Raw genomic sequence first — 113,225 nt, 5'->3', positions numbered from 1 at the left:
ACTGCATGACGTACCCCTCCTCCGTCTGCAGCCCGTCCGGGACGACGAGGATCTCGCAGCCCGCCGCGCGCAGGGCGTCCGCCGTGGCGCGGTGCACGTCGAGGAGGCCGCCCGGGTGGCCGGTGGCGAGCAGGACCCGCTGCTCGCCGTCCGCCGCCTTGCGCAGCCGGGCCGCCAGCCGGTCCAGGGCGTCGACGGTCAGCTCGGGGTCGATGGTGTCCTGCCCGTACCGGTACTCCGGGTCGTCGTTGACACCCACCCGCTCCGCCATCACCGCGAGCACGTCCTGCTCGTCGGTCCAGCGCTGGCCGAGCTCCAGGCCGAACCAGTAGTGGCGGTCGCCGTTGGCGAGCTTGCGGTAGTGGGAGAGATTGTTCTCGCGGGGGGTGGCGACGTCTCCCGCGATGCGCGTCGAAACGAGGTGGTCGACGAGTTCGGCGCGGCTGGGGGTCCCGGGTATCGGCATGGTTCCCATTGTGCGGGAGCGGCCTGTGCCCGCGCCCGACGTCCCGAACGCTGGGACGTGGGTCACTTCACGGTTGCCGTAGCGCGAACCACAGTTCCATGCGTACGTCCGGGTCGTCGAGGTCCGTTCCGAGCAGTGCCGCGCAACGGGCGATCCGCTGCCGCACGGTGTTGCGGTGCACGGCCAGCGCGACCGCCGTACGGTCCCAACTGCCGTGCAGGGAAAGCCAGGTGCGCAGGGTCTCGGTGAGCGCCGGGTTCTCCGCGATCGGGGCGAGGAGCGTACGGGCGTGCGCCTCGGCCTCGTCGGGCGGGACGAGCTCCGCGAGGCCGGGACGGGCTCCGTGCCGGACCAGGGCGGTGCGGGTGGCCCTCGCCCGGGCCAGGGCACGGGCCGCCTGGGTGTCGGCGGCCGGCCACTCGTGCGGGGCGACGGCGGCACTCACGCCCAGGGTCCAGCCGGGCTGGGGGCCGGGTTCGCGGTCGGCGCCGACGAGGACGCGTACGACATCACGGGAGACGTCCACCAGCGCGGAACCGAGAGCGGCACCCAGCGCGGAGCCGGCCACGGCGTCCGGCGCGTGCGCGTCGGGACGGGCGTGCACGACGAGCCACCGGTCGCCGCCCAGCAGGGGTGCCACCTCCTCGGCCGGGCTGCCCAGCAGCAGCCGCACGAGAGCCGAGGACCTGGCCGCACCGGTGCCGCTTTGGTGCTCGCCGGTGAGCAGCGAGAGCAGCACGGCGGCTACGGAGGCGATGGTGTGATCCCCGGCCTCCCGCCGCTCCGCCGCGACCCCGAGCACGAAGCCGTGCCCGGCGGCCAGGGCGTAGGCGGTGAGGTGGGTGCCGGCGACGGTGTCGGTGGCGGAGGTGGCTCGGCGTTTCCGGATGTCTTTCGCCCCCGCCGCCCCTTCCCGTCCCGTCCCTGGGGGCTGCGCCCCCAGACCCCCGCTTTCGGCCCGAAGGGCCTCGTCCTCAAACTCCCCCAGAGGGGGGACCCCCAGACGGGCTGAATTCAGCGGCCGCACCACCTCTGCCAGCTCGCGCAGTGCTTCCCGCACCGGAGTCCCCGTCGCCCGCCCGGCCTCCGCGATCTCCATCCCCTCCGGCCCGTACAGCACCGCGAGGCCCCCCACGCGCTGGGCGAGCTGCCGTAGCACCGAAGGGACCGGATTCGGGCGGGAGGCGGCGGCCGCGAGGCTCTGCTGGGCCTCCGTGACGCGGCGGAGTTCGGTGTGGCGGGCCTGAGCCATCAGTTGCCAGACCGCGCGGGCCACACCCGAGAAGGTGGTCTGCGGCGGGACCTCGATCAGCGGCAGCCCGTACGTGTCGCAGGCCGCGACCAGCGCCCTCGGCACCCTGTCGTGCACCGGCGCCACACCGAAGCCGAGGGCCGCGCCGCCCGCCGCCACGATCCGGGAGACGTAGTCGTCGAAGTAGGTGCCCGAGCCCGCCGCCTCCGGGATGTGCACCCCCGCCGTCAGCAGCAGCTCGCCGCCCAGCAGATACGGGTACGGGTCGGCCATCTCCGAGGTGTGCGCCCAGTGGATCGCGGTGTCGGGGGCGGCGGGGCCCGCGATCTGGCGCAGGGCCAGGTCCTCGCGGGCCAGGAGTGCGGACAGGAACACCGGTGGGGTGGGGGGTACGGCTGGTGCGGGGGCGTCCGGCATGGTGGACGTTTCCTCTATCCGGTATGGCGTCAGTGGATGAAACGTACACTTCCTGGCTGCTCTGCTGCCACCTAGGGTCGACCCTCGAACCGGCGGTGAGACCGGGAAGGACGGGCGGCCTGGCGCGATCGCCCCGCCGGGCACACCATCGAACCCGTGACCGAAGCGGTCCCGGCTCATCAGTAGCTCATCAGCAGGAAGAAGGCAGATTCCATGAGCGGCAACGAGACGCCCCGCGGCCCCGTCGACTCCTCCCGCATCCCGCGGTACGCCGGTCCGGCCACCTTCGCCCGGCTGCCACGCCTCGACGAGGTCGGCCGGGCCGATGTCGCCGTGGTCGGGGTGCCGTTCGACTCGGGCGTCTCGTACCGGCCGGGCGCCCGCTTCGGCGGCAACGCGATCCGCGAGGCGTCCAGGCTGCTGCGGCCGTACAACCCGGCGCAGGACGCGTCCCCCTTCGCGCTGGCGCAGGTGGCGGACGGCGGCGATATAGCCGTCAACCCGTTCAACATCAACGAGGCCGTGGAGACGGTCGAGGCGGCGGCGGACGAGCTGCTGGGCACGGGGGCCCGCCTGATGACCCTCGGCGGCGACCACACCATCGCGCTGCCCCTCCTGAGGTCCGTCGCCAAGAAGCACGGCCCGGTCACCCTGCTCCACTTCGACGCGCACCTCGACACCTGGGACACGTACTTCGGGGCGGAGTACACGCACGGCACGCCGTTCCGGCGGGCGGTGGAGGAGGGGATCCTCGACACCTCCGCGCTGTCCCACGTCGGTACGCGCGGCCCGCTGTACGGCAAGCAGGACCTGGACGACGACGCCAAGATGGGCTTCGGCATCGTGACCTCGGCGGACGTGATGCGGCGCGGTGTGGACGAGGTCGCGGACCAGTTGCGCCAGCGCATCGGCGACCGCCCGCTGTACATCTCCATCGACATCGACTGCCTCGACCCGGCTCACGCGCCCGGCACGGGGACGCCGGAGGCGGGTGGCATGACGTCGCGGGAGCTGCTGGAGATCCTGCGCGGCCTGGCCTCCTGCAAGCTGGTCTCGGCGGACGTCGTCGAGGTGGCGCCCGCGTACGATCACGCCGAGATGACGTCGGTGGCCGCGTCCCACACGGCGTACGAACTCACGACCATCATGTCCCGCCAGATTGCAGAGGCACGCGCGAAGTGACCCACGACCACGACCTGGAACTCCGTCCGACGGAGGCGCAGATCTCCGCTGCTCTGAACCCTCCCGCCGGCCGCAACGGCGGAGACCTGGTAGTGGAGACCCTGGCCGGGCTCGGCGCGACGACGGTGTTCGGGTTGCCCGGCCAGCACGCCCTGGGCATGTTCGACGCCCTGCGCCGCTCGGACCTGCGGTACATCGGCCTGCGGGTGGAGAACAACGCGGGGTTCGCGGCGGACGCGTACGGCCGGATCACGGGTGAGGCGGCGCCGCTGATGCTGTCGACGGGCCCGGGCGCGCTGACGTCACTGGCGGCGCTCCAGGAGGCGGCGTCTGCCTCAGCTCCGGTCCTGGCGATCAGCAGCCAGATCCCGACGGCCGGCCTGGGCGGCGGCCGCCACGGCTATCTGCACGAACTCCCGGACCAGTCGGCCTCGTTCAGGGGCGTGGTCAAGTCGGTCCACACGGTCCGTACGCAGTCCCAGATCCCGTCCGCGATCGCGGAGGCGTGGAAGTCGGCACTGACGGTTCCACACGGCCCGGTGTGGGTGGAGATCCCGCAGGACGTGCTGCTGGCGGAGACCCGGATCCCGGTGGTGACGGGCGGCGACGCCTTCCCGGACGACCTGCCTCCGCGCCCCGAACTGACGGCGGTGGCAGCCGACTTGCTGTCCCGCGCCGCGCGCCCGGTGATCATCGCGGGTGGGGGAGTCGTACGGGCGGACGCCTCGGGCAAGCTGAAGCAGCTGGCGGAGGTGTTGAAGGCCCCGGTGGTCACGACCCCCGGCGGCAAGGGCGCCTTCCCCTGGACGCACCCCCTCTCGCTCCAGTCCTGGATCGAGGACCGCCACACGACGGACTTCCTGGAGGACGCGGACGTACTGCTGGTGGTCGGCTCGGGATTGGGCGAACTGTCGTCCAACTACCACACGTTCAAGCCGCGAGGCCGGGTCATCCAGATCGAGGCGGACCTGGGCAAGCTGGAGTCCAACCACCCGGCGCTGGGCATCCACGCGGACGCGCGACTGGCGTTGCAGGCGCTGCTGGAGACGGTGGAGGAGCGGGAGGACGGGTCGGCGCCGGAGCGCGTACGGGCGGTGCTGGACCGGGTCCGTGAGCGGATCGCGGGCCAGGAACTCACCCTGGAGGAAGGCCTGTTGGCGGCCATCCGCAAGGCCCTCCCGCCCAGGTCCCCGTCCTTCTGGGATATGACGATCCTCTCCTACTGGGCATGGTCGGCCTTCGACCCCCGCCACCCGAACACCATGCACTCGGCCCAGGGCTCGGGCGGCCTCGGCTACGGCTTCCCGGCGGCCCTGGGCGCGGCCGTGGCCGACCCGACCCAACCGGTGCTCGCCGTCTCCGGCGACGGAGGGGCCCTGTACTCCATCGCCGAACTGGCGACGGCCAAGCAGTACGGCCTGAACGTCACCTGGCTCATCGTCGACGACGGGGGCTACGGCATCCTGCGCGAGTACATGACGGACGCGTTCGGCGAGGCTACGGGGACGGAGTTGGCGCGGCCGGACTATGTGGCGCTGGCGGAGTCGTTCGGGGTGCCGGGGGTGCGGACCAGCCCGGAGACGCTGGAGGAGGACCTGGCGAAGGCGTTGGCGACTCCGGGCCCGTCGGTGGTCGTACTCCCGGCTGTGCTGCGGATGTTCGCGCCGACGCATCTCGTCTGAGTCGTCGTAGGGCAGGACGCTCCCTACGCGGGCGCGGCCGTACCGTCGAGGCGTTGCCGCTGGGAGTCGGTGAGTCGGAGGTTCGCCGCGGCGAGGTTTTCCTCCAGGTGGGCGAGCGAGGCGGTTCCGGGGATCGGTAGGACGACCGGGGAACGGGCGAGCAGCCAGGCGAGCAGGACCTGGGGGGCGGTGGCGCCGAGTTCGGTGGCGACTGTGGGGAGTGCGGAGGTCTGGTCGGAGTCGGCTGCCGCGGCTACGGGGCGCCAGGGGAGAAAGGCGATGTCGTTGGCCTCGCATGCCTCCACAACCGGCTCGTAGTCTCGGTCGAAGAGGTTGTAGCGGTTTTGTACGCTCGCGATCTCGGCGGTCTGCCGGGCCTCGGCGAGCTGCGTGGTGGTGACCTCGGACAGCCCGATGTGCCCGATCTTTCCTTCCAGTTGGAGTTCGTGGAGCGCGCCGACCTGTTCGGCGACCGGGACCTTCGGGTCGATGCGGTGCAGCTGCAGGAGGCCGACGCGCTCCGTCCGGAGTCGGCGCAGGCCCTGTTCGACCTGCTCGCGCAGGCTTTCCGGCCGTGCGTCGTACGCCCATCCCTCCGGCCCGGACCGGGTGACCCCGACCTTCGTGGTGATCAGCAGGTCGTCCGGGTATGGATGCAGGGCCTCGGCCAGGAGTTCCTCGTTGGCGCCCCATCCGTACAGGTGGGCGGTGTCGATCAGGGTGATGCCCAGTTCGACGGCGCGCCGGGCCACCGCGATGGCGGTTTCCCGCTCGGGGCCGGGCTCGGTCGGCAGGCGCATGGCACCGAACCCGAGCCGAGTCACCCGGTATTCGCCTCCGATGGAGAACGTGCTCGCCGGGCCCGGAGTGTTCGCTGTGCCTGAAGTCATCGGCTTCCCCCTCGCCGGCCCGACGATACCTGGAATCCTTGGTCCAGCCACGCAGTGACGGGCCGTCAACGCCGTAGTCAGAGAGGCACCGACATGCAGAGCGCAGCCGACTTCATCGCGGACAACTACGCGCTCGGCACCGGGCCTTGGACCATGACGCCGGTCACGCGTGGGGCGATGGGGCAGATCTGGAAGCTGTCCGGGAACGGCTCCTCATGGGCGGTGAAGGAGTTGCTCTTCGGCTGTGATGAACGGCAGGTCCAGCGGGAAGCGGAACTGCGGAACGCAGCGGAGGAGTTGGGGATCTCCTCGCCGCGGCTCATGCCCGATCGCGGCGGGGCCCATGTTTCGCGGCTCCCGTCCTCGCTGGGCGAGTCCTACGTGAAGCTGTACGACTGGGTCGACGGAACCGACGTGGATGCCACCGATCCGGAGATCCTGAGTTGGTGCGGCCGGACCCTGGCCTTGCTCCACAGGGCCGGCGAGGGCGGTGGCGACCAGACGCTGGATGCCTGGTACGAGGAGTGTCCCCAGGCCGCCGACTGGGAGAAGTTGCGCGAGGAGACCCGACGGGTCGGTCAGCCTTGGTCGGACACGCTCGCCCGGTTCATCGCCACCTCGGCAGCCCAACTGGCCCGGTACGTCACCCCATCCACGCCCGGTGATCTCGTGACGTCGCATCTCGACGTGCTGCCGCAGAACGTGCTGGTCGGTCCCGCCGGGCCGGTTCTTCTCGACTGGGACAACGCCGGAGCCATCTCGGCGGAACGCGAACTCGCGCGTGCCGTCTACGTATGGGCGGGCGGGAACGACTTCCACGCCGATTCCGCGCGGCGGTTGGTGCGGGCGTATCGGGATGCCGGTGGCCCCGGAGTCCTCAAGGGCATGGACTCGTTCTCGATGCTTTTCGCGACGGAGTTGAACTTCGTGTACGTACAGGCCAAGTGCGCGGTCGATCAGACAGTGACCGCCGCGCAGCGCGAGTTCGCGAGCAACGAGGTTGTCGTTTCTCTGCGGGACCTGCCGGATCCGACCGACGTCTCCCGACTGGCGGAAGCACTTGACGCCCTCGCGTGATGGGCCCGGCCGGATCCCGCCGACCGGACCCCTTCTGCCCTGCTGCTACCTGCCCTGCGCTACCAGATCGCCTCGACCCACTCCGGGTGGTCGATGAACGGGTTTCGGTTGTGCTGGTAGTTGTCGTAGATGAGCTGGTTGCGGCGTTCCTCGAAGGCGTTCGGGGGGTCCTGTTCGTTCCACTGCTTCAGGACCGAGAGGCGGCCGTGGTACGGGACGCTGCCGTTGGTGGTCGAGTCGTTGGGCTCCAGGTTCGGCCAGCCGTCGTCGCCCTCGTAGCGGACGGCCATGTAGAGGATCATGCGGGCCACGTCGCCCTTGACGGCGTTGCGGGGCTCGAAGGAGTTCGAGTCGGTGTAGCTGCCGGGGGCGCCGCTGACCGCGCTGCCGCCGTTGTCGAAGTCCTTGTTGCCGCGCGTGCTGTTGACCTGGACGTCCTCGGGGCGGAGGTGGTGGATGTCCGTGCCGGGACCGGCCGAGGTGCCGAAGCCGCCGTGGGACTGGGCCCACACGTGCTCGCGGTTCCAGTTGCCGACGGCGCCGCCGTTGAGGGACTTGCTGCGCGAGATGCCGCCGTAGAGCAGGATCACGTTGCTGCTGTTGTTCGGGTCCTGGTCGGTGACCTTCAGGGCGTCCCAGACCGCGGCGTACGAGAGCTTGGTCTGGGGGCTGATGATCGTGTGCAGCGAGGCCTTGAGGCTCGTGCCGGTCTTGCCGATCGCGTTCTTGTAGTACGTCGCGTCGTACGCGGTCGTCGTCGCGCCGGCCGGGGTCGCCGTCAGCGTCGGCAGAGTGAGGCCGACCAGGATGGTCGAGGTCGTGAGTGCCAGCGTCTTCCATCTGCGTATGTGCGTGGCGGGCATGTGGGGGCCGTCCGTTCTACGCGGGTTGAATGCTCGGACAAGCCTGAGTTTGACATGCACATGGAATTCACAGGATTAACGGAACGTGTCTATTGTGTGTTGGAAGCCGACGGGGTGAACTCCCTCCTACCCGTAGGGAGTTCACCCCTGATGGTGCCGACCTGTCGGCGCTCTACCAGATCGCCTCGACCCACTCCGGGTGGTCGATGAACGGGTTGCGGTTGCCCTGGTAGTTGGCGTAGATGAGCTGGTTGCGGTTCTCCTCGAACGCGCTCGGCGGGTCCTCGTCGTTCCACGCCTTCAGGACGGCGAGCTTGCCCATGTAGGGGTTGCTGCCGTTGCCGACCTTCTCGTTGGGCTCCAGGTCGGGCCAGCTGTCGTCGCCCTCGTAGCGGACCGTCATGTAGAGGATCATGCGGGCCACGTCGCCCTTGTCCGCGTCGCGCGGCTCGAAGGAGTCGGAGTCGACGAGGCTGCCGCCGCCGCTGGTGACCGTGGAGCCGCCGTTGTCGAAGTCCAGGTTGCCCCGGGTGCTGTTGATCGTCACGTCGCAGGCGCGCAGGTGGTGCAGGTCGGTGCCGGGGCCGATCGCCTCGCCGAAGTCGCCGTGGGACTTGGCCCACGTGTGCTCGCGGTTCCAGTCGCCCACGTCACCGCCGTTGAGGGACTTGCTGCGCGAGGCACCGCTGTAGAGCAGGAGGACGTTGCTGCTGTTGTTCGGGTCCTGGTCGGTGACCTTGAGCGCGTTCCACACCGCCGAGTACGAGATCTTCGTCTGGCTGCTGATGATGGTGTGCAGCGAGGACTTGAGCGTCGTACCCGTCTTGCCGATCGCGTTCTTGTAGTACGTCGCGTCGTACGCGGTCGTCGTGGCCGCGGCCGGGGTCGCGGTCAGGGCCGGCATGGTGAGGCCGACCAGGATGGCCGACGTGGCGAGCGCCAGGGGCTTCCAGCGTCGGCGTATCTGCGTCGCGGGCATCGGGGGTGTCCGTTCTACGCGGGTTGAATGATCGGGGCAATCGGGAGCGTGACATGGACATGCGTTTCCAGCAATGACCGTGAGGTTTCCGTTGGGTGAAGGGGACCGGCAAGTCCCTTGATTTCGGCCCGATTTGACGCGCGTAGATGAGTGGAAGGTAAGAGTTTAAAACGGGGCGGCCCCCGACTGATGGACAGTCAGGGGCCGCTTGGTCGGGGATGGTCGGGTCAGCTCACGTCCGACGCGTCCAGACGGTAGACCGTCGACGTGTTCGACGACTGGCTGCTGCTCTGCGAGTCATCCGAACTGGAGCTGGAGCTGGAGCTGTAGTCGCTCTCCTTCACCGCCGTGCCGTTCTTCTGCACCCAGTTGGTGATCTCGGTGTTGAGGCTGCTGTTGCCGCCCATGCCGCCGCCACCGAGCTGGATGTAGTGCAACTCGCCCTTCTTCACCAGCTCCTTGAGCTTGGCGAGGGTCATCGCCTTGTCGGAGCCGGTGAAGCCCCACATGGAGATGACGGGCTTGTGGGTGCTGAGGATCAGCTGGCCGGCGCTCTGCGAGTTGGACACCGCGAGCAGCCACTTGGCGCCGTCCTGGTGCTTCTCCAGGTAGGACACGAGCTCGCTGTCGACGCTGCCGCCCATGCCGCCACCGCCACCGCCGCCACCGGGGCCGCCGGTCGTACCGCCGGTGCCGCCCGGAGCCGTACCGCCGCCCGGAGCCGTGCCGCTCTGGCCGCCGGGCATCTCGCCGCCGCCCTGCGGAATTTCGCCGTTGCCGCCACCAGGCTGCATCTGGCCGTTGCCGCCGCCGGGGAACTCGCCGTTCGCCTGGCCGCCCTGCTGGGTGCCGCCCGGCATCTCGCCGCCGGGATCGCCGCCGTTGCCGCCGCCGAAGCCGCCCCGGCCGCCGCCACCGCCCATGCCGCCGCCGGTCGACGGACCCGCGGTCGGGTTCGTGCCGCCCATGCCGCCGCTGGTGGAGGAGAGGGCCGGTGAGGCGGCGTAGGCCGTCGGGCCCGCGAGGGCCGCCACGATCGCCGCGGCGACGGACGCGGTGAGCAGCCGGGCCTTGGTGCCGGAGCTCGCGGAGCGGAAGACGAACAGGCCTACGATCGCGAGGACCATGAGCACGCCGATGACGGGCCACAGCCAGGTGTTCCAGCCGGTGGCCCGGCGCAGCACCACGATCGCCCAGACGCCGGTGACGGCGAGTCCGGCGGGCAGCACCCAGGACCAGCGGGCGTCACCACTGCGGAACGCGCGCCACAGCATGACGCCGCCGCCACCGCACAGGGCCGCGATGCCGGGGGCGAGCGCGGTCGTGTAGTACGGGTGCATGGTGCCCTCGGCCATGGCGAAGGTCAGGTAGTGCAGCACCAGCCAGCCGCCCCACAGGACGAGCGCGGCGCGCGTGATGTCGACGCGCGGGGCGCGCCCGCACAGCACCAGGCCGGCGACGAGCGCGATGAACGCGAAGGGGATCAGCCAGGAGATCTGGCCGCCGAGCACCTCGTTGAACATACGGCCGATGCCCGCGGTGCCGGCGAAGGTACCGCCGCCGCCACCGCCGCCTCCGCCGTTGCCCTCGCCGCCGAGGACCCGGCCCAGGCCGTTGTAACCCATGATCAGGTCCCAGGCGGAGCCGTCGGTCGAGCCGCCGATGTAGGGCCGGTCGTCGGCCGGTACGAGGGACACGGCGGTAGCCCACCAGAAGCTGGCGACAGCCAGCGCGACCGTGGCGAGGGCCAGGTTGACGACCTTCTTCTTCCAGCCGAGCTTCGACGCGTACACGTACACGGCGAAGACGGCCGGCAGGGCGATGTAGCCCTGCAGCATCTTCGTGTTGAAGGCGAGGCCGAAGAGAACCGCGGAGCCGATCAGCGGCAGCAGCTTGTCATTGCGGGTGGCGCGCAGCGCGAGGGCCGCGCCGCCCACCATCAGCAGGACGAGGATGGTGTCGGGGTTGTTGTCCCGGTTGATCGCCACCGTGATCGGGGTCAGCGCCAGGACGAGCGCGGCGATCGCCGCCGCCACGTGCCCGAAGACCCGCTTCACGGAGGAGTGCAGGATCCAGATCGTGCCGAGCGCGGCAGCGATCTCGGGCAACATCATCTGCCAGGTCCCGAAGCCGAAGATCCGGCACGACAGGCCCATGATCATCAGCGCGAAGGGCGGCTTGTCGACGGTGATGAAGTTGCCGGCGTCCAGCGAGCCGAAGAACCACGCCTTCCAGCTCTGCGTGCCGCTGTAGATGGCGGAACTGTAGAAGCTGTTCAGGCTGGATCCGGACAGGTTCCAGGCGTACAGAACGGCCGCCAGGACCAGGATCGCGACCAGCACGGGAAGCGACCAGCGGGGCGCCTTGTCCGGGGGCTCCGCCGCGGGCGGGGCGGCCGGCGGCGGGGAGTCGGGGGACAGGGTGGTGTGGGGGTGTGGATCGGTGGCAGATGTCACCAGTGCACCATGCACAGGACCGATGGGCGTGGACTGTGCCCTACCTGGGTGCCGGCTGTGGCTGGATGAGATACAGGTAAGAGTTCCCGAACACACATACAACTTTCGGACAATCCAGCGAGTCAACTGGTCATGACTCACCGGATATCCAGACGTGCGAGAGCGATCCTGGCGACCCTCGGTGCCGGCATCCTCATACCCGTAGTAGCCGCCGCGACCCCCGCCGCCGCTGCCATCACCCCGACCGTCAGCTGTACGTCCACGAACGCGGCCCTTGCGACGAAGCTCAAGAAGGACATCACCACGGCCCTCGCGAACCGCAGGGGAACCATCGCCGTCGGCCTCTACGACCGCAGCACGAAAACCACCTGCACCCTGCGCAACTCCACCGCCTACGACTCGGCCAGCGTCGTCAAGGTCACCGTCCTCGCCACGCTCCTGTGGGACGCGAAGAAGCACAACCGGTACCTCACCGACCGCGAGGTCTCCCTCACCAAGGCCATGATCACCAAGTCGGACAACGCCGCGACCACCACCCTGTGGCGGCAGTTGGGCCTGACGAAGATCAAGGGCTTCCTCGCCGCGGCCGGCATGACCCAGACCAAGCCCGGCACGAACGGCTACTGGGGCCTGACCCAGATCACGGTCCGCGACGAGCAGAAACTGCTCCGGCTCATCACCGCCAAGAACACGGTCCTGAGTGACAACTCCCGCGCCTACACCCTGAAGTTGATGAGCCAGGTCATCTCGTCCCAGCGCTGGGGCACCCCGTACGGCCACCCCTCCACCGTCACCGTGCACGTCAAGAACGGCTGGCTGCAACGCTCCACGCACGGCTGGCGCGTGCACAGCGTCGGCACCTTCAAGGGCGGCGGCCACGACTACATGATCACGGTGCTCACCCACGGCAACAGCACGATGAGCTACGGCATCAACACGATCCAGGGCGTCGCAAAGGTGATCCACAACGACCTCAGGGCTGCCGGCGGCTGAGCATTAACGGCGCGGCCCACCTGGCGTCATCCACCCGTCCTACGGTGACGCCCATGCGCCTGAGAAACGTACTAGCGACCGTCACCGCCGGCCTCGCGGCGGCCACCTGCCTTTCCGCCGCCGGACCCGCCGACGCGGCGCCCGACGCCACGTCCAACTCCACGGCGGACCACGCCTGCTCCCCCTCCGTCTCCATCGACCGCTTCTCCGACGCGCTCGACAAGACGACGTACGAGGGCACCTTCGTCGGCAACTTCTCCGCGCTCGCCGTGGACCTCCCCCACTCTCAACTTCGTTCGAGCGGGGGGACCCCCACCGCCTCGCTCGCCGCGCTCTCCGACCGCTCGGCGCTGTTCGACCTGGACGCGAAGACCCTCCAGCCGACCGGCGTCGTCGCCCTCGCCGACGAGAACGGCACCGCGCTCGACTCCGAGGGCCTGGTCATCGACCGGGACGGCACCCGTCTGATCAGCTCGGAGACCGAGCCGTCCATCCGCCGCTACTCCCGCGACGGCAAGATCCTCGACCGCCTCCCCGTCCCGGACTCCTTCCTGGTCACCCCGGCCGGACGCGCCACGACCAACCAGACCTTCGAGGGCCTGACCATGTTGCCGGGCGGCCACACGCTGCTCGTGTCGATGGAGTACGCGATCTCGGGCGACACGGCAGGCATCGTCCGCTGGCAGACCTGGGAGCGGAAGGGCGGCCACTTCGTCCTGGGCGCCCAGTACGCCTACCGCACCGACACCGGCCTCGGCGTCCCCGAGGTCGCGGCCACCCCGGACGGCCGCCTCCTCGTCCTGGAACGCGGCTTCACCTCCGGCGTGGGCAACACGGTCCGCCTCTACCTGGCCGACCCGAGCCACGCGACGGACACGAGCACCATCGAGAACCTGACGGGCCAGGACGATGTCCGCCTGGTCAAGAAGACCCTCCTGACCGACATCGCCGAATGCCCGACCCTGGGCGCGACAGCAAAGCAGCCCCAGCCGAACCCCCTCCTGGACAACATCGAGGGCATGGTGATCACGGGCCACACCCACGGAACCCTGCGGGTGCTCCTGGTGAGCGACGACAACCAGAACGCGGTACAGACGACGCGGTTCTATTACCTGAGGGTCCGCACAACGCCCTAAAGGGGCGCGGGGAAGTGCGCGACCAGCCACAACGCACCCGCAGCCGCCACACAACCGCTCCACCCATTTGTTGCAGCGGGATGAAATCCGCCCCCATCCGCGTTGGTGCCTTCCGGAAGATCAGGCCAAAAACCGGAGGGCACCCGCGTGAAAACGCACCAGGGATGGGCACGACGACTGGCGGGCTACGCCTGGCGGTACCCGAAGGACGTCGTCCTGGCCCTCGGCTCATCCCTGGCCGGCATGGCGGTCATGGCGGTCGTCCCCCTGTTCACCAAGGTGATCATCGACGACGTGATCGGCGACCACAGCCGAGGCATGGCCCCCTGGGCGGGCGCGCTCATAGGCGCCGCGATCATCGTCTACGCCCTCACCTACATCCGCCGCTACTACGGCGGCCGCCTCGCCCTCGACGTCCAGCACGACCTGCGGACGGAGATGTTCGGCACGATCACCCGCCTCGACGGCCGCCGTCAGGACGAGCTGTCCACGGGCCAGGTGATCGGCCGCGCCACCAGCGACCTCCAGCTGATCCAGGGCCTGCTCTTCATGCTCCCGATGACCATCGGGAACTTCATGCTCTTCCTGATCTCCCTCGTGATCATGGCGTGGCTGTCCCTCCCGCTCACCCTGGTCGCGGTGGCCGTCGCCCCCGCCATCTGGTTCATCGCCAAGCGCAGCCGCGCCAAGCTGCACCCCGCCACCTGGTATGCCCAGGCCCAGGCGGCGGCCGTAGCAGGCGTGGTCGACGGTGCCGTCAGCGGCGTACGCGTGGTGAAGGGGTTCGGACAGGAGGACCAGGAGACCGGAAAGCTGCGTGAGGTCGGGCGCAAGCTCTTCGCGGGCCGGCTGCGCACGATCCGGTTCAACGCCAAGTACACCCCGGCCCTCCAGGCCGTCCCCGCCCTCGGTCAGGTCGCCATGCTGGCGCTGGGCGGCTGGCTCGCCGTACGCGGGCACATCACGCTCGGCACGTTCGTCGCCTTCTCCACCTACCTCGCCCAGCTCGTCGGCCCGGTCCGCATGCTCGCGATGGTCCTCACGGTCGGCCAGCAGGCACGCGCGGGCACCGAACGCGTCCTGGAGCTGATCGACACCGAGCCGTCGCTGACGGACGGCACCAAGGAGCTGCCCGCCGACGCCCCGGCCACCGTCGAGTTCGACGACGTCTCCTTCGGCTACGAGGACAACCGCCCGGTCCTCCAGGGGCTGAGCTTCGAGATCCGCCCCGGCGAGACCCTCGCCGTCGTCGGCTCCTCCGGCTCCGGCAAGTCCACGGTCTCCCTCCTCCTGCCGCGCTTCTACGACGTCACCCACGGCGCCGTCCTCATCGGCGGCCACGACGTCCGCGAGCTCACCCTCGATTCACTCAGGGCCGCGATCGGCCTGGTCCCGGAGGACTCCTTCCTCTTCTCGGACACGGTCCGCAACAACATCTCCTACGGCCGTCCCGACGCGACCGAGGACGAGATCCTGACGGCCGCTCGCGCCGCCCAGGCGGACCGTTTCATCGCCGAGCTGCCCGAGGGTTACGACACCAAGGTCGGCGAGCACGGCCTCACCCTCTCCGGCGGCCAACGCCAGCGCGTCGCACTAGCCCGCGCGATCCTCACCGACCCGCGCCTCCTCGTCCTCGACGACGCCACCTCCGCCGTGGACGCCCGCGTCGAGCACGAGATCCACGAGGCCCTCAAGCAGGTCATGCAGGGCCGCACGACCCTCCTCATCGCCCACCGCCGCTCCACCCTCAACCTCGCCGACCGCATCGCCGTACTTGACGGCGGCCGCCTCGCCGACCTCGGCACCCACGAGGAGCTCCAGCAGCGGTCGGCCCTCTACCGCCGCCTGCTCACCGACCCGGACGAACTCGGCGGTGTCTCACCCGGCCACGCCCAGCCCGCGTATCCCCAGGAGGACACCTCCGTACGGGACGAGCTGGACGCCGAGTTCGACGCGGAGCGGGGTGTCACTCCGCGACTGTGGGCGGGGGAGCGCGAGCCGCGCGACACCGCCCTCGACGGCATGCCCGCGACCCCCGAACTCCTCGCCCAGGTCGAGGCGTTGCCCCCGGCGGCCGACACCCCGGCCGTAGACGAGGCACGGGCGGTCCGACCGGAGGAGTCGTACGGCCTGCGTCGCCTCCTCCGAGGTTTCGGCCTCCCTCTTCTCGTCAGCCTCGGCCTGGTCGCCGCCGACGCGGGCGTGGGGCTGCTGCTGCCCGTCCTGATCCGGCACGGCATCGACAGCGGCGTCTCGGAACTCGCCCTCGGCGCCGTCTGGGCGGCCTCGCTCCTCGGACTGCTCGCGGTCCTCGTGCAGTGGGCGGCACAGATCGGCGAGACGCGGATGACCGGCCGTACCGGCGAACGCGTCCTGTACGCACTCCGGTTGAAGATCTTCGCCCAGCTGCAACGCCTCGGACTCGACTACTACGAGCGGGAGTTGACCGGCCGGATCATGACGAGGATGACGACGGACGTCGACGCCCTCTCGACCTTCCTGCAGACCGGCCTGGTCACGGCGTTCGTCTCGGTCGTCACCTTCTTCGGCATCATGGTCGCCCTGCTGGTGATCGACGTACAGCTCGCGCTCGTGGTCTTCGCGACCCTCCCCCCGCTGATCATCGCCACGTACTTCTTCCGCAAGGCGAGCGTGAAGGCGTACGAACTGGCCCGTGAGCGCGTGTCGTTGGTCAACGCCGACCTCCAGGAGTCGGTGTCCGGGCTGCGGATCGTGCAGGCGTTCCGGCGCGAGACGGACGGCGGAAGGCGGTTCGCGGAGCGCAGTGACAGCTACCGCCAGGCCCGCATCCGGGGTCAGTGGCTGATCTCGATCTACTTCCCCTTCGTGCAGCTGCTGTCGTCGGTCGCGGCGGCAGCGGTACTGATCGCGGGCTCGGGCCGAGTGGACGCCGCGACCCTCACGACCGGTGCCCTGGTCGCCTACCTCCTCTACATCGACCTGTTCTTCGCCCCCGTCCAGCAGCTCTCCCAGGTCTTCGACGGCTACCAGCAGGCCTCGGTCTCCCTGGGCCGCATCCAGGAACTGCTCCAGGAACCGACGTCGACAAGAGCCGCAGACAAACCACTCGAAGTCCCGTCTCTCAGAGGTGAAATCGCCTTCGAGGAAGTGCACTTCGCGTACGGCGGCGAGGAAGAGGCCCTCGGCGGCGTCGAGTTGAGGATCCCCGCCGGACAGACGGTCGCGTTCGTCGGCGAGACGGGCGCCGGAAAGTCGACGCTCGTGAAACTGGTGGCCCGCTTCTACGACCCGACAGGCGGCCGGGTCACGGTCGACGGCACCGACCTCCGCGCCCTCGACATCACGGCGTACCGCCACCGCCTCGGCGTAGTCCCGCAGGAGGCCTACCTCTTCCAGGGCACCGTCCGCGACGCCATCGCCTACGGCCGCCCGAACGCCACCGACGCCGAGGTGGAGGCGGCGGCCCGCGCGGTAGGCGCCCACGACATGATCGCCACGCTCGACGCGGGCTACCTCCACGAGGTCGCAGAACGCGGCCGCAACCTCTCGGCAGGCCAACGCCAACTGATCGCCCTGGCCCGAGCCGAACTGGTCGACCCGGACATCCTCCTCCTGGACGAGGCGACAGCGGCGCTAGACCTGGCCACGGAGGCTTTGGTCAACCAGGCCACAGACCGCCTGGCAGGCCGCCGCACAACCCTCGTGGTAGCCCACCGCCTGACCACGGCGGCCCGAGCGGACCGGGTCGTGGTGATGGACCACGGCCAGGTCGTGGAGGACGGCACACACGAGGAGCTGTTGGCGGCGGGCGGCCGCTATGCGGCGCTGTGGCGAGCTTTCGTGGGCGAGCCTGTAGGCGCCTGATCTGCAGCTTGCCTAAGGGGCGCGGGGAACTGCGCGACCAGCCCCCACCGGCCCGCGCCAAACGAACTACCCATCCAGCGAAGTACCGTGCAACCTTCCGACACATGTCCTGCGTCCGTACAGCAGTACGTATGTGGCCACGGAATCGGGAGGGACGACAGTGGATAAGCGTGCCAGGGGTGCGATACGACGGCGGCTGGCGCTCGGCGCGGCCCTGCTGAGCGTGTCCGGACTGCTCGGACTCGCCGCACCCGGCAGCGCCCAAGCCGCCGCCTCGTACTGCGACGGACGCAAGGTCAGGACGCTCCCGTTCTCCACAGGCTCCGTGCACGTCTACAAGCGACACGGCCACGTCTGTGCAGTCACCCTGCCAAAGAACCCCGGCACCAAGAGGTTCATGCTGGTCAGCGTGCAGGCGCGCGGAAGCCGTGCCGAAGTCGACCAGGGGAACTACTCGCATCGCGCCGGCCCGGTGGACGTACCCGCCGGCGGCCGCTGCGTCTGGATCAAGGGCAAGGTCGGACGGGGCTCGGTCAGCTCCGGCTGGATCCTCTGCTGACGGGCCGACGACCGGGCCGAGGGTTTTCCCCTGACTCCTCCAACACCTCTGGTGTGCCCCTGAGTTACTCCGATAACTTCCGGCGCACAGCTCTTTCACAGAGGGGGAGGGTGCATGCGCAAGGCGTTCAGATGGCTGCTGGCGCTCACGGTGCTCATAGGCACACTGAGCACGGCCGGGGCGGCCACCGCCGCCGAGCCCAGGACCACCACCGAGGACATCAAGGAACAACTGCTCGCGATACCGGGCATGAGCCTGATCCAGGAGAAGCCGTACACCGGCTACCGCTTCTTCGTCCTCAACTACACCCAGCCGATCGACCACCGGCACCCGTCCCAGGGCACCTTCCAGCAGCGCATCACCGTGCTGCACAAGGACGTCTCCCGCCCGACGGTCTTCGAGACCAGCGGCTACACCGTCTCGACGAACCCCGGCCGCCGCGAGCCGACCCGGATCGTCGACGGCAACCAAGTGGCCATGGAATACCGGTACTTCACCCCGTCCCGCCCCGACCCCGCCGACTGGACCAAGCTCGACATCTGGCAGGCGGCGAGCGACCAGCACCGTATCTTCAAGGCGCTCAAGCCGATCTACGGCAACAAGTGGCTGGCGACCGGCGTCTCGAAGGGCGGCATGACCGCCACCTACTACGAGCGCTTCTACCCGCGTGACATGGACGGCGTGGTCGCCTACGTCGCCCCCAACGACGTGGTGGACAACGAGGATTCGGCGTACGACCGCTTCTTCGCCACCGTCGGCACCAAGGAGTGCCGGGACCGCCTGAACGCCGTACAGCGCGAGGCACTGGTCCGGCGGGAGCCCCTTGAGAAGAAGTACGAGGCGTACGCGGCCGACGTCGGCCTCACCTTCGACACCATCGGCAGCCTCGACAAGGCCTACGAGGCGACGGTCCTCGACTACGTCTGGGGCTTCTGGCAGTACAGCCCCGAGTCGGACTGCGAGACGATCCCGGCGGACGCGAAGAACGCGACCGACGACGACATCTTCAACTCCGTCGATGCGATCGCCGGCTTCTCCTACTACAGCGACCAGGGCCTGGAGCCGTACACCCCGTACTACTACCAGGCGGGCACCCAGCTCGGCGCCCCGACGATCCAATTCCCGTACATCGAGAAGAAGTTCATCCGCTACGGCTACCTGCCCCCGCGGAACTTCGTGCCGAGGTCGATCCCGATGCGGTTCCAGCCGGGAGTCATGCGTGACGTGGACGGCTGGATCCGCCACCACGCCAACCACATGATCTTCGTCTACGGCCAGAACGACCCCTGGGGCGCCGAACGCTTCCGCCCCGGCCGCGGTTCACACGACTCGTACGTCTTCACCGCTCCCGGCATGAACCACGGCGCGAACGTCGCGGGCCTCGTCGCGGACGACAACACCCTCGCCACGGCCCGCATCCTGGAATGGGCCGGCGTCGCCTCCGCGGCGGTTCAGGCGAACCCGTCGGTGGCGAAGCCGCTGGCGAAGTACGACGCCAAACTGGACAAGCGGGACATCGAGCGCGAGCCGACGCTGCGGCCGTAACGCGTAACGCGTAACGAGTAACGAGTCCTCCGGTTCAACGGCGGGTCGGGAGTGGTGCCCGGCCCGCCATCAGCCGGTTGACCAGGGCCAGCAGCAGGTCCCGGCTCGCCAGTCGTTGCCTCAAGTCGCCCATGAGGATGGGGACGTTCGGGTCGAGGTCGAGGGCCTCCCTGACCTCGGGCACGGTGCGGTCCTGGAGTCCGTCGAAGCAGTTGACGCCGACGACGAACGGGACGCCGCGGCTCTCGAAGAAGTCGATCGACGCGAAACTGCTCTCCAGACGGCGGGTGTCCGCGAGGACGATGGCGCCGAGGGCCCCCTGCACCAGGTCGTTCCACATGAACCAGAAACGTTCCTGCCCCGGTGTGCCGAAGAGATACAGGACGAGCTGCGAACTCACCGTGATCCGGCCGAAGTCCAGCGCCACGGTCGTGGTCGTCTTGTGCTCCACCCCGGCGAGATCGTCCACGCCGAGGCCCGCCACGGTCAGCTGCTCCTCCGTGTGCAGGGGCGGAATCTCGCTCACGGACCCGACCATGGTGGTCTTGCCCACGCCGAACCCGCCCGCGATCAGGATCTTCACGGCGGCGGGCGCCGCGATCGTGTTGCTCGCCGATCCGGGTGCCCCGGTCTGCTGTTCGTCAGAGTCTGAGTAGGGCATCCTTCACCGCCTGAAGAAGAATCATGTCGGGTTCCTGTCCCACGGTGACCGTGAGCGGTGGCCGGGCCGTCACCCTGCCCAGCACGAGCAGGTCGTCGACGAGGATCTTGGTCACCGCGACGGGCAGGTTCAGCCCGGCGGCGACCTCGGCGAGCGCCACGGGGGTGCGACACTGCCTCAGGATCAGCCGGTGCTCGGGTTGCAGACCCCGGTCGGTGTGCTGGCCGCCGGGCACGGCGACGGTGGCGATCACGGTGATGAGGGTGAGGTCGTCCCGCGCCGAGGCCGTACGCCCCTGGGTGATCGTGTACGGCCTGACGAGGCTCTCCACCGCGTCATCGGCAGCGTCGTCCTCCGCCGCGTCGGCCCAGTGGTTCACTCACGTCCACCGCCCTCCGTATGCCCCGCGACGTGCCCCACGACACGGATCTCGGTGCCCAGATGCTGCCCCACCTGCTGTACGAGGGTGTCCATCGCGACGGCCATCACCTCGGCGTCCACCTCCTGGTCCGCGACGACGGCCAGGTGGGTGCCCCGGCCCGCGTTGCTGATGAACAGCCACAGCTCGTCCAACTCGACGATGACCTGGTGGACCGCACCACCGCCGAAGACCTCGCCGACCCCGCGGGCCAGGCTCTGCTGACCGGTGGCGATGGCGGCCAGACGTTCGGCGTCGACCCGGGCGATGCTGCTGGACTGGCTCACAACCAGCCCGTCGTCGGACAGCACGACGGCGTTCCGGGTGCCCGGCACCTGGTCGACCAGACGGTCGAGCAGCCAGTCGAGGTCGGAGTTGGTGGCAGTGGTTCGCAGAGTCATCGTCCGTCTTCCTTGCGGGTCCCGTCGGGTCCCGGTGCGGGCTGGATGGGCTGGTGGTGGTTGGTCCGGGTGTCGGGGTCGGGGTAGGCGTCGGGCCTGAGCCGGGCCGTGCGGGACTGGCGCTGGAAGGCACCGACGGTGGCGCCGGAGCGGGCCCCGGTCCGCCGGGGGAGTGGCTGGACCACGCCCGGGCCGGTGCGCGGCGGCTCGGTGTACGAGGGGGGAGGCTGCCGGAGTTCGGTGGCGAGGCTGGCCTGCTTCACGCGCCGGGGCAGCGGGTTCGTGGAGGCCGGCGTGTTGGTGGCGGCCGGGGCGGTGCGGGCCGGCGGCTCGATCCAGGGGCCGATGAGCGGGCGCGTGAACGTGTCCTGGTCGCCGGGGTAGTTCCGCGCCTGGGGGCCGGGGTGATCACCCACCGAACCGGGCTGGGCCGTGCCGTGCAGGGCGAACTGGTCGGGGAAGGGAACGGAGTCCGACAGGGGCTCCTCCGGGAGCGGACCGCCGTCGGATATCAGCTCGCCCGGCACCAGGACGACCACCCGGGTGCCCCCGAAGGACGAGGGCCGCAGCTCGACCTGGAGTCCCAGGTTGGCGGAGAGCCGGGCGACGACGTACAGGCCGAGCCGGGCGTCGTCGGCGCGGGACATCACGTCCATGCGGGGCGGGTCGGCCATCAGCCGGTTGGCCTCGGCGTACTGCGCGGGCTCCATGCCCATGCCGCGGTCCTCGATCTCGATCGCGACACCGCGCCCCACCTGGGACGCGGTCACCTCGACCGGGGTCGGCGGCCGGGAGAACGACACCGCGTTCTCCATCAGCTCCGCCAGCACGTGCACCATGGGGCCGACGGCCCGCTCGGACAGCCAGGTCTCGCCGTCGGTGTCGATGCGGATGCGCCGGTAGTCCTGCACCTCGCCCTGCGCGGAGCGCATGACGTCAAGCAGCAGTACGGGCCTGCGCCAGCGGCGCTGCGGCTGCCCGTTGCCGAGGATCACCAGGTTCTCCTCGTAGCGGCGCAGCCGGGCCGCCAGGTGGTCGAGGTCGAAAAGGCCCTCAAGGACCTCGGGGTCCTCGTGCCGCCGCTGCATCTCGCCGAGACGTTTCAGCTGCATGCCGATCAGCAACTGGGTGCGCCTGGCGATGCGTTGCAGCAGCCGCTCGAAGCCGCGGTACAGCTCGACCTCGCGTACGGCGGTCTCCAGGGACGTGGCGCGGGCCTGGTTGAGGGCCTGGCCGAGCTGGCCGAGTTCGTCGTCGCCGTAGCGGATCTCGGGCAGTTCGGCGTCGGTGTCGACCTTCTCGCCCTGGCGCAGCCGCTCCACCAGTCCTGGCAGGCGGGTCTGCAGCTCCAGGGCCTCGGAGCGGAGCGCGAAGATCCGGCGGCGCAGGATGCCGGTCAGGCGCAGCGAGATCAGCAGCATCAGCAGCACGGCCGCGCCACTCACGGCGCTGTTGATCATCATGTTCGTCATCAGGCCGTCGAGTTCGTCCTCGGTGGAGGCGACGATGTCGGCGGAGTAGGCGGCGCGGGCCTGTGACAGCCCGGGGATGATCTCGCCGAGGCTCTGCTGCCACTGCCCGCCCACCGCGGCGGCCACGGCGGTGCGGCCGGAGCCGTCGACGTTCTCGGAGTTGAGGAGGTTCTGCTCGATCCTGGTCTTCTGCTTCCAGCCGGTGCCGGCCAGCACACCCTGGTACGCCTTGGCCCGCGCGGCGGTCAGCTGCGGCAGGACCTTGTCGTCGAAGATGTGGTCCTGAGCGCCGATCACGCCGGCGAGCTGGAAGCGCTGCGCGCTGGTGAGACGGCCGCTCGCCGCCCCGGCGGCGATGATCGCGTCCTCGCGCGAGATCATCTCCAGGCCCCACTGCGCGTCGAGCAACGGCCGGACGAGGATGGTCTGTTCGGCGAAACCGATGTTGCTGAAGTCCTCGAACAACCCCATGTTCGAGGCGATGATCGCGGTGTACTCGTCGTACGTCTCCTGCTGTTCCGCGGACCCCTGGTCCACGGCGCTGCGGTCGTCGGGCAGCTTCCGCAGGCCCTGGTCGAGCTTCTGGAAGGCCTCGGTGAGCGACGCCGGGACCGAGCCGGACAGGGCCTGGACGCTCTGTACGGACTTGTCGGTGAGCCGGCGCTGATTCTTCAGTTCGGACTTGTCCGCCCCGGGATCGGCGAGCGCCGCCGCGCTCAGCCGTCGTTCGGCCTGCAAATTGGTGAAGATACCGAGCAGGGGTGGGCCGAAGCTCTTGGCGGACTCGTTCCGGTCGCTGATGTTGTGCCAGTCTGCGTACAACTGGCGGGAGTTCACCAATCCCAGGGCGACCAGCGCGAGGCAGGGCACCAGAGCCAGCGCGAGCAGGATCGTCCGCAGGGACAACCGGCGCTTCGGAGAGGTCACTTGCCCTGTTTGCTGTCGTGCGTGGAGTGCCACTGAGGTCCCCGACGTGTGAGTGATGACGGACTGCCCGGAAGCAGGTTGTCCGCGCCATAACAGAGGGGAGCCTACCGACTCGATAATTGATCTCAATAGTTGTTCGTCGGGTTAGTGACGTATCTCCGGGTGCGGGATAATTCGGAATTGATCATTCCGGCGTCGAGCTTTTGAAACGCGCGCACATCGACCTGTTCCGGGTCGCCGCGTCGCACGGATCGTGTCCGTGGTCCGGGAATGCGGGGGCGGGTTTCCTCGCGCCCGAGGGCACGCCGGTCGGCCTGGGCGGTCCGATGCCCGTGCACATCGCTCTGGTGTGCACGGGGCGGTGTCGTCCGTCGCCGGATCGGGTGTCCTTGGGCGCGCCGTCCGATCGCCACGGCGGCAGCGTCGTGGCGAGTCGTCTTGCGCATTGTGCCGGTGAGGGGCTTTTGCCAGTGCTGGGCGCCCCACTTGGAGGTGTAGGCCGGGTCGACCGCGCTCGTGCCGAAGTCCAGGTCCTCCACTGCGATCGCCTTCACCCCGCAGGATTTGGCCCAGTGGAGCAGCCTCGTACCGGCTCACACCGGGCGGGCGCAGCCCACCGGCTCCTTGCCGCCTAGCTGCACGTACAGCGCGGTCGTCGCGGGACACTCGGTGCGCTTGGCGACCGCCTTGGTCACCTCGTACTCCGGTTTCTTCTCGCCCTTGCCGTCGCACGCCGTCTCGCGGACCTCGCCGCTGCCCGAGCCGTACACGCAGTCGCCGACGATGGTGCGGGGACCGCCCCCGCCACCGGGATCGCCGGGATGAGGCGGCTCCAGGTTGCGCATACAGGCGTAGCCCTGAGGCACCGCGCCGTCGCCGTCCTCGTCGCCCGAGGCGCCCTGTTCGCTGATGTGCAGAACGAAGTCGGTGGTCGCCGGGCACACCGGCCCCTCGCCCACCTTGCCGTCATGGCGTGCCACGACCCGCGCGGCGGCCCGCTCACTGGTGCACGGCACCTCGGTGAAACTCGTCGTGCCGAAGGAACTGCACTCGTCGACCGCGAGGAACACCGCCCCGTAGCCGGACGGCTGCGTCGAGGTGACGCTGCTGCCGGAGGGCCGGTCGTCGGCGGTGGTCTCGTCGTCGCCCGCCCCGGACGACGACCCCTGGCACCCCACCAACAGGGCGACGAACAGCGCGAGCAGTGCGCACACCACGCTCACGGAACTTCTCTCACGCATCGCGATCCCCCCGGATACCCCCGCCCAGCGTGACCCGCCGTGGCAGGCGCACGCCAGACATGCGGGGTGCTTTGCGTAAGTTGGTGGTGGTGCGCCGGTTGTACGTCGTACCTCCCGTACGCACCCTGTCTAGCTCATCCCGGGTAGCTGAGCCCGTACCCGATGGGATACAGCACCTTCGCCGGATCGTCGGCCCGCTGCACCGGCACCGGCAGTTTCCCGCGCGGCTCCACCCGCCCCGCGATCACCCGTACCGCCGCGCGCAGCTCGACGTCGGTCCAGGAGTACGACGCCAAGTAGGCGGGCACGCCGGGCAGTTGAGCCACGTCGTAGGGATTGCGGACGGCGATCGCGACGACCGGTTTCCCGGTAGCGACGAGCTGTTCGACGAGCGTCTTCTGGGAGGAGGCAGCGGTGACGTTGTATGTCCCGACGACCACGGCGTCGACATCGCCCGCCGCCGCGACGGCCTTGGCGATGGTGGTGTCGGAGGGGGCCGTACCGGTGGAGAGGGCGGTGGCCGTGAAGCCCAGTTCGGTGAGGGCGGCGGCGAGCACTCCGGTGGGCGGTCCCGTCGTACCGGACGGGGAGGCGGGGTCGGCGCCGACGACGAGCAGCTTGGGGTGCTCGGCGGCGGACAGGGGCAGCAACCCGCCCTCGTTGACCAGCAGGGTCGTCGTCCGTTCGGCGATCCGGTCGGCCGCCCTGAGGTGGGCCGGGGTGCCGACTGTGCGGGTGACGCCGCTCTGGCTGACGTAGGGATCCTCGAACAACCGCATCTTCGCCTTGAGCCGCAGTACCCGCAGGATCGACTCGTCGAGCCGTGCCTCGGTGAGCTCGCCGCCCTTGACGGCGTTCAGGACGGCGTTCCAGGCGGTGGGCAGGTCGGGCGGGTTGAGGAGCTGGTCGACACCGGCCTTGAGCGCGAGCACGGGTACGCGGTCGTCGCCGTACTTGGTCCGTACGCCCTCCATGCCGAGCGAGTCGGTGACGACGACCCCGTCGTAGCCGAGCTCCTCGCGCAGGATGCCCGTGAGGATCGGGTGGGAGAGGGTCGCCGGGTCGCCGGAGTCGTCGAGGGCCGGGACCATGATGTGCGCGGTCATGATCGAGTCGATGCCTGCCCGGACGGCGGCCCGGAAGGGGACCGCGTCCAGCTCCTCCCACACCTCGCGGCTGTGCGTGATGACGGGAAAGCCGTAGTGGCTGTCGACGGCGGTGTCCCCGTGCCCCGGGAAGTGCTTGGCGGTGGCGGCGACACCGGAGGCCTGGTACCCCTTCACCTCGGCGGCGACCAGCCCCGCCACCGCGTCCGCGTCGGCACCGAAGGAACGTACGCCGATGACCGGGTTGGCCGGGTTGACGTTCACGTCGGCGACGGGGGAGTAGTCCTGCCGGATGCCGATGGCGCGCAGCTCGGCGCCGGAGATCCGCCCGAGGGTGCGGGCGTCGGCGCGGGACCGGCCCGCCCCGATGGCCATCGCGCCCGGGAAGAGCGTCGCGGGCTCGCCCACCCGGCAGACGATGCCGTGCTCCTGGTCGGTGGAGATCAGCACGGGCAGCCCGCGCGGCCGGTCGAGGGAGGCCTGCTGGATCCCGTTGCTCAGGTCCGCGATCTGGTGCGGGTCGCGGGTGTTGTGGGCCCAGGTGAAGTAGATGATGCCGCCGACGCGGTACCGGGCGATCAGCTCGGCGGCCGTGCGGACGCCGATCTCCTTGAGGTTGGCCTCGATGTCGGCCTGGTCGGGAGCGGTGGCGGAGTGGCCGTAGACCCGCATCACGAAGAGCTGGCCGACCTTCTCTTCCAGCGTCATACGGGAGATGAGGGCGCGGTGTTTCTTGTCGTCGTAGCTGCTGCCGGCCTGTGCGGGGGTGCCGATCGCCAGGGCCGCGGTGACGCCCGCTGTGGCGGCGAGGACGGTACGTCTGGAGGGCACGTGCGCTCCTTCCGGAGGTGATCCGCTGAAGGAAACTTCCGAGGAGTCACCAATATCCGGGAAGTTTCTGCCAGTCAAGGGAGTGCACAGTAACGCGGACGGGGCCGGGACCCGGGAATGACGGGAATAGCAGAAATGACAGGAATGAGGGGGAAGACGAGAAGGAGGGGCCGTCATCGGCGCTGTTGGAGGGGGGCGCGCCGATGACGGCGTGCTGCCGGCCGCAGTACGGCGGAGAGGGTAAGTCAGCGATCGCAGCCAGCAGCGAGGCCGACACCGCACGGCGGTGACTCTCCGGCAGCATGCTGTTTGGACGAAGTCGGGTGGGGGTGGGTTCCCCCAAGGCGGCCGATTCCCGGAAGTTGGTGGGCCCGTGCTCAACGGGACGGGTGCGCCGACGGCTTGGGCCGTTGGCCCTGCATCTTGGGCCAATGGTGTTGCGGAGTGCGCACGGAGGGTAGGCGTCCGTGGCCGATTTAGGGATCGACTCTGTGGTCCATCCCGTGGACGCGCTCGCGCGGAACGCGACCGTCGGCCGATCATTACGGCATGCCCGTAGTCGACATCCCCGGTTCCAAGTCCATCACCGCCCGCGCGCTCTTCCTGGCGGCGGCGGCCGACGGGGTCACGACCCTCGTACGCCCGCTCCGCTCCGACGACTCCGAGGGCTTCGCGGAAGGCCTGCTGGCCTTGGGCTACCGGGTCGGCCGGACCCCGGACACCTGGCAGATCGACGGCCGCCCGCAGGGCCCGGCGGTGCCGGAGGCGGACGTGTACTGCCGGGACGGCGCGACGACGGCACGCTTCCTCCCGACCCTGGCGGCAGCGGGGCGTGGCACGTACCGCTTCGACGCGTCCCCCCAGATGCGCCGCCGCCCGCTCCTGCCGCTCACCCAGGCCCTGCGGGACCTGGGCGTGGACCTGCGGCACGGCGGCGAGGAGGGCCACCACCCGCTGACGGTAGAGGCGGCGGGAGTGGAGGGCGGCGAGGTGACGCTGGACGCGGGCCAGTCCTCGCAGTACCTGACGGCGCTGCTCCTGCTGGGCCCCCTGACCCGAAAGGGCCTGCGCATCCGGGTCACGGACCTGGTCTCGGCCCCGTACGTGGAGATCACGATCGCGATGATGCGGGCGTTCGGCGCGGAGGTGGGCCGGGAGGGCAACGTGTTCGTGGTCCCGCCGAGCGGCTACCGCGCCACGACCTACGCGATCGAACCGGACGCCTCGACCGCGAGCTACTTCTTCGCCGCGGCAGCGCTGACGGGCGGCGAGGTGACGGTCCCCGGCCTTGGCGAGGGGGCGCTCCAGGGAGACCTGGGCTTCGTGGACGTACTGCGCCGGATGGGCGCGGAGGTGGAGATCGGCGCGGAGGGCACGAGGGTCAGGGGAACGGGCCGGCTGCGAGGCCTGACGGTCAACATGCGGGACATCTCGGACACGATGCCGACACTGGCGGCAATCGCCCCGTTCGCCTCGGGCCCGGTCCGCATCGAGGACGTGGCGAACACCCGGGTCAAGGAGTGCGACCGCCTGGACGCCTGCGCGGAAAACCTGCGACGGCTGGGGGTGGAGGTGGAGACGGGGCCGGACTGGATCGAGATCCGACCGGGTGCGGTTCCTACTGGCGCCGAGATCAAGTCGTACGGCGATCATCGCGTCGTGATGTCGTTCGCGGTGACGGGGTTGCGGGTGCCGGGTCCGGGCGTTTCGTTCGACGACCCGGGGTGCGTACGGAAGACCTTCCCGGGGTTCCATGAGGCGTTCGCGGAGCTGAGCACCAAGCTGCCGCGCCAGGACGGTGCGCGGGGTCGGATGCGTACGGGAGACTTCCCCGGATTTTGAAGGCAGTTGAAGGCAGTTGAAGGCGGTTGGTGGATTCGCGAAGGAGTGTGGGGGAGTTGGGCTTCCAGCTGGAGGGGCCGGTTCTGGAGGGTGCGCTCGTGCGCCTGGAACCGCTGGATCACAGCCACGCGGCCGACCTCGCTACGGCGGCGGAGGAGGACCGCGATTCGTACGAGTTCACCTGGGTGCCGCGGGCGGACGAGGTCGTCCGGTACATCGACGCGCAGCTGGCCCGCGCCGCGACCGGAATGCTCGCGCCCTACGCGCAGGTGGCGAAGTCCTCCGGGCGGGCGGTCGGCGCGACCTCCTTCTGGGAACCCCGGTTCTGGCGGTCGCAGGACCAACTCGACGCCATCGAGGTGGGCTTCACCTGGCTCGCGAGGTCGGCCCAGGGCACAGGCGTGAACGCCGAGTCCAAACTGCTGCTGTTCCGCCACGCCTTCGAGGAATGGGACGTGGCCCGCGTCGACCTGAAGACCGACGCCCGCAACACCCGCTCCCGCGCCGCGATCGAACGAACGGGCGCCCGCTTCGAGGGCGTCCTGCGCAACTGGTCCCGCTCCTGGGCCCCGGGTGAGGACGGTCGCCTCCGGGACTCCGCGATCTACTCGGTCACGGCGGGGGAGTGGCCGGGGTGCCGGGCTCTGTTGGAGGAGCGGGTTGCGGGGAGGGTTGTGAGTTGAACCGGGTGGCGGTGTCGGCGCGTTGAGCGGGCAGTGGAGGGAAGCGCAACGTCGTCTTTGAGGAGCTGCCGTGTTCGACGAGGAAGATGATGAGCTACGGGACCTGAGGAATCGCCTGACCGACGTCCTCACCGACCTCCCACAACGCCAGGCCTTCTTCGCCGACCAACTGCTCTACGAAGTGGAGGGCAGCGACAGGGAGTTGGCCTACCGGGCGATGAAGGACATGGAGAGGACGGGCGTACTCGTCCCGACCAACTCCACCAACTCCACCAACTTCTCGGACCGCGACCCAGCCTTCGGCCGGAGAGAGTTCCAGGTCGACGCCGAGGCCCTGAATCGTTACAAGGCCTGGCTGGAGCCGGCGCCGGCCTACGAGGCGTCCTCCAACGACACGCTCTTGCTCGCATCGCCTGGGGCCCAAGCCCAAGGGCAGGGTCAACGGGAAGGGCATGGCCAAGACCAAGACCAGGACCAAGGTCCTGCCCTGAGCCAGAACTTCGCCAAAGTCCTCAGCGAAGTCTCCCAGCGACGGCCCTTCTTCCCCGACCAGCTCCTCTACGAGCTGGAGGGCAGCGACGGTATCGACAGGCAACAGGCACACAAGGTCATGGAACAGATGGCCAGAGCGGGCGTCCTGGTCCCGGCCAACCCCGCGGACCGCGACCGCCCTTTCGCCGAGAGACAGTTCTACGTCAACCACCAGGCCCTGCAACGCCATACGGGCGCCGGAGACCAGTACTCCGTGGCTTCAGCGGCCGCGCTCCGGTCGCCGGGCGCCACGAGGGTACGTCCGCCGCAGCCGCTGAGCCCTAACAAGCCGCCCACCCTCAACAGCCGCCCCCTCACTTCCCCCGGACAGGGAACGGGGCAGGCCCGCCGCTGAAACGGAGTTCATCGGCACCGTCGGGGCCACTCGCTTCTTTGCCAGTGTCGTGCTTCCACGGCCCGCATCAAGGGCGCTCCCTACGGTCGCGTCGGCTACGCCGGTGGCCCTGCGGGCCACCCTTGACCCGGTCCGCTCCAGCACGGGTGAGAAGCGAGCGAGCGGCCGGGAAAGCGGGGGTCCCGGGTGGGTTGGCGGCAGCCGTGGGCTGGGCTGCGGGCCGGGGGTGGCGGGCGCGCTCGCGCCTCGCCTGCATGCCGGATCGGCTTAGCGGCGAGCGGCTGGTGGGGAGTGGGGGTGCGTGCTGGGTTCGGTGGCGGCATGCGAGGGGGGCGGCTTGGAGGCTTCCGCCGCCTTCGGATCTGCTGGGGTCGGCACGACGCGCGACGACATCCACGAAGTGAACGAAGCCTTCCTCGGCCTCGCCACCTGCGTCATGACCCACCGACACCAAAGTGGGCAGCCAGCTGACAACTTGAGCCGGCCCCGGTCGTCAGCTTGGGTTTGATCGCTCGCTGCGATATTCGGTCGCTGTCTTCTGGGCCCGCTGATAGACATGGGCGATGGCGGGTGACGATTCCAGCGGATCTCAAGCAGGGCAGTCGGGACTGATCGTGAGGGTTCCTGAGGCGGAACCTGCTGTTCGATCGTGGCGGGACCGGCTGGACTTCTCCGCCCGTGTCGGTGTTCCGGCGCATGTCACCGTGCTCTTCCCGTTTCTCGACGAGAGCCGCATCGACAGTGACACCTGTGCTGCCATCGGTGAGGTGATCGGGCGGCACAGGTCCTTCGAGGCCCGGTTCGAGCACTGCGGGCGGTTCCCAGGGGTCCTATATCTCGTCCCCGAGCCGGACACATCGTTTCGCCGGCTCACGGAGGCGATCGCAGATCGGTGGCCGGAGACCCCGCCGTTCGGAGGGCAGTTCGACGACATCGTCCCGCATCTGACCATCGCCCAGGGTCAACACGATGCCGTCCTGGACGAAGCCGAGTCCGACCTTCGCGGCCGGCTTCCCATCACTGCCCACGTATCGGCGGTCGATCTCATGGTCCATGACGGATCGCGTTGGCAACAGCGGTCGTCGTTCGCGCTCAGTTGAAAGCGTCTGTCATGCAGTCCGCCCGGCAGCTGGCGGCCTCGTAGCGTACGGGAATGCGCACTTGAGCAGTGCGCGGATGTACGCCTCTGTCTGTAGCAGCCCGTGTACCAGCTGAGTGCTGTACGACGACACACTCAGCGCCTCCTGCTCCAGCCGAACGAACCCCTGGAAGTACTCGGGATACCGCTCCAACCGCAAATACTTGGACGCCACTTCAGGCCGAGGGCTCCTCCTCGTCGAGGCACTCTCCGACGCCTGGGAGGTCCGGGGCCGCGAGTTCGGCAAGACCGTGTGGGCCCGCGTCGTCAGAGGCTGACCAACTCGCCGGCGGACAGCCGAAGTTGCTCCCGCACCACCCCCAACACCGGATCCCCCTCCGCCCCCGCCCGTACGGCCGCGAAGACGTTCCGCGACGGCGGCACCCCCTCCGTCGACAGCAGAGCGAGCCGCCGATGGGCGTACAGCGGCTGCACCAACCGCGGAATCAACGCCACTCCCTGCCCCGCCTCGACGAGCGCCGCCAACGCCCCCCAGTCGTTCACGGCATGCCGAATATCCGGCGTGAAACCGGCCGCCGCGCACACGGAACGCGCCACCGCACCACAACAACTCCGCGCGTCACCGACGATCCACGCGTCCGTGGCCAGGTCACGCAACGCCACCAAGCCACGCCCGGCAAGGCGATGGTCGGCCGGAACCGCGACATCGAGAACATCGGTGAACAGGTCGAGGCGGCTGTAGCGGCGGTCGGTATGCGGCGGCGCGGCGGCGAAGTCCACGGCGACGGCCAGGTCGACGTGCCCCGAGTCGAGCGCGGTGAAGAGGTCCGGCGGCTCGGCCTCGACCACGTCGATACGGACATGAGGCAGCCGATCACCCAGCGCGCTCAACGCCCCCGGGAGCAGCCCCAGGATCCCGCTGGAGAAGCACCCGATGGTCACCGACCCCCGCCCGCCCTCCCCGTACGCCGCCAAGTCGGCCCGCGCCCGCTCCAGTTGGGCCGCGATCAGATCGGCGTGGGTGAGCAGGAGCCGCGCCTGCCCGGTCAGCCGTACGCCCCGCCCGTCCCGCTCGGTCAGTGGCGCGCCCACCTCTCGGGCGAGGGCAGCGATCTGCTGGGAGACGGCGGAAGGGGTCAGATGGAGCGCCTCCGCCGTCCTCGCCAAACTGCCCCGCCGCTGAAGCTCCCGCAGAACGGCCAGTCGACGCAGGTCGACAGTGAAGGAATCGCTTACCTGTTCCACCGTGAAAGATTAACTGGACCGAACGCCCGCCGACCGGAAACCATCGAACCCATGACCACCACGACCACCACGACCAAGACGACCACCACGACCAAGACGACCACCACGCGCGCCTTCCTCATCCTCCACGGCTGGCAGAACCACCGCCCCAAGAACCACTGGCAACACTGGCTGGCCGACCGCCTCACCGAACTCGGCCACCACGTCACCTACCCGCAGTTGCCCGACCCCGACGACCCCACCCTGGAGGTATGGCTGGACGAACTGGCCCGCCACCTCGCCGACCTGCCCGACGCCTCAAAGAGGGTCGTACTCGCCCACAGCGCCTCAGCCGTGCTGTGGCTGCACGCAGCCGCCCGGAGGATGCCCGGACTCGGCGACGTGGACCGCGTCCTCCTCGTAGCCCCGCCCTCCGCCTCCGTACTCCGACAGCACCCGGAGATCGCCGAATTCGCCCCGCCCGTCCCGGAGTTCACCCTGCCCGGCCCCACCCGTCTCGTCGCGGGCGACGACGACCCGTACTGCCCGGAAGGCGCCGAAACCGTCTTCGGCACCCCCCTCGGCATCCCCACCGACCTCATCCCCGGCGCCGCACACCTCGACCTGGACGCGGGCTACGGCTCATGGCCCGCCGTACTGGCCTGGTGCCTGGACGAGACAGGATCCACGAAGCTCACGGCCAGGGAGGATGAATAGTCACGCCGACTCATTGAGCAGCCGCGCCAGATGATCCCGCCCGGCGCCCAGCAGCCCCGCCAGCGGCGCAGCCCCCTCGTACCACCGCTTCTCGTACTCCCAACACAGCCAGCCGTCCCAGCCGTGTCGCGAGAGGACCTCGACGCACTCGGTGAGGGGGAGGACGCCGGTGCCCAGTGGCAGCGGAGTCGTGTCGGTGGCGGAGGCGATGTCCTTGACCTGGACGTAGCCGAGGTAGGGGGAGAGGGCGGCGTAGGTCTCGGAGGGCTGTTCGCCGCCGAGCCAGGTGTGCATGACGTCCCAGAGCGAGCCGACCTGGCGGTGGCCGACCAGGCCCAGGACACGGATCGCGGCGGCGCCGGTGCGGTGGGAGTCGTGGGTTTCGAGCAGGATGCGTACGCCAAGGTCGGCGGCGTATTCCGCGGCGGTGCCCAGGCGCCGGGCGGCCGTCGCGTCGGCCTCCGCCGAACTCTGCAACTTCGGGTCGGCGCCCGGGAAGACCCGTACGAAGGGCGCGCCCAGGTCGCGGGCGAGGCCGAGGAGGTCACGGATCTCCTCGATCACCGGCTCGTCCTCGCCAGGTGCCGCCACGCGCGCGTACCCGGCCACGCCCAGGATCTCCACGCCCGCTGCCTTGAACTCGGCTGCCACGTCGGTCCGTTCGGGCTGGCTGAGGCCGGGGTGCACCGGCTCCTCCGGGTGAGCGCGCAGCTCTACGCCGTGGTAGCCGTGGGTGGTCGCGAGGTGCAGTACGTCCGTGATGGGCAGACCTGGGACGCCTAGGGTGGAGAACGCCAGTTTCATGTGCCGGACCCTACTCGTTACTCCACGGTCCCGTGCAGGTCCAGACGCCAGTCCTGGCCCACCAGATCCTTGCCGAAGGAGCGGTGCGGTTTCTCGGCGACGAGGACGAAACCGTGGCGCTGGTAGATGCGGCGGGCGGCGGCGAGGACGTCGTTCGTCCAGAGGACGAGCTCGCGGTAGCCGACGCCGCGCGCGAAGTCGATGACGGCCGTGACGAGCCGGTCGCCGATGCCGAGGCCGCGCGCGTCCGGTTCGGTGAGCAGCAGTCGCAGCCGGGCCGCGCCCGGGGCCTCGTCCCGTACGCACATCACGCAGCCGACCGCCCGCCCGTCCAGCTCGGCGATCCACACCCGTTCCAGGTGGGGATCGTGATCCTCCGCGAAGTCGGCGACGATCCGGGCCACCAGCCCCTCGTAGTCGGTGTTCCAGCCGTACTCGGCCGCGTACAGCGCGGCATTGCGCTGAACGATCCAGCCGAGGTCGCCGGGGCCCGGTTCGCGCAGGACGACGTCCTCGGGGCGGGGTGCGCGGCCGTCGGAGAGGATCGTGCGCACTGTGCGCATCGCCTCGGAAAGACGGGGGCGGTCGGCCGGCGGCACGGACGCGAGCAGCGAGCCGACTGCCTCGGTCGCCCGCTCGGCCAGCAGATCGGCGGTCTCGCGCCCGCGAGGCGTGAGCGTGACCCGCCGCCGGCGTGGGTCCTGCCGGGACGGGGCCCGCTCGACCAGCCCGTCCTGCTCGAACTTGTTGAGGATCCGGCTCAAGTAACCAGCGTCCAGGGAGAGTTCGGCACGGAGATCGGCCGCGTCCGTACGAGGGGAGTGCGCGAGTTCGTACAGGACGCGGGACTCGGTGAGGGTGTAGGGGGCGTAGAGGTGGCGGCTGTAGTCGAGGGCGCCGATGACGTTCGTATAGAAGCGGTTGAAGGCGCGGATGTCCTGGACGGTCATGATCGTCGACCCCCGGATGGTTGACTCAGTCAGAGATACCGTCGGGTCCGAGCGTAGGACGCCGGGGTCCGACCCGTCCATGCCCGTGCCGCATTCCTCTGGGGCTACGCCTCGGTGACCAACTTGAGCCGTCTGGGGGGCCGTGCCTTGACGTCGCCGGTCCTGGCGCACCTCTCAAACGCCGGTCCAGGCAATCTCAGCCCGTCCGGCGTTTGAGGACGAGGCCGTTAAGGCCGAAGGGGGTCCGGGGGCGCAGCCCCCAGGGACGCGCACCCCCACCCACCCGCAGGCTCAACCCCGCGGCACCCCAGAAGACCCCCGAACCATCAACTCCCCCCGAACCGTAGCGATCCCCCCAGGCGGCGGCTCCTCCCGCCCCATCGCGATCCGCCCGGCCCGCGCCCCCGCCTCCGCCAACGGCAACCGCACGGTCGTAAGGGCAGGCACCGCATCGATACTGAACGGCAGATCATCGAACCCGGCCACCGAAACGTCCTCCGGAATCCGCAGCCCAGAGTCCCGCAGGGCCGCACACGCCCCCAGCGCGACGGAGTCGTTCGCGGCGACGACAGCCGTCAACGACGGATCCCGCCGCAGCAGCTCAAGCGTGGCCTCGTACCCCGACCGCCGGTCGTACCGCCCGTACACACTCCACCGCGGATCCTCGACGATCCCGTGCGCCTCAAGCGCCGCCCGGTGCCCCTCCAACCGGTGCCGAGTGGTCGTACGCTCCTCAGGCCCCGCGATGTACCCGAGCCGCCGATGCCCGAGCCCGATCAGGTGCTCGGTGAGTTCGCGACCGCCCCCGCGGTTGTCGAAGGTCAGCGCGATCGCCCCGGTCTCCGGCGCCGGAGGCCGCCCGCACAGCACGATCCGTGTCCCCGCGTCCGCCAGTTTCCGCAGCTTCGCGGACATCGCGGCCCGGTGCGGCGCGTCCTCCACCGCACCCCCGGTCAGCACGACGGCGGCGGCCCGCTGCCGCTGCAGCAGGGTCAGATACGTCAGCTCGCGCTCCGGGGAGCCCCCGGTGTTGCAGACCACGCCCAGCCGTTCGCCGCCCGCGCGTCCGCCCGGCCCGCCGATCTCGGACTGGATCGCGCCGGCCATGATCCCGAAGAAGGGGTCGGCGATGTCGTTCACCAGGATGCCGACGAGGTCGGACGTGGCGGCGGCGAGGGAGCTCGCCGGCCCGTTCAGTACGTAGTCCAGCTCGTCCACCGCCCGCAGCACCCGCTCACGGGTGGAGGCGGCCACGGGATAGTTCCCGTTCAGTACGCGCGACACAGTCGCGGGCGAGACCTGGGCGCGTGCCGCCACGTCCGCCAGGGTCACCGTCATGTCGTCGTCCTCCGGTCGCGCATATCGTCGTATCCCCCATAGAGACCCTGACCCATGTCATGCCGGTGCAGACCATACGGCCACCGACCCCCGTCGTTCGCCCCCTCGAACAACTCGACCTCATCACGGTCTTGTCCAGACCCCTGGTCAGAGGCTAGCTTCTCATGAGACATAGAAAGCGCTTGCTGTAACGCTCATCAGTAGGGCGTGCGCGGCGCGCACAACCGCGTACAACGCGTACGACACCTACGAAGGGAACGCCGTGACACGCAAGACGGTGCGTATCGCCATGAATGGTGTGACCGGGCGCATGGGCTACCGCCAGCACCTGGTCCGCTCCATCCTGGCCCTCCGCGAACAGGGCGGCCTCGACCTCGGCGACGGCACCGTGCTGTGGCCGGAGCCGATCCTGCTCGGCCGCCGCGAGCACGCGCTCAGGGCGCTCGCCGACCAGCACGGCCTGGACCCGCAGAACATCTCCACGGACGTCGACGCGGTCCTCGCCGACCCGACCGTCGACATCTACTTCGACGCGCAGGTGACCTCGGCCCGAGAGGAGGCGATCAAGAAGGCGATCGCGGCGGGCAAGCACATCTACACGGAGAAGCCGACCGCCACCGGCCTCGAAGGCGCCCTCGACCTGGCCCGGCTCGCGGCGGCGAAGGGCATCAAGCACGGCGTCGTCCAGGACAAGCTGTTCCTCCCCGGCCTGCTGAAGCTCAAGCGCCTCATCGACGGCGGCTTCTTCGGCCGCATCCTGTCCATCCGCGGCGAGTTCGGCTACTGGGTGTTCGAGGGCGACTGGCAGGCGGCCCAGCGCCCGTCCTGGAACTACCGTTCCGAGGACGGCGGCGGCATCGTCGTCGACATGTTCCCGCACTGGGAGTACGTCCTGCACGAGCTCTTCGGCCGCGTGAAGTCCGTCCAGGCCATCACGGCCACCCACATCCCGCAGCGCTGGGACGAGAACGACAAGCCGTACGACGCGACGGCCGACGACGCCGCCTACGGCATCTTCGAACTCGACGGCGGCGCCATCGCCCAGATCAACTCCTCCTGGGCCGTACGCGTCAACCGCGACGAACTCGTCGAGTTCCAGGTCGACGGCACGGAGGGCTCGGCGGTCGCCGGGCTGCGCAACTGCCGTGTCCAGCACCGCAGTCTCACCCCCAAGCCCGTCTGGAACCCGGACATCCCGGCCACCTACTCCTTCCGCGACCAGTGGCAGGAAGTCCCCGACAACGACGAGTTCGACAACGGCTTCAAGGCACAGTGGGAGCTGTTCCTGCGCCACGTCTACGCCGACGCCCCCTACCACTGGGACCTCCTCGCCGGCGCCCGCGGCGTCCAGCTCGCCGAACTGGGCCTGAAGTCCTCGGCCGAGGGTCGCCGCCTCGACGTACCGGAGGTCTCCCTGTGACCATCCAACTCCCGGACGGCAAGGGCGGCTTGCGGGCGTACGAGCCCCGCGCCGAACCCCTCGCCGTCACCTCCGGCACCCCCTTCACCTCTCGTACGGTCTTCTCGGCGGCCCATGTCGTCGCCGACCCGTTCGCGGACGTCTCCCCCGACTCGCCCGCCGCCGTCGACTGGGACGCCACCCTCGCCTTCCGCCGCCACCTGTGGTCCCACGGGCTCGGCGTCGCCGAGGCCATGGACACCGCCCAGCGCGGCATGGGCCTGGACTGGGCGGGCGCGGCCGAGCTGATCCGCCGTAGCGCCGCCGAGGCGAAGGCGGTCGGCGGCCTCATCGCCTGCGGAGTCGGCACCGACCAGATCGCCGCGGGCACGCTCGCCGAGGTCCGCGCGGCCTACGAGGAGCAGCTCGCGCTGGTCGAGGAGTCGGGCGCGCAGGCGATCCTGATGGCCTCACGGGCGCTGGCCGCTGCGGCATCCGGCCCCGAGGACTACCTGGAGGTCTACGGCCACCTCCTGCGCCAGGCCACCGAGCCGGTCATCCTGCACTGGCTGGGCCCGATGTTCGACCCGGCGCTTGAGGGCTACTGGGGTTCGTCCGACCTCGACGCGGCCACCGACACCTTCCTCGAAGTCATCGCCGCGCACCCGGACAAGGTCGACGGCATCAAGGTCTCCCTCCTGGACGCCCGGCGCGAGATCGACATCCGCCGCCGGCTCCCGCAGGGCGTCCGCTGCTACACGGGCGACGACTTCAACTACCCCGAGCTGATCGCCGGCGACGAGCAGGGCTTCAGCCACGCCCTCCTCGGCATCTTCGACCCGCTGGGCCCGCTGGCGGCTCAGGCGGTACGCGTCCTCGACACGGGCGACACCGCCGGCTTCCGCGAACTCCTCGACCCCACCGTCGAGTTGTCCCGCCACCTCTTCCAGACCCCGACCCGCTTCTACAAGACGGGCGTGGTCTTCCTGGCCTGGCTGGCCGGCCACCAGTCGCACTTCACGATGGTCGGCGGCCTCCAGTCGGCCCGCTCCCTCCCGCACTTCACCCGCGCCTACGAACTCGCCGACGGCCTGGGCCTGTTCCCGGACCCGAAGCTGGCGGAGGAACGGATGAAGAACCTGCTGAGCCTGTACGGAGTGAACCAGTGAGCGCCGCCGACCTGTCCCGCTTCTCGATCAACCAGATGACGGTCAAGCAGCTGTCGATGCCTGAACTGGTCGACGCCTGCCTGGAGTTGGGCGTTCCGGGCGTCGGCCTGTGGCGCGAGCCCGTCCAGGTGTACGGCCTGGAGGAGACGGCCAAGCTGGTCCGTGACGCGGGGCTGACCGTCACCACCCTGTGCCGTGGCGGCTTCTTCACGGCGATCGACCCGGGGGAGCGGGCGGCGGCCCTGGACGACAACCGCCGCGCGGTCGACGAGGCGGCGACGCTGGGCACGGACACCCTGGTCCTGGTCTCGGGCGGACTGCCCGCAGGCTCGAAGGACCTGCACGGCGCGCGGGAGCGGATCGCGGACGCGCTGGGGGAGCTGGGCCCGTATGCCCAGCAGCACGGCGTCCGGCTGGCCATCGAGCCGCTCCACCCCATGTTCGCCTCCGACCGCTGTGTGGTCTCCACCCTCACCCAGGCCCTTGACCTCGCGGAACGCTTCCCCGCACACCAGGTCGGCGTCACGGTGGACACGTACCACATCTGGTGGGACGACAACGCGCCCGCCCAGATCGCCCGCGCGGGCGCCGGCGGCCGCATCCACACCTTCCAACTCGCCGACTGGACGACCCCGTTGCCGGAGGGCGTCCTGAACGGCCGAGGCCAGATCGGCGACGGCTCGATCGACATGCGGGAGTGGAAGGGCTACGTGGAAGCGGCCGGGTACACGGGCGCCATCGAGGTCGAGCTGTTCAACGACGCGCTGTGGGCGAGGGACGGGCGCGAGGTGCTGGCGGAGACGGCCGCGAGGTTCGTGGAACACGTGATCCGGTAACCAGGGGTCAGGAAAAAGGCCGGGCTGTCTGCCCCGCATCGGAGAGTTGTCCGGTGCGGGGCAGTTTCATGTCGGGAGTTCAGGATCAAGGCGAGCGCCACCAAGGGAGGGCCGCGAGGTCCTGCGCGTCAAGTCCGGCAAGACGGTCTCCAAGGCCGCGGCCGTCACCGTCAGTTGAGACTGGTGTCGAAGCGGTCGCGGGCGGTTTCGATGTGGCCGATGTAGCGGTGGGTCCAGTCGCACATGGCGTCGACCGTCGCTCGCAGGGCTCGGCCCGGTTCCGTGAGGGTGTACTCGACCCGGGGCGGCACGGTGGGGTGCACGCACCGCTCGACCAGGCCGTTGCGCTCCAGCATGCGTAGGTTCTGGGTGAGCATCTTGTGGCTGATGCCCTCGATCTCGTTGCGCAGTTCGGTGAAGCGCAGGGTGCGGTCACCCACGGCTTCGATGATGAGAAGCGCCCACTTGTTGGCGACGTCGGAGAAGATCTCCCGCGCCAGTGAGTCCGCGCGCCTCAGATCCGCCTCGTCCTTCGGCGAGCCACTGAGCTGCTTGGTTCCCATGAGGTTCCCCAGTCACCGAAAAGTGCGTTCTTCCATGTCAGCGGCCACTCTCCTACGGTTCCTGAGTAACCACAAGAGACCGCGGAAGGCGGACAGCATGGCCATCACCCTGATGAACCCCAGCGGATTGCCCGAGATCGACGTCTACCGGCAGGTGTCGATCGCGACCGGTTCGAGGCTGATCTACATCGCCGGCCAGGTCGCCTGGGACGCCAAGGGCGTCACGATCGGCGAAGGCGACCTCGCCGCCCAGGTCGAGCAGTGCTACGTCAACATCGCCACCGCCCTCGCCGAGGCCGGCGCCTCCTTCGACGACGTAGCGAAACTGACGGTCTACGTCGTCGACTGGACCCCCGACAAGATGCCCCAGCTCCTGGACGGCATCTCCAGGGCGGCAGCGAAACTGGGCACCACCCCGGTCCCACCGGTCTCGCTGCTGGGAGTGGCGGCACTGGACATCCCCGACCACCTGGTCGAGATCGAGGCGACCGCGATCCTCGACTGAACAGAGGGTCTACGGCTCTGCGGCTGCCAGCACCGTCGAATCGATCCACACCATGTCCTCGCCGTCGGGCTCTCGCCCGTAGAGGCTGTGGGGATACGGCATGGCCATGAACTCACCCCACCCCCACGCGAGTTGCTCCGACCCCGATTCGCTCATGCCGGCGAGCATGCCTCACGAGCAGGCTTCCTCGCCTCGCCGAAAACCAGGTCTCGACCATGTAGGACACGTGATCCAATGACCATGTGACCGACAAGAGGGCTTCGTTGGGGCCGTTGAACCTGGTCGACGGGCGTTGGGTGATGGGGGATGCTCGGCGTGTGGGCGGGGAGTGGGTGGAGTTTCGCGCGGACGGGCTGTATCGGCATGCGCGAGAGTCCGAGGGGGAGTTGGTTCCCTGGTCACGGGTCATGGACCACATGCACTTCACGCTGGGCGGCAAGTACCCGTCGAGGGGCTTCTCCCTCACCTTGAGAGGGATGCTCGGTGGGCTGCCGGGGCCCTGGAAGGGGCGGTTCGGTGGGTATCTGCACATGACGACGCGCCACTCGTACGGACCGCTGGTGATCCGCTTCGACCGTGAGCCCCGCTGGTACCACGGTGCCGAACTCGTACTCCTCACCGAGTTGTTGAGCCAGATGCTCGCTGCGGGCGAGGCACACCGGCTGGGTGACCCGGACTGGCTGGCGCGCGTCGTCGCTCGACTGGCGCCTCAGACGCCCTGGACGGCGGGCAGCCTGCGCAGGGCGGTGACGCAGGCCCGGGAGGGCGAGCCGCCCGTGGCCGGGGACGTGGCGAGTTGACCCGCGTATCGGTCGCCGCGCTGTGGCGCTACCCGGTGAAGTCGATGCTCGGCGAGCGGCTTCCCGCGGCCGAGGTGACCGGGCGGGGTCTGGCGGGCGACCGTCAACTCGCCCTGCTGGACCGGGAGTCGGGGAAGATCGCGAGCGCCAAGAACCCGCGGCTGTGGCGGGCCCTGCTGACCTGCGCCGCCGCCCGCGTCGAAGCGGCGACGCGGATCACCGGTCCCGACGGCAAGGTCCTGTGGAGCGGCGACGCGGGCATCGATGACGCGCTCTCCGTGATCGTCGGCCGTGCGGTCGCGCTCATCGACGTACCGCCGTCGGAGGGGGAGTTGGACCGCTCGCGGCCGGAGGAGGTGCTGCGGGCGGGGGTGGACGCCGAAGTGGGCGCCGACGTCGTGCGGTTCGGGTCGGCGTCACCGCCGGGGACCTTCTTCGACTTCGCGCCGGTCCATCTGATCAGCACCTCGACACTGCGCCGGCTGGCCGAGCTGCACCCGGGTGGCGTGGCCGAGGTGAGGCGCTACCGGCCCAACATCGTCATCGACACGCCGGGTTCGGGTTTCGTCGACCACGACTGGATCGGCCGCGAGGTGACGATCGGCGACCACCTCACCCTCCGCGTGATCGCCTCGACCCCCCGCTGCGCGATCCCGACCCTGCCCCACGGCGACCTGCCACGCGACCCCGACGCCCTACGCACCCTGGCCCACCACAACCGCGTCCCCGCCTTACCGGGCCGCGCCCCGGAACCGTGCGCCGGGGTCTACGCCCAGGTGGTGCGGGGCGGCCGGGTCGCAGAGGGTGACACCGTCCGCCTCTGACCACTGGGGCACTCGCCGGGGCATTCGACGCCGTCCCCGTCCCCCGATCGGGAACGACGTGCGAGAACCGCCTGATCAGGATGCGGTGTCAGCCCTGGGACTGTCGTTACCGGTGAGTCCACAGCTGTGTTGGCCCTGCGTCTACTCCCGCCCCCGGTACTCCTTGGGCGACACCCCGTACGCCGTACGGAAGGCGCGGGTGAAGTCGGAGGCGCGCGGCAGGCCCCAGCGGGCGGCGATGGCGCGTATCGGGGTGGTGCGCAGGGCGGGGTCGGCCAGGTCGCGGCGGGCGCCCTCCAGGCGCTGGCGGCGGATCCAGGCCGCGACCGTCTCGCCCTGGGCGTCCTCCTGGAACAGTCGGTGCAGATAGCTGACGGAGATGTGGTGGGCGGCGGCGATCACTGGAGGCGTCAGGTCCGGGTCGTGGAGGTTCTGCCGGATGAACGCCCGGATACGCGCGAGCATGGCCCGGTGCCGTGTCTCCGGCGGCAGGGCGGCCTCCGCCTCCAGCACCTGGGCGAACCAGGCCGCCAACAGGTCGATCAGGACCGTACCGAGCCGCGGCGCGTCGGACGGCTGGAGGAACTCGGCCTCCCGGTCCAGGCCGGCGAGAAAGCCCGCCAGCAGGGCACCCATGCCCTCCCGCCCCGACAGGCGTCTGCCCAGCAGCGGCCGGATCCGGTCCGGTGAGATGGGCAGCAGAGCCTTGGGGAAGTCCACCCCCACCCCCGTGACCACGTGGCGCTCCCCGTCGGCCGGTGGCACCACCTCGTACGGCCGTGAGGTGTCGGTCAGCCACAGATCGCGCGGTCCGTAGAAGTCGGCCCGCCCGACGTGGTCGAGCCCCAGCCCGCCGCCGAGCACCAGCGACAGGTGGTACGCCTCGGGGTCGCACAGCCGCACCAGTCTCTCGGAGCGCACGAACCGCGCCGGCAGCAACGACGTGGGCCACACCATCACCGGCCCCAACTCCATCAGCCGCTGCTCCGCCCAGAAATCGTGGGCGTACTCACTGCTGATGTCGCTGGGCGCGATCGCCCGATGGACCAGCTCCCGCCAGTAGTCGAACCTGTCCTCCACAGGCACGTCGTCACTTCGGAACACTGTTCCGATCATCCGCCCCGGCCTCCCCAACTTCCCTGTGTTCCCCCTGAGTCACGGGACATTTTCCCCCAGAGGCCCCCGGAAGCCCGCGGAAAAAAATCCTGGAAGTCCGTGCAACCCTTCCCGTACCTCGCGGGTCGTACTTGGCATCAGGACTTCTGGAGGGGGATCTGGGGGGATCGCGGGGGTTCTGATGTGGAGGGGAAACCTTGAGGGGGTCCGGTCTCAGACCGGGCCCCCTCGAAGCTGTCACAGGCTTCCTGGAAGCCTTCGCGGCTTAGAAAAACACCCCGCACCGCAGCAACACATTCGCATACGGCCGTGCCTCCCCCGTCCGTACGACCAACCGCGAGAGATGACGGTTGAGAATGCCCGCCTTCTTCACAGGGCGTCGACCTCCGCGGCGGTCGGGAAGGACACCTGAGCGCCCTCCTTGGTGACGGCGGCCGCCCCGACCCGGGCCGCGTACGCCGCCGCCTGGGCCGGCGTCGAGCCCGTACCGAGCTTCCAGGCCAGCGCCGCGGTGAACGCGTCCCCCGCGCCCGTCGTGTCCACGGCGTCCACCTTCACGGACGGCACCCGGACGACGCCCTCCGACGAGGCCACCAGCGCACCCTCCGCGCCCAGCGTGACGACCACCGAACGCGGGCCCTTCGCGAGCAGGATCCGCGCCCAGTCCTCGGGGTCGTCGCTCACGGAGGCCGCCTGCTCGCCCAGGATCACCTTCGCCTCGTGCTCGTTCACGATCAGCGGGTCGCACGCCGCGAGCACCTCCGTGGGGAGGGGCCGCGGCGGGGACGGGTTCAGTACGAACCGGCCTCCGGGCGCCAGATTCCGTACGACTTCCACGACGGTCTCCAACGGGATCTCCAGCTGCGCCGACACCACGCGCGAGGCGTGGAAGAGGCTGGCGCAGGCCCGGATGTCCTCCGGGGCGAGCTTTCCGTTGGCGCCCGGCGAGACCACGATGCTGTTGTCCCCGGACGGGTCCACCGTGATCAGCGCGACCCCGGTCGGCGCACCGCCGACCAGCACGCCCACCGTGTCGACGCCGGCGGCCCGCTGCGAGTCGAGCAGCAGCCGGCCGTACACGTCGTCGCCGACCCGGGCCAGCAGGGCCGTACGGGCCCCGAGCCGGGCGGCCGCGACCGCCTGGTTGGCGCCCTTGCCGCCGGGGTGGACGGCCAGGTCGGAGCCGAGCACCGTCTCGCCGGCACCCGGCCGCCGCTCGACACCGATCACCAGGTCGGCGTTGGCCGATCCCACGACCAGAAGGTCGTAGTCGTACATGAACTGTCTCCCTGCGTGGGTGAATTGAGGCCGCCTGCTCAAGGCCTTCAGCCTCCGAAGTCGGCGACGTTCTCCTTCGTGACGACCTTCACGGGCACCATGACCGACTTCTCGATCTTCTTGCCCTCGGCCGCGCGCAGTGCGTTGTCCACCGCGATCCTGCCAAGTTCCTTGGGCTGTTGGGCTACAGATGCGTACAGAGTGCCCTCCTGGACGGCCTTCAGCCCGTCCTCGGTGCTGTCGAAGCCAATCACCTGCACCGAATTTCCGGCCTTCGAACCGAGCGCCTTGATCGCGCCGAGCGCCATCTCGTCGTTCTCGGCGAAGACGCCGTCGACGTCGGGGTTGGCTGGAGGAGGTTGGTCATGACGTCCAGGCCCCCGGTGAAGCCGGCGCCGCGCTCGCGGCTGGCGGATGTGCCCGCCTGGCCCTGGAGGACGACGATCGTGCCCTCGCCGCCGAGCCTCTCGGCGAGCGCCTTCGCGGCGAGCTTGCCGCCGGCGACGTTGTCGGAGGCGACGAGCGCGGCCGACTCCGCCTTGCTGACGGCCAGGTCCACGGCCACGAGCGGGGTGTCGCTCTTGGTCGAATCGCCGCCGGGCGGTTCGGTGTTCACCCCCATGGCGCGGAGGCCGACCTCCAGCGTGTACACCAGCTCGGAGTTCAGGGAGCGCCGTTCGGTCTTGGCGTGGGCGCGCAACCGGTCGCGGAGGTCTTCGGGGAGGCGCAGGGGCATGCGGACTTCATCGATCATGGTGTACGGAGGATTGGAATCGATTACACGCGCGTTAATCAAGCCCTTGACGACACCCCGAGACCGGTTCGTGATGAAGGGCGCTCGGATGAGCACGGTCGCGGGTGGGACGGGGCCGGTTCAGTCTGGAGGGAGGGGGCTTCCCGGGCCTGTGGTGGGCCGGAGTGGAGGAGTCATGGCCTCGGCGACCCGAAACGACGTACCCGTCGCGATGGAAGGCGGCGGAGTGGAGCTACGTACACAGCCGATCGGAGGCGGCCTCTCGGTCGGCTACGTGACCCTGCCGAAGGGCACGGACATGGCCCCGGCCTTCAAGGGCCTGCCCGGCGACGCGTGCCAGTGCCCGCACTGGGGCTACCTGCTCAAGGGCCGCCTGCGGATGCGCACGGCCGAGGGCGAGGACATCTACGAGGCGGGGGACGCGTACTACTGGTCTCCCGGCCACATCCCGGAGGCCCTTGAGGACTGCGAGTTCGTGGAGTTCTCGCCGACGGAGGAGTTCCAGACGGTGATCGACTACGTGAAGTCGCAGGCGGGCTGACGTCTGACGGTGGAGGGGCTCGGGCCGATGAGCAGTGGCATGGGTGTGCCCCCGGCCGGGCTAGCCGATCCCCACCGTGGGTCTGCGGTGCGGCCCTGACCCGAAACGGCCGCCATGGGGTTTCTCGCTGCGACGGGGCTCAGCTGTCGGACTGCGAGGATCCGAATGCGCGGATACGAGTGAGCAGGACGGCCGAGCCCGGGGCCGACTGCACCAAGTGCGCGTGTTCGCGATGCGCCCACACCAGCCAGCCGGGACCGCTGACGCTCGGCTGGTAGGCGACCATAACGGCTTGACCGGGAGCGGTGATCAGACAGTCGCAGTGGCGGCAGACGTGCACGGCTTTGATCACGAGTGGCCGCCGCCCAGGTTCTCGTAGTGGTCACAAAGGGCGATGACTGACCGCGCGAGCCGCTGCGCGTGTGCGATCCCTGCGGGCAGAGAGGTGCCGGGCTCAAGGCCGAGTCGCATGCGAGCCTCGCCGATGCACGCGAGAGCGCAGGCGCGGGGTACGTCGTCCTCGGGAAGTAGACCGGCCGCGGTCTCTACTTCGGGGATGGCCAGCATCATGTGGCCACGCAGCTGGAGAGTGAGCGTCTCCAACTCGTCGGGGGCGGGAATTTCGGCGTCCTCTGCCAGCAGACGGTGTGCGCTTGATCGCATCACTTCGACGTCGAGGAGGCGGGAATCCCGCCCTTCGACAGCCGTACGGTGAGCTGTAGCTTGCTTCATGTCGACGCTCCTACACGGTGTCGGCCACGCCCCGGGGCCGTTCGCGCGGTCGCCGGGGTTTGGTTGGTCTTCGACCGTAGGAGAGAGGAGAGTTGAGCAGGGGCACAGATTGTGCCCCTATCGTCAGGCCGCCAAGAGGCCGAGCATCACTGCGAGTTCAGATGCACGGCGGCGGCGTGCCGGACTCTTGGACTCGGCTTCCTCAAGAACGATGCGCTTTGCATAGCCGTTGTACTTGATTGTCTCGGGGGCGGCCTCGTGTGCCTTGTGCAGAGTGGCAAGCGCTGCGTCTGGCTGTCCGTCGAGTTGATAGCCCCGGGCTTGCTCGATGCGGTGCCGGGCCTGACGCGGCCGGGAAGGGATCGTGGCTGCGTCCGCAGCAACGGCTTGGCGTACAGACTCGCCGCCGGCGTGCAGTTCGACAGCGACGGTGACAGCGTGCGCACCCATGATCGCGCGGGAAAACGACGTCACAGGGTGGTAGTAATCGACAGGCAACCGGTCGGCCATTGCACGTGCCTGGTCCCAGTATCGCCATGCAATGCCGGTCTGGCCGCGCCGGGCTGCGGTGTATCCGGCTTCGAAGGTGAGCGCGCCCGTGATGGCGAGGACGTCGTCCGACGCGCCAGGCAGCAGCGGTTCGAGGTACGCCAGCGTCTCTAGATTCACCGCGTCTGCTGCGTCGAAGTGAGCGTGGCCGGAGTCGCGGTGGGCCTGTGTGGCCAACCACGCGGCCACGCCGATGGCATGCGGATCCTCGCTGTCCTGTGCGGAGATCAGCCCGCGCTCGGCGACGCGCCACAGCAGCGCGGCATCGGGCTGGTACGCGATGAAGAACTGCGCCAGCGAGTACACCTCGGCGAGCACCGCCTGAGCCGCTTGCCGCTCGCCAATGCGGTCGGCTTGGCGCACGGCGAGCTGCGCGTCTCGGATGAGATCGGGCAACAGAGCACCGACCACGTCGCGGTGGTTGGGCGCCGAGTGCCGTGCAGTCCAAGCGCGCGCCAGCCGTGCCCGAAGGTGCGCGGTGGGTGGGGCCTCGTCCGCGCTGTTGACAGGGAAGGCATCGACGGCATCCTTCACCGCACTGAGCCGAGGATGCCCTGGGCCGACGAACAACGAGACATGGACAGACTGATTGCCGGTGAGGTCGGCCAAGTCACGAACGCGCAGCAACTCGGCGATGCGCAGGATGACTTCAAGCTTGGGCGTCTTCAGACGCCCGGTTTCAACCGCCTTCACCCACGATCCGGAGCGGCCGATCAGGCCCCCGAGCTGCTCCCTGGTCATACCCTTGCGCGACCGGAGGATCTGCAGCCGTTGTCCGAAGACCAGAGGGTCGGCGTACGGGTCAGGAGTAGCACCTTGAGACATGGCCTTGCCTCTCCTCGCGCAACGTCGGCACTGCAAGCGTAGGGGGAGGGCCACTCTCTTGTGATGCGCCTGCTGAAGGCCGGCTTGCAGACTGCGAGGCGGGTGTCCCCATCGCCGTCACCGCACAAACATGATCAAGCCCTCACGGCAGCGTGCTCCGGACTCTGCGTCTGGGCTGTTGCGACCGCGCGCTGATGAGGCAGCCGGTGACGGACCAGGAGCGAAAATCGGCTAACCCTCTAACGCTCCCTTGTCTCACCTTCCCGTCCGCTTCACAGCAACAACACAGATCTTGCAAGGGCGATACGTATGGGGACGGGTTCCGGTTGCGATGGCGCTTCTGGCCAACTCCGTTTGGGCCTCTTGTGACGAGCGTTTATGCCGTGCCTACAGTGACTGCGCTCCGGCCCGGCACTGCTCAGACCATCCACACGTCCCCGGTCCGGACTGCACGACCAACGCGGGGGAACGTTTCACGCACTGCACCGCACGTCACCCCTGCCTGCCGTCTTGCATGGAGGGGGAATGGAACCGGTGTTGAGGCGATCGTCAAAGAGAGCGCGGGCGCTGCTGTGCCTCGTCATTGCATGGAGTCTGCTGCTGGCCGGAGTGGCGCAAGTGTCCTCTGCCGAGAAGTCGCAGCGCGTGGCGGATGCGGTTGCGGCGACCAACCGGGGTCCTAAGCCAGCCAAGCCTCAGCAGGCAATGAGCTTGGAACAGCGAAGATCACAGGTGGTGCGAGAAAGGAAAGAAAGGGAAACGAAAGCCCCTTCACATGAAGTGAAGAGAAGTGACCCCAAGAGCGATGTGTCCACTTCTGTCGAATCGGTAGTTCCATACCAAATTGAGTTTCAGGACGCTCTGCTGACAGACGCTACAGGTGCCGAGGTGTCGCACTACTACACTGACGAACACAGCGTCTTTCATTTCTTCAACGGTTTTATTCCGAAGGAGGGAGATGTCTTCACCTACAAGGCCGAGATCTACTACAACTGGGAAGGGGCCGGGGGCGAAGAAGCGGAGGAGAAGGGGCCGCAGTCCGTCGTCGTGCGCCCGCAGATAATGTGCGGAAACACGACGGCGAAGATCTGGTTCGGCGATCCGATCACGGTGACTGCACCGTCATGGGTCCATTCCAACATGTGGGGTCGTGACCCCTCGAGTCCGCCCTTCACCGAAGGTGCACGTGTCTCCTTCACGTACAAATACGACCCTGAACTGTGTCTCGCCAATTCCGTAGCAGACAGCGACAATCCTTCGGAGTTCCGGGCCTCGGTCATTTTTAAAGAGAGCGACGGAACGTGGCCCACTTACATCTATAGTAGTTGGGACAATCACGGTTACGCCCTTGCCGCTGTTCCAGTAAACCAGACCTACGGGGCGTTCTGCGGCAGCAATTCCGCCGGGGCGGTGCACTGTCAATCCTCCCGCGGCGCAGGTGTCAATACGGCCACGGGAGCCTTTAGCCAGGCATACTCCGACGCCACCTTGTCAGGGTCCGTTCCTGTGGACCTAGTCCGCAGTTATTCATCAAACAACAGATCGGGGGGCACGCTGGCCGCTGACGACAGCTCCTCACCTATTCTCGGCGAAGGCTGGTCAACCCCCTGGGAAGCAGAGCTTGAGAAGAAGAGCGACGGTTCCATCGTTTTCCAAGCTGAAGACGGATCCCAGTACCCGTACGCGAAGAGCGGCGACAGCTACATAACGCCTGCCACCGGACAGTCCAAGCTAACTGCCACGGCTGACGGTTACCAGTTAGTGACGCCTGAAGGGAAGGCGCTATCCTTTGACCAGGAGGGGCGCCTCACAAAGACCGCAGACAAGCAGGGCCGCGCAGTCACCTACAACCGCAACGGAACAGGTGAGATATCCTCTCTAGCCACCGTATCCGGACAGAAGGCCGAGTTCTCGTACACCGATGCAAAGCTATCCCTCATCTCGCTATCCGATGGCAGGAAGATAACCTTCGGCTACACTAATGGAAAGCTTTCAGAGGTAACAGATCCGAGCGGAAGCAAAGTCAACTATAGCTATGACAATGCAGGAAATCTAAACAAGGTAATCGACCAGCGAGGCAATACGGCGCTGACGAATACATACAACAGTGCTGGAAAGATAACTGAGCAGATCGACGGGTCGGGCGCCAAGACCACATTCTTCTACAACGGGAAAGAGACGGACGTCACCGCGCCGGATGGCGGGATCTGGACTGACATCTACGAGCAGAATGTACTTACCACTCAATACGACCCCTTCGGCAATCAGGCCTCGTATGGCTACAGTTACAAACTCGATCCGGTACAAGTGACCGACGCTCTAGGCAACACCGTGAAATGGCAGATCGACAGCGGGTCTGGGAAGCTCAAGAAGATCACGACACCGCTGGCCAGCCGAACTTGGTCCTATAATGCGACCGGGAATATCTTCCTTTACACCAACGGAAACGGAAAGAGAAGTTCGTACTCTTACGATGCCAAGGGTCAGCTGAGCGCAGCCGTAAATTCACTCAGTAAGAAGACGCTTTTCACATATACTAGCCAAGGTCAGGTCGATTCGATCGCCGACCCGCGCGGAAAGCTGACAAAATTTGAGTACAACACGGCTGGCAACAAGGTTTCGGAAATATCTCCGGACGAGTCCCGGCAGACCTGGAGCTATGACGCCGCAGGCCGTGTAGTGACCTCGACAGACCCCCGCGGGAACGTCTCCGGTACCAACCCCGATGATTTCACCACGTCTTACGGTTACGACGAAACAGGTCGGCTTGTCTCGGTAAAGGATGCCAAGGGCAACATCTCCCGCAACACGTACGATGCCGCAGGCAACTTGGTCACCATGACCGACGCCGCAGGCAATGCGACCAACTTCACTTACGACACCGCTAACCGGCTGACCGAGATGAAAGACCCGGCCGGGCAGGTGTCGAGGATGACGTACGACGTCATGGGAAATGTAGCTTCGCGAACCGATGCCTCCGGCGCGAAGACGACTTACACCTATGACAAGGCCAGCCGCCTGCTGAAGATGACGAGCCCTCGAGGCAACGTGTCCGGCGCCGATGCCTCGAAGTACACCTGGAAGTACGGCTACGACAAGGTCGGCAACCAGACCACGGTGACCGACCCGAGGGGTAACACCACCAAGACGGACTACGACGCGGAATCCCGGCCGATCGCTGTCACCGACGCGGCAGGGAAGGTCCGCAAGACCGAGTACGACGGCGAGGGCAACGTCACCAAGACGACCGACGCGCTCGGCAAGACCACCGTCAACACCTACGACGCCAACAATCAACTGCTCACCACGACCGACCGCGGCGGCAAGACCGTCACGTACACCTACGACGACGCCGGCAACCTCGCCTCTGAGACCTCGCCGTTGGGCAACAAGACCGCCTACGCCTATGACGACAACGGCCGGCCGACCAAAACGGTGGAGCCGCGGGGCAATGCTTCCGGTGCCGACCCCGCGCAGTACACCTGGAGTACGGACTACGACGCGGCTGGCAACGTCGTCAGCCAGTCCGACCCGTACGGCACCAAGACCGTCACCAATGCTTACGACGGGAATGGCCGCCTGGTCGAGCGTGCCGATGCCCTGGGCAAGAAGAGTGCTTACGAGTACGACGCACTGGGCCAGCTGACCAAGGTAACCACCCCTGACGGCGGCACCACCAGCCTCGGCTACGACGACCTGGGCAACCAAACCTCCCGCAAGGACGCCAACGGCCACACCACAACCTACGGTTACGACGCGGTGGGTCGGCTGACCAAGGTCACGGATCCGTTGGGCCGCGCCACGTCCTATGGCTACGACGAGGATGGCAACCGCGCCAAGGTCACCAATGCTCGTGGGCAGACCATCAGCCATACCTACGACGCACGCAACCTGCTGACCGAGACCACCTACTCCGACGGAACTCCCACCGCCAGTTATGTGTACGACGCGGTCGGTCGACCCGTATGGATCACAGATGGCACCGGCACTCGCATCGTCAGCAGCTACGACGATGAGGGGCGGCCCCTGAGTATCAGCACGCCGGGCTTGGCCACCACGTTCAAGTACGCCTACAACGACAACGGCACTATCAAGTCCCGCACCTACCCCGATGGTTGGGCCACCACCTACACCTACGACGACGACGGCAACATCACCGGGCAGACCGCTGGCGGTAAGACGACGTCCTACACCTGGGACGCCGCGGGCAACCTCACCTCCACGAAACTGCCCACCACCACCGCGATCACTGAAGCACGCACCTATGACAGGGCCGGCCGACTGGCCTCAGTGACCGAAGGCACTGGAGCCCGCTACGTCGACCGTGACAGTGCCGGTCGCGTGATCAAGGACTACTTCAAGGACGCCACGACTACCGGCCTCGCCACCCGCTACGGCTATGACTCAGCAGGGCGGATGGCCCGTACCTGTGCCGACACTGTCGCCACTACCTCATGCCTGACCGGTACCGGCGGCAGCACCTACACGTACGACAAGGTCGGCAACCTCGCCACAATCTCCAGCGCAACCAGTACCCGCACCAACACCTACGACGTGGCCGACCAGCTCACCAAGCATGTTGAGGGCGCCACCACCGTCAACTACACCTACGACGCTGACGGCAACCTCACCAAGGACTCAGCCGGCACCTACACCTCCGACCCGCTGGGCCACCTGAAGTCTGCAACTCTCGGCGCCGACACCTACACCTTCGTCAACGACGCCGACGGCAATCGCACCATCACCTACAAGAACGGCGCCACGCCACGCACCACCCGCTGGGACGTGGTCAACCCGCTGCCGCAGATCGCCACCGAAACCAACAGCGCAGGCGTCCTCATCGCCGACTGGCAATACAACCCCGAGGGCATCGCCGAATCCCAGAACCGCACTGCTGGCATCTTCTACATGCGTCATGACCGGCAGAACTCGATCGCTGCCGTCTACGACGCCGCCGGCACGGAGACCTACACCTACACCTACGACGCCTGGGGCGTGGCCACCGGCAAGGAAAGCGTCGCCGGCGGAATGTCCAGCCTCTTCCGCTACACCGGTCAGTACCAGGACCCTATTCTGTCCGGCCGGTTGTACCTGCGCGACCGAAGCTACGCCCCCGCCAACGGGCGTTTCACCAGTCCTGACCCTGAGACTCCGGCCGCCGACAGCGCCAACCTGTCCCCGTACGCCTACGCCAACAACGACCCAGCCAACCAGTCCGACCCATCTGGCCGCTGCCCGCTGTGCGTCAGCGCGGGAATAGGTGCCGTCATCGGTGCCGCCGTCGAGGGCGGCATCTACAGCTGGCAACACCGCAATGGGGACTTCAGCTGGGGAGGCTTTGCCACAGCCACCGGAGAAGGCGCTCTCACTGGCGCGGTCGCCGGCGCCATCATGCCTGGCGCAGGCAACGTCGCCGCGCGCTCGCTGGGCCTGACCGGAGGCCGCGCTCTTGCAACCTCCGCTGCCGTCAACGCCGCCGCAGGGGCAGGCTTCTCCTTGGCCATCAACGAAGTCCACTGCCGCCCCACCACTCCGTGGGACGTGATCATCGGCGCAGCCGGCGGTGCCAGCAGCAGCCTCATAGGCCCAGCCTTCAACTGGCTCAAGAACCGACTCGTCACGCCGGGTGTCACCGTCTCGGCACACACGAACGGCGGACCGCGCGCCTTCCCCAACCACTACGCCGACGACCCTGCCATCCTCGCTCGGGAACTGGCCGACGCGTCCGCAGCCGGTGTGGCTCCCATCGGAGCAGGCACTCAAGCCTTCGACGAGGCAGTGAGGAACGGAGGCGAATACCTTTGGGCCGTCGGAGCCGATGGAAAGCTCCGTATCATCTCCCACGCGTCAGATACGATCAAGCACTCGGTGCTGTTCGGGGGGAAGCCGGTACAGGGAGCGGGCGATGTGACGTTCCAGGGAGGGAGGGTCAGCCACATCACCGACCAGAGCGGCCACTACTATCCCTGGCTTGAAGACGACGTTGATTCCTTCCTACAGTCGGGTGTCCAAGCCTTCCGGAATGCGGGCATAAATGTGCCCGAAGGTGCGATCCAAAAATTCGGGTGGTGATCATTTATGAACAATCCGATGATCGACTATCGCGCGCTCATCAGACTCGACTCCACCGAACTCCCACAGGCTCTGCGGAATGCTTCACCGAAAGCCAAGGGGCAGTGGATTTTCGCCCTCATCGACATTTCCTGCACGGATTACTATCCTGTCAACCAAGAGCCCGGCACCAACCTTGCGGTGCGCCTCCGCTTTGCGTCAAGGCTGCTGGACTTCGTGGACCAGGAACTGGGTGCTCCCGATCCGGTCATCGTCACCCGCGAGTATATGAAGGTCGCCCGCAAGGCGATCGAGGACAGTGCTCCAGAGGTGCCCCCTTCCCTGCGTGCCGATGCTGTGATTGCGCGCGTGCTGCAATGCTTCCACCTCAATCGCAGTCAGGCCTTGGAGGTGGCCAGTGCGCAACGTAACCGCTATCTGGATGCGTTGAACGCAGGTCTGGAGGGGGAGGAACTCGATCGCGTGGTCGGTGTGGATGGAGACTCTGAACTCCGCACGATAACCGTTCTGCTACCGAAATCCCACTGGTTCCAAGGAAAGATCGCCGACGGTAACATTGCAGGCGAGTTGAATGCGTGGCTCGATATTTATTCCGAGCTCACACTTGGAGACGCCGTGGCAGAGTTAATGAATAGGCGACGGAGAGGACGTCAAGAAGACGCCTGAAGGAGCATCTTGTTATGGAGAGGGGGTGCTGAACTTGAATTCATGACTTCGGTTGGTCTTCGATGATCAGGCCGGTTTCGGCAAGGCAACCGTAAATCACGTAGGGCCGGTACTGGATCTGCTTCAGCCGCCGCTGCATCGCCAGCCGCGTGGAGTTCTCGCCTACGGAGGAGTTGCCAGAAGGTGATCGACTACGTGAAGTCGCAGGCGGGCGGAAGGGCTCGGGCGGTTGACGTGGACCGGCCCCTGGAGTCAGGCGCGTACGTCTCGCTGCTGAACTTCCTTGAGTACTCCGGCCACCGTCGCGAAGTCGTTGTCCACGTGGAGGACGGTGTGCCCGTGGTGGACTGCGGTCGCGCACACCAACAGGTCGATCGCTCCTGCCGCGCGGTGCTGGCCCTGCTGGGTCAGCTTGTACTGGGCGGTGTCGACCCAACGCCAGGCGTTCTTCGGAACGGGGGAGAGCAGGCAGAGTGCGTCCAACTCCTCCGCGAGCTCGTCCCGGTGGGACGGACTGGTTGCCGAGTAGAGAAACTCGGCGCGTGTCGGCTCGCAGAGGTGGAACACCCCGGCGGCGATGTGCCCCTCCCAAGGCGCCAACGCTCCGGGGGTGCGGAACAGGTGCCACAGGGCGGAGGTGTCGAGCAGGTACGTGATCACTCGAAGGCCTCACGATGGGCACGCTTGCCTGCGTCATGCGCCGCCGCGGCCTGCTCGAACTCGCCACGGGCACCGCGTGCGGCCAGCTTCTCGGCGGCCTCAAGGCGCTTGATGCGTGCAACGTAGTCCCGCAGGGCCGCGTTGACCGTCTCTTTCTTCGTCGTGACACCCATCAGCCGCATGGCCTCGGCGAGTGCCTCGTCATCGAGATCAATCTGCGTGACAGACATCGAGCACCTCCAGAATCCACGATGTATGCTATCAGGATACATCGCCAACATTGGCGTGCTCCACCGCTCAAGACCACCTGCCGGAGGTGGCTTGGGGCGCTGTCCAGAGCGGCGACAATGGACGCATGACCGAGATCCGCACCCCCCGTCTCCTCCTCCGCCGCTGGTCCGACGACGACCTCGTCCCCATGGCGGAGATCAACGCGGACTCCCGGGTCATGCACTGGATCGACGACGGCTCGGTGCGTGACCTGGACGAGACGGCGGAGCTCATCGAGCGGTGGGAAGAGGAGTGGGACGAGGAGGGCTTCGGGGTCTTCGCCGTCGAACTGCTGGCCTCGGGGGAACTGGCCGGTGCCGTGGGTCTGTCCGTGCCCGAGTTCCTGCCGGAGGCGTCGGCCGACGTGGCGATCAGCTGGCGGCTCGGCTCACCGTTCTGGGGCCAGGGCTACGCCTCCGAAGCCGCCCAGGCCACGCTGGAGTTCGCACTCCAGGACCGCGGCCTCGACCGCGTCATCAGCATCAGCCGGCCGGGCGACGAGGCCTCCGAGAACGTCATCCGCAAGCTCGGCATGAAGCCGGAGCGCGAGACCGTACACCCGGTCTACGACTATCCGCTGAGCGTCCACGTCATCGATCTCACGGAGTTCGAAGCCTGAGTCCGGGGTGGGTTGGGCTGCGTGCCTGGTCACAGGGGCCGTTGAGATACTCCGGCCATGGATACGAGTACGACGGCATGGTCGCTGCGTCCCGCTGACCCGGCCGACGGCGAGGTGATCGCGGAGCTGCGGGCCGTGGTGATGCGGCCGGACCTGGAGCGGTTGGGGCGGTTCGACGAGCACCGGGTCCGGCAGCGGTTCCGGGATGCCTTCGCCCCGCAGCACATGTCGGTCATCGTGGTCGAGGGCGCCTTCGCGGGCTGCGTCGCTGTGCGCCCGGCCGATGACGGGCACTGGCTGGAGCATTTCTTTCTCGCTCCGGAGCTGCACGGCCGCGGCCTCGGATCCGCAGTACTGCGAACCCTGCTGAAGCGGACCGACGCCGACAACGTGCCCGTCCGTCTGGACGTCCTGCGGGGCAGCGCGGCCCGGCGGCTGTACGAGCGTCACGGGTTCACCGTGGAGGCCGAGGACCCGGTCGACGTCTTCATGGTGCGGCGGCCGGGCGCGGGCTCCCCGGCGTGCGACTCCTGACGTCCTCCGCGATCCGCTGGGCGGCCTCGGCGGGCGTGAGGTGCGTGGTGTCGACGACCTCGGCCTCGTCGTGCAGCCAGGCGCGGGCCGCCTCGGCGTAGGGCTCAAGGTAGTTGAGGCGGAACGGGGAGTCGGGGCCGAGAGCGTCCCCCGCGATGCGCCCGCGGAGGGTGTCCTGGTCGGCGTGCAGGACGAAGTGCCGTACCGGAATGGCATGTTGGGCCAGGCCCGTGCTGATCTCGCGCCAGTACTGCTCGACCAGGACGGTCATCGGGATCACCAGCGTGCCGCCGGTGTAGTCGAGTACGCGGCGGGCGGTCTCGACGACGAGCGGTCGCCACGGAGGCCAGTGCTGGAAGTTGAAGTCGATGTTGTCCATCCCGGGCCCGGGCAGCGCCGGCGTGATGTCCATGAGCGTCTCGCCGACCTTCTCGGCATCGAACACCCGCGAATCCGGGATCAGCTGCTGCACGAGTGCACTGGTCGTCGTCTTGCCCGCGCCATGGGTGCCGTTGAGCCATACGATCATGCGACCCGACGCTAGCGTCTCCCCGTCGGCCCGGACCACTGTCAGCCCCGACCACTGTCAGTCCGACCCGCTACCGTCGGATCATGTCCAATCAGGCGGAGAGCCAGACGACGGCCGGGGAGCGACGACTGGCCGTACTCGAAGGCGTCCTTGAACGGATCACGTACGCCAATGAGGAGAACGGCTACACGGTCGCCCGCGTGGACACCGGCCGGGGTGGCGGGGATCTGCTCACGGTCGTCGGCGCGCTGCTCGGTGCCCAGGTCGGTGAGTCCCTGCGGATGGAGGGGCGTTGGGGGTCCCACCCGCAGTACGGCAAGCAGTTCACCGTCGAGAACTACACGACCCTCCTCCCGGCCACCGTCCAGGGCATCCGGCGCTATCTCGGCTCGGGCCTGGTCAAGGGCATCGGCCCCGTCTTCGCCGACCGCATCACCCAGCACTTCGGCCTGGACACCCTCCAGATCATCGAGGAGGAGCCGAAGCGGCTCATCGAGGTTCCTGGGCTCGGGCCCAAGCGGACGAAGAAGATCGCCGACGCCTGGGAGGAGCAGAAGGCGATCAAGGAGGTCATGCTCTTCCTCCAGACCGTCGAGGTGTCCACGTCCATCGCCGTGCGCATCTACAAGAAGTACGGCGACGCCTCCATCTCCGTCGTGAAGAACCAGCCCTACCGGCTCGCCTCCGACGTCTGGGGCATCGGCTTCCTCACCGCCGACAAGATCGCCCAGTCCGTCGGCATCCCGCACGACAGTCCGGAGCGCGTCAAGGCGGGCCTGCAGTACGCCCTTTCGCAGGCAACCGACCAGGGCAACTGCTTCCTCCCCGAGGAGCGGCTGATCGCGGACGCCGTGAAGCTGCTCCAGGTCGACACCGGGCTCGTCATCGAGTGCCTCGCCGAGCTGGCGGCGCCCCCGGAGGAAGGGGAGGACCCCGGTGTCGTACGGGAGAAGGTCCCCGGTCCCGACGGCAGCCCCGACCCCGTCACCGCCGTCTACCTAGTCCCTTTCCACCGGGCCGAACTCTCCCTCTCCGCCCAGCTCCTGCGCCTCCTGCGGACGGACGCGGACCGGATGCCCGGCTTCCGTGACGTGGCCTGGGACAAGGCGCTCGCCTGGCTGAAGGACCGTACGGGCGCCGACCTCGCCCCCGAGCAGGAGGCGGCCGTCCGGCTCGCGCTCACCAAGAAGGTCGCCGTCCTCACCGGCGGCCCCGGCTGCGGCAAATCCTTCACGGTGCGCTCGATCGTGGAGCTGGCCCGCGCGAGGAAGGCCAAGGTCGTCCTCGCCGCCCCCACAGGCCGCGCCGCCAAGCGCCTCGCCGAGCTCACCGGAGCCGAGGCCTCCACCGTCCACCGCCTGCTGGAGCTCAAGCCCGGCGGGGACGCCGCCTACGACAAGGACCGGCCGCTCGACGCCGACCTCGTGGTCGTCGACGAGGCCTCCATGCTCGACCTTCTCCTCGCCAACAAGCTGGTCAAGGCCGTCCCGCCGGGCGCCCATCTCCTCTTCGTCGGGGACGTCGACCAGCTCCCCAGCGTCGGCGCCGGCGAGGTGCTCCGCGACCTGCTCGCCGACGGCGGCCCCGTGCCCGCCGTCAGGCTCACCCGTGTCTTCCGGCAGGCGCAGCAGTCGGGGGTCGTGACGAACGCGCACCGGATCAACTCCGGTCAACACCCGCTCACCGACGGCCTCAAGGACTTCTTCCTCTTCGTCGAGGACGACACGGAGGAGGCCGGGCGGCTCACGGTGGATGTGGCTTCACGACGCATTCCGGCCAAGTTCGGGCTCGACCCGCGCCGGGACATCCAGGTCCTCGCCCCCATGCACCGGGGGCCCGCAGGGGCCGGCGCCCTCAACGGGCTGCTCCAGCAGGCCATCACCCCGGGCCGCCCCGACCTGCCCGAGAAGCGGTTCGGCGGCCGGGTCTTCCGGGTCGGCGACAAGGTCACCCAGGTCCGCAACAATTACGAGAAGGGCGAGAACGGTGTCTTCAACGGCACCGTGGGCGTGGTCACTTCGCTCGACCCGGTCGACCAGCGCCTCACGGTGCTGACGGACGAGGACGAGGAGGTTCCGTACGAATTCGACGAACTGGACGAGCTGGCGCACGCGTACGCGGTGACCATTCACCGTTCACAGGGGAGTGAATACCCCGCCGTCGTGATCCCGGTCACCACGGGCGCGTGGATGATGCTCCAGCGCAACCTGCTGTATACGGCCGTCACCCGCGCCAAACAGCTGGTCGTCCTCGTCGGTTCACGCAAGGCGATCGGACAGGCGGTGCGCACGGTGTCGGCGGGACGGCGTTGTACGGCACTGGACTTCAGGCTCGCCCCCCGCCCGCTGGGCACCTGATCCGACCCATTGCAAAAAATGATCGATCAAATGAGTCACGTGGGTCACAGAGCTCTTCCGGAACCGGGTCGAAGAGGGGCAGGATGAGCAGGTTGGCGGCACTCAGTGCCGCCAATAGGCCCAATGGTCGACCCCGAGTGCACTCACCTGCGCCAAATGGGGGATGGTAGAGACAGTCAGGGCAACCTCGAAGAAGAGGCACAACGTCGGTGAGGGATGACGTGAGCGACAACTCTGTAGTACTGCGGTACGGCGACGGCGAGTACACCTACCCGGTGATCGACAGCACCGTCGGCGACAAGGGCTTCGACATCGGGAAGCTCCGCGCCCAGACCGGTCTGGTGACCCTGGACAGCGGTTACGGAAACACCGCCGCCTATAAATCCGCCGTCACCTACCTCGACGGTGAGCAGGGAATCCTCCGGTATCGCGGCTACCCGATCGAGCAGCTGGCCGAGCGCTCCACCTTCCTGGAGGTCGCCTACCTGCTCATCAACGGCGAGCTGCCGACCATTGACGAGCTCACCGTCTTCCGGAACGACATCACGCAGCACACCCTGCTGCACGAGGACGTCAAGAACTTCTACAAGGGCTTCCCGCGCGACGCCCACCCGATGGCCATGCTGTCGTCGGTCGTCTCGGCGCTGTCCAGCTTCTACCAGGACAGCCACAACCCGTTCGACGAGAAGCAGCGCAACCTCTCCACGATCCGCCTGCTCGCCAAGCTTCCGACGATCGCCGCGTACGCGTACAAGAAGTCGATCGGTCACCCGTTCGTCTACCCGCGCAACGACCTCGGCTACGTCGAGAACTTCCTGCGCATGACCTTCTCGGTCCCCGCGCAGGAGTACGATCTCGACCCGGTCGTCGTCTCCGCGCTCGACAAGCTGCTGATCCTGCACGCCGACCACGAGCAGAACTGTTCGACGTCGACGGTCCGCCTCGTCGGCTCCTCGCAGGCGAACATGTTCGCGTCGATCTCGGCCGGTATCTCCGCGCTCTGGGGCCCGCTGCACGGCGGCGCCAACCAGTCCGTCCTGGAGATGCTGGAGGGCATCCAGGCCAACGGCGGCGACGTCGACTCCTTCATCCGCAAGGTGAAGAACAAGGAGGACGGCGTCCGCCTGATGGGCTTCGGCCACCGGGTGTACAAGTCCTTCGACCCGCGCGCGAAGATCATCAAGGCTGCCGCGCACGACGTCCTCTCCGCCCTCGGCAAGTCCGACGAGCTGCTGGACATCGCGCTCAAGCTGGAGGAGCACGCGCTCTCCGACGACTACTTCGTCTCGCGCAACCTCTACCCGAACGTCGACTTCTACACGGGCCTCATCTACCGCGCGATGGGCTTCCCGACCGAGATGTTCACGGTCCTGTTCGCCCTCGGCCGCCTCCCGGGCTGGATCGCCCAGTGGCACGAGATGATCAAGGAGCCGGGCTCCCGCATCGGCCGCCCGCGCCAGATCTACACGGGCGTCGTCGAGCGCGACTTCGTGCCGGTAGAAGAGCGCTGATCGTCGTACGGGCCCGGGGCTGACCGCCGTACGGGCCCGAAAACGTAAGAAAAAAGCGGAAGGCGCCCTGCGCCAGTCCCCCCACGGGCTGGCGGTCAGGGCGCCTTCCCATGTCCCGGTGCGGATTCCCCCCACGGGATCCGGCCGGGCGTCTGTGAGGACAGCGCCTGAATCGCTGTTGAGCCGGCTGCCGAAGCAGCCGTCGAGCAAGCTGCCTGGGCAGCCGTTGAGCAAAACGAGCAAAACTCGCCGTACTACTGGTTGTGCGGTCTGCCGGGACGCGCACGCGCGGGAGGGCCGCTCAAAGCTCCCCGGGTGTACGTGCCCCGGCAACGCATTCCGAGGAAGTCCCCCAAGACATCCTCAGATATCAGCCAACGCCCCCCAAGACGCCGTCTGACATCGTCAATTTAGACCTTCGAACCCCTTCGATGGTTACGTTCACATCACTGTGATCTGCGTCTCTTGCATTTGTCCGTTAGATGCGCAAGAGCCCAGATACGGCGATGGGGACCCAGCGTAATGATGATGCGCGAGCCTTGTGAAGAGCTTATGTGAGGCTCGCGTCGGACTCCATAGGTACTCTCACCTCGACTTTGGTGAACCGCCGGTAACTTATGGCCGCTTCGGCGGCCGCCTCAGCGGAACGACCGCAACCGGAGGCTGTTCGTCACCACGAACACCGAGGAAAAGGCCATGGCGGCCCCCGCGATCATCGGGTTCAGCAGCCCCGCCGCGGCCAGCGGCAGCGCGGCCACGTTGTATCCGAACGCCCACACGAGATTGCCCTTGATCGTGGACAGCGTCCTGCGGGACAGCCGGATCGCGTCCGCGGCCACCCGCAGATCCCCGCGCACCAGCGTCAGATCGCTCGCCGCGATCGCCGCGTCGGTCCCCGTCCCCATCGCCAGGCCCAGATCGGCGGTGGCGAGCGCGGCCGCGTCGTTGACCCCGTCGCCGACCATGGCGACGCTGCGCCCCTCGCCCTGCAGCCGCTTGACGACGTCGACCTTGTCCTCGGGCAGCACCTCGGCGACGACCTGATCGGCGTCGATCCCGACCGCCCTCGCCACCGCCTCGGCCACCGCCCGGTTGTCCCCGGTCAGCAGCACCGGCGTCAGCCCCAGCGCCCGCAGCTCGCGCACCGCCTCGGCACTGGTCTCCTTGACCGCGTCGGCGACGGCGATGACACCGCGTGCCGCCCCGTCCCAGCCGACCACGACGGCCGTACGACCGCTGCTCTCGACCTCTTCCTTCGCACGGGCCAACTCCTGCGGCAGAACGGCCGAAAGCTCGACGAGCCGCCCCACGGCCACCTCGTGGCCCTCCACGCGCCCGCGTACGCCGCGCCCCGGCACGTTCTCGAAGTGCTCGACCGGCGGCAGCGCACCCACCCGCTCCTCGGCGCCCGCGGCGACCGCCCGGGCGACGGGGTGTTCGGAGGCGTGCTCCAGGGCGCCCGCGAGCCGCAGTACCTGCCGCTCGTCGGCGCCCTGGGCGACGTAGAGCTGCTGGAGGGTCAGGCGGCCCGTGGTGACCGTGCCCGTCTTGTCGAGGACGATCGTGTCGACGCGGCGGGTGGACTCCAGGACCTCGGGGCCCTTGATGAGGATGCCGAGTTGGGCGCCGCGCCCCGTGCCGACCATCAGCGCGGTCGGGGTGGCCAGGCCCAGTGCACACGGGCAGGCGATGATCAGGACGGCGACGGCCGCGGTGAACGCGGCGGTGATGTCGCCGGTGACGCCGAGCCAGACCCCGAAGGTGCCCAGGGCCAGGAGGATGACCACCGGCACGAAGACCGCCGAGATCCGGTCGGCGAGCCGCTGCACCTCGGCCTTGCCGTTCTGCGCGTCCTCCACCAGCTTCGCCATCCGTGCGAGCTGGGTGTCCGCGCCGACCCGGGTCGCCGCGACGACGAGCCGGCCCCCGGCGTTCACGGTCGCCCCGGTCACCGCCGAGCCCACCATGACGTCCACCGGCACCGACTCGCCGGTCAGCATGGAGGCGTCGACCGCCGAGGCGCCCTCGACGACGGTGCCGTCCGTGGCGACCTTCTCGCCGGGCCGTACGACGAAACGGTCGCCGACACTCAGCGCGGCCGCCGGGATCCGTACCTCACGGCCGTCGCGCAGTACGGCCACGTCCTTGGCGCCCAGCTCCATCAGGGCCCGCAGCGCCGCACCCGCGCGCCGCTTGGAGCGGGCCTCCAGATAGCGGCCGAGGAGGATGAACGCGATGACTCCGGCGGCGACTTCGAGGTAGATCGCCGACGAGCCCTCCGTACGCGAGACGGTGAACGAGAATCCCTCCCGCATGCCCTCCATGCCCGCGTCGCCGAAGAACAGGGCCCACAGGGACCAGCCGAACGCGGCGAGCGTGCCGACCGAGACCAGGGTGTCCATGGTGGCGGCGCCGTGCCGGGCGTTGGTGAACGCCGCCCGGTGGAAGGGCAGTCCACCCCAGACGACGGCGGGCGCGGCGAGGGTCAGCGCCAGCCACTGCCAGTTGTCGAACTGGAGGGCCGGGACCATCGACATCAGGACGACGGGGATCGCGAGGAGTGTGGAGACGAGGAGGCGTTGGCGGAGGCCGGCCAGCTCGGGGTCGGGGGCCTCAGAGGCTTCTTCCGCGTCCGCGATCGGTTCGGGGGCCGGCTCCTCTGCCGTGTACCCCGTCTTCACCACGGTGGCGATCAGGTCGGCGACGTCGATCCCGTCGCCGTAGCTGACCTTCGCCTTCTCCGTCGCGTAGTTCACCGTGGCGGTGACGCCGTCCAGGCGGTTGAGCTTCTTCTCGACGCGGGCCGCGCAGGAGGCGCAGGTCATCCCGCCGATGAGCAGCTCGACCTCGGATGTCGTACGTATCGATGTCGCTGCGGGGGTCTGTTCGGTGGTGGTGCTGCTGGTCATGTCCGGACTCCAGACAACGGACCGGGCCGTACGGAACCAGTATGAGCTGGTCGGCACGGCCCGGTGTGAAGTGATGCGGAGAGTGCTGGGTGCGCCTCAGGCCTTGCCCACGAGCTCGAAGCCGGCCTCGTCGACGGCCGCGCGCACGGCCTCCTCGTCGAGCGGGGCGGCGGAGACGACGGTGACCTCGCCGGAGGAGGCGACGGCCTTCACCGAGCTGACGCCGGGGAGCTCGGAGATCTCGCCGGAGACGGAGCCCTCGCAGTGTCCGCAGCTCATCCCGCTCACCTTGTAGACGGCGGTCACGGAACCCGGGGTTTCGGTCTGGGCGGTCATGTCGTTCTCCTCGTCGAGGCGCGTGAGGCTTGGGTGGCCCACGGTGGGCTTGCACCCCCCACGGTATACCCCTACGGGGTATTTCTCCAAGAGGGCTCACGGCGGGCCGGTGAGCGCGCCCAGGCGACCCCGAGCAGCGACACGAGGACCAGTCCGCCGACCGAGAACAGCGTGAAGAGGTGCTGCTGTTCGGTGGCCGGCGTCGGGATATAGCCCTGGGAGAACAGCCGCTGGTCGAGACCGGTGCCGGCCAGCCGCGCCACCAGCCAGATCGCGATGCCGTGCGTCGAGTCCCACAGGGCGTGCAGAAGCGCGACGCCTACGTACGTGCCGCTGTTCCTGGCCCTGTTCCCGCTCGTCCGCGGCCCTCCGGTCTACGTCCTCGCCCCGCGCGATCTTCTACGACGGGACCGGCGCGCCCTCACCCCCTTCGGGGGGAGAAGGTGCGGCCCTCGGAACCGGTCAGTGGGTCGGAGTCGTGGTGAGGTCGGCGTCGCCGGCGCGGCCCATCCTGTCGCCGACCAGGGGTGCGAGGTAGCGGATCAGGACGTCCTTGGTCTCCTGGACGTACGCGTCGCGCTCGGCGCCCTCGTGGGAGAGGACCAGCTCCAGGCCCGCCTTGTAGATGCCGAGGCAGATCTGCGTGGTGCGGGCGAGGTCGGCGGCGGGGGCGTCCGGCAGGAACGAGGACAGCAGTCCCTCGATGCGGGAGAGCAGGGTCGCGTGCAGGGCGTCGTGAGCCTCGGCCATCCGGCCCGGGACGTCGGGGCCGTGCATCAGCGCGAAGAACACGGGGTGGTCGCAGTTGAAGGCCATGAAGCGGTCGACGGCGCCGCCGACGGCCTCCTCCAACGGGGTCGCGGGGCCGACGGGCGCCAGCGCCACGCCGTAGATCTCGCGCATCTCGTGCATGAGCCGGTCGCCCAACTCGATCGCGATGGCTTCCTTGTTCGGGAAGAACTGGTACAGCGTGCCCGGTGAGACGCCGGCCTCGCGGGCGATCGCGTTGGTGCTGGCCGCGGTGTAACCGGTCGAGCAGAAGACGGAGGCGGCGGCCTCCAGCAGCTGGGCGATGCGGCGCTCGCCGCGGGCCTGGCGGCGACGCGGCTGCTGCTCCTTCTCCTGGTTGTCGGGCACGAGTTATCCCCAGCTCTCCGAACCTCATTGACAAACGCGAGCGGTCGCTCGCATTCTGGATGTGCAAACGCGAGCGGTCTCTCGTGTTTGCCATTCTATGATGCCAGGTGAAGGGGACACCGCATGAAGACCGAAGTCAACAAGCCTCCGCGCATCGGAGGCTGGACGCGCTTCGTGACCGCACGCCCCCGGTTGTCCCTGCTCGTGGCCCTGGTGATCACCGCGCTCGCCGTGCTGGCGGGCAGCGGGGTCACCGACCGCCTGGGCAGCGGCGGCTGGGAGGATCCCAACGCGCAGTCGACGTACGCGACCAAGGCGCTGGAGCGCGAGTTCCCGGACTCCCAGCCCAACCTCCTGCTGCTCGTCGACGCGGGGAGCGCCTCCGTGGACGACCCGGCGGTCGCCGCAGAGGGGAAGCGCATCGCCGCGCGGCTGGCCGAGGAGAAGGGCGTCATAGGGGTCGGCTCCTACTGGCAGTCCGGCGCGACCGCCCTGCGCGCGAAGGACGGTCACGAGGCGCTGATCGCCGCCCGCATCACGGGCGACGAGAAGACGATGGGCGAGACCATCGACCGCATCGCACCCTCCTTCCGTGGCACGCAGGGCCCGGTGGAGGTCGAGATCGGCGGCATCGTCGCCGTGCGGCACGAGATGCAGACGGTCATCAAGGAGGACCTGACCCGGGCCGAGATGATCGCCCTGCCCGTCACCCTCCTCCTGCTGGTGATGGTCTTCGGCAGCGCGATCGCGGCCCTGCTCCCGCTCGGCGTCGGCATCGTCGCGATCCTGGGCACGAACGCGGTGCTGCGCGGCCTCACCGAGTTCACCGACGTCTCGATCTTCGCGCAGAACCTCACCACGGCCCTGGGACTGGGCCTGGCCATCGACTACGCACTCTTCATCGTCCGCCGCTTCCGCGAGGAACTCTCCACCGGCGCCGAGCCGTTGACAGCCGTCGCCACGACCCTGCGCACGGCCGGCCGCACGGTGCTCTTCTCGTCCCTCACGGTCGCGGTCTCCCTTGCGGCGATGCTCCTCTTCCCGCAGTACTTCCTGCGGTCCTTCGCCTACGCCGGCATAGCGGTGGTGCTGCTAGCGGCAGCCGCCGCTTTGATCCTCCTCCCAGCGGCGCTGATGCTGCTCGGCCACCGGGTGAACTCCCTGGACCTGCGCCGCCTGTTCCGCCGAGGCAGGCCCGCGAAGACCTCGGGCGAGGAGGGGACGGGTTGGGCGCGAACGGCGTCTCTCGTCATGCGCCGCGCCCCGTTCTTCGCCCTGGGCACCACGGCCGTGCTGATCCTGCTCGGACTGCCCTTCCTGGGCGTGAAGTTCGGCACCGCGGACGACCGCCAACTGCCCTCCAGCGCCGAGTCCCATGTGGTGCAGCAGCACATCAGGGACGGCTTCCCCGGCAGCCCGGGCGGCGGCCTGGAGGTGCTGGCGGAGGGAGCGGCGACACCGGCCCAGTACACCGCGTACAAGGAGCGGATCGCCGCGCTGCCCGAGGTGCTGCGGGTCGACGGCCCGCTGGTGAAGGGCGACTCGGCCTACTTCACGGTCCAGCCGAAGGGCGAGGCCGTGGACGACCCCGCCCAGCGCCTGGTGGGCGAAGTGCGCGCCACCGAGGCCCCGTTCGACACCAAGGTGACCGGCACGGCCGCCGTACTGGTCGACTCCAAGCACGCGATAGCCGAGCAACTGCCCTGGGCGGCGGCCTTCATCGCCATCGTCACCCTGCTCCTGGTCTTCCTGCTGACCGGCAGCGTGCTGATACCGATCCAGGCGGTCCTGCTCAACGCCCTGAGCCTGACCGCCATGTTCGGCGCGGTGGTCTGGGTCTTCCAGGACGGCCACCTGTCCGGCCTCCTCGGCTTCACCAGCCCCGGCTCCATCGAAACGACGCTCCCCGTCCTGATGTTCTGCGTGGCCTTCGGGCTGTCGATGGACTACGGAGTGTTCCTGCTCTCCCGCATCAAGGAGGAGTACGACAAGACGGGCGACCACAACGAGGCGGTACGGCACGGGTTGCAGCGCACGGGCGGACTGATCACGGCGGCGGCGGTGATCCTCGCCGTGGTGATGGTGGCCATCGGCACGTCCCGCGTGACCAACACCAAGATGCTCGGCCTGGGCATCGCCCTGGCGGTCCTGATGGACGCGATGATCGTCCGCAGCCTGCTGGTACCGGCGGTGATGAAGCTGACGGGACGGGCGACTTGGTGGGCGCCGGGGCCGCTGCGGAGGTTCCACGAGCGGTTCGGATTGAGCGAGGCCGGCGGCGGTGAACTGGAGCCGACGGTGGAGGAGAAGCGGGACAAGATAGCCACGCCCGGCTGAAACGCCCTAAGGGGCGCGGGGCTGTATCGATTTGCGGCTCCGCCGCGTGGGCGCGACCAGCCACGATGTACCCGCAGACACAAACGGCGATAGGAGCGCACATGCGGGCTGTGGTCTTCGAGCAGTACGGGGAACCGGCCGAGGTACGCGAGGTGCCGGACCCCAGCCCCGCCGACCACGGAGTGGTCGTGAGGGTCGAGGCCACCGGCCTCTGCCGAAGCGACTGGCACGGCTGGCAGGGCCACGACCCCGACATCACACTCCCGCACGTGCCAGGACATGAACTAGCCGGTGTGATCGAGTCGGTCGGCGCCCGCGTGACCGACTGGCAGCCCGGAGCCAGGGTCACCGTCCCCTTCGTCTGCGCCTGCGGAACCTGCGCGTCGTGCGCGACGGGCGACCACCAGATCTGCGAGCGCCAGACGCAACCCGGCTTCACCCACTGGGGCTCGTTCGCCCAGTACGTCACCCTGGACCACGCCGACGTGAACCTGGTGTCGATCCCGGACGACCTCTCCTACACCACAGCGGCAGCGCTCGGCTGCCGGTTCGCCACGGCGTACCGGGCGGTGGTGCAGCAGGGCAGGGTCGCGGCGGGGGAGTGGGTCGCGGTGCACGGCTGCGGGGGAGTGGGCCTGTCGGCGGTGATGATCGCGGCGGCGTCCGGTGCGCGGGTCGTGGCGGTCGACGTATCGCCGCGGGCGCTGGACCTGGCGCGGAAGTTCGGCGCGGCGGAGTGCGTGGACGGGGGGCGGACGCCGGACACGGCCGAGGCGGTCCGTGAGCTGACCGGCGGCGGCGCCCACCTCTCCCTGGACGCCCTCGGCTCACCGGCCACCTGCGCCGCTTCCGTGAACGGCCTGCGCCGCCGAGGCCGCCATATCCAGGTAGGCCTGCTGCCCTCACCCGACGGCACGACCCCCGTCCCCATGGCCCGCGCGATCGCCCTCGAACTGGAACTCCTCGGCAGCCACGGCATGGCCGCCCACACCTACCCGCCGATGCTGGAACTGGTCCGCGCGGGCATCCTGCGCCCCGACCTCCTGGTGACCTCGACGATCCCCCTGGTCGCGACGCCGGCCGCACTGGCCGCGATGGGGACGGCGCCGGGGGCGGGGGTGACGGTCATCGAGCCGTGGAGCTGAGGGACTCGGGCGGGCCGATCCACAGACATGACGACGGGTGCCCGCAAGTAAGAAATGCGGGCACCCGATGGCACCGGAGCGTTCAGTCCTCTCTTCGACCCCGGTTGCCCGGGCGGGAGGCGACCCAGGCCCGGATGGTGTCGGCGTACCAGAAGGGCTTTCCGCCCTCCACGTGGTCGGGCGGGGGCAGCAGACCGTGCTTGCGGTAGGACCGCACGGTGTCCGGCTGCACACGGATTTGCGCCGCGATCTCCTTGTACGACCAGAGCCTTCGGTCGGTCATGAGTTGCACCTCCCTGCGCGCGCCGCGGGGGCGGCCCGGTGCGGCCGTCGGGGGAGCCGTGCGCTGCGCTGGCGATCACAAAGCCTGTGCCCGGTGAACGACACTCAGTGACCGACGGAAAGCGCCTGTCGACCGGGTGTGACGGAAGGCCCGCGTACACGCGACATGTGTGACAGGAAAGGGGCGTTTGTGACACGAGTGAAGCAAAGGCGCACGCCGGCGAGAAGGCGCGGCGCATTGACACGGGTACCTTCGAAAGTGACGCGAGGGGCAACCCCCCACCCCAATAGGCGCCGCTTACGCCCCGCAACTCCGAAGAAACGCCCGAGTCCGCTGAGCGATCGGCAACGGCTTGTCCGGCTCACACGGATACATGTCCTGCTCGACGATCGCGAACAGCTCGACATCCAGCTTCTGTGCAGCTTCCAGCACGGGCCCCAGCGCAGGCACACCTGACGGCGGCTCACACATCACACCCTGAGCCACAGCTGGCCCGAACGGAGTTCCGTTAGCCCGCACGTCCGCCAGAATCTCCGGGTCCACCTGCTTGAGGTGCAGGTACCCGATCCGCGACCCGTACGTCTCGATCAGCTTCACACTGTCCCCGCCGCAGTACGCGTAGTGCCCCGTGTCCAGGCACAGCGACACCAGCTCGGAGTCCGTCCCGTCAAGGAACCGTGTGACGTTGGCCTCGCTGTCGATGTGGGTGTCGGCATGCGGGTGGACGACGATCTGAAGCCCGTACCGCTCCCGCACCTCCTTGCCCAGCCGCTCGGTCAGCGAGGTGAGGTTGCGCCACTGCTCGGGTGTGAGTGTGTCCGGCTCCAGCACCTCCCCGGTCTTGTCGTCCCGCCAGAAGGACGGGATGACGACCAGATGCCTGGCGCCCATCGCCTGGGCCAGCACCGCGTTGTCCGCGACATGCGCCCAGGTCTTCTCCCAGACGGCCTCGCCGTGGTGCAGGCCGGTGAAGACCGTGCCGGCCGACACCTTCAGGCCGCGCTTGGCGGTCTCGTCGGTGAGGACGGCCGGGTCGGTCGGCAGGTACCCGTACGGGCCCAGCTCGATCCACTCGTAGCCGGACCCGGCGACCTCGTCGAGGAAGCGCTGCCAGGGGACCTGCTGGGGATCGTCGGGGAACCAGACGCCCCAGGAATCGGGGGCCGATCCGACCCGGATACGGGACAGTGAGGAGTGAGGTGACAACGACGTCATGGCCGTCAGCGTGCGGAACCCGGGCCGGGAGTGTCAAGGCCTCGTCCGAATGTCTGGACAAAACATTGACAGGGCTCGGGGAGCGCGACTAGAAACCGGGGTGAGCCGCGAACCGAAGAATGCCGAAGGGAAGTCGATGGCGTACGACCTGATCACCATGGGGCGGATAGGCGTGGACCTCTATCCGCTGCAGACGGGCGTCCCGCTGGCGCAGGTGGAGACCTTCGGGAAGTTCCTCGGCGGGTCGGCCACGAACGTCGCGGTGGCCGCCGCCCGCCTGGGACGGAGCACCGCCGTGATCACGCGTACCGGTGACGACCCCTTCGGCGCCTACCTCCACGAGGCCCTGCGCGACTTCGGCGTCGACGACCGCTGGGTCACCCCGGTCGCCGGTCTGCAGACCCCCGTCACGTTCTGCGAGGTCTTCCCGCCGGACGACTTCCCGCTCTACTTCTACCGCCGCCCCAAGGCGCCCGACCTGGAGATCGACGCCCACGAGCTCGACCTCGACGCGGTCCACGAGGCGCGCATCTTCTGGGTGACCGGCACCGGCCTGAGCGAGGAGCCCAGCCGTACGGCGACGCTCGCGGCCCTCGCCCACCGGGCCAAGTCCGGTACGACGGTCTTCGACCTGGACTGGCGCCCCATGTTCTGGAGCGACCCGGCGGAAGCCCGCCCCTTCTACGAGGAGGCCCTCCGCCACACCACGGTCGCCGTCGGCAACCTCGACGAGGTGGAGGTCGCCACCGGCGTACGCGAACCGCATGCCGCCGCCCGCGCCCTCCTGGACGCCGGCGTCGAACTCGCGGTCGTCAAGCAGGGCCCCAAGGGTGTCCTCGCGGTCAACCGAGAGGGCGAGTCGGCCGAAGTCCCGCCCCTCCCCGTCAACGTCCTCAACGGCCTCGGCGCCGGTGACGCCTTCGGCGGCTCCCTCTGTCACGGCCTGCTCGCCGGCTGGGACCTGGAGCGCATCATGCGGCACGCCAACGCGGCCGGCGCGATCGTCGCCTCCCGACTGGAGTGCTCGTCCGCGATGCCGACCCCCGATGAGGTCGAGGCCGCGCTCGCCGCCGGAGCGGTGCTGTGAGCCCCGCCGCCGAGGGCCGACGTACGCCCGCCGAGCAAGCGCTTCCCAAGGTCGACGTGTCCGAACTCGTGCGCCTCCGCACCCGGCGCCCCGAGGCGATCGCGGAAGCGGCGGCCCGCCGTGTCCGCCGCCCCCTCCTGAACGACTCCGGCCGGCTGATGATCGTCGCCGCCGACCACCCGGCCCGCGGCGCCCTCGGCGTCGGCGACCGCAAGTTCGCCATGGCCAACCGGGCCGACCTCCTCGAGCGCCTCTGCCTGGCGCTGTCTAGGCCCGGCGTCGACGGCGTCCTCGCCACCGCCGACATCCTCGACGACCTGCTGCTCCTCGGCGCCCTCGACGACAAGGTCGTCATGGGCTCGATGAACCGCGGCGGCCTCCAGGGCGCCTCCTTCGAACTCGACGACCGCTTCACCGGCCACCGCGCCCAGGACATGGAGCGCCTCGGCTTCGACGCGGGCAAGCTGCTCCTGCGCATCGACTACGACGACCCGGGCTCCCTCACCACCCTGGAGTCCACGGCCCGCGCGATCGACGACATGGCGGCACGCCAACTCCCCGTCTTCGTCGAGCCGTTCATCAGCCGCCGCTCGCCCGAGGGCAAGCTCAGCAACGACCTCTCCGCCGAGGCCGTCACCAAGTCCATCGCCATCGCGTCCGGCCTGGGCGGCAGTTCGGCCTACACCTGGCTGAAGGTCCCGGTCACGGACAACCCCGACGACATGGCGCAGGTCATGGAGACGTCGACGCTGCCCGCCGTGCTGCTCGGCGGCGAGGTCGGCGACGACCAGGACGGGGCGTACGAGAAGTGGCGTGGTGCCCTCCAACTCCCCACCGTCCAGGGGCTGGTGGTCGGCCGTTCGCTGCTGTACCCCGCCGACGGAGATGTGGCGGGCGCCGTGGACACCGCCGTAGGACTGCTGTGAGGGCCGCCGAATGACGAACACCGAGCTGTACGTCCCGAAGGGGACCGCGTCCAACGCCCAGTACGTCGTGGACATCGACCCCAAGCGGGCCGGCTGGGCGCACTCCAGTCTGCGCGTCGTCGAATTGTCACCGGGTGGCACGCACACCTTCACCACGGGTGACAGTGAGTGGATCATTCTTCCGCTCAGCGGTGCTTGCATGGTGCGGGTGCAGGACGGCACAGAGCACGAAGAGTTCGAACTCCTGGGCAGGGAGAGCGTGTTCGCCGGAGTCACCGACTTCGCCTACGCGCCCCGTGACGCCCGGGTACAGATCGCCTCCGGCGCGGGAGGCCGCTTCGCCCTGGCAGGAGCGAAGTGCGAGCGACGACTCCCCGCCCGCTACGGCCCCGCGCCGGAGGTCCCCCTGGAACAGCGCGGCAACGGCAACCGCCTGCGCCACGTACGGAACTTCGCCTCCGCCGCCGCCTTCGACTGCGACAAGCTCATCGCCGTCGAGGTGATCACACCCGGCGGCAACTGGTCCTCGTACCCGCCCCACAAGCACGACGAGCACCGGCCGGGCGAGGAAACGGAGTTGGAGGAGATCTACTACTTCGAGATCGACGGTCCGAACGGCTACGGCTATCAGCGCGTATCTCCTTCCCGTGAGGGCGGATCCGACGTCCTCGCGGAGGTCCGCTCCGGCGACACCGTTCTCGTCCCCGACGGATGGCACGGTCCGTCGATCGCCCAGCCCGGTCACGACATGTACTACCTGAACGTCATGGCCGGTCCGGGTGAGACGCGCGAGTGGCGGATCTGCTTCCACCCGGACCACACGGAGGGTTACTGATGACCTCTACGACCTCAACGACGAGGCTGACGGTCGCACAGGCGCTGGTGCGTTTCCTTTCCGCCCAGTACACGGAGCGGGACGGCGTACGCAGGCGGCTGATCGGTGCGACCTGGGGCATCTTCGGCCACGGGAACGTCGCAGGCCTCGGCCAGGCGCTCGTCGAGTACGCGGACGAGATGCCGTACCACCAGGGCCGCAACGAACAGTCCATGGTGCACGCGGCAGTTGGTTACGCCCGCCAGTCCAACCGCCTCTCGACGCACGCGGTGACGACCTCGATCGGCCCGGGCGCGACCAACCTGGTCACGGGCGCCGCGCTCGCCACGGTCAACCACCTCCCGGTCCTGCTCCTCCCCGGCGACATCTTCGCCACCCGCCCGGCCGACCCGGTCCTCCAGCAGCTCGAAGTCCCGTACGCGGGCGACGTGTCGGTCAACGACTGTCTGCGCCCGGTGTCGAAGTACTTCGACCGCGTCACCCGCCCCGAGGCCCTGATCCCGGCGGCCCTGCAGGCGATGCGCGTGCTCACCGACCCGGTGGAGACCGGCGCCGTAACTCTCGCTCTCCCGCAGGACGTTCAGGCCGAGGCCTACGACTGGCCGGACGAGTTCTTCGCCGAGCGCACCTGGGTCGTACGCCGCCCGGGCGCCGACCCGACCGAACTCGCCGAGGCCGTACGGGCGATACGGGCAGCGCAACGGCCGCTGGTCGTCGCCGGCGGCGGCGTCCACCACAGCCGTGCCGAGGAGGCGCTGGAGGAGTTCGCCCGCACGACGGGCATCCCGGTCGCCTCCACCCAGGCCGGCAAGGGCTCGCTGCGCTGGGACCACCCCCAGGACGTCGGCGGCATCGGCCACACCGGCACCGCGACCGCCGACGAACTCGCCCGCACAGCAGACCTGGTGATCGGCGTCGGCACCCGCTACACCGACTTCACCACCGCCTCCGGCACGCTCTTCGCGGGCCCGGACGTGCGCTTCCTCAACCTCAACATCGCCCCGTACGACGGCCACAAGCTCTCCGGCATGCCGCTGATCGCGGACGCCCGCAGCGGCCTCCAGGAGCTGACCGAGGCGCTGGGGATGCACGACCACCGGGTCTCGGACGGATACGTCGGCGAGTACGCGCTCGACAAGGAGCGCTGGGAGCAGCGCGTCGAGGCCTGCTACGAGGCCGACGAGCCCGACGTACGCCCGACACAGCCGCAGGTGCTCGGCGCCCTGGACGCCATCGCCGACGAGACGGACGTCATCATCAACGCGGCCGGCTCGCTCCCCGGCGACCTGCACAAGCTGTGGCGGGCGCGGTCCTACGACCAGTACCACCTGGAGTACGGCTACTCCTGTATGGGCTACGAGATCCCGGCCGCGATCGGCGTCAAGCTGGCCGCCCCCGACCGTCCCGTATGGGCGCTGGTGGGCGACGGCACGTACCTGATGATGCCGACGGAGATCGTCACGGCCGTGCAGGAGGGGATCGCGATCAAGATCCTGCTCGTGCAGAACCACGGCTACGCGTCCATCGGCGGCCTCTCCGAGTCGGTGGGCGGCGAGCGCTTCGGCACGGCGTACCGCTTCCAGTCGGACGACGGTACGTACACGGGCGCCCCGCTGCCCGTGGATCTCGCCGCCAATGTCGCGAGCCTCGGCATGCGCGTGCTGCGCGCGAAGACCGTGGCCGACCTGCGGGCCGCGCTCGCCGAGGCCCGGGCCGCCGACACTCCCACATGTGTCTACGTCGAGACCGAAACGGCAGACACAGTGTCGGGCGCGCCTCCGGCTCAGGCCTGGTGGGATGTACCTGTGGCCGAGACCGCGACCCGATCGTCCGCGGTCAAGGCACGTGAGCTGTACGACCGGCACGTCTCAACCCGACGCCGCCATCTGTGAAGGAGTTCTTGGTCATGACGAAGATCGTCAACCACTGGATCGGCGGCAAGACCGTCGAAGGCGCGTCGGGTACGTACGGGCCGGTCACCGACCCGGCGACCGGCGCGGTCACCACCAAGGTCGCCTTCGCGACCGTCGACGAGGTCGACGCGGCGGTGGCCGCCGCCAAGGACGCCTACGCGACCTGGGGCCTGTCCTCGCTGGCGAAGCGGACCACGATCCTGTTCAAGTTCCGGGCGCTGCTTGACGCCAACCGGGACGCGATCGCCGAGCTGATCACCGCCGAGCACGGCAAGGTGCACTCCGACGCGCTCGGCGAGGTCGCGCGCGGCCTGGAGATCGTGGACCTGGCGTGCGGGATCACCGTGCAGCTCAAGGGCGAGCTGTCCACCGAGGTCGCCAGCCGCGTCGACGTGTCCTCCATCCGCCAGCCGCTGGGTGTCGTCGCCGGGATCACGCCGTTCAACTTCCCGGCGATGGTCCCGATGTGGATGTTCCCCCTCGCCATCGCGTGCGGCAACACCTTCGTGCTCAAGCCCTCCGAGAAGGACCCCTCGGCCGCGCTGAAGATCGCCGAGCTGCTCGCCGAGGCCGGCCTGCCGGACGGCGTCTTCAACGTCGTGCACGGCGACAAGGTCGCCGTCGACCGCCTCCTGGAGCACCCGGACGTCAAGGCCGTCTCCTTCGTCGGCTCGACGCCGATCGCCCGCTACATCCACACCACCGCCGCCGCCAACCACAAGCGCGTCCAGGCGCTGGGCGGCGCCAAGAACCACATGCTGGTCCTCCCCGACGCCGACCTGGACGCGGCCGCCGACGCCGCCGTCTCCGCGGCCTACGGTTCGGCGGGCGAGCGCTGCATGGCCATCTCCGCGGTCGTCGCGGTGGGTGCGATCGGCGACGAGCTGGTGGACAAGATCCGCGAGCGCGCCGAGAAGATCAAGATCGGCCCCGGCAACGACCCCACCTCCGAGATGGGCCCCCTCATCACCAAGGTGCACCGCGACAAGGTGGCCTCCTACGTCACCGGCGCCGCGGCCGAGGGCGCCGAGGTCATCCTGGACGGCACCGGCTACACCGTCGACGGCTACGAGGACGGCCACTGGATCGGCATCTCGCTCCTGGACAAGGTGCCCACCACCGCCAAGGCCTACCAGGACGAGATCTTCGGCCCGGTGCTGTGCGTGCTGCGCGTCGACACCTACGACGAGGGCGTCGCCCTCATCAACAGCTCGCCGTTCGGCAACGGCACCGCGATCTTCACCCGGGACGGCGGCGCCGCCCGCCGCTTCCAGCTGGAGATCGAGGCCGGCATGGTCGGCGTCAACGTCCCCATCCCGGTCCCCGTCGGCTACCACAGCTTCGGCGGCTGGAAGGACTCCCTCTTCGGCGACCACCACATCTACGGCAACGACGGCACCCACTTCTACACCCGCGGCAAGGTCGTCACCACCCGCTGGCCCGACCCCGCCGACGCCCCCACCGGCGTCGACCTGGGCTTCCCCCGCAACCACTGACACATCTCCACCCCAGCGTGAAGCCGTCCGGATTCCGGACGGCTTCACGTTTTTTTGACGCTCACGCTGCGATTCTCGTACGGGCCCGCAGCGGGAAACGGCATGGCGAAACTGTTGTTTACGTTTCCCAAGAGCACATTGATCTACGGATTCCGTAGGTAAACGACTATTGACGTGCCGGTTTTAGTCGGGGTTCCATGCAGCACCGCCCCAGCCGCCGGAGGCACCCGCACGCACCGATCGGAACCGCCTGCATGACCGACACGCTCCGCCCTGTCGAAACCGCCCTCGCAGAGGCGCCGGCCGGCAGTCCCCAGAAGCTCAAGCGTTCCATCGGTGTCGTCGGCGGCACCCTGCTCACGCTGTCGTGCGTGACGCCCGCCTCCACGCTCTTCGTGGTCGTCCCCGACCTGTTCGGCTCGCTCGGCACGGCGACCGCGCTCACCATCGCCATCGGCTCGCTGCTCTGTATCGCCGTGGCGTTCTGCTACTCCGAGCTGGGCACCCTCATCCCCAGCGCGGGCGGCGAGTACGCCATGGTGTCGACGATGGCCGGACGGCTCGCGGGCTGGCTGGTCTTCGTGCTGTCCCTGCTGGTCGTCATGATCGTCCCGCCAGTGATCGCGATGGGCACGGCCGACTACCTCGCCCCGATCGTGCACCTCGACCCGTCGATGGCCGGCGCCGCGGTCATGCTGCTCGCCACCCTCGCCGGCCTGCTCGACCTGCGCGCCAACGCCTGGATCACCGGCGTCTTCCTGGTCCTGGAGGTCATCGCGGCGGCCGTGGTGGCGGTGCTGGGCTTCGCCCACAGCGAGCGCGGCCTCGGCAGCCTCACCTCGATGCAGGTGGCCGGCGCCGACGGCCACACGGACACGGTGACCGCCATCCTGGTCGTCTCCGGCCTCGCGATCGCCCTCTTCGTCACCCAGGGTTTCTCGACCGCCGTCTACCTCTCCGAGGAGCTGGAGAACCCGCGTCGCAATGTCGCCCGTACAGTCCTGGCGACCCTCGCGATCTCGTCGGTGATCATCCTGGTCCCGGTCGTCGCGATCACCCTGGGCGCCACCGACCTCTCGGAGCTCACCGGCGGCGACATCAGCAGCATGGTCACCGCCTGGTCCAACTCCGCCGTCGGCACCTTCGTCAGCCTCTGTGTGGCCCTCGCGATCATCAACGCGGGCATCGTCATGGTCATCCAGAACTCCCGCGTCCTGTTCGCCTCGGCCCGCGACAAGGCCTGGCCCGAGCCGGTGAACAACCTCTTCTCCAAGCTCGGCCGCTTCGGCAGCCCCTGGGTGGCCACGCTCGCGGTGGGCGTCCCGGGCGCGCTGCTCTGCTTCGTCAACCTGGACACCCTGTACGGCGTCACCGGGGTCTCGGTGACGGGCATGTACCTCCTCGTCGCGGTCGCCGCCCTGCTCGCCCGCCGCGGCGCGCACCGGCACACGCGCGCGTGGCGCATGCCGCTGTGGCCGGCGATGCCCGTCCTGCTGATCGCGGTGCTGGCCTACATCCTCAGCCAGCAGGAGACGAGCTACCTCCTGTGGACCGGCGGCATCATGGCCGCCGCCACCCTCTACTGGGCCTTCTACCTCCGCCCGCGCCGCGAGACCCGCTGGCTGGTGTCGATCCCGGAGGACGAGCGCGCGTAGGCGCGGCTTCAGCCCCGGGCCACCGAGGTGATGAGGTCCCGCAGGCGCTCGACGTACAGCCGCATGTTCTTGTACGCGATGTCGGTGTCCGGGTAGCGGCAGCTGAACCACAGGCCCTCGTGGAGCCTTTGGAGCCAGACGCACACCTGGTCGCCGTACGAGATCCTGAGCAGTCCGTACGCCTTCTGCTCGGCCCAGCGATCGGATCCGGGGATGCCTCGGGCGTCGACGAGGGAGACGATCGAGTACAGGTCGGGCGAGGTGGGGCGGAAGTCCGAGCCGAGCAGGGACAGGACACGGGCGAGGGGCATACGGGCCATCGACCTGTTGGCCCGCAGCGCGGTGCGCACGGTTTCCAGGGCGCTGCGGAAGTCGGGCGCCCGCGCGATGGGCACCTCGATCGGCGCGCCGCCGACGTACCAGCCCACGGAGTCCGACCACTGGGACTTCGCCCGGGTGTGGAACGGTACGACCGCGCGGTACACGGACTGTCCGCCGATCTCGTGGACGATGAGGCTCGTGGCGGCCAGGACACCGATCAGACTCCCGCCGAAGGGGCGGCAGTACGCCTCGAACGCGCTGGCGTCGTCCGCGTCCACGAGCATCTCGCGCATGAGTTTCTGGGGAGGCAGCTTCCCGTCGGGCTCCAGCCCGAGGTCGACGGGGAAGTTCGGCAGTCGCCCGCCGCACCGGTGGATGAACTCCCGCCAGCGGGCGACGATCTCGTGGGTGTCGTCGATCCGGTCCGCGTCCGCCCGCTCGATCTCGCAGAAGTCGACATAGCTGGCGACCGGTGTCTCCATCACGGCGCAGCCCTCGACAGCCGCCGCGTAGAGCTCGTGGATCTCGGCGGGGAGGCGCTGGATGGAGTAGGAGTCGACGTTGCTGTGGTCGAAGGCCACGTACATGCTCACGCCGTCGTTCCGGACCACCGCCGTGAAGAGGAAGTTCGGCCAGCCGAGCGCGTCCGCCGCGACGTCGAAGCGGTCCTGGAGGTGCTGGGCGAGTTCCGCCGCGTCGGGGAAGTCACCGATCACTTCGCGGTGCAGTGACACCTCCTCGGCGTCGAGCGTGAACCGGCGCATCTCGTTTCCGGCCCAGCGGAAGCCGCTGCGCAGAGTCTCGTGCCGCAGCGTCCACCTTTGCAGCGCGTCCTGCAACGCGTCGAGGTCGACCCGGCCTGGGATGTCGAAGGCCGTGCCGAGCCAGGTCGGCACGTACAGGCCACCCTCGCGTACTGAGCGGGTCGTTTTGATGTGCGACTCCTGGATGTACGCCGGCGGCCGGGAGTCCTCCGGCAGACTCGCCGCCGCCTCGACGGTCGCCGGCGAGAGTGTCCACTCGACGAGCCGCCCGGGCCGGACCTCGCAACGCTGGATGTCGGTCATTCGCACGGGCGTTTCCGTTCGCAGATGGGGTCGGGTCCGATCAAGGGAACGCCTGGTCCGCGGCCGACACGCACGCTTTCCCGATCTTTCAATGGAACGGGTGGCACCTCGAACAGCGGTGCACAGCCGCGCACGGCGGTACATGGGCGGCGCCCTACCGCGACTGCGGTATGCCGGAGGGGGCTCGTACGCCCGTGGGAGGGCCGGGGGTTCAGACCACCGGCTGCTTCGGTTGTCAGTGGCGGCCCGTACCGTTGACGCATGGATCTTCGATTGCCCGGACTGCGGGCCCTACGGAAGCCGCGGCTGCTGCTGGCCGCCGCGGCCGCCGTCGTGGTGCTCGCCGGTGCCGGTACGTGGCAGGCCGTCGCCTCCGACGACGCGCCCGCGGTGCACCGCGCCGACCGGGTCATGACCGTGGCCGACGGGGTGCGCATCGACACCTCGTACTTCACCTCCGGCCCGGCCGGCCGCCGCCCGGCCGTCCTGCTGGCGCACGGCTTCGGCGGCAGCAAGGACGACGTCCGGCAAGAGGCGGAGGACCTGGCCCGCGACGGATACGCGGTCCTTACGTGGTCGGCGCGCGGCTTCGGCAAGTCCACGGGCAAGATCGGGCTGAACGACCCGAAGGCCGAGGTCGCCGACGTCTCCCAGCTGATCGACTGGCTCGCGAAGCAGCCCCAGGTCCAGCTCGACAAGACGGGCGACCCGCGCGTGGGCATGGCGGGCGGCTCCTACGGCGGCGCGGTCTCCCTCCTGACCGCCGGCTACGACGACCGGGTGGACGCCATCGCCCCGGCGATCACCTACTGGAACCTCGCGGACGCGCTGTTCCCCAACGACGTCTTCAAGAAGCTCTGGGCGGGCATCTTCATCAACTCCGGTGGCGGCTGCGACCAGTTCGAGGCCGAGCTGTGCGCGATGTACGAGCGCGTCGCCGAGTCCGGCACCCCGGACACCGAGGCCCGTGACCTCCTCGAAGCCCGCTCGCCGTCCGCAGTCGCCGACCGCATCACGGTGCCCACACTCCTGGTGCAGGGCCAGACCGACTCCCTCTTCCCGCTCGGCCAGGCCGACGCCGCCGCGAAGGCGATCCGCGCGAACGGCGCCCCCGTCGACGTCGACTGGATCGCGGGCGGCCATGACGGCGGCGACCTGGAGACCAGCCGCGTCCAGGCACGCGTGACAGCATGGTTCGACCGGTACCTCAAGGACGACAAGAGCACCGACACCGGCCCGGCCTTCCGTATCACCCGCACCGGAGGCGTCGACTCCACCGACGGGGCGGCCCAGTTGAGGGGCGCGAGCGGAGACTCGTACCCGGGTCTGGAGAACGACCAGCGGGCCATCGCCCTCACCGGCCGCGAGCAGACCTTCGCCAACCCGGCCGGCGCCAACCCGCCCGCCATCTCCGCCCTGCCCGGCATCGGCGGCGGCGGTCTCTCCCAGCTGTCGTCCCTCGGGGTCGGCATCTCCCTCGACTTCCCGGGCCAGTACGCCCGGTTCGAGTCCCAGCCCGTCACCGGCGACCTCCGCATCACCGGATCGCCCACGGCCACCGTCCACATCAAGTCGACGAGCGAGGACGCGGTCCTCTTCGCCAAGGTGTACGACGTCGGCCCTAGCGGCACCCAGCAGGTGCTGCCCTCCCAACTGGTCGCCCCCCTCCGCGTTGAGGACGCCAAGGCGGGCAAGGACGTGACGATCACGCTCCCCGCCATCGACCACGAGGTCGAGGAAGGCCACCGCCTCCGCCTGGTCCTAGCCTCGACGGACCTCGGCTACGCCTCACCGGCGGCCCCGGCGACGTACACCGTCTCCCTGACGGGAGACCTCAAGGTCCCCACGGCACCCGCCGTGACGACGGCTGCCGCCCCGCTGCCCGCCTGGGTGTGGTGGCTGCCGCTGGCCGGCGCCGTCGTCGCCCTGGCCCTCCTGCTGTCGGGCCGCCGCCGCACCGCAGGCCCGCCCCCCGCCCCCGAACTCGCCGAAGTCCCGCTCCAGATCACGGACTTGAGCAAGCGGTACGCCAAGTCCGCGGACCGGTACGCGGTTCGGGACGTGTCCTTCCGCGTCGAGAAGGGCCAGGTGCTCGGCCTCCTGGGGCCCAACGGCGCGGGCAAGACCACGACCCTGCGCATGCTGATGGGCCTGATCAAGCCGGACGGCGGCGAGATCCGCGTCTTCGGCCACGCCATCCGCCCGGGTGCCCCGGTGCTGTCCCGCGTGGGCGCCTTCGTCGAGGGCGCCGGCTTCCTCCCGCACCTCTCCGGCCGCGAGAACCTGGAGCTGTACTGGCAGGCCACCGGCCGCCCGCGCGAGGACGCACACCTCGACGAGGCCCTGGAGATCGCCGGCCTCGGCGACGCGCTCGCCCGCGCGGTCCGCACCTACTCGCAGGGCATGCGCCAGCGCCTCGCCATCGCCCAGGCCATGCTCGGCCTCCCGGACCTCCTCATCCTCGACGAACCCACCAACGGCCTCGACCCGCCACAGATCCGCGAAATGCGCGAGGTGATGATCCGGTACGCGGCCGCCGGACGCACGGTGATCGTCTCCAGCCATCTCCTGGCGGAGGTCGAACAGTCCTGCACCCACCTCGTGGTGATGGACCGCGGCCGCCTCGTCCAGGCGGGCCCGGTCGGCGAGATCATCGGCTCCGGCGACACGCTCCTGGTCGGCACCGGCGCGCCCGTGGAGGAACCCGTCGTCGAGAAGGTGGCCGCACTGCCCGGCGTCGCCTCGGCCGTGAACACCTCCGACGGACTCCTCGTCCGCCTCGACCCCGGCGGCAGCGCACAGCGCCTGGTCGTCGAACTCGTCCGGCTCGAAGTGCCCGTCGAGTCGGTCGGCCCGCACCGCCGCCTCGAAGACGCCTTCCTCACCCTGATCGGAGGTTCCGCATGAGCACGCTCACCGAGCGCACCCAGCCCATCGAGGTCGCCTCCGGCTACCGCGCGGGCCGCACCCTGCCCCTACGGGTGGAGCTGGTCCGCCAGCTCAAGCGCCGCCGCACGCTGGTCATGGGCGGGATCCTCGCCGCGCTGCCCTTCGTCCTGGTCGCCGCCTTCGCCATCGGCGGCAGCCCGGACGGCCGGGGCAACCAGGTCACCCTGATGGACACGGCCACCGCGTCCGGCGCCAACTTCGCCGCGGTGAACCTCTTCGTCTCCGCCGGCTTCCTCCTCGTCATCCCGGTCGCCCTGTTCTGCGGGGACACGGTCGCCTCGGAGGCCAGCTGGTCCTCCCTGCGCTACCTCCTCGCGGCCCCGGTGCCCAGGGCCCGCCTCCTGTGGTCCAAGCTGATGGTCGGGCTCGGCCTCAGTCTGGCCGCGATGATCCTGCTCCCGGTCGTAGCGCTCGCCGTCGGCACGGCCGCCTATGGCTGGGGCCCGCTGGAGATCCCCACCGGCGGCGCACTCGACGCGGGCACGGCGGCCCAGCGTCTGGTGGCGGTCGTGGGCTACCTCTTCGTGTCCCAACTGGTCACCGCAGGCCTCGCGTTCTGGCTGTCGACCAAGACCGACGCACCCCTGGGCGCGGTAGGCGGCGCGGTCGGCCTCACCATCGTCGGCAACGTCCTGGACGCCGTCACGGCCCTCGGCGACTGGCGCCACTTCCTGCCCGCGCACTGGCAGTTCGCCTGGGCCGACGCCATCCAGCCCCGCCCCGAATGGTCCGGCATGATCCAGGGCACGGCGGTTTCCGTAACGTACGCCCTGGTGCTGTTCGCCCTGGCCTTCCGCGGTTTCGCCCGCAAGGACGTGGTGTCCTAGCTTCTGGCGCTCACCGCGGCGGGCGGCCTGCCGCTCACCGGCTGCGGTGGGGGCGGCGCCGGCGCCTACGGAACAACCCGGCGGCGACCGACGCGGCCCTTACCGACGACTGGTTCGCGACCGGCGACCTCGGCTCCCTCGACCCCGAGGCGGTTGCGCACTGGCTGTCGGTCCGCCAGCTGCCCGCCGACACTCCTATGCCGGAGGTCGTACGGAACCCGTGGATGCGCGCAGACGTCCAGAAAGCAGTGGACTACGCCAACCAGGGGGTCTCGCGCGCCGAGGCCATCCGCGCGTTCACGCTGGTCGAAGGCGAGTTCAACGAGGAGTACGGATCGCTGAAGCGGTCCCTGAAGGTCAAGCGGCACGCGGTGACGACGGCGACCGCGGACGAGATCGAGGCACCGTACCGACGCTGACGCGCGACGAAACGGCGGGCCACCGGGGAGCCGGTGACCCGCCGTGGCTGAGTAGAAGGCTCAGCCGTTGCCGACGCCGTTGCCGGACAGGACGGGGATGTTGTTCAGGATGTGCGAGAGCGGCTCGTCGCCCTTGGCCTGGGTGGAGTTCTCGACACACTGCTGGTTCTGCGGAGCCGACAGAACGGGGATGTCCTGGACGGTGACCGGTACGACGCCGACGATCGAGCCGGCGTTGAGCTTGGCCGGCAGTCCCACACAGGGCTTGTTCAGCGAACCCTGGATGAGGGCCATCTGCGGGCTCATGTCGCCTTGTGTGGTCGAGTTGCCGAAGGCCTGCGTGGCACCGTTGCCGCTGGCGGACGTCGTGCCACCGTCGTCGCCGATCGCCAGAGCCTGCGGCGCGGCCGCGGCCGACGCGCCGGCAACGGAAGCAGCGATGGCCGCGGTTGCCCACAGCTTCTTCATGTTCATTCCCTTCGGAACGCGGACTCCGCTTCGGAGTTGCGCGGTGATCAGTTTTGTGATCCGTGACGAGGTGCCACCGGGGAGCCGGTGACCCGCCGCGGCTGAGCCGAAGACTCAGCCGTTGCCCGTGCCGTTGCCGGACAGGACGGGGATGTTTTCCAGGATGTGCGAGAGCGGCTCGTCGCCCTTGGCCTGGGTGGAGTTCTCGACGCACTGCTGGTTCTGCGGAGCCGACAGAACGGGGATGTCCTGGACGGTGACCGGTACGACGCCGACGATCGAGCCGGCGTTGAGCTTGGCCGGCAGTCCCACACAGGGCTTGTTCAGCGAACCCTGGATGAGGGCCATCTGCGGGCTCATGTTGCCGTACGTGGCGGAGTTGCCGAAGCTCTGCACGGCACCGTTGCCGCTGGCGGACGTCGTGCCACCGTCGTCGCCGATCGCCAGAGCCTGCGGCGCGGCAGCAGCCGAGGCACCGACAACGGACGCGGCGACCGCCGCAGCGGCCATAACCTTCTTGATCACTGACTGTCCCTTCTGAAGAAACCCCGTCCACCGGAGCGCCCTGGATCAACTGAGTCGGTCGCCCGAAGTTCCTGTACTTCACTCCGATGGCCCAAGCGGCGAAGTCGCAATCCCGGTGCTGTCCGGTAGCGGCGAGGAAGAGGGCGGGTCCACCGCCCGGAACGTTTCGGCGTGAATTGAAGGCAGGGCGATTCGGGTGAATTCCCTCGAGGGTTAGGTTCCGTGGTTTCTTCGGCCGTCTATGCCTCGTTTACAGCCCGCAGGTCATGGTGCGAGTCGTTCAAGCTGTGCTCGCTCGGTTTCGGCCGCCATATGGGGCATGACCGCAACGAAGGGAATGCGCGTGAAGCACAAGAAGAGCGCTGCTGTCGTCGCCGGCGCAATCATGGCCATGGGGATGGCCGCCCCGGCCTTCGCCGACACCGGTGCCGACGGTGACGCCGTCGGCTCCCCGGGTGTCCTGTCGGGCAACGTCATCCAGGTTCCCGTCCACGTGCCCGTCAACGTGTGCGGCAACACCGTCGACGTCATCGCCCTGCTGAACCCGGCGTTCGGCAACTCCTGCGTCAACGACTGACGCAGCGCATCGGGGCGCTCGGCTGTGTCACGGCCGGCCTTGGACCGTCCTTGCGGTGCCAAGGCCGGCTTTTCCGCGTCGTCGGGCGGGAAGGGAGCGAGAGCGCGAAAGGCACTCCTGACGTCACGGGGCGGCGGTCCCCGGTCGTACTGGAGATCACCCCATTGGCGGCACAACCAGGGCCGTTGCCGTGCGTTGATCCAGAGCGCGGGTGTCCCGCCCGGTATTTGTGTCAACCCCCAAGGAGTACTTTCCATGTCTCGTATCGCGAAGGGCCTGGCCCTGTCGTCCATCGCCGTTGCAGCCGCGGCGGGCACCGCCGGCATCGCCGCTGCCGACACTGGCGCGCAGGCCTCCGCCGCCCAGTCCCCCGGTGTTCTGTCGGGCAACGTCCTGCAGGCCCCGATCCACGTCCCGGTCAACGTCTGCGGAAACACCGCGAATCTCATCGGGCTGCTGAACCCGGCGTTCGGAAACACCTGCGCCAACGACTGAGGCAGTTGCGGACTCTCCCGGCCACCCTCCCGCAGGGGAGGGCGGCCGTCTCATGTCGCCCTTGGCTCACTCGTGTTCCCCGTCCCATGCGGCTTCCCGAACGGGGGAACCGGTCTGCAGGCGCGGATCGGGCGTCTCACCAGGGACGACGTCGGCGATCCGGGCATGAGGAAGCTATGGTGCGCACTCGATGAGTTGCAGGCCGTGTTCACCGGTTTCACGGTGAACACGAGATCGGCCGGAATCATCGAAAGGAACATCCACGCGCGCTCTGCCCGCACGGCGCATCGCGTCCTCCGCACTCTGCGCCGCGCTTCTGGTCGGGATCGGCGCCCCCGCCGCTCTGGCGGCCGACAGCGACTCGGCGCGTGACCCCGTCCACGTGGCGTCCAGCGCGCCCGACCCCGGCGCGGAGGCACTCTTGGCGCAGGTCAAACACCTGGCCGATGCCGGCGGTGTACTGACCCCGTCGACCACGGCGCCGATGACGTCGATGCTGCACAACCTGCCGAAGACGGCCATGCGTGACCACGCCAAGGCGGCTCGGGACCTCAAGGACGATGCGCTCGCCGCGTTGCAGTCCGCCGGCGAACCTGCCCGGCCTGCCGACGCTGCCCGAGCCGTCGGCGCTCCCCGCGCCGAGCGTTCCCACGACCCCCACCCTGCCGGCACGACGGCTGTGTTAACGGCCTTTCAGGAGACGTGAACCCTTTGGGGATCTGATACGAGTTTCCGTACATGGGGTTTCCGCCGAGACGGGGGCTCGTTAGCCAGGAAGGAGCTGCCTGAGAAAGGAACAGGATGAAGTCGCTGAAGGCTGCCGCTGTCGTTGCGGGTTCGATGGTCATCGCAGGCGCTGCCGCGCCCGCTTTCGCCAACGACACCTCGGATTTCACGGCCACCAGCCTCAACGGTGCCCTCGACACCGTCATCAGCCGGGCGGGCGAGAATCTGCCCCACGCGGTGGACAACGCCAACGCGGTCGTCCTGCCCGGAGGGCTTCTCGGTGGGCTTCCGCTCCAGAAGTAAGCGGCTCATTTCGTCGGCGGCCCCTCGTCCGAGTGGTCGTCCTCTGCCCGTCGTTAGGACTCCGCGATGACCTCAACCTCAAGCGAAAAACGCCTACTTCCGGCTGCCGGTCTCGGCACTCTCGCCGTCATTGCCTGGAGCGGTGAAGCGCCCGACGGCGACATGCCTTATCTGCTGGCCTACTCCCTCGGCGACGGCGAAGGCGGTCTCGAGGCCTCCGCGGTCGCCGTCGAGCAGTTGCTGCGAACCAGCGGCCTGCCCATCGGCGAGGGGCTCGTCGATGGCGCCGGCCGACCGAGCCTGCCAATCCGCCTCCTTGTGGAGGCGGGCCAGGCGATGGTCAGCATGCCGGGTCTCAACGCCCAGTGCACCGCGCCGCCGGAGTGGCTGGCCGCGGTCGGCGAACGTGGGTGTGCCTGTCTCGTGTTCACGACGCGTCCCTGGCCCGAGGCAGAGCCGGGTCGGCCGGTCGAGCCGGAAGCCCTGGTCTCCTTCGCGGGCGACGAGGAGACGCTGAAAAAGGCGGCGCATGTCCTACTGCCCGTGCGTAACCTGCGCGGCTGACGCAGTCTGTCCTGTCGCTCCCGAGAAGAGCCACACCTGAGACGAAGCTGACCACTCGTCGAGGATTCTTCGCCGCCGTCACGGCGTGCGTGGCGGGTGCCGCTGACTCCGCCGCGCCCCGACGAGTTCGGCCTGCCGCACGCCTGGATGCCCGGGGCCGCGGTGCTGACTCCGCCGTTGCGGACGGAGGCGTGTTCCATGGAAAAACAGGGAGGCGGCCGTCCGTGGACGGCCGCCTCCCTGCTGTTACGGCGTCAGGAGTTGCCGTGGGTGACGGAGGACGTCACCCCGTAGCTGTTGGCCACCAGGTGCCCGGTGAAGTAGTACGCGTCGCCGTTGGCGTCGAAGCCCGAGCTGACGACGTCCGACTCGGCACCGGCGGCCGTTGCGCTCTGATCCGCGCTCACGTACGACGGGCCTTCCACGTCCCAGTAGCCCGGGTGGAGTGCGCCCCCCCAACCCCAGTAGCCGAGATCGCCGCTGTGGACGTCACTGCTCGTTGCCCCCGCCGCACTGGCAGAAGCCGCCCCGTGGTGGAACGACGGACCTTCGGCGGCGACGGCGGCCTGTCCCAGACCGATCGTCAGCGGCACGCTGAGAAAGAACGTTGCCGCCGCCTTGGTGACCTTGCGCATTTTTGTCTCGCCTTTCTTTTGAGAGCCGCCTCATTCCTTGAGCGAGGAGGGCCCTGCGAAAAAGCAAAGCACGCATGTGTACGGCGGAAGCCGCATGAATCGCTGCTGTCACCCCCTTGCCGCAGGGGTACGGTCCGATGGTGCGATTCGATAAGGAACGCCCGTCGTTTCACAGGGCCAGATGAGGTAATTCGCCACACGGCGATGGTCAGTCGTCATGACGAGGGTCAGTCATCGCACGGACCGTACGGCCGTGTCGTGACCTGCAGCGGTCGGACCAACGGCTGGCGCAGCACGGTCGGTGCGCGGTCGGTGGGCCGCTCCAACAAGTGCAGCACCAGGGTGCGGCTGGAGCGTGCGGGCAGTTCCAGATCGAGGGTGTAGACCGGATGGCCGCGCTCGACGGCATGATTCAGCTGCGCGGGCCGGCCGTCCAGGGTGGCCTTGGCCAACTCCGCCTGCTCACTGGCGAAGTACGAGACCAGCAGCCGGTTGTCGCCCTGCCTCGTGCGGTAGGGCGGGTGGTCCAGCCGCTGGGTGACATAGGTGGGAAGCCCCGAGACCGGTGCCCGGTTGGACAGCCGTACAGTCACGGTGACCTCGCGGCTGTCCTCGGTGCACCGGCCCGGCGCCCAGATCAGCCGACGGTCGAGGTAGTAGTCCAGTTTGGTGCCTGCGGCGTTGGTCACGATCAGCCCGGCCAGTGGTGCGGGACCTTCCGGCAGGGCACCGCCGAGCGGTCGCTGCTGCAGTTCACGCTGCTCCGCGGGGTGGGCGCTCCACATCTTGATCCGCCCGTCCTTGAGCTGCCGTTGCAGCGCGGCGAACAGCGCCGGGCGGCGTGCCGGATCGTCCGCGGCGTCCAGCAACCGATCTGCGACCGCACGCGCCACGTCAAGGAAGAACGCCTTGCGCTCCGGGACGTTCTCGTAGGTCGCATAGCTTGCGCGCTCGGTGAGATCCACCATATTGGCGGCGGTGACGACGGTTCCGTCGGCCAACGAGACGGAACCGGACGCGGCGAGCAGCCCGGACAGCGCGCCGGGATCGAGTGAGAACGCGCCGTCCACTTCCTGGCCGCTTTTCGCGTGCCAAGCGGCTGCCCAGATGCGGGCGGCGTAGGGGAAGTGCGGGCTGATGTTGCTGTTGGCCCAGGTGCTGGTTGGGGCGCTGGGCCCGTAGAGGGCGGTGTACTCGGCCGGCAGGTCGACCGCCGCATGGATGTCAGGTAGTTCGCTGTCATTGCCGAAGTTCTCGAAGCGCAGTCGGCCCCGCTCCGCGGTGACCACCGCGAACGCCCCCGGAAGCCCGCCGGTGCCACGTGCCTCGGCGGTGTTCTCGAACACTGCCAGATACCGCCTCGGCCCGTCCGCTCCGAGCATCGGCGGCATCACACGGGCCGCCATGGCGGCGTCGTCGGTGACACTGCTGATCCGTTCGAGCTGTTCGGCGAGCTGGGCGCGGGCGTGGTCCGCGGCGGCCAGCCAGGTGGCATGCGGCAGCTCGTCCATGTCCGTAAGCGCGCCCGAGGTGCTGTGCGCGGCCTGTTCGAGGAGGGGAGCCGCGCGGCGCAGAGCGGCGAGGTCGAGGTGCCCGCCGTCGCCTCCGGCGGCCGCCAGTTCGGCGGCGGTGTGCGTCAGCGGGGGAAGGACATCGTGGGTGAGCAGGTCGGAGGCTTCGGCGATACCGCGTACGGTGGCGAGCGGTTGCCCGAGAAGCGGAAGGTGCGACGCGGGATACCAGGCCGGGCCGGTGGTGAGCTGGTGGGCTCGGGCCGCGTGCCGCGCGGCGCTGCGTACAGCGGTCTCGGCAGTCCGCAGCCGGGCGGCGGCACCTGCGGTGGGCTGCGCGTTCGCCTGTCCCCGCAGCGTCTCGAGATTCCGTTGCGCGGCCAGCAGTTCGTTGCGCGCGAGCATCGCGGTGACCGCGATCCAGCCGGCGCCTGCCAGGAGGAGGACGACGGCGGCGCACACCGGCAGTAGGACGCGGGGATTGCGCAGCAGGTTGCCGACGGCGCAAGAGACGACTGTTTGCGGCAGGCGTGGCATTTTCATCAGTTGCCCCTAGTAGGCACCGTCACCGCGCAACACGGCAGGCAGTGTTCGGAAGAGGATCGCCAGGTCCAGCTTGATCGACCATGTGTCGATGTATTCCAGGTCCAGGCGCAGGGCGTCCTCCCAGGCCAGGTTGGACCGCCCGCTCACCTGCCACAACCCGGTGAGTCCCGGCCGGACCTGGAGGCGACGACGGGCCTCCCCGGTGAACGCCGAGTCCTCCACCGGCAGCGGCCGGGGACCGACCAGGGACATCTGCCCCTTCAGCACATTGAGCAGCTGTGGCAGCTCATCCAGGGAGTAGCGCCGCAACCAGCGCCCGACCGCGGTCACACGCGGATCGTTACGGACTTTGAACAAGTGCCCGTCCGACTCGTTGCGAGCCGCCATGGCCTCTCGCATCTTCTCGGATCCGACTTGCATGGTGCGCAGTTTGAGGACGTGGAATTCCTTGCCCTGCCAGCCCGTTCGTCGTTGGCGGAACAACAGAGGACCCCGAGTGTCGGCTTTCACAGCAACGGCGGACGCCAGGAGCACTGGCGCCAGCAGCAGGAGCAGGACGGTGGCCCCCACCAGGTCGATGGCGCGTTTGACCGCCCGACCTCCCAATGCCAACCGTCGGCACCTGGTCGGCTGAGGAAGAGCCGTCTCTCCACCGGATACCAGCATTCCTTACCCCTTCTACGGCGAAACGAGTGAAATATCCTCTATGGGGCGGCACGTTCGCAAACATGAAGCGCAAATTGCCCCATAACTGAGCAACAGATAGAAACACGACATTGACCTGAGCTTCAGCAATGACACAGCAACTTGCCCCGTCCAACCTGGGGCGGGGCGGCCGAGAGGACCTGCATGCGTGCGGTAGTGACGGGCGGGGCCGGCTTCATTGGTTCCCACCTGTGCGAGCGGCTCCTCCACGAGGACCACGAAGTGGTCTGCGTGGACAGCTTCCTGACATCCAGTCCCGCCAACGTCGAACATCTGAGGGGTGACCGGCGCTTCCAGCTGAACCACTGCGACATCACCCAGGGCCTGAACGTGCCCGGCCCGGTGGATGCCCTGTTCCACCTGGCATCACCCGCCTCGCCGACCGACTACCTGCGGCTGCCCCTGGAGACACTTCGTGTGGGATCGGCCGGCACCTGGCACGCCCTTGACCTGGCCGCCGCGAAAAGTGCCCGCTTCCTGCTGACCTCCACCTCCGAGTCGTACGGTGACCCGCTGGTCCACCCTCAGCCGGAGAGCTACTGGGGCCATGTCAACCCGGTCGGCCCCCGCTCGGTCTACGACGAAGCGAAACGCTTCGGTGAGGCTCTGACCATGGCCTACCGTAGAAGCCGTGGTGTGGATGCCAAGATCGTGCGCATCTTCAACACGTTCGGCCCGCGGATGCGCGCGGACGACGGGCGGGCCATCCCCACGTTCATCTGCCAGGCGCTGCGCGGAGAGTCGATCACGGTCACCGGTGATGGCGCCCAGACCAGGTCGCTGTGCTTTGTCGACGACACGGTCGACGGGTTGCTGCGCATGCTCGAGAGTGACCACGGGGGCCCGGTCAACCTGGGCAACCCCCATGAGGTCTCCATGCTCGAACTGGCCCAGTGGATCAGCAAGCTGACCAGGTCCACCTCCGAGATCACGCTGGTTCCGCGCCCCCAGGACGATCCGGAACGACGGCGCCCGGACATCACCAAGGCCCGTGAGCTGTTGGACTGGGAACCCACGACTCCGGTGGAACGCGGGCTGAGCGACACCATCGCCGACTTCCGCCGTCGTATGGGTTCCGACGTGTTCGCAGGAATCGGGAGTCAGCCCACGGGATCCCCAGAGAGCGTCGAAGCCCTCTCATGACCGGATCAGCGAGAACACGGACGGCAGCAGCGCCGGCATCCGCCCCCGTGGTCGAGTGCCTGGGGGTGCCCATTACCGTGCACACCCCCGAGAGCGCCGCCCGCCACGTCCTGCAACTCGCCCACCGGACTCGCGAGGCACGACACGTTCACGTGGACGGGGCCGACGTCATGGACATCGCGCGCGGAATAGACGTTCACCTGTCCAACGCGTACACGCTCGCCCTCGCGGGCCGGGACACCGAGCTGCAAGGCCTTCTCCGCTCGGCCTCTCTCAACCTCCCCGACGGACAGTCAGTTGTCTGGGCGAGCCGGCTTCTCCACCGCGGTACGACCCTGCCGAGGACGCGCGTGTACGGCCCCGATCTCCTGCTGAACGTCTTCGCACTGAGCCAGAACACCGAAGTGCGCCACTACCTCCTCGGTTCCACACCTCGGGTACTGGACGCGCTGCACCGGGAACTGCGGCGGCGCTTCCCCCTGGCTCGGATCGTCGGTACGTGCTCTCCGCCCTTCCGCCCACTGACCTCCGAGGAACTGCGGCAGCAGGCAGAGGACATCCGGACCAGGGGGGCGGACATCGTCTGGGTGGGACTCGGCACCCCGAAACAGGACCGCTGGGCCGCCGACTTGTGCGCACAGCTGCCCGTGGTGGCCGTGGCTGTGGGCGCGGCCTTCGACTTCATCGCGGGCACCAAACGGCAGGCGCCGCCCTGGATGCAGAGCAATGGTCTGGAATGGCTGTTCCGGCTCGGCTGTGAGCCACGCCGCCTGTGGCGGCGCTACTTGTTCGGCAACGCGCAGTTCGTCTGGGGCGTGACCCGGCAGTCGGTGGAGGCCGTGGCACGGCCCAGAAAGACGGACCCAGGGAGAGGACAACCATGTCACTGATGGGCAAGGTGAGGTGGACCTTGCGACATCCCGCATTCACGGCGCAGCCGGCCACTTCGCTGCTGCGGTTGGCTGCCTGGCGGGCACGTACCGCGGTACGCGTCGGAGCCACGGTCTCGCTCGGGCACTCCAGAATGCGGATGTGGTGCCCGCCGGAGTGGCGGGGCAACGCGAAGCTGACGTACCTCTGGCGCAACGCCTACGAGTCAGAGCTGGCCCAGCTCCACCGCTGGGTGAGCCCTGGCGACCACGTCGTGGACGTGGGTGCCCATTACGGCGCGTACGCGCTGCCCATGTCCGGGTTCGTCACCGACAAGGGGCTCGTCATCGCGTTGGAGCCCTCGCGGCACGCCCGCTCCGTGCTGTCCAGGAACATCCGGCTCAACAACGCGCGCAATGTACGGGTGCTGCCGGTCGCGGCCGGAAGAAGCGCCGCCCGGGGCACCCTGCACATCCACCGGGACCGATCCCGTTCCACCCTGGTCGGGCTGTCCGGGAGTGCGGCAGCCGAGGAGGCTGTCGAGGTGGCGTCGCTCGACGACGTGGTGCCGAGGGACCGGCGCATCGCACTCATCAAGATGGACATCGAAGGATACGAGCAGTGGGCGCTGGAGGGTGCCACGTCCATCCTCACCGAGGACAGGCCCGTGGTCGTCTTCGAGTACACGCCCCCGGCCGCGGCCGCTGCCGGGCTGCCCGCTCGGGGTGCCTGGGACGTCCTGGCCGCCCACGGCTACCAGATGCACCGGGTCACGGACAGCGGAGAAGTGCGCATGGTGTCGGACCCCGAGCACCGTTGCGGCACCACGGACAACATCGTGGCCATCCACCCGACTGCCCCGGGGCGGACAGCGTGACGTACACAACGCGCAGGCGGGTTGTCGTCGTACAGCCGTATCTGCCGAGCTACCGCACCCGCTTCTTCGAGCGCGCGCACGAGTGTCTGGATGCCCGCGGTGTCACGCTCGAGGTCATCCACGGCCCGCCTCCGCCGGGCCAGGACGCCAGGCGGGACGCGGCCTCCTGCCCCTGCGCGACCGAAGTACCCACCGCAAGGCTGTTCACGGTGGGCGGGACCTCAGTGGCCTGGCACCGTGTCCGCCCTCGCACGGCATCAGCCGACGCGGTCGTGCTCGAACAGGCGCTCCACAGTCTGGAGGCGTTTCCGCTGGCGTTGCGCCAACGGACGGCGCCGGGGAGCAGACGCGTTCCGGCGGTGGCCTTCTGGGGCCACGGCCGGACCTACACCCGGCCGGTGAACCGTCTGGAGGCACGTGTCAAAGATGCCCTGACGAGGCAGGGCAACTGGTTCTTCGCCTATACCGAGGGCGGTGCGGACCACCTTGCGCGGCGGGGCTTCCCGCGCAGCAGGATCACCGTGGTGCGCAACTCCGTCGACACCCTGGCTCTCGTCCAGGCTCGCGACCGTGCCTGCCGACCGGGTACCGAGGAACACACACAGGCCGCGGCCCTCAGGGAGCGCCATGGACTGACACCTGGCCGTACAGCCCTGTTCCTCGGGGGCTTGGACGCGCCTAAGCGCATTTCCTTCCTGTTGGACTCCGCCGAGCGCGTCGCCCGCACGTTGCCCGGGTTCCGGCTGCTGGTCGCCGGCGAGGGCATGGACCGAGGTCTGGTGGATGCCGCGGCGGCCCGCCCCGGAAGCCCGGTGATCTCCCTGGGCCGAGTGACCGGAGCGCGCACCGCACTGCTGGGCGCGGTCAGCGACGTCATGCTGATGCCGGGACGGGTCGGCCTGTGCGCCGTGGACTCGTTCGCACTGCGCACACCGATCGTGACGACGGACTGGCCGTGGCACGCCCCGGAGTTCGAGTACCTGGCGCATGAACGCAACGCGTTGGTCGTACCCGACGACCCGGGCGTCTACAGCGCGGCGGTTGCCGCCCTGCTGCGCGACTCCGACCGACTGGCGTCCCTGCGTTCGGCCTGCGCGCAGAGCGCGGCCGAATACACGATCGAAGGGATGGCCGAGCGGTTCTGCGACGGAGTCATGGGACTGCTCGCGAGCAGCAATGGAGGTACCGGCCGGTGAGGAAGCATCTGCGGACCGCATGGGAGCACGTGCACCGGCTCTATGCGGTGCGGCAGAACGTGCATCTCGGCCGCGGTGTGCGGATCGGCATCGGGTCGATCCTGTGGGCGCCGAGAAGACTGACGGTGGGCCGGGACGTCTACTTCGGCAAGGGATGCACCATCGAGGTCGACGGCACGATCGGCGACTGCGTGCTCATCGCGAACCGGGTGGGGATCGTCGGTCGGACCGACCACGCCATGCGGCAGATCGGCACAACGGTCCGCCACGCCGACTGGGTTGGCGACCACCCGCACCGGCTGAGCCGGCCCGTGCACATCGGCGCCGATGTGTGGCTCGGGTACGGGGCGGTGGTGCTGAGCGGGCTCAGCATCGGGCGCGGCGCGGTCGTGGCCGCGGGCGCGGTCGTCACTTCGGACGTGGCCCCGTACGACATCGTCGCGGGCAACCCCGCGGTGTCCATCGGCCGGCGGTTCGAATCCGACGAGATTGCCGAGCACGAGTGGCTTCTCACTTCAGCGGTCACCCGGCCGGATGCGTGATCGACCGCTGTGTCGCGACTGGAAGGAACGGGTGTGGAGGACGGGGTGAAGGAAATCGAGTACCGGCGAGAGAAGCAGGAGAAACAGGAGGAAGCCGAGGGCGGCGTACGGCCGCTGCGGATCGTCCTCGTCTCCTACCGGTGCGATCCGGATCGGGGAACGGAGCCGGGCCTGGGCTGGGCATGGGCGGAAGCGCTCGCGCGGCGCGGCCACACGGTGGACATCCTGACGTACCGCGACGGGGACAACGCCAGGAACATCGCCCGCCGCGTCGCCGTCCTCGGCTCCCTGGGAGACCGGATCAGGCCGCACTTCGTACCCGTCCCCGTGTGCCCGTGGTGGACCGCCGCGGTGCCCAGCCCACTGAGGGACCAGGCCCGGGAGTTCATCAGCTACGGAGGCTGGCAGGGCAACGCCCTGCGATACGCCCGTAGGCACGGTCTCTCCGGGGCCGACCTGGTGCATCACGTCTCGTACGGTTCCCTCGTGGGTGGCAGTGCCCTGCGGAAGCTGGGACCGCCCCTGGTGTTCGGCCCCGTGGGAGGCGGTCAGACGGCCCCGTACAGCCACCGGCGCTTCGTGAGTTCCGGGTACGGACGCGAACTGGTACGGGAACTGCTGTGGGTCCGTGCCCTCAGCCACCGCCGCACGTGCCGGGCTACCGTGCGCGAGGCCGCCGCTGTCCTGACCACGAACACGGATACCGCTTTGCGTGCCCGCCGCCTCGGCTGCCGGAACCCCGCCATGCAGCTGGCCGACGGGGTACCGGACGACCTGGTGCGGACCGCAGGCCCCGGTTCGGCATGCCGGACGTCCGACCGGCCCACCGTGCTGTGGGTGGGCAGACTCGCCCCGTTCAAGGCGCCGCAGCTCGCCCTCCACACGTTCTCCCGTCTGAAGGACCTCGTTCCCAGCGCACGCATCGTCTTCGTCGGAGATGGTCCGCTGCGCGCGGACATGGAACGTCTGGCGTCGCGCCTCGACGTGGCGCAGTCCGTCCGCTTCCGGGGTCGGATCCCGTGGGACGAGGCCCTGCGGGCCTACGACGAGGCCGATGCGTTGCTGTTCACCAGTCTCCGCGACTCCTCCGGGGTGCAGACTCTCGAAGCCTGGTCACGGGGCCTGCCGGTGGTCCATCTCGACCATCAGGGCATCGGCGACTTCTCCGCTCCCGGCGGCGCCGTCGCCGTACCGCTCGGAAATCCGTCCGACCTTCCGGACCGGCTGGCGAAGGCCCTGCACACCGTGTTGGCGGATGAGGGGATGCGTGCGCGCATGTCGGAGGCAGGGGTGCGCTGGGCGCGCCTGCACACCTGGACAGCCAAGGCGGAGAACACAGAGCGGCTGTATCTCGAGCTGCTCAGGCAACGCCGGTCCCCCGCCGGTGTACTGACCGGAGCCCCCGGATGAGACGGCTTGCTCGCAGTCGCGCCGCCTCACTTGGCCAGTCGCACACGCTTGCGCCGAGCTGGCGGACTCCCTCACCGAGCGGCACGCGCCTGTCGTGCCCGGTGGTCCTCCACATCAACAACGAACCCGCCTTCCAGCCGCGAGCCCGATTCGTGCACGCCTTCGCCCGGCTGGCCGACGACGGACTGCTTGTTCACGTACCGGTTGCCCCGCGCGCTCTCCTGGCGGAAGGCGGACGGGAACGGGCCCTGCGCACGATCCGGCGCATTGCCAAGGAAGCGAGTCCGGACCTGGTTTTCGTCCAGTCACCGCACGCCTTCCCCTGGGAGCCTGAGGACGTCGCGGCACTGCTCGACAGCCTCGGCCGCCCTCTTGTCGTCCACTGGGAAGGAGACGCCTGGGGCGGCCGCAAGCCGGTGGGTAGGAGCACGGCGGCCTGGCTGAGCCACGCCGACCACGTCTTCAGTGTCGCCGTTGGCCCACAGGCCGCCCTGCTGGACCGGCATGCTCGCACGCCCGTCCGGTATGTGCCGCACGTGGTGCCTGGTCATCTGGTTGGTGAGGATGACGGGGTCCCCGGCATCGACTCGGCCACCGCCGATGTGGCGCACATCGGCAACCGCTGTGTGCGGTTCGGTTTCTGCGAGCGCCTGGACGGCGCGCTGGACCGGCAGCGCTTGGTGAAAGGCCTGAGCTCCATGCGGGACAACCGCATCGCCCTGTACGGGCATGGTTGGCGCGGATGGGCGGCCCGGGGCCGAGTCCCGTTCGAACGCCAGCTGGAATGCATGCGCGACGCCAGAATCACCTGCGGATGGGACCATTACCAGCACTACACCGGCTACTTCTCCGACCGCCTGCCGATCAGCCTCTACGCGGGGAGGCCGCATGTCTCGTCCCGCCCGCCGGGAGTCGAATGGCTGCCCGGCCCGGAGGGGGGTCTGTACCTGTGCGATACCCCCGCTCAGGCGACGTCCACGGTGAAGGCTCTACTCCGCCGTGGCCCGGAGACGCTGCACACGGCCGGGATGCGGGCGCACCAGTGGAGTCGTGAGCGTATGACCGATCTGCAGGCTCTGCTCTACATGCTCGGCGACGAGGTGAATCTGCCCCCGCCCCCCGACGATCCGTGGCTGGCGATCGCTCGGCTCCACCTGGGGGCCGGCCAGGTCCCGGCACACCGCGTATGACCCGCGCCACCCGACTCGGTGTCACGAACGGCGTGGCCCGTGCCGCGGGGACCAGCTTGGTCTGGAGCTACGGGGGTTCCCTGTTCGCCGCGCTGCTCCAGCTGGGCTACACCGCCTACACCGGACGGACGGTTGCCTCAGCCTCCTTCGGTGCGTATGCGATTGCACTGACCGTCTCGCAACTGCTTGGGTACTTCGCCAACGCGGGTCTGGCCACGTGTCTGCTGCGCGCCGACCGGCTGGACGTGGCTACCGTCACCGCGGCATACCGGCTGGCCGCCGCATCCGGCGTCATCTGCTTCGCCGTTGTCGAGGCGGCCGCTCCGCTGTGCGCGGAACTGTGGCAGATGCCCGGGATCACCACGATGCTGCGGGTGCTGGGATGCCAGTTCCTGTTCCAGCCCGCCGCATCGGTCGCCACCTCCGCGCTGCGGCGGCTCGGCCACGCGCGCGTGGCCGTCGCAGCTGAGGTCGCCGGCCAAGTGGCGGGCACCGCAGTCGGTGTCATGCTCCTTGCGCGGGGATGGAATCCCATCGGCCTGGCTGCCGCGTCCCCTGTCGCCGCGGCGTCGATGCTCGCCGTCGGCGCTCTTCCCTTGCGGCGTCGGCTCGGTACAGGCGGACCCCAGGTACTAGTCCGCGAACTGATCAGGCAGTCGGGTTTCCAGGCGGGTTACAGTTTGGCGCAGTTCGCCACCAACAGCCTGCCGATGTGGGCCGTCGGCCGACTGCTCGGGCCGGCTTCGGCCGGCTGGTTCTCACGCGCCAGCCTCCTCACCGGCCTTCCGCTGACCTTTCTGGCCCAGGGACTCAATCTGGCCTGCTTGCCCGCACTCGCCGAGCGGCGTGCGCAGGGCCGACAACTCGGTCGCGCCGTGGAGTACGCGATGTGCATGGCCTCCGCTGCCGCGTTCGCTGCGTTCGGGATCCTGGCGGGTATCGGGCCGGCGGTCCTACGGTTGCTGCTGGGACCCGGATGGGACACGGCTGCCTCGCTTGTTCCGCTCCTCTCCGTGGGCTCAGCGGTGACTCTGCTGTGCGTCGTCGGAGGCGTCGTCGACCAGGCCTGCGGGGCTACGGGAGCGCTGTGGCGCGCGCAGCTGGCGGTGGTCGCCGGAACAATCGTCGGCGTTGCCGCCGCTGCCGCCTTGAGCAGCGTCGTTCTGCTGGCGTGCACGGCCACGGTCGGGCAGGCGGCGGGCCATCTCATGCAGCTGGTGCGCTGGCATCGATCCGGTCTGCTCGACGCGGGACAGGTGGTGCGTACCTACCTGTGGCACGCGGCCGTGGGGAGCGCCTTCGGCGCTGCGGGCGCGCTCGGCGCGCTGGGGCGGCCATCGGGCACCGGCCTTGTGTGGGGGCTGACCGCCACCCTGCCGGTACTCCTGTGCTGTGTCCTGCTGCGCACCAGGATGCCCCTCTACTCGGTCGCCGAGGCTCTGGGTCTGGTGCGCAGGGGAAGGGCCGCCGCGCCAGCCATGGACTCGCTCTGACGCTCGCATGCCGACGCCGCTCAGTTCTCGTCCGCGGTGCTGGACGTCCGCAGAGCCGGGGCGTCCTGGAGGGGGCGCAGCACCCGGCAGGGGTTGCCTGCGGCGACCACGTATTCGGGCAGGGACGAGCTGACGACGCTCCCGGCGCCCACCACGGTGCCCCTGCCGATGCTGACGCCCTTGAGCACGATCGCCCGGGCTCCCAGGAACACGTCGTCCCCGACGCGCACCGGCTCGGAGGCGGCCGCGCTTTCGGGAGCCGACCTGCGCGGGCAGACGTCGACCGGGTGGAAGTCCGTGTCGGCGATGAGGACATCGGCCCCGACCAGGACCCGGGCACCGATGTCGACGCCCATCGCCGCGCACACCGTCGCGCCGCTCAGGCCGGTGTCCGGGCCGATACGGATGGCCGCACCCGGCCGCAGGGTGCGCAGGATGACCGGCCGGGCGACGCCGAGCGCGGTCCACGGCGTCCGTGAGATCAGGACGACTCGGTCGCCAAGGGTGATGTGTGAGTCGGGAGCCAGGTCGATCAGAGGTGGTCCCACGGCCTGGACGTCCGCACCGATCCGCACCCCGGACCGGCGCAGCCGGAATCCTCCGCCGAGCGTCAGAGCCCTGGCATGTGCGGCGCGCGCCGCACGCGCGATCACCGGCTAACTCCGGGCACCGGTTGCGCTGTGGGCATCTGTCTCGCGGGATGTGCCGCGCTCGTCGGAACTCGGGCCGGCACCTCATCGGACGTCTTCCGTCGGGGCATGTCACCCCCGGCGCGGGTACGCAGGCACCACATACACAGCCCCACCAGCACGCCCTGCTCGGAACTGGCCGAATAAGTCATGAAGAAGACCAGCTGACCCACCAACAGCACACGCAGCGGCACGCTCCAGGCGGTGTTCCGCAGGCGCCACCACGTCAGCACGTAGAGGGCCGTCAGCAGCACGAGTCCGACTGTTCCCAGGCGCAGCCCGAGATGCAGGTAGTAATTGTGCGGCCCGACCGTGACCAGGTGGCCGCCGATGATGCGGTCGTAACCGGACCCGAAGGGCATGCCGCTCAGCCACTGCACGAGTGATTTCGGCACCGTCAGGAGTTGCTGCCAGCCCGCCACACGCCAGTCGAAGGTACTGTCGTTGTCCTGCACCTCTTCCACCGAGGTGGCGAGCGTCGCGCCGATCGTGCCGAACGCGCCGAGCTGGTAGGCCAGCATCGTCAGGGCGACGGACAGCATAGCGACGGCGGAGGACAGCAGGCGCCCCCGCTCACGGAGCCCGGACAGGGCCCAGGCCGTCATCACCATGGCTGCCGTCACTACCCAGACGGTGCGGTGCTGCAGCAAGAGCACGAAGAGCAGGAGCACCAGCGGGAGCGCCCGTCGGCGGATCCACGCGGGGACGACTGTGCGGGCCGTGCCGTTCCCCTGATCGGACGGCGCGAGCAGCAGAAGTGCGGCAGCCTGCGCCAGTAGCAGGGCGGTTGCCGCAGGTACGGGCCGGGGGTCGATCAGCGAACCATCGTCGGTGACGCGGTCGGTGACCGCGTGCAGCCCGTGCTTCGCCCAACCGATTACGCACAATCCGGCATATGCGACTGCCGTCGTGCCCCAGGCTCGCCTGACGGCACTTTCCAACGCCACCCCTGCAGGCATCGTAGCGGTGTAGAGCGCGGCGGCCAGCAAGTACCCGAAGGACACACGGACGTCATTGACCGCTGTCTGCAGACCGAAGGAGGCGATGCCGCGGAGGGTCGCCCACAGGGTGAGCGCGATCAACCCCAGCAGGGGAACCATCCCGGCCCGACGCGGGACACCGTGCACCAACAGTCTGCACAGGCCCACGCCCGCCGCACAGAGCGACACGATATCCGCTGGGTAGACATGGGCGCCCAGCACCACGGCCGAGGTCTGGGTGCCGGTCGCGGCCCAGGCATTTACGGTCAGCACCAGGAAGACGCCGACCGCGTGATACCTGATGAAAATCCCCAGCAGGCCACCGGTGACGGCAGACATCACGAGGAGGGAGAGCAGGGCAAGCGGATCGGTGAGCGGGTGTTGCACGGTTCGTCCGTCCTGCAGGCGGTGGGATGGTGGCGGTCGGCGAGGCTCTGGCATTCATGTCGAGCGCGCCATCGATCGCAGCAGAGTCCTGACATACGGAGAGCAGAAGACCAGCGGAGCCCAGCCTCCGAGGTGTCGACGGCAGTAGTGCCACCACGGCCCCGGCGGCTGCTCCCGCACCGAGGTCAATCGACGGAGCGCCAGCCTCGGTCCGATGCCCGGCTCCGTGGACGTCCCCGCTGCTCGCGGCGGGTTCTGGTCACATCTGCCCAGGTGTCCGGCGGCCAGCAGCACTGGAATGCCGGCTCTGCGAGCCCTCAGTCCGTAGTCGATGTCGCCCAGGCGATGGGGGAACGCAGGGTCGATGTCCCCGAGCACGCGTCGAGCGGCTGCCGTCACCAGGACGATGTTGCCGTTGCACGTGTCGCACGACCGGGGCATGTCCGCATCCGGTTCGAGGAGTACCGCAGAAGGCGGACGGAGGCCGCCTTTCCGAAGCACTCGATAACCGCCGTACGTCGTCCGGGGGGAGTCGTCGGAGCGCGTGGCCCCCACGACGACGACCGGATCACGCAGCGGGTCGGCTGTGCGGATGAGCGTGGCGAGTGCGCGCGGATGAAGCATCACGTCGTCGTTGAGCCACAACACGTGGGCGTCGGCCGGGACGCGCCGTGCGGCGATCGCCATACCGGTGCCCCAGTACACGTCCGGTTCCACGGTCACCACATCGGTGCCGGGGAACGCCGCACGGACTGCGTCGGCGGTTCTGTCGCTGCTGCCTGCGTCGACCAGGTGCACGTTGATGGGTATCGTGCCGGGGAGGCCTGCCTGGGCGTGCAGTGAATTCAGCGCCCGAAGTGTGCGCTCCCGGCGATTGTGACACGTCATCAGCACAGCCAGAGGCAGCGTTCCCGTGACCTCGCGCGAACTGGTCGCCGTCACCTCGCGATCGCCGCCAGGATCCCCGAAGAGGTGTCCGGCACGGCAGCCGGGACGGCCTCGACCGGTGTCAGCGCCGCCAGCTCCGCATCGACCATCAGCCGGGCCAGTTCCGGAGCAAGCACTGTCGGACGCCACCCGAGGATCCGTTCTGCCTTGGAGGCGTCCCCCACCAGGTCGTCGACCTCGGACGGGCGCAGGTAGCGCTCGTCGAACCGGACGTGGTCGCGCCAGTCCAGGCCGACGTGGGCGAAGCAGTGCTCGACGAAGTCGCGGACGCTGTGGCTGGTGCCGGTGGCGACGGCGTAGTCGTCGGGCTCGTTCTGCTGCAGCATCCGCCACATCGCCTCGACGTACTCCGGCGCGTAGCCCCAGTCGCGTCGAGCCTCCAGGTTGCCCATGTGGAGCTCGCTCTGGAGGCCCGCCTTGATGCGGGCGGCGGCCATGGCGACCTTCCGGGTGACGAAGGTCGGGCCGCGGCGCGGGGACTCGTGATTGAACAGGATGCCGTTGACCGCGTAGATGCCGTATGCCTCACGGTAGTTGCGGGTGACCCAGTAGGCGTAGACCTTGGCGACGCCGTAGGGGGAGCGGGGGTGGAATGGGGTGCTCTCATTCTGGGGCGGAGGTGCGGCGCCGAACATCTCGGAGCTGGAGGCCTGATAGAAGCGGCAAGGCAGATCCGTCGCCCGAATGGCCTCGAGTAGTCGAGTGGTGCTCAGACCGGTGGTGTTGCCGGTGAATTCGGGCTCGTCGAACGAAACTCGTACATGCGACTGTGCTGCCAGGTGGTAGACCTCGTCGGGCTGCAGTCGCTCGAGCAGACCCGCGATGCGGGTCCCGTCGGTCAGGTCGCCGTAGTGCAGGAAAAGCCGCGCCGCAGGGTCGTGTGAATCCTGGTAAAGATGGTCGATGCGTTGCGTGTTGAAGGTCGAGGCGCGACGGATGATGCCGTGCACCAGATATCCCTTCTGCAGCAGCAACTCCGCGAGATAGGAGCCGTCCTGGCCGGTGATGCCGGTGATGAGCGCAGTCTTGACCGTCATGCGCCCTCCTTTGCTGGGCTGTTGGGGCAGGAAAAACGCGTATTCCAGGTCTCGCTGCCTCGAACGAGGGCTGCTCAGACTCCTGGCCAGGATACGGAAATCCTGCTCCAGGCCCTCGGTCATGACGGTGTGTCGTACGTACTCGAATGCCCATACAATTCCATTCGGCTCGCAACCCGTTCCCCGGAAGGGCGAGTTCGTGCCGTGACCGTAGGAGGAGAAGGCGACCGGAATTCTGTCGGCGAGTTGCAGCCCGTGCGCGCGCCTCACACGTCGGCGGCGGACGGACGGGGAAGCTCTTCACAAACTGCCAGCGCAGAGCGTGTGTGTTCGGCGGGGCTTCACCACAACGCCGATGAAAAACACAGCGTCAGTGAAGGAAGAGGAGAGCAATGCCCATGGCTGCGCTTACGAATACCGGTGTCACCCGCAGGACCGCCTCGGCCTCCATGGGGCGTGCCCCGGCCACGACATCGTACGGAAGGGCGCACCGCCCCCTCGACCGCTCGGCACGCGTGTTCGTGGCCGGGAGCCGAGGGCTGGTCGGTTCGGCGGTGTGGCGGCACCTGGTCCGGGAGGGCTTCACCGAAGTGGTCGGGCCCGGCTCCGCGCAGCTGGACCTGCGGGACCGCCCTGCCGTTCGCGACTGGTTCGCGGCCACGCAGCCCGACGTCGTCGTGCTCGCGGCCGCGCGGGTGGGCGGGATCAAGGCGAACATCACCCGCCCAGCCGAGTTCCTCTCCGACAATCTCCGCATCCAGGTCAATGTGCTGGACGCGGCCTTGCAACAGGGCGTGGAGCGACTGCTGTTCCTGGGTTCCAGTTGCATCTACCCCAAGTTCGCCGAGCAGCCCATCCGGGAGGAGGCGCTGCTGACGGGCCCGCTGGAGCCGACCAACGACGCCTACGCCATTGCCAAGATCGCCGGGATCCTGCAGGTGCAGGCGGTACGGCGGCAGTACGGTCTGCCGTGGATCTCCGCCATGCCGACGAATCTGTACGGGCCGGGCGACAACTTCCACCCGGAGCACTCCCATGTGCTGCCGTCCCTGATCCGGCGCTTCCACGAGGCGAAGGAGTCGGGTACGCGGCGGGTGGTGAACTGGGGCAGCGGCACGCCGCGTCGAGAGTTCCTGCATGTGGACGACCTGGCTCGGGCGTGCCTGCACCTGCTGGAGCACTACGACGCGGACGGGCCGGTGAACGTGGGCACGGGCAAGGACCTGACCATCCGTCAACTGGCGGAGACGGTCGCGGAGGTCGTCGGATACCGGGGGAGTGTCGAGTGGGACCCGAGTCAGCCGGACGGCACCCCGCGCAAGCTCCTCGACGTCTCCCGGCTCTCCATGCTGGGCTGGGTGCCCCGTATCGGGCTGCGAGAGGGACTCATTCAGACGTACGCCTGGTACGTGGAGAATCTCGGTTCCGGCACCCTGCGGAACTGACCGCTGCCGTTGTCGCCGGGTCCGGAGCTGCTGATTCAAGGCCTGCGTGGTGACCCGCCAAAGCGTGCCCTCAGGGCATGCCCTTCCACGTACAGCAGGCGTTTCAGGTGAATACTTACCTCATGTCTCACATGTGCGGTTTCTCTTCCTCGCTCCCGCCCGTTGCGCGCATGTCCGAGTTTCGCGTGCTCGTCGTGTGTACTGGCAACCTCTACCGTTCCCCGCTCGCTGAATTCCTGCTCAGGCAGCGGCTGTTCGAGGCCAGGCATGTGATTCATCTGAGCAGTGCGGGCACAGAGGCCGTCCCGGGCACGCCCCCGGCGGCCGCGGCCGCATCTCTCCTCCTCGGGCGTGGCGTCGATCCCTCGGGGTGGGTCTCCCGCCGGCTGACCGCCGAGATGGTCGAGAGTTCGGATCTGGTACTGGGAGCCGCGACGGAGCACCGCGAGGCCGCTGTGCGGCTGTCCCCCGTACGGGCGTTGTCCCGCGCGTTCACCATCCGTGAGTTCGCCCGGCTGGTGCGGGCGGGGGACGCCGCAGGCCTGGAGGATCCCGCCGCACGGTTCACGGCTCTCGTCCAGGGTGCGGCTGCTCGGCGTGGCGTCCTGCGGGCGCACGCGGGCCGGGACGACGTCGACGACCCTGCCCGTGCGCATCCGCAGCGATTGCGGGAGTGCCTCCTGGGAATCGAAGAGGAGGTGGAGCGCATCGCGGCGGCCGTGTGGACCGGATGAGGCGCGTCTCGGTCAACCGTGGCGGGTGGCGGGAGAGGGCCGGTCATTGATCGGCTCAAGAAGGTGGAGCGTCGGCGTACGGCTCTGCTGCGCAGGCACCACATACAGGGTGTGGACGGTGTGGCCGCGTTCGACGCCGCCGTTCACCGCGACGGGCCGACCATCCAGTGCCGCCACCGGTCAGGCTGACTCCGCGCCCTCGCCGGCGTAGCGGGAAGCGATCAGTCGGTTGTCACCCGGTCCGGTGCGGTGGGGCGGCATTTCGGCACGCTGAGTGATGGGGGGAGACCGGGTACGGGTTGCTGTTCCCGAGGCCGCATGCTCCACATCAAACCGGTCGGCGACGTGTGCCGGACCGCGGACCATGCTGACCGGTCGCCCAGGAGCGGCATGCGCGCGGCTACGTATCAGGCCGGGCCGGTCGTGAAGCGGTGCGCCCGGGCGGCTGTGGGCCACCTGGGACCACAGCACCGCGCCCCGTACCCCCGGAGCGGCATGCTCCGGGGGTACGGGGCGGACTGCCGGTGTGCACCCAGCTTTCGCTGGGCAGCCGGCAACTTCGGTGCGGGCGAGCACTCCGGTGAAGGTGACCCAGCAGGTTCGCTGCCGCAGTTGTCGCAGCCGCACGACGGACCGCGACGGTCAGCGGCGCTTCAGTCTCCGGGCAGCCATGACCGCCCAGCCGCCGAACAGCACCAGCGCGGTCGCCCCGCCCAGCAGGATGGGCGTGCGGTCCTCACCGGTGTTGGCGAGGTGCGGCTTGTGCGAGTGCACGAAGATCCTGGCCGAGAGAGTGTGCACCGGGTCCCAGGCTTTGAGGCGGAAGAGGTGCTTGCCCGGATGGGTTCGCTTGGGGACGGTGACGGTGCCCTCCACGGTGCCGTTGCCGTCGGCCGTGAAGTGGCCCAGCACGACCTTGTGCGAGAAGAGCGCCGCTTCCACCGACTGACCTGATTCGAAACCCGTTCCTTCGAAATCGAACGAGTCTCCTGCGTCGACGACGGTGGTGCTGAGGGTGAGAGTCGGAGCCGGGGGCGGATACGGTTGGGCCTGGGCGGGCACCGCCCCGACGACTGGTGTCACGGCCAGGACAGCGGATGCTGCCGTGGCCGCTAGGGCGACACGCCATTTCGATGACGCCGTCATCGCATTCACGCTCCTCTAGGTGAGATCAGGCCGACAGCATGGTGCGACCCGTGCGTACGGTATGCGGATACATAGCGCTTGATCGGTCCTGATAACCGTTGTGTCGCGGTAAGTCGCCATATGGCGCACGCGGATCACCGGACTGGCGTTAGGGAGGCCGGGAACAGAGGTCGGGCTTGCGTAGTTTGACGGCTTTGAAGCTGTACGCTCACTTTGCCCTTTCAGGATCTACGCATCCCTCACCAACTGGCTCGAATGGGACGGACTATCTTGGATCTGCCCAACTACCTTCGGATCCTCGCCCGCCGCTGGCGCGCCGTCGTAGTACTGGGGCTGCTGGGAACGGTGATCGGAGCGCTCGCCGCCCTTGTCGCCACCCCGCAGTACCGGGCTACGTCAACTCTCTTCGTGTCGCTCCAGGACTGGGACGACACGGTCAAACTCAACCAGGGCAACAGCTTCGCCCAGGCGCGCGTCCGCTCATACGCGGAAGTGGTGGTGAGCCCGAAGGTGACCGAGCCGGTCGTGCGGGCCCTGCGCCTGGAGATGACGCCTGCTCAACTCGCCCAGAAGATCACCACCGAGGTGCCGCTCGACACCGTTCTGCTCAAGATCACTGTCACGGACGCCACGCCGTCCGAGGCAGCCCGCCTCAGTAACGCGCTCGCCGGCCGTTTCGCTCAGGTCATCGCCGACATCGAAAGGCCCGCGAACGCTCGTACCTCACCCGTGCGGTTGAGCGTCACCGAGCCGGCGGTCGAGCCCTCCGAGCCCTCCTCGCCGAACCTCGCCGTCGATGTCGCACTGGGACTCGTGGGCGGACTGGTACTGGCATCCGGCTTCGTGGTCGCACGGGAGTCACTGGACGCCTCGATGCGCTCCCGCGACGATCTGACGCAGTGTCTGGTCCAAGCCGGTGGGCCGGCTGTGCTGGGAAGCGTCACGTATGACGCGCGCACGTCCGACTGCCCGTTGGCCACCCGCGACGACGCCTTCGGCCGGCGAGCGGAGGACTTCCGCCGGCTGCGCACCGGCCTGCAGTTCGTGGACATCGACAACCCGCCCGAGATCATCGCGGTCACCAGTGCCCTGCCCGGAGAAGGAAAGACCAGCATCTCGGTCAACCTGGCCGCCACGCTCTCCGAGGCCGGTTCCTCCGTGTGCCTGGTGGACGCCGACCTGCGCCGCCCCAACGTGGCGCGCACCCTTGGCCTGGTTCAGGACGCGGGGCTCACCACAGTGATGATCGGCCGGGCGACGCTCGACCAGGTGATGCAGTCGGCGGGCTCCTTCTCGGTGCTGACCAGCGGAGCCCTTCCTCCCAACCCCGCGGAGATGCTCGGATCGGAGCAGTTCCGGGCGGTGGTGCGCTCGCTCGCGGACAAGTTCGACCATGTCGTCGTCGACACCGCACCGGTGCTTCCGGTGGCGGACACGCCCGCGATGGCCCCGGCGGTGGACGGCTACCTGCTGGTGGCGCGCTTCGCGAAGACCAGCCGCAACCAGGTCACCGACGCGGTTCACGCCCTGCAGGGCGTCGGTGCCACCATGCTCGGCGGGATCCTCAACATGACCTCGGTAAAGGGCGACAGTGATCGCTACTCGTACGAATACTCGTACCGCCCGGCGACCGATTCACCACGTCGGCCCCGGTTCTGGGGCCGCCGGAAGCCCGCGCCGATCGGCGGCCTGCCGGCACCGTCCAGGCCGCAGATGCTCCCTCTCCGCGAGCCTGCGGCCACAGCGGCCGGCCCAGCGGGCGGCGGTCCCGGTCCGACGGCGGTCCAAGGCGAACCCCCTCGCTGAACGATCGGGGTGAAGCCATGCGGCTCAAGCTCGTGGTCCACGTTGCGGCCGTCCTGCTGGTCGGCGGTGTCCTGGCCCACCCCTGGAGAGCGGGAAACGGAACCGTGGACGGTGTCCCGCACGGCCGCGAACCGGCCGCCGAAGGCCCCGAGCGGTTGCGGGCGGAGGTCCTCGAAATCCTCCCTCACGACCCCGGGGCCTTCACCGAGGGCCTGGAGATGACCGGCGGCACGCTCTACGAGGGCACGGGCCTGGCAGGGCAGTCGTCCCTTCGCGCCGGGCCGCCCGGTAGGGCCCCTGCCGCCCGCGTCGAACTACCGGCTCCGTTGTTCGGCGAGGGCGTCACCGTTGTGGGGCGGACGCTGTGGCAGCTCACGTGGCGAAACGGCATCGCGGTCGAGCGTGACGTACGGACGCTGGCCGAATTGCGGCGGGTCCGCTACGCGGACGAGGGCTGGGGGGTCTGCTACCAGCGTGACCGCGGCCGTCTGGTGACGAGCAACGGTTCCTCCCGGCTCGTCTTCCGGGATCCGAAGACGCTGGCGAGACGGGGTGAGGTGGCCGTCACCTCGCGCGGGCGTCCCGTGGCACGGCTGAATGAGCTGGAGTGCGTCGGCGGCAGCGTGTACGCGAATGTGTGGCCGTCCCACCGGATCGTACGCATCGACGCCGACACCGGCGTGGTGACCGGTGAGATCTCGGTCGCATCCCTGCTGAACGCGGCGGAGCGGAGACATGCAGATGTTCTCAACGGGATCGCCGCCGTGCCCGGTACCGACGAGTTCCTCCTCACCGGCAAGTGGTGGCCCAAGATGTTCCGGGTCGTGTTCGTCGACAGATGACGGCAGCCTCGTGCTGGGGACGTCCCTCACGGTGAGGCGATCACATCGTCGTGGTCGAGGGACGGCCCCGTCCCTGCGCCGGACGGGCAGTGGCCGGTGTGCAGGGGTGATGCCGACGCTGTCAGGGGCATGCCGGTTCCGGAGCGTTCGGTGGGTGAGGGGCTACCGGCGGTCGCCCCGGTCCGCCGCCGCGTCCCTTTCCGGGGTTTGGCCCAGGCGCCGTACGGGCGAACCGGCCAGGAAGGCCTGGATGTCCTCGACGGCCTGGCGGTAGTACGTCGCGTAGTTGGCCTGGGACACGTAGCCGAGGTGGGGCGTGGCGAGCAGGCGGGGGGCCGAGCGCATCGGATGGTCGGCGGGCAGCGGTTCGATGTCGAAGACGTCGACGCCCGCGCCCGCGATGCGGCCCTCGTGCAGGGCGGCGAGCAGGGCGCCCTGGTCCACGATCGCCGCGCGTGAGGTGTTGATGAGGTAGGCGGTCGGTTTGAGGAGGGCGAGTTCGGCCGCGCCGAGCAGGCCGCGGGTGCGCTCACCGAGCGCGAGGTGCACGGAGATGAAGTCGCTGTCGGCGAGGAGCTCCTCCTTGGACGCGGCCAGGTGAACGCCGACCTCGTCGGCGCGTTCCTTGGTGAGGTTCTGGCTCCAGGCGCTGACGTGCATGCCGAAGGCGAGGCCGATGCGGGCGACCTGACTGCCGATCTTGCCGAGGCCGAGCAGGCCGAGGCGGCGGCCGTGCAGGTCGGCGCCGACCGTGCTCTGCCAAGGGCCGCCGGAGCGCAGGGCGTTGCTCTCCTCGACGATGCCGCGGGCGAGGCCCAGCAGCAGGGCCCAGGTCAGTTCGACGGGCGGCGTCGCGGAGCTCGCCGTGCCGCACACGGTGACGCCGTGCGCCTCGGCGGCGGCGTAGTCGATGACCGTGTTGCGCATGCCGGAGGCGACGAGCAGCTTCAGCCGGGGCAGACGGGCCAGCAGCGAGCCGGGGAACGGGACGCGTTCGCGCAGGGTGACCACGACGTCGAAGCCGGCGAGCGCCGCGGCCAGGGTGTCCTCGTCGGGGAAGTGGGTGTCGAAGGAGACGACCTCCACGTCGTCCGCGAGCGGTGACCAGTCGGCGACCTCGGTCGCGGCCTTCTGAAAGTCGTCCAGCAGAGCGCAGCGCAGGCGCACGTCGGTTCCCGTTCCTTTCCCCGCGGGGGCGTCAGTGGGGCCACCGTATCCACCCCTCTCCGTCCACCGACCGGTGGACCCGGACACGTCGGAGCGCGGGACACCACTGGCGCGCCATGGTCGGCCGGCTCGCGCGGCCCGAGGTGACCGCCGCGCTGCGGAACCTCGCCAAGGAGGTCGAGGGCGACCCCCGTACCTACGCGGTGGTGGTCGCCGTGGAGCGCGGACTGCTCGTACGACCGGCCCGGGACGCCTGAGAGGGGAGAGGAGAGGCCCGGCCGACCGAATCACGCGGATGCCGCGGGGGCCCGGTTCCATGGCGGCGGTCTTCGACAGGCCGTGCACCAGGCCGTACGACTCCCATAGTTCGGCGGCGAGTTCGGCCCACTCCTTGGCGCTGGTGACCGCGACGGCCTTGCCCAGAAGCCGCTCGGTCACGGCCGCTCCCGTGAGCGATGCCGAGCGTTCGGGATCGGTACGGGATCAGGGCCGTTCACCACGGTGTTGGAGACGGTTCCGATGCCTTCGACGGTGAGTGCGACCGTGTCGCCGGGCTTCAGCGGTGGCGGGTCCTGGCTGCCTCGGACGCCCCAAAGTTCGGCTAGGCAGCCGCCGTTGCCGCAGGTTCCGGAGCCCAGGATGTCGCCGGGGCGGACGACGGTGCCGCGGGAGGCGTAGGCGACCATCTCCTCGAAGGTCCAACTCATGTTGGAGAGCAGGTCCTTGCCGACCACCTCGCCGTTGATCTCGGCGGTCAGCGCGAGGCGCAGGAAGCCGTCGGTGTCGCGGTACTTCTCCAACTCGTCGGCGGTGACCAGGTAGGGGCCCAGGGTGGTGGCCGTGTCCTTGCCCTTGCAGGGGCCGAGGCCGACCTTCATCTCGGCGGACTGCAGGTCGCGGGCGGACCAGTCGTTGAAGACGGTGTAGCCGACGATGTGGTCGCGGGCCTGCTCGGGGGTGAGGTCGCGGCCCTCCTTGCCTATCACGGCGGCGACTTCGAGCTCGAAGTCGAGCACGTTCGACCCCGGCGGCATGGGGATGTCGTCGTGCGGGCCGTACACCGCGTAGGGGTTGGTGAAGTAGAACGTCGGCGCCGCGTACCACCGTTCGGGCACACCGGTGGCCCCGTCCACGGACTTCCGTACGCCCTCGACGTGTTCCTCGAAGGTGACGAAGTCCCGCACGGTGGGCGGCTGGAGCGGGGGCAGGAGTCGTACGGCGGAGACGTGGGGGCCGGCCGGGACGTCGAGCATCGCGGAGCCCGCGTCGAGGAGTTCGGGCAGGCCGCCTCCCTCGGCGAGCAGGCCGGTCAGTGAGCTGACGCCGGGCAGGGGGTAGAGCGTGCCGTCCTCTTCGACGACGGCCACCTGGCGTCGGCCTTGGTGTTCGTACGTTGCGAAACGCATGGCAGGTCCAGAGGAGAGGAGAGGGGAGTCGGGGGGATCAGACCGGCGGGGCGACGAACACGCCTCGGTCGACGTCGTTGAAGGACTCCTTGGCGACCAGTTCGTTCATGGGGTTGGCGGTGCCCCACTGGTCGGTGACCTCGGGCCGGGAGAAGTCGTAGACGTGCGGGTGCCAGGTGTCCTCGTCGAGGACCTCCAACTCCGTCGTGTACTCGACCGTGTTGCCGTGCGGGTCGAGGAAATAGGTGAACGTGTTGTCGCCCGCCATGTGCCGGCCCGGACCCCAGACCTTCTGGAAGCCGGCCCGCATCACACGGCCGGAGCCGCGCATGTACTCGTCCAGGCCGCGCATCTCGAAGGAGACGTGGTGCAGGGCGGTGTGAGGGCCCTGGGCGATGGCCATGGAGTGGTGCTGGTTGCTGATCCGCATGAAGTGCATGACCTCGCCCATGTGCGGCGAGCTGAGGGTGTCGGAGAGGCAAAAGCCCAGGTGGCGCTCGTACCACTCCCGAGTCCGGTTCAGATCGGGGGAGTTGAGGACGACGTGCGACAGCTTGACCGGGATCGCCTCCTTCTCCTCGATCTTGCGGTGCCGGCGGACCTCGACGTCGGCGGAGACCTCGATGGTGCGGCCGTCGACGTCGAAGAAGCGGAAGCCGTAGCCGCCGCCGGGGGTGTCGACCTTGCCCGGCTGGGAGATCAACTGCACTCCGCCCGCGAGCAGTTGCTCGGCGAGCGTGTCGACATCGGCCACCGAAGCCGCCCCGTACGACACGAGGTCCAGCCGCTTCTCGTCGGCCCTGCGCAGCCGTACGACGTACTGCTCGGGGCTGCCCTCGGCGGCGAGGAAGGAGATGCCGGAGTCCTCGGCGACCTTGGTCAGGCCCCAGATGCCGGCGTAGAAGTCGAGTTGCTTGTCGTAGTCGGGCACGGCGAGGTCGACGTGCCGGAGG

General features: G+C 69.0%; 103 protein-coding genes and 5 pseudogenes (2 of these 108 running past the window's edge). 56 read left to right on the top strand and 52 right to left on the bottom strand.

What is annotated here, in order from left to right:
* On the bottom strand, positions 1-466 hold the 5' portion of the coding sequence (locus tag AC5DRG_RS19430; protein ID WP_491811816.1) for a phosphatase. It extends 323 nt beyond the left edge of the window; the window shows 466 of its 789 coding nt (coding positions 1-466); it begins with the start codon at positions 464-466; the stop codon falls past the left edge of the window.
* Positions 467-533: 67 nt separating this feature from the next.
* Positions 534-2,135 carry a PucR family transcriptional regulator ligand-binding domain-containing protein gene (locus tag AC5DRG_RS19425; protein WP_491811815.1) on the bottom strand — a complete coding sequence of 534 codons (1,602 nt, stop codon included), beginning with the start codon at positions 2,133-2,135 and terminating at the stop codon, positions 534-536.
* A gap of 213 nt (positions 2,136-2,348) precedes the next feature.
* On the opposite strand from AC5DRG_RS19425, the gene speB reads away from it, so the two are divergent.
* A complete protein-coding gene (gene speB / locus AC5DRG_RS19420; protein ID WP_491811814.1) occupies positions 2,349-3,317 on the top strand; it encodes an agmatinase in 969 nt (322 codons plus the stop codon).
* Complete coding sequence (locus AC5DRG_RS19415) at positions 3,314-4,999, top strand: thiamine pyrophosphate-binding protein (RefSeq protein ID WP_491811813.1); 1,686 nt, start codon at positions 3,314-3,316, stop codon at positions 4,997-4,999. The genes speB and AC5DRG_RS19415 overlap by 4 nt, the downstream gene beginning before the upstream one ends.
* Positions 5,000-5,022: 23 nt before the next feature.
* On the opposite strand, the gene AC5DRG_RS19410 is transcribed toward AC5DRG_RS19415, so the two are convergent.
* Positions 5,023-5,889: an aldo/keto reductase gene (locus AC5DRG_RS19410; RefSeq protein ID WP_491811812.1), complete on the bottom strand. Its 867-nt coding sequence runs from the start codon at positions 5,887-5,889 to the stop codon at positions 5,023-5,025.
* A 93-nt stretch (positions 5,890-5,982) separates the two neighbouring features.
* On the opposite strand from AC5DRG_RS19410, the gene AC5DRG_RS19405 reads away from it, so the two are divergent.
* Positions 5,983-6,966 (top strand): phosphotransferase enzyme family protein, encoded by a 984-nt coding sequence (locus AC5DRG_RS19405; protein ID WP_491811811.1) that lies wholly within the window; start codon positions 5,983-5,985, stop codon positions 6,964-6,966.
* A gap of 59 nt (positions 6,967-7,025) precedes the next feature.
* On the opposite strand, the gene AC5DRG_RS19400 is transcribed toward AC5DRG_RS19405, so the two are convergent.
* The 3 genes from AC5DRG_RS19400 to AC5DRG_RS19390 all read right to left on the bottom strand — a co-directional run bounded on the left by AC5DRG_RS19400 (position 7,026) and on the right by AC5DRG_RS19390 (position 11,264).
* Entirely contained in the window at positions 7,026-7,829 is an 804-nt protein-coding gene (locus tag AC5DRG_RS19400; RefSeq protein WP_491811810.1) for an endonuclease I family protein, read from the bottom strand.
* A gap of 172 nt (positions 7,830-8,001) precedes the next feature.
* Positions 8,002-8,808 carry an endonuclease I family protein gene (locus tag AC5DRG_RS19395; RefSeq protein WP_491811809.1) on the bottom strand — a complete coding sequence of 269 codons (807 nt, stop codon included), beginning with the start codon at positions 8,806-8,808 and terminating at the stop codon, positions 8,002-8,004.
* Between the two features lie 227 nt (positions 8,809-9,035).
* A complete protein-coding gene (locus AC5DRG_RS19390; RefSeq protein ID WP_491811808.1) occupies positions 9,036-11,264 on the bottom strand; it encodes a mannosyltransferase YkcB-related protein in 2,229 nt (742 codons plus the stop codon).
* A 132-nt stretch (positions 11,265-11,396) separates the two neighbouring features.
* Between AC5DRG_RS19390 and AC5DRG_RS19385 the strand changes: the two genes are divergently transcribed.
* The 5 genes from AC5DRG_RS19385 (at position 11,397) to AC5DRG_RS19365 (ending at position 19,343) form a co-directional block, all read left to right on the top strand.
* Positions 11,397-12,257, top strand: a complete 861-nt coding sequence (locus tag AC5DRG_RS19385; protein WP_491811807.1) for a serine hydrolase — start codon at positions 11,397-11,399, stop codon at positions 12,255-12,257.
* A 53-nt stretch (positions 12,258-12,310) separates the two neighbouring features.
* Complete coding sequence (locus AC5DRG_RS19380; protein ID WP_491811806.1) at positions 12,311-13,393, top strand: esterase-like activity of phytase family protein; 1,083 nt, start codon at positions 12,311-12,313, stop codon at positions 13,391-13,393.
* A gap of 147 nt (positions 13,394-13,540) precedes the next feature.
* Positions 13,541-17,239, top strand: coding sequence for an ABC transporter ATP-binding protein (locus AC5DRG_RS19375; RefSeq protein WP_491811805.1), 3,699 nt, complete (start codon positions 13,541-13,543; stop codon positions 17,237-17,239).
* A 160-nt stretch (positions 17,240-17,399) separates the two neighbouring features.
* Entirely contained in the window at positions 17,400-17,798 is a 399-nt protein-coding gene (locus AC5DRG_RS19370; protein ID WP_491811804.1) for a hypothetical protein, read from the top strand.
* Positions 17,799-17,912: 114 nt separating this feature from the next.
* Positions 17,913-19,343 (top strand): aminopeptidase, encoded by a 1,431-nt coding sequence (locus AC5DRG_RS19365; protein WP_491811803.1) that lies wholly within the window; start codon positions 17,913-17,915, stop codon positions 19,341-19,343.
* A gap of 34 nt (positions 19,344-19,377) precedes the next feature.
* On the opposite strand, the gene AC5DRG_RS19360 is transcribed toward AC5DRG_RS19365, so the two are convergent.
* The 7 genes and pseudogenes from AC5DRG_RS19360 to AC5DRG_RS19330 all read right to left on the bottom strand — a co-directional run bounded on the left by AC5DRG_RS19360 (position 19,378) and on the right by AC5DRG_RS19330 (position 26,400).
* The gene (locus tag AC5DRG_RS19360; RefSeq protein WP_491811802.1) at positions 19,378-20,004 is read right to left on the bottom strand and encodes a GTP-binding protein; all 627 of its coding nucleotides are present in this window, start codon (positions 20,002-20,004) and stop codon (positions 19,378-19,380) included.
* Complete coding sequence (locus AC5DRG_RS19355; protein ID WP_491811801.1) at positions 19,985-20,383, bottom strand: DUF742 domain-containing protein; 399 nt, start codon at positions 20,381-20,383, stop codon at positions 19,985-19,987. Before AC5DRG_RS19355 ends, AC5DRG_RS19360 begins: the two co-directional genes overlap by 20 nt.
* Positions 20,380-20,823: a roadblock/LC7 domain-containing protein gene (locus tag AC5DRG_RS19350; protein WP_491811800.1), complete on the bottom strand. Its 444-nt coding sequence runs from the start codon at positions 20,821-20,823 to the stop codon at positions 20,380-20,382. Before AC5DRG_RS19350 ends, AC5DRG_RS19355 begins: the two co-directional genes overlap by 4 nt.
* On the bottom strand, positions 20,820-23,222 hold the full coding sequence (locus AC5DRG_RS19345) for a sensor histidine kinase (protein WP_491811799.1): 2,403 nt from the start codon (positions 23,220-23,222) through the stop codon (positions 20,820-20,822). Before AC5DRG_RS19345 ends, AC5DRG_RS19350 begins: the two co-directional genes overlap by 4 nt.
* 125 nt (positions 23,223-23,347) lie before the next feature.
* Positions 23,348-23,809: pseudogene (locus tag AC5DRG_RS19340) on the bottom strand (hypothetical protein); the annotation flags it as partial.
* A gap of 6 nt (positions 23,810-23,815) precedes the next feature.
* Positions 23,816-24,463, bottom strand: a complete 648-nt coding sequence (locus AC5DRG_RS19335; RefSeq protein WP_491811798.1) for a hypothetical protein — start codon at positions 24,461-24,463, stop codon at positions 23,816-23,818.
* Positions 24,464-24,597: 134 nt separating this feature from the next.
* Positions 24,598-26,400: a glycoside hydrolase family 3 protein gene (locus tag AC5DRG_RS19330; RefSeq protein WP_491811797.1), complete on the bottom strand. Its 1,803-nt coding sequence runs from the start codon at positions 26,398-26,400 to the stop codon at positions 24,598-24,600.
* 549 nt (positions 26,401-26,949) lie between these two features.
* Between AC5DRG_RS19330 and aroA the strand changes: the two genes are divergently transcribed.
* The 4 genes from aroA (at position 26,950) to AC5DRG_RS19310 (ending at position 30,911) form a co-directional block, all read left to right on the top strand.
* Positions 26,950-28,242, top strand: a complete 1,293-nt coding sequence (aroA, locus tag AC5DRG_RS19325; RefSeq protein ID WP_491811796.1) for a 3-phosphoshikimate 1-carboxyvinyltransferase — start codon at positions 26,950-26,952, stop codon at positions 28,240-28,242.
* A gap of 56 nt (positions 28,243-28,298) precedes the next feature.
* Positions 28,299-28,925: a GNAT family N-acetyltransferase gene (locus AC5DRG_RS19320; protein ID WP_491811795.1), complete on the top strand. Its 627-nt coding sequence runs from the start codon at positions 28,299-28,301 to the stop codon at positions 28,923-28,925.
* Between the two features lie 70 nt (positions 28,926-28,995).
* Entirely contained in the window at positions 28,996-29,811 is an 816-nt protein-coding gene (locus AC5DRG_RS19315) for a hypothetical protein (protein WP_491811794.1), read from the top strand.
* 563 nt (positions 29,812-30,374) lie between these two features.
* Positions 30,375-30,911, top strand: coding sequence for a 2'-5' RNA ligase family protein (locus AC5DRG_RS19310; protein ID WP_491811793.1), 537 nt, complete (start codon positions 30,375-30,377; stop codon positions 30,909-30,911).
* 9 nt (positions 30,912-30,920) lie between these two features.
* On the opposite strand, the gene AC5DRG_RS19305 is transcribed toward AC5DRG_RS19310, so the two are convergent.
* The gene (locus tag AC5DRG_RS19305) at positions 30,921-31,043 is read right to left on the bottom strand and encodes a Scr1 family TA system antitoxin-like transcriptional regulator (RefSeq protein ID WP_491813085.1); all 123 of its coding nucleotides are present in this window, start codon (positions 31,041-31,043) and stop codon (positions 30,921-30,923) included.
* Between the two features lie 73 nt (positions 31,044-31,116).
* Between AC5DRG_RS19305 and AC5DRG_RS19300 the strand changes: the two are divergent.
* A pseudogene (locus tag AC5DRG_RS19300) lies at positions 31,117-31,227 on the top strand (ATP-binding protein); the annotation flags it as partial.
* Here the strand turns inward: AC5DRG_RS19300 and AC5DRG_RS19295 are convergent.
* The gene (locus AC5DRG_RS19295) at positions 31,217-32,155 is read right to left on the bottom strand and encodes a LysR family transcriptional regulator (protein ID WP_491811792.1); all 939 of its coding nucleotides are present in this window, start codon (positions 32,153-32,155) and stop codon (positions 31,217-31,219) included. The pseudogene AC5DRG_RS19300 and the gene AC5DRG_RS19295 overlap by 11 nt on opposite strands.
* Before the next feature lie 51 nt (positions 32,156-32,206).
* Here AC5DRG_RS19295 and AC5DRG_RS19290 point away from each other — a divergent pair, with 51 nt between their 5' ends.
* The gene (locus AC5DRG_RS19290) at positions 32,207-32,851 is read left to right on the top strand and encodes an RBBP9/YdeN family alpha/beta hydrolase (RefSeq protein ID WP_491811791.1); all 645 of its coding nucleotides are present in this window, start codon (positions 32,207-32,209) and stop codon (positions 32,849-32,851) included.
* On the opposite strand, the gene AC5DRG_RS19285 is transcribed toward AC5DRG_RS19290, so the two are convergent.
* The 3 genes from AC5DRG_RS19285 to AC5DRG_RS19275 all read right to left on the bottom strand — a co-directional run bounded on the left by AC5DRG_RS19285 (position 32,852) and on the right by AC5DRG_RS19275 (position 35,943).
* Positions 32,852-33,655 carry a sugar phosphate isomerase/epimerase family protein gene (locus AC5DRG_RS19285; RefSeq protein ID WP_491811790.1) on the bottom strand — a complete coding sequence of 268 codons (804 nt, stop codon included), beginning with the start codon at positions 33,653-33,655 and terminating at the stop codon, positions 32,852-32,854.
* A gap of 17 nt (positions 33,656-33,672) precedes the next feature.
* Positions 33,673-34,605 (bottom strand): bifunctional helix-turn-helix transcriptional regulator/GNAT family N-acetyltransferase, encoded by a 933-nt coding sequence (locus AC5DRG_RS19280; protein ID WP_491811789.1) that lies wholly within the window; start codon positions 34,603-34,605, stop codon positions 33,673-33,675.
* 291 nt (positions 34,606-34,896) lie between these two features.
* Positions 34,897-35,943 carry a LacI family DNA-binding transcriptional regulator gene (locus AC5DRG_RS19275; protein WP_491811788.1) on the bottom strand — a complete coding sequence of 349 codons (1,047 nt, stop codon included), beginning with the start codon at positions 35,941-35,943 and terminating at the stop codon, positions 34,897-34,899.
* A gap of 262 nt (positions 35,944-36,205) precedes the next feature.
* On the opposite strand from AC5DRG_RS19275, the gene AC5DRG_RS19270 reads away from it, so the two are divergent.
* Genes AC5DRG_RS19270 through AC5DRG_RS19260 form a run of 3 tightly spaced genes read left to right on the top strand, consistent with a single transcriptional unit; the run spans position 36,206 to position 39,347 of the window.
* On the top strand, positions 36,206-37,363 hold the full coding sequence (locus AC5DRG_RS19270; RefSeq protein ID WP_491811787.1) for a Gfo/Idh/MocA family protein: 1,158 nt from the start codon (positions 36,206-36,208) through the stop codon (positions 37,361-37,363).
* Positions 37,360-38,511: a dihydrodipicolinate synthase family protein gene (locus tag AC5DRG_RS19265; RefSeq protein WP_491811786.1), complete on the top strand. Its 1,152-nt coding sequence runs from the start codon at positions 37,360-37,362 to the stop codon at positions 38,509-38,511. The genes AC5DRG_RS19270 and AC5DRG_RS19265 overlap by 4 nt, the downstream gene beginning before the upstream one ends.
* Before the next feature lie 35 nt (positions 38,512-38,546).
* Complete coding sequence (locus tag AC5DRG_RS19260; RefSeq protein WP_491813084.1) at positions 38,547-39,347, top strand: sugar phosphate isomerase/epimerase family protein; 801 nt, start codon at positions 38,547-38,549, stop codon at positions 39,345-39,347.
* Positions 39,348-39,517: 170 nt separating this feature from the next.
* Here the strand turns inward: AC5DRG_RS19260 and AC5DRG_RS19255 are convergent, their stop codons facing one another.
* Entirely contained in the window at positions 39,518-39,910 is a 393-nt protein-coding gene (locus AC5DRG_RS19255; protein ID WP_491811785.1) for a winged helix-turn-helix transcriptional regulator, read from the bottom strand.
* Positions 39,911-40,007: 97 nt separating this feature from the next.
* Here AC5DRG_RS19255 and AC5DRG_RS19250 point away from each other — a divergent pair, with 97 nt between their 5' ends.
* Complete coding sequence (locus tag AC5DRG_RS19250; RefSeq protein WP_491811784.1) at positions 40,008-40,415, top strand: RidA family protein; 408 nt, start codon at positions 40,008-40,010, stop codon at positions 40,413-40,415.
* A gap of 9 nt (positions 40,416-40,424) precedes the next feature.
* Here the strand turns inward: AC5DRG_RS19250 and AC5DRG_RS19245 are convergent, their stop codons facing one another.
* Complete coding sequence (locus AC5DRG_RS19245; protein WP_491811783.1) at positions 40,425-40,571, bottom strand: hypothetical protein; 147 nt, start codon at positions 40,569-40,571, stop codon at positions 40,425-40,427.
* Between the two features lie 86 nt (positions 40,572-40,657).
* Here AC5DRG_RS19245 and AC5DRG_RS19240 point away from each other — a divergent pair, with 86 nt between their 5' ends.
* Both AC5DRG_RS19240 and AC5DRG_RS19235 read left to right on the top strand, forming a co-directional pair.
* Positions 40,658-41,215 (top strand): hypothetical protein, encoded by a 558-nt coding sequence (locus AC5DRG_RS19240; protein WP_491811782.1) that lies wholly within the window; start codon positions 40,658-40,660, stop codon positions 41,213-41,215.
* A complete protein-coding gene (locus AC5DRG_RS19235; RefSeq protein WP_491811781.1) occupies positions 41,212-42,039 on the top strand; it encodes an MOSC domain-containing protein in 828 nt (275 codons plus the stop codon). The genes AC5DRG_RS19240 and AC5DRG_RS19235 overlap by 4 nt, the downstream gene beginning before the upstream one ends.
* 141 nt (positions 42,040-42,180) lie before the next feature.
* On the opposite strand, the gene AC5DRG_RS19230 is transcribed toward AC5DRG_RS19235, so the two are convergent.
* The 5 genes and pseudogenes from AC5DRG_RS19230 to AC5DRG_RS19210 form a co-directional block, all read right to left on the bottom strand.
* On the bottom strand, positions 42,181-43,155 hold the full coding sequence (locus AC5DRG_RS19230; RefSeq protein WP_491811780.1) for a helix-turn-helix domain-containing protein: 975 nt from the start codon (positions 43,153-43,155) through the stop codon (positions 42,181-42,183).
* Positions 43,156-43,420: 265 nt separating this feature from the next.
* Positions 43,421-43,528 (bottom strand): RbsD/FucU domain-containing protein, encoded by a 108-nt coding sequence (locus AC5DRG_RS19225; RefSeq protein WP_491811779.1) that lies wholly within the window; start codon positions 43,526-43,528, stop codon positions 43,421-43,423.
* On the bottom strand, positions 43,525-44,433 hold the full coding sequence (locus tag AC5DRG_RS19220; protein ID WP_491811778.1) for a ribokinase: 909 nt from the start codon (positions 44,431-44,433) through the stop codon (positions 43,525-43,527). The genes AC5DRG_RS19225 and AC5DRG_RS19220 overlap by 4 nt, the downstream gene beginning before the upstream one ends.
* Positions 44,434-44,480: 47 nt before the next feature.
* Positions 44,481-44,885, bottom strand: a pseudogene (locus AC5DRG_RS19215) (substrate-binding domain-containing protein); the annotation flags it as partial.
* Positions 44,864-45,169 (bottom strand): annotated as a pseudogene (locus AC5DRG_RS19210) (Arc family DNA-binding protein); the annotation flags it as partial. The pseudogenes AC5DRG_RS19215 and AC5DRG_RS19210, both read right to left, overlap by 22 nt.
* A gap of 193 nt (positions 45,170-45,362) precedes the next feature.
* Between AC5DRG_RS19210 and AC5DRG_RS19205 the strand changes: the two are divergent.
* Positions 45,363-45,728: a cupin domain-containing protein gene (locus AC5DRG_RS19205; RefSeq protein ID WP_491811777.1), complete on the top strand. Its 366-nt coding sequence runs from the start codon at positions 45,363-45,365 to the stop codon at positions 45,726-45,728.
* A gap of 139 nt (positions 45,729-45,867) precedes the next feature.
* Here AC5DRG_RS19205 and AC5DRG_RS19200 read toward each other — a convergent pair whose 3' ends face one another.
* The 3 genes from AC5DRG_RS19200 to AC5DRG_RS19190 form a co-directional block, all read right to left on the bottom strand.
* Positions 45,868-46,080, bottom strand: a complete 213-nt coding sequence (locus tag AC5DRG_RS19200) for a hypothetical protein (protein WP_491811776.1) — start codon at positions 46,078-46,080, stop codon at positions 45,868-45,870.
* Positions 46,077-46,460, bottom strand: a complete 384-nt coding sequence (locus AC5DRG_RS19195) for a DUF6415 family natural product biosynthesis protein (protein WP_491811775.1) — start codon at positions 46,458-46,460, stop codon at positions 46,077-46,079. The genes AC5DRG_RS19200 and AC5DRG_RS19195 overlap by 4 nt, the downstream gene beginning before the upstream one ends.
* Before the next feature lie 123 nt (positions 46,461-46,583).
* Entirely contained in the window at positions 46,584-47,834 is a 1,251-nt protein-coding gene (locus tag AC5DRG_RS19190; protein WP_491811774.1) for a helix-turn-helix domain-containing protein, read from the bottom strand.
* A gap of 525 nt (positions 47,835-48,359) precedes the next feature.
* Here AC5DRG_RS19190 and AC5DRG_RS19185 point away from each other — a divergent pair.
* Both AC5DRG_RS19185 and AC5DRG_RS19180 read left to right on the top strand, forming a co-directional pair.
* Entirely contained in the window at positions 48,360-53,906 is a 5,547-nt protein-coding gene (locus AC5DRG_RS19185) for an RHS repeat-associated core domain-containing protein (protein WP_491811773.1), read from the top strand.
* Positions 53,907-53,912: 6 nt separating this feature from the next.
* Positions 53,913-54,572 (top strand): hypothetical protein, encoded by a 660-nt coding sequence (locus tag AC5DRG_RS19180; protein WP_491811772.1) that lies wholly within the window; start codon positions 53,913-53,915, stop codon positions 54,570-54,572.
* 252 nt (positions 54,573-54,824) lie between these two features.
* Here the strand turns inward: AC5DRG_RS19180 and AC5DRG_RS19175 are convergent, their stop codons facing one another.
* Both AC5DRG_RS19175 and AC5DRG_RS19170 read right to left on the bottom strand, forming a co-directional pair.
* Positions 54,825-55,232 carry a PIN domain nuclease gene (locus AC5DRG_RS19175; protein ID WP_491811771.1) on the bottom strand — a complete coding sequence of 136 codons (408 nt, stop codon included), beginning with the start codon at positions 55,230-55,232 and terminating at the stop codon, positions 54,825-54,827.
* Positions 55,229-55,462 (bottom strand): type II toxin-antitoxin system VapB family antitoxin, encoded by a 234-nt coding sequence (locus tag AC5DRG_RS19170; protein ID WP_491811770.1) that lies wholly within the window; start codon positions 55,460-55,462, stop codon positions 55,229-55,231. The genes AC5DRG_RS19175 and AC5DRG_RS19170 overlap by 4 nt, the downstream gene beginning before the upstream one ends.
* Positions 55,463-55,587: 125 nt before the next feature.
* Between AC5DRG_RS19170 and AC5DRG_RS19165 the strand changes: the two genes are divergently transcribed.
* Together AC5DRG_RS19165 and AC5DRG_RS19160 are read left to right on the top strand one after the other, a co-directional pair.
* Positions 55,588-56,121, top strand: a complete 534-nt coding sequence (locus AC5DRG_RS19165; protein WP_491811769.1) for a GNAT family N-acetyltransferase — start codon at positions 55,588-55,590, stop codon at positions 56,119-56,121.
* Between the two features lie 57 nt (positions 56,122-56,178).
* The gene (locus AC5DRG_RS19160) at positions 56,179-56,655 is read left to right on the top strand and encodes a GNAT family N-acetyltransferase (protein ID WP_491811768.1); all 477 of its coding nucleotides are present in this window, start codon (positions 56,179-56,181) and stop codon (positions 56,653-56,655) included.
* On the opposite strand, the gene AC5DRG_RS19155 is transcribed toward AC5DRG_RS19160, so the two are convergent.
* Positions 56,609-57,184, bottom strand: a complete 576-nt coding sequence (locus AC5DRG_RS19155) for an ATP-binding protein (protein WP_491811767.1) — start codon at positions 57,182-57,184, stop codon at positions 56,609-56,611. The two genes, AC5DRG_RS19160 and AC5DRG_RS19155, sit on opposite strands and share 47 nt — an antisense overlap.
* An 83-nt stretch (positions 57,185-57,267) precedes the next feature.
* On the opposite strand from AC5DRG_RS19155, the gene recD2 reads away from it, so the two are divergent.
* Together recD2 and AC5DRG_RS19145 are read left to right on the top strand one after the other, a co-directional pair.
* On the top strand, positions 57,268-59,541 hold the full coding sequence (recD2, locus tag AC5DRG_RS19150; protein ID WP_491811766.1) for an SF1B family DNA helicase RecD2: 2,274 nt from the start codon (positions 57,268-57,270) through the stop codon (positions 59,539-59,541).
* A gap of 221 nt (positions 59,542-59,762) precedes the next feature.
* Entirely contained in the window at positions 59,763-61,052 is a 1,290-nt protein-coding gene (locus AC5DRG_RS19145) for a citrate synthase (RefSeq protein ID WP_491811765.1), read from the top strand.
* A 638-nt stretch (positions 61,053-61,690) separates the two neighbouring features.
* Here the strand turns inward: AC5DRG_RS19145 and AC5DRG_RS19140 are convergent.
* From AC5DRG_RS19140 to AC5DRG_RS19125, 4 genes are all read right to left on the bottom strand, one after another.
* On the bottom strand, positions 61,691-63,961 hold the full coding sequence (locus AC5DRG_RS19140; RefSeq protein ID WP_491811764.1) for a heavy metal translocating P-type ATPase: 2,271 nt from the start codon (positions 63,959-63,961) through the stop codon (positions 61,691-61,693).
* Positions 63,962-64,057: 96 nt separating this feature from the next.
* On the bottom strand, positions 64,058-64,297 hold the full coding sequence (locus AC5DRG_RS19135) for a heavy-metal-associated domain-containing protein (RefSeq protein WP_491811763.1): 240 nt from the start codon (positions 64,295-64,297) through the stop codon (positions 64,058-64,060).
* A gap of 71 nt (positions 64,298-64,368) precedes the next feature.
* Positions 64,369-64,560, bottom strand: a complete 192-nt coding sequence (locus AC5DRG_RS19130) for a hypothetical protein (RefSeq protein WP_491811762.1) — start codon at positions 64,558-64,560, stop codon at positions 64,369-64,371.
* A gap of 199 nt (positions 64,561-64,759) precedes the next feature.
* Entirely contained in the window at positions 64,760-65,434 is a 675-nt protein-coding gene (locus AC5DRG_RS19125; RefSeq protein WP_491811761.1) for a TetR/AcrR family transcriptional regulator, read from the bottom strand.
* Positions 65,435-65,557: 123 nt separating this feature from the next.
* On the opposite strand from AC5DRG_RS19125, the gene AC5DRG_RS19120 reads away from it, so the two are divergent.
* Positions 65,558-67,771, top strand: a complete 2,214-nt coding sequence (locus AC5DRG_RS19120) for an MMPL family transporter (protein WP_491811760.1) — start codon at positions 65,558-65,560, stop codon at positions 67,769-67,771.
* A 101-nt stretch (positions 67,772-67,872) separates the two neighbouring features.
* Positions 67,873-68,916 (top strand): zinc-dependent alcohol dehydrogenase family protein, encoded by a 1,044-nt coding sequence (locus AC5DRG_RS19115; protein ID WP_491811759.1) that lies wholly within the window; start codon positions 67,873-67,875, stop codon positions 68,914-68,916.
* 82 nt (positions 68,917-68,998) lie between these two features.
* On the opposite strand, the gene AC5DRG_RS19110 is transcribed toward AC5DRG_RS19115, so the two are convergent.
* Positions 68,999-69,199, bottom strand: a complete 201-nt coding sequence (locus AC5DRG_RS19110) for a helix-turn-helix transcriptional regulator (protein WP_491811758.1) — start codon at positions 69,197-69,199, stop codon at positions 68,999-69,001.
* A 297-nt stretch (positions 69,200-69,496) separates the two neighbouring features.
* Positions 69,497-70,414, bottom strand: a complete 918-nt coding sequence (locus AC5DRG_RS19105; RefSeq protein WP_491811757.1) for a sugar phosphate isomerase/epimerase family protein — start codon at positions 70,412-70,414, stop codon at positions 69,497-69,499.
* A 136-nt stretch (positions 70,415-70,550) separates the two neighbouring features.
* Here AC5DRG_RS19105 and iolC point away from each other — a divergent pair, with 136 nt between their 5' ends.
* From iolC to AC5DRG_RS19075, 6 genes are all read left to right on the top strand, one after another.
* The gene (gene iolC / locus AC5DRG_RS19100; protein ID WP_491811756.1) at positions 70,551-71,501 is read left to right on the top strand and encodes a 5-dehydro-2-deoxygluconokinase; all 951 of its coding nucleotides are present in this window, start codon (positions 70,551-70,553) and stop codon (positions 71,499-71,501) included.
* Positions 71,502-71,557: 56 nt separating this feature from the next.
* A complete protein-coding gene (locus AC5DRG_RS19095) occupies positions 71,558-72,427 on the top strand; it encodes a Cgl0159 family (beta/alpha)8-fold protein (protein WP_491813083.1) in 870 nt (289 codons plus the stop codon).
* 10 nt (positions 72,428-72,437) lie between these two features.
* Entirely contained in the window at positions 72,438-73,262 is an 825-nt protein-coding gene (iolB, locus tag AC5DRG_RS19090; protein WP_491811755.1) for a 5-deoxy-glucuronate isomerase, read from the top strand.
* Positions 73,262-75,154: a 3D-(3,5/4)-trihydroxycyclohexane-1,2-dione acylhydrolase (decyclizing) gene (iolD, locus tag AC5DRG_RS19085; RefSeq protein WP_491811754.1), complete on the top strand. Its 1,893-nt coding sequence runs from the start codon at positions 73,262-73,264 to the stop codon at positions 75,152-75,154. The genes iolB and iolD overlap by 1 nt, the downstream gene beginning before the upstream one ends.
* 14 nt (positions 75,155-75,168) lie before the next feature.
* Entirely contained in the window at positions 75,169-76,671 is a 1,503-nt protein-coding gene (gene mmsA, locus AC5DRG_RS19080; RefSeq protein ID WP_491811753.1) for a CoA-acylating methylmalonate-semialdehyde dehydrogenase, read from the top strand.
* Positions 76,672-76,925: 254 nt separating this feature from the next.
* Positions 76,926-78,326, top strand: a complete 1,401-nt coding sequence (locus AC5DRG_RS19075; protein ID WP_491811752.1) for an APC family permease — start codon at positions 76,926-76,928, stop codon at positions 78,324-78,326.
* 8 nt (positions 78,327-78,334) lie between these two features.
* On the opposite strand, the gene AC5DRG_RS19070 is transcribed toward AC5DRG_RS19075, so the two are convergent.
* Positions 78,335-79,720 carry a condensation domain-containing protein gene (locus tag AC5DRG_RS19070; protein ID WP_491811751.1) on the bottom strand — a complete coding sequence of 462 codons (1,386 nt, stop codon included), beginning with the start codon at positions 79,718-79,720 and terminating at the stop codon, positions 78,335-78,337.
* A 255-nt stretch (positions 79,721-79,975) separates the two neighbouring features.
* Here AC5DRG_RS19070 and AC5DRG_RS19065 point away from each other — a divergent pair, with 255 nt between their 5' ends.
* The 3 genes and pseudogenes from AC5DRG_RS19065 to AC5DRG_RS19055 form a co-directional block, all read left to right on the top strand.
* Positions 79,976-82,621 carry a CocE/NonD family hydrolase gene (locus tag AC5DRG_RS19065; protein WP_491811750.1) on the top strand — a complete coding sequence of 882 codons (2,646 nt, stop codon included), beginning with the start codon at positions 79,976-79,978 and terminating at the stop codon, positions 82,619-82,621.
* The gene (locus AC5DRG_RS19060; protein ID WP_491811749.1) at positions 82,618-83,490 is read left to right on the top strand and encodes an ABC transporter permease; all 873 of its coding nucleotides are present in this window, start codon (positions 82,618-82,620) and stop codon (positions 83,488-83,490) included. The genes AC5DRG_RS19065 and AC5DRG_RS19060 overlap by 4 nt, the downstream gene beginning before the upstream one ends.
* Positions 83,491-83,561: 71 nt before the next feature.
* A pseudogene (locus AC5DRG_RS19055) lies at positions 83,562-83,909 on the top strand (long-chain fatty acid--CoA ligase); the annotation flags it as partial.
* 60 nt (positions 83,910-83,969) lie between these two features.
* On the opposite strand, the gene AC5DRG_RS19050 reads toward AC5DRG_RS19055, so the two are convergent.
* Together AC5DRG_RS19050 and AC5DRG_RS19045 are read right to left on the bottom strand one after the other, a co-directional pair.
* Positions 83,970-84,377, bottom strand: coding sequence for a rodlin (locus tag AC5DRG_RS19050; protein WP_491811748.1), 408 nt, complete (start codon positions 84,375-84,377; stop codon positions 83,970-83,972).
* Positions 84,378-84,491: 114 nt separating this feature from the next.
* On the bottom strand, positions 84,492-84,902 hold the full coding sequence (locus AC5DRG_RS19045) for a rodlin (protein ID WP_491811747.1): 411 nt from the start codon (positions 84,900-84,902) through the stop codon (positions 84,492-84,494).
* Between the two features lie 319 nt (positions 84,903-85,221).
* On the opposite strand from AC5DRG_RS19045, the gene AC5DRG_RS19040 reads away from it, so the two are divergent.
* From AC5DRG_RS19040 to AC5DRG_RS19020, 5 genes are all read left to right on the top strand, one after another.
* Positions 85,222-85,479 (top strand): chaplin, encoded by a 258-nt coding sequence (locus AC5DRG_RS19040; RefSeq protein ID WP_491811746.1) that lies wholly within the window; start codon positions 85,222-85,224, stop codon positions 85,477-85,479.
* 255 nt (positions 85,480-85,734) lie between these two features.
* The gene (locus AC5DRG_RS19035; protein ID WP_491811745.1) at positions 85,735-85,974 is read left to right on the top strand and encodes a chaplin; all 240 of its coding nucleotides are present in this window, start codon (positions 85,735-85,737) and stop codon (positions 85,972-85,974) included.
* Positions 85,975-86,395: 421 nt separating this feature from the next.
* Positions 86,396-86,680: a hypothetical protein gene (locus tag AC5DRG_RS19030; RefSeq protein WP_491811744.1), complete on the top strand. Its 285-nt coding sequence runs from the start codon at positions 86,396-86,398 to the stop codon at positions 86,678-86,680.
* Positions 86,681-86,775: 95 nt separating this feature from the next.
* Positions 86,776-87,003 (top strand): hypothetical protein, encoded by a 228-nt coding sequence (locus tag AC5DRG_RS19025; protein WP_491811743.1) that lies wholly within the window; start codon positions 86,776-86,778, stop codon positions 87,001-87,003.
* Positions 87,004-87,069: 66 nt separating this feature from the next.
* The gene (locus AC5DRG_RS19020) at positions 87,070-87,567 is read left to right on the top strand and encodes a DUF5949 family protein (RefSeq protein ID WP_491811742.1); all 498 of its coding nucleotides are present in this window, start codon (positions 87,070-87,072) and stop codon (positions 87,565-87,567) included.
* A gap of 254 nt (positions 87,568-87,821) precedes the next feature.
* On the opposite strand, the gene AC5DRG_RS19015 is transcribed toward AC5DRG_RS19020, so the two are convergent.
* The 3 genes from AC5DRG_RS19015 to AC5DRG_RS19005 form a co-directional block, all read right to left on the bottom strand.
* A complete protein-coding gene (locus AC5DRG_RS19015) occupies positions 87,822-88,202 on the bottom strand; it encodes a hypothetical protein (RefSeq protein WP_491811741.1) in 381 nt (126 codons plus the stop codon).
* A 227-nt stretch (positions 88,203-88,429) separates the two neighbouring features.
* Positions 88,430-90,256 (bottom strand): DUF4012 domain-containing protein, encoded by a 1,827-nt coding sequence (locus tag AC5DRG_RS19010; RefSeq protein ID WP_491811740.1) that lies wholly within the window; start codon positions 90,254-90,256, stop codon positions 88,430-88,432.
* Positions 90,257-90,265: 9 nt separating this feature from the next.
* Positions 90,266-90,871, bottom strand: a complete 606-nt coding sequence (locus tag AC5DRG_RS19005) for a sugar transferase (protein WP_491811739.1) — start codon at positions 90,869-90,871, stop codon at positions 90,266-90,268.
* Between the two features lie 237 nt (positions 90,872-91,108).
* Here AC5DRG_RS19005 and AC5DRG_RS19000 point away from each other — a divergent pair, with 237 nt between their 5' ends.
* The 8 genes from AC5DRG_RS19000 (at position 91,109) to AC5DRG_RS18965 (ending at position 99,685) form a co-directional block, all read left to right on the top strand.
* On the top strand, positions 91,109-92,107 hold the full coding sequence (locus AC5DRG_RS19000) for a UDP-glucuronic acid decarboxylase family protein (protein WP_491811738.1): 999 nt from the start codon (positions 91,109-91,111) through the stop codon (positions 92,105-92,107).
* A 77-nt stretch (positions 92,108-92,184) separates the two neighbouring features.
* The gene (locus AC5DRG_RS18995) at positions 92,185-92,997 is read left to right on the top strand and encodes a WecB/TagA/CpsF family glycosyltransferase (RefSeq protein WP_491811737.1); all 813 of its coding nucleotides are present in this window, start codon (positions 92,185-92,187) and stop codon (positions 92,995-92,997) included.
* A gap of 20 nt (positions 92,998-93,017) precedes the next feature.
* Complete coding sequence (locus tag AC5DRG_RS18990) at positions 93,018-93,854, top strand: FkbM family methyltransferase (RefSeq protein WP_491811736.1); 837 nt, start codon at positions 93,018-93,020, stop codon at positions 93,852-93,854.
* Positions 93,851-95,050, top strand: a complete 1,200-nt coding sequence (locus AC5DRG_RS18985; protein ID WP_491811735.1) for a glycosyltransferase family 4 protein — start codon at positions 93,851-93,853, stop codon at positions 95,048-95,050. The genes AC5DRG_RS18990 and AC5DRG_RS18985 overlap by 4 nt, the downstream gene beginning before the upstream one ends.
* Entirely contained in the window at positions 95,047-95,592 is a 546-nt protein-coding gene (locus tag AC5DRG_RS18980; protein WP_491811734.1) for an acyltransferase, read from the top strand. Before AC5DRG_RS18985 ends, AC5DRG_RS18980 begins: the two co-directional genes overlap by 4 nt.
* Positions 95,593-95,625: 33 nt before the next feature.
* Entirely contained in the window at positions 95,626-97,002 is a 1,377-nt protein-coding gene (locus AC5DRG_RS18975) for a glycosyltransferase family 4 protein (RefSeq protein ID WP_491811733.1), read from the top strand.
* Positions 97,003-97,103: 101 nt separating this feature from the next.
* On the top strand, positions 97,104-98,192 hold the full coding sequence (locus AC5DRG_RS18970) for a hypothetical protein (RefSeq protein ID WP_491811732.1): 1,089 nt from the start codon (positions 97,104-97,106) through the stop codon (positions 98,190-98,192).
* The gene (locus AC5DRG_RS18965) at positions 98,189-99,685 is read left to right on the top strand and encodes an oligosaccharide flippase family protein (protein WP_491811731.1); all 1,497 of its coding nucleotides are present in this window, start codon (positions 98,189-98,191) and stop codon (positions 99,683-99,685) included. The genes AC5DRG_RS18970 and AC5DRG_RS18965 overlap by 4 nt, the downstream gene beginning before the upstream one ends.
* Before the next feature lie 20 nt (positions 99,686-99,705).
* On the opposite strand, the gene AC5DRG_RS18960 is transcribed toward AC5DRG_RS18965, so the two are convergent.
* From AC5DRG_RS18960 to gmd, 4 genes are read right to left on the bottom strand one after another with little or no spacing between them, the layout of a single operon-like run.
* Positions 99,706-100,338 carry a DapH/DapD/GlmU-related protein gene (locus AC5DRG_RS18960; protein ID WP_491811730.1) on the bottom strand — a complete coding sequence of 211 codons (633 nt, stop codon included), beginning with the start codon at positions 100,336-100,338 and terminating at the stop codon, positions 99,706-99,708.
* Entirely contained in the window at positions 100,335-101,741 is a 1,407-nt protein-coding gene (locus AC5DRG_RS18955) for an O-antigen ligase family protein (protein ID WP_491811729.1), read from the bottom strand. Before AC5DRG_RS18955 ends, AC5DRG_RS18960 begins: the two co-directional genes overlap by 4 nt.
* 54 nt (positions 101,742-101,795) lie before the next feature.
* The gene (locus AC5DRG_RS18950; RefSeq protein WP_491811728.1) at positions 101,796-102,629 is read right to left on the bottom strand and encodes a glycosyltransferase family 2 protein; all 834 of its coding nucleotides are present in this window, start codon (positions 102,627-102,629) and stop codon (positions 101,796-101,798) included.
* Positions 102,630-102,679: 50 nt separating this feature from the next.
* Positions 102,680-103,726, bottom strand: a complete 1,047-nt coding sequence (gene gmd / locus AC5DRG_RS18945; protein ID WP_491813082.1) for a GDP-mannose 4,6-dehydratase — start codon at positions 103,724-103,726, stop codon at positions 102,680-102,682.
* 449 nt (positions 103,727-104,175) lie between these two features.
* Here gmd and AC5DRG_RS18940 point away from each other — a divergent pair, with 449 nt between their 5' ends.
* Both AC5DRG_RS18940 and AC5DRG_RS18935 read left to right on the top strand, forming a co-directional pair.
* Positions 104,176-105,171: a GDP-L-fucose synthase family protein gene (locus tag AC5DRG_RS18940; RefSeq protein WP_491813081.1), complete on the top strand. Its 996-nt coding sequence runs from the start codon at positions 104,176-104,178 to the stop codon at positions 105,169-105,171.
* 170 nt (positions 105,172-105,341) lie between these two features.
* Positions 105,342-105,905, top strand: a complete 564-nt coding sequence (locus AC5DRG_RS18935; RefSeq protein WP_491811727.1) for an arsenate reductase/protein-tyrosine-phosphatase family protein — start codon at positions 105,342-105,344, stop codon at positions 105,903-105,905.
* A gap of 12 nt (positions 105,906-105,917) precedes the next feature.
* On the opposite strand, the gene AC5DRG_RS18930 is transcribed toward AC5DRG_RS18935, so the two are convergent.
* Together AC5DRG_RS18930 and AC5DRG_RS18925 are read right to left on the bottom strand one after the other, a co-directional pair.
* A complete protein-coding gene (locus tag AC5DRG_RS18930) occupies positions 105,918-106,082 on the bottom strand; it encodes a hypothetical protein (RefSeq protein WP_491811726.1) in 165 nt (54 codons plus the stop codon).
* A gap of 465 nt (positions 106,083-106,547) precedes the next feature.
* Positions 106,548-107,051: a hypothetical protein gene (locus AC5DRG_RS18925; protein ID WP_491811725.1), complete on the bottom strand. Its 504-nt coding sequence runs from the start codon at positions 107,049-107,051 to the stop codon at positions 106,548-106,550.
* 255 nt (positions 107,052-107,306) lie between these two features.
* On the opposite strand from AC5DRG_RS18925, the gene AC5DRG_RS18920 reads away from it, so the two are divergent.
* Together AC5DRG_RS18920 and AC5DRG_RS18915 are read left to right on the top strand one after the other, a co-directional pair.
* Positions 107,307-108,857, top strand: coding sequence for a tyrosine-protein kinase domain-containing protein (locus tag AC5DRG_RS18920; protein WP_491811724.1), 1,551 nt, complete (start codon positions 107,307-107,309; stop codon positions 108,855-108,857).
* A 17-nt stretch (positions 108,858-108,874) separates the two neighbouring features.
* Positions 108,875-109,699: a glutaminyl-peptide cyclotransferase gene (locus AC5DRG_RS18915; RefSeq protein WP_491811723.1), complete on the top strand. Its 825-nt coding sequence runs from the start codon at positions 108,875-108,877 to the stop codon at positions 109,697-109,699.
* Positions 109,700-109,861: 162 nt separating this feature from the next.
* Here AC5DRG_RS18915 and AC5DRG_RS18910 read toward each other — a convergent pair whose 3' ends face one another.
* The gene (locus tag AC5DRG_RS18910) at positions 109,862-110,866 is read right to left on the bottom strand and encodes a D-2-hydroxyacid dehydrogenase family protein (RefSeq protein WP_491811722.1); all 1,005 of its coding nucleotides are present in this window, start codon (positions 110,864-110,866) and stop codon (positions 109,862-109,864) included.
* A gap of 116 nt (positions 110,867-110,982) precedes the next feature.
* On the opposite strand from AC5DRG_RS18910, the gene AC5DRG_RS18905 reads away from it, so the two are divergent.
* Entirely contained in the window at positions 110,983-111,123 is a 141-nt protein-coding gene (locus AC5DRG_RS18905) for a hypothetical protein (RefSeq protein WP_491811721.1), read from the top strand.
* Positions 111,124-111,300: 177 nt separating this feature from the next.
* Here AC5DRG_RS18905 and AC5DRG_RS18900 read toward each other — a convergent pair whose 3' ends face one another.
* Positions 111,301-112,272: a fumarylacetoacetate hydrolase family protein gene (locus tag AC5DRG_RS18900; RefSeq protein ID WP_491811720.1), complete on the bottom strand. Its 972-nt coding sequence runs from the start codon at positions 112,270-112,272 to the stop codon at positions 111,301-111,303.
* 37 nt (positions 112,273-112,309) lie between these two features.
* Positions 112,310-113,225, bottom strand: partial view of a VOC family protein gene (locus AC5DRG_RS18895; protein WP_491811719.1) — the 3' portion only. Its footprint extends 23 nt past the window's final position; 916 of the gene's 939 nt are visible here — the last part of the coding sequence; its start codon lies beyond the right edge, outside the window; the stop codon is at positions 112,310-112,312.

The organism is Streptomyces sp. JLBG701, assembly GCF_058544905.1.
Note: the sequence above shows the minus strand (reverse complement) of the source record. Positions and strands in the feature narration are given on the sequence as shown.

Coding starts and splice junctions, on each gene's coding strand:
- AC5DRG_RS19425 (WP_491811815.1), bottom strand. CDS start 2,135: ATGCCGGACGCCCCCGCACCAGCCGTACCCCCCACCCCACCGGTGTTC.
- speB (WP_491811814.1), top strand. CDS start 2,349: ATGAGCGGCAACGAGACGCCCCGCGGCCCCGTCGACTCCTCCCGCATC.
- AC5DRG_RS19410 (WP_491811812.1), bottom strand. CDS start 5,889: ATGACTTCAGGCACAGCGAACACTCCGGGCCCGGCGAGCACGTTCTCC.
- AC5DRG_RS19405 (WP_491811811.1), top strand. CDS start 5,983: ATGCAGAGCGCAGCCGACTTCATCGCGGACAACTACGCGCTCGGCACC.
- AC5DRG_RS19400 (WP_491811810.1), bottom strand. CDS start 7,829: ATGCCCGCCACGCACATACGCAGATGGAAGACGCTGGCACTCACGACC.
- AC5DRG_RS19395 (WP_491811809.1), bottom strand. CDS start 8,808: ATGCCCGCGACGCAGATACGCCGACGCTGGAAGCCCCTGGCGCTCGCC.
- AC5DRG_RS19385 (WP_491811807.1), top strand. CDS start 11,397: ATGACTCACCGGATATCCAGACGTGCGAGAGCGATCCTGGCGACCCTC.
- AC5DRG_RS19380 (WP_491811806.1), top strand. CDS start 12,311: ATGCGCCTGAGAAACGTACTAGCGACCGTCACCGCCGGCCTCGCGGCG.
- AC5DRG_RS19365 (WP_491811803.1), top strand. CDS start 17,913: ATGCGCAAGGCGTTCAGATGGCTGCTGGCGCTCACGGTGCTCATAGGC.
- AC5DRG_RS19360 (WP_491811802.1), bottom strand. CDS start 20,004: ATGCCCTACTCAGACTCTGACGAACAGCAGACCGGGGCACCCGGATCG.
- AC5DRG_RS19350 (WP_491811800.1), bottom strand. CDS start 20,823: ATGACTCTGCGAACCACTGCCACCAACTCCGACCTCGACTGGCTGCTC.
- AC5DRG_RS19335 (WP_491811798.1), bottom strand. CDS start 24,463: ATGCGTGAGAGAAGTTCCGTGAGCGTGGTGTGCGCACTGCTCGCGCTG.
- aroA (WP_491811796.1), top strand. CDS start 26,950: ATGCCCGTAGTCGACATCCCCGGTTCCAAGTCCATCACCGCCCGCGCG.
- AC5DRG_RS19310 (WP_491811793.1), top strand. CDS start 30,375: ATGGCGGGTGACGATTCCAGCGGATCTCAAGCAGGGCAGTCGGGACTG.
- AC5DRG_RS19290 (WP_491811791.1), top strand. CDS start 32,207: ATGACCACCACGACCACCACGACCAAGACGACCACCACGACCAAGACG.
- AC5DRG_RS19285 (WP_491811790.1), bottom strand. CDS start 33,655: ATGAAACTGGCGTTCTCCACCCTAGGCGTCCCAGGTCTGCCCATCACG.
- AC5DRG_RS19280 (WP_491811789.1), bottom strand. CDS start 34,605: ATGACCGTCCAGGACATCCGCGCCTTCAACCGCTTCTATACGAACGTC.
- AC5DRG_RS19275 (WP_491811788.1), bottom strand. CDS start 35,943: ATGACGGTGACCCTGGCGGACGTGGCGGCACGCGCCCAGGTCTCGCCC.
- AC5DRG_RS19260 (WP_491813084.1), top strand. CDS start 38,547: ATGACGGTCAAGCAGCTGTCGATGCCTGAACTGGTCGACGCCTGCCTG.
- AC5DRG_RS19255 (WP_491811785.1), bottom strand. CDS start 39,910: ATGGGAACCAAGCAGCTCAGTGGCTCGCCGAAGGACGAGGCGGATCTG.
- AC5DRG_RS19250 (WP_491811784.1), top strand. CDS start 40,008: ATGGCCATCACCCTGATGAACCCCAGCGGATTGCCCGAGATCGACGTC.
- AC5DRG_RS19245 (WP_491811783.1), bottom strand. CDS start 40,571: ATGAGCGAATCGGGGTCGGAGCAACTCGCGTGGGGGTGGGGTGAGTTC.
- AC5DRG_RS19230 (WP_491811780.1), bottom strand. CDS start 43,155: ATGATCGGAACAGTGTTCCGAAGTGACGACGTGCCTGTGGAGGACAGG.
- AC5DRG_RS19220 (WP_491811778.1), bottom strand. CDS start 44,433: ATGTACGACTACGACCTTCTGGTCGTGGGATCGGCCAACGCCGACCTG.
- AC5DRG_RS19205 (WP_491811777.1), top strand. CDS start 45,363: ATGGCCTCGGCGACCCGAAACGACGTACCCGTCGCGATGGAAGGCGGC.
- AC5DRG_RS19195 (WP_491811775.1), bottom strand. CDS start 46,460: ATGAAGCAAGCTACAGCTCACCGTACGGCTGTCGAAGGGCGGGATTCC.
- AC5DRG_RS19190 (WP_491811774.1), bottom strand. CDS start 47,834: ATGTCTCAAGGTGCTACTCCTGACCCGTACGCCGACCCTCTGGTCTTC.
- AC5DRG_RS19185 (WP_491811773.1), top strand. CDS start 48,360: ATGGAACCGGTGTTGAGGCGATCGTCAAAGAGAGCGCGGGCGCTGCTG.
- AC5DRG_RS19180 (WP_491811772.1), top strand. CDS start 53,913: ATGAACAATCCGATGATCGACTATCGCGCGCTCATCAGACTCGACTCC.
- AC5DRG_RS19170 (WP_491811770.1), bottom strand. CDS start 55,462: ATGTCTGTCACGCAGATTGATCTCGATGACGAGGCACTCGCCGAGGCC.
- AC5DRG_RS19165 (WP_491811769.1), top strand. CDS start 55,588: ATGACCGAGATCCGCACCCCCCGTCTCCTCCTCCGCCGCTGGTCCGAC.
- AC5DRG_RS19160 (WP_491811768.1), top strand. CDS start 56,179: ATGGATACGAGTACGACGGCATGGTCGCTGCGTCCCGCTGACCCGGCC.
- AC5DRG_RS19155 (WP_491811767.1), bottom strand. CDS start 57,184: ATGATCGTATGGCTCAACGGCACCCATGGCGCGGGCAAGACGACGACC.
- recD2 (WP_491811766.1), top strand. CDS start 57,268: ATGTCCAATCAGGCGGAGAGCCAGACGACGGCCGGGGAGCGACGACTG.
- AC5DRG_RS19140 (WP_491811764.1), bottom strand. CDS start 63,961: ATGACCAGCAGCACCACCACCGAACAGACCCCCGCAGCGACATCGATA.
- AC5DRG_RS19135 (WP_491811763.1), bottom strand. CDS start 64,297: ATGACCGCCCAGACCGAAACCCCGGGTTCCGTGACCGCCGTCTACAAG.
- AC5DRG_RS19120 (WP_491811760.1), top strand. CDS start 65,558: ATGAAGACCGAAGTCAACAAGCCTCCGCGCATCGGAGGCTGGACGCGC.
- AC5DRG_RS19115 (WP_491811759.1), top strand. CDS start 67,873: ATGCGGGCTGTGGTCTTCGAGCAGTACGGGGAACCGGCCGAGGTACGC.
- AC5DRG_RS19110 (WP_491811758.1), bottom strand. CDS start 69,199: ATGACCGACCGAAGGCTCTGGTCGTACAAGGAGATCGCGGCGCAAATC.
- AC5DRG_RS19105 (WP_491811757.1), bottom strand. CDS start 70,414: ATGACGTCGTTGTCACCTCACTCCTCACTGTCCCGTATCCGGGTCGGA.
- iolC (WP_491811756.1), top strand. CDS start 70,551: ATGGCGTACGACCTGATCACCATGGGGCGGATAGGCGTGGACCTCTAT.
- iolB (WP_491811755.1), top strand. CDS start 72,438: ATGACGAACACCGAGCTGTACGTCCCGAAGGGGACCGCGTCCAACGCC.
- iolD (WP_491811754.1), top strand. CDS start 73,262: ATGACCTCTACGACCTCAACGACGAGGCTGACGGTCGCACAGGCGCTG.
- mmsA (WP_491811753.1), top strand. CDS start 75,169: ATGACGAAGATCGTCAACCACTGGATCGGCGGCAAGACCGTCGAAGGC.
- AC5DRG_RS19075 (WP_491811752.1), top strand. CDS start 76,926: ATGACCGACACGCTCCGCCCTGTCGAAACCGCCCTCGCAGAGGCGCCG.
- AC5DRG_RS19065 (WP_491811750.1), top strand. CDS start 79,976: ATGGATCTTCGATTGCCCGGACTGCGGGCCCTACGGAAGCCGCGGCTG.
- AC5DRG_RS19060 (WP_491811749.1), top strand. CDS start 82,618: ATGAGCACGCTCACCGAGCGCACCCAGCCCATCGAGGTCGCCTCCGGC.
- AC5DRG_RS19050 (WP_491811748.1), bottom strand. CDS start 84,377: ATGAAGAAGCTGTGGGCAACCGCGGCCATCGCTGCTTCCGTTGCCGGC.
- AC5DRG_RS19040 (WP_491811746.1), top strand. CDS start 85,222: ATGACCGCAACGAAGGGAATGCGCGTGAAGCACAAGAAGAGCGCTGCT.
- AC5DRG_RS19035 (WP_491811745.1), top strand. CDS start 85,735: ATGTCTCGTATCGCGAAGGGCCTGGCCCTGTCGTCCATCGCCGTTGCA.
- AC5DRG_RS19025 (WP_491811743.1), top strand. CDS start 86,776: ATGAAGTCGCTGAAGGCTGCCGCTGTCGTTGCGGGTTCGATGGTCATC.
- AC5DRG_RS19020 (WP_491811742.1), top strand. CDS start 87,070: ATGACCTCAACCTCAAGCGAAAAACGCCTACTTCCGGCTGCCGGTCTC.
- AC5DRG_RS19015 (WP_491811741.1), bottom strand. CDS start 88,202: ATGCGCAAGGTCACCAAGGCGGCGGCAACGTTCTTTCTCAGCGTGCCG.
- AC5DRG_RS19010 (WP_491811740.1), bottom strand. CDS start 90,256: ATGAAAATGCCACGCCTGCCGCAAACAGTCGTCTCTTGCGCCGTCGGC.
- AC5DRG_RS19000 (WP_491811738.1), top strand. CDS start 91,109: ATGCGTGCGGTAGTGACGGGCGGGGCCGGCTTCATTGGTTCCCACCTG.
- AC5DRG_RS18965 (WP_491811731.1), top strand. CDS start 98,189: ATGACCCGCGCCACCCGACTCGGTGTCACGAACGGCGTGGCCCGTGCC.
- AC5DRG_RS18950 (WP_491811728.1), bottom strand. CDS start 102,629: ATGACGTGTCACAATCGCCGGGAGCGCACACTTCGGGCGCTGAATTCA.
- gmd (WP_491813082.1), bottom strand. CDS start 103,726: ATGACGGTCAAGACTGCGCTCATCACCGGCATCACCGGCCAGGACGGC.
- AC5DRG_RS18940 (WP_491813081.1), top strand. CDS start 104,176: ATGGGGCGTGCCCCGGCCACGACATCGTACGGAAGGGCGCACCGCCCC.
- AC5DRG_RS18935 (WP_491811727.1), top strand. CDS start 105,342: ATGTCCGAGTTTCGCGTGCTCGTCGTGTGTACTGGCAACCTCTACCGT.
- AC5DRG_RS18925 (WP_491811725.1), bottom strand. CDS start 107,051: ATGACGGCGTCATCGAAATGGCGTGTCGCCCTAGCGGCCACGGCAGCA.
- AC5DRG_RS18920 (WP_491811724.1), top strand. CDS start 107,307: ATGGGACGGACTATCTTGGATCTGCCCAACTACCTTCGGATCCTCGCC.
- AC5DRG_RS18915 (WP_491811723.1), top strand. CDS start 108,875: ATGCGGCTCAAGCTCGTGGTCCACGTTGCGGCCGTCCTGCTGGTCGGC.
- AC5DRG_RS18905 (WP_491811721.1), top strand. CDS start 110,983: ATGGTCGGCCGGCTCGCGCGGCCCGAGGTGACCGCCGCGCTGCGGAAC.
- AC5DRG_RS18900 (WP_491811720.1), bottom strand. CDS start 112,272: ATGCGTTTCGCAACGTACGAACACCAAGGCCGACGCCAGGTGGCCGTC.